The sequence below is a fragment of the Salinibacter sp. 10B genome, assembly GCF_002954405.1.
Taxonomy (GTDB): domain Bacteria; phylum Bacteroidota; class Rhodothermia; order Rhodothermales; family Salinibacteraceae; genus Salinibacter.
The window spans coordinates 758,422-862,599 of the sequence record NZ_MQWC01000004.1; the positions used below are offsets into that span (position 1 = coordinate 758,422).

The 104,178-nt window shown below is 60.8% G+C and carries 86 protein-coding genes and 2 tRNA genes; 34 read left to right on the forward strand and 54 right to left on the reverse strand.

Going from position 1 to position 104,178, the window contains the following annotated elements:
• Window positions 1–15: 15 nt before the first annotated feature.
• The 4 genes from BSZ35_RS03380 to BSZ35_RS03395 form a co-directional block, all read right to left on the reverse strand.
• Window positions 16–1,338, reverse strand: a complete 1,323-nt coding sequence (locus BSZ35_RS03380) for an adenylosuccinate synthase (protein WP_105013704.1) — start codon at window positions 1,336–1,338, stop codon at window positions 16–18.
• A gap of 446 nt (window positions 1,339–1,784) precedes the next feature.
• A complete protein-coding gene (gene secF, locus BSZ35_RS03385) occupies window positions 1,785–2,699 on the reverse strand; it encodes a protein translocase subunit SecF (RefSeq protein ID WP_105011133.1) in 915 nt (304 codons plus the stop codon).
• A 54-nt stretch (window positions 2,700–2,753) separates the two neighbouring features.
• Window positions 2,754–4,703: a protein translocase subunit SecD gene (gene secD / locus BSZ35_RS03390; protein ID WP_105011134.1), complete on the reverse strand. Its 1,950-nt coding sequence runs from the start codon at window positions 4,701–4,703 to the stop codon at window positions 2,754–2,756.
• Between the two features lie 212 nt (window positions 4,704–4,915).
• Complete coding sequence (locus tag BSZ35_RS03395; protein ID WP_105011135.1) at window positions 4,916–5,170, reverse strand: hypothetical protein; 255 nt, start codon at window positions 5,168–5,170, stop codon at window positions 4,916–4,918.
• 228 nt (window positions 5,171–5,398) lie between these two features.
• Here BSZ35_RS03395 and BSZ35_RS03400 point away from each other — a divergent pair, with 228 nt between their 5' ends.
• On the forward strand, window positions 5,399–6,241 hold the full coding sequence (locus tag BSZ35_RS03400; protein WP_105011136.1) for an alpha/beta hydrolase: 843 nt from the start codon (window positions 5,399–5,401) through the stop codon (window positions 6,239–6,241).
• A 246-nt stretch (window positions 6,242–6,487) separates the two neighbouring features.
• A complete protein-coding gene (locus BSZ35_RS03405) occupies window positions 6,488–6,709 on the forward strand; it encodes a zinc ribbon domain-containing protein (RefSeq protein ID WP_105011137.1) in 222 nt (73 codons plus the stop codon).
• Between the two features lie 46 nt (window positions 6,710–6,755).
• Here the strand turns inward: BSZ35_RS03405 and BSZ35_RS03410 are convergent, their stop codons facing one another.
• The 10 genes from BSZ35_RS03410 to BSZ35_RS19200 form a co-directional block, all read right to left on the reverse strand.
• The gene (locus BSZ35_RS03410) at window positions 6,756–7,658 is read right to left on the reverse strand and encodes an adenylate/guanylate cyclase domain-containing protein (protein WP_105011138.1); all 903 of its coding nucleotides are present in this window, start codon (window positions 7,656–7,658) and stop codon (window positions 6,756–6,758) included.
• A gap of 389 nt (window positions 7,659–8,047) precedes the next feature.
• Entirely contained in the window at window positions 8,048–8,659 is a 612-nt protein-coding gene (locus BSZ35_RS03415) for a TerB family tellurite resistance protein (RefSeq protein ID WP_146109985.1), read from the reverse strand.
• A 216-nt stretch (window positions 8,660–8,875) separates the two neighbouring features.
• Window positions 8,876–9,937 (reverse strand): AI-2E family transporter, encoded by a 1,062-nt coding sequence (locus BSZ35_RS03420; RefSeq protein ID WP_105011140.1) that lies wholly within the window; start codon window positions 9,935–9,937, stop codon window positions 8,876–8,878.
• A gap of 48 nt (window positions 9,938–9,985) precedes the next feature.
• Window positions 9,986–10,504 carry a cyclic nucleotide-binding domain-containing protein gene (locus tag BSZ35_RS03425; RefSeq protein ID WP_181149162.1) on the reverse strand — a complete coding sequence of 173 codons (519 nt, stop codon included), beginning with the start codon at window positions 10,502–10,504 and terminating at the stop codon, window positions 9,986–9,988.
• Window positions 10,505–10,918: 414 nt separating this feature from the next.
• A complete protein-coding gene (gene tpiA, locus BSZ35_RS03430; protein ID WP_105011142.1) occupies window positions 10,919–11,698 on the reverse strand; it encodes a triose-phosphate isomerase in 780 nt (259 codons plus the stop codon).
• Between the two features lie 60 nt (window positions 11,699–11,758).
• Window positions 11,759–12,328, reverse strand: coding sequence for a 16S rRNA (cytosine(1402)-N(4))-methyltransferase (locus BSZ35_RS03435; protein ID WP_258096052.1), 570 nt, complete (start codon window positions 12,326–12,328; stop codon window positions 11,759–11,761).
• Between the two features lie 233 nt (window positions 12,329–12,561).
• Entirely contained in the window at window positions 12,562–13,962 is a 1,401-nt protein-coding gene (locus tag BSZ35_RS03440; protein ID WP_105011143.1) for a TlpA disulfide reductase family protein, read from the reverse strand.
• Window positions 13,963–14,050: 88 nt separating this feature from the next.
• On the reverse strand, window positions 14,051–15,577 hold the full coding sequence (gene gatB / locus BSZ35_RS03445) for an Asp-tRNA(Asn)/Glu-tRNA(Gln) amidotransferase subunit GatB (protein ID WP_105011144.1): 1,527 nt from the start codon (window positions 15,575–15,577) through the stop codon (window positions 14,051–14,053).
• A 226-nt stretch (window positions 15,578–15,803) separates the two neighbouring features.
• Window positions 15,804–16,643, reverse strand: a complete 840-nt coding sequence (locus BSZ35_RS03450; protein WP_105011145.1) for a DUF547 domain-containing protein — start codon at window positions 16,641–16,643, stop codon at window positions 15,804–15,806.
• Between the two features lie 44 nt (window positions 16,644–16,687).
• A complete protein-coding gene (locus BSZ35_RS19200) occupies window positions 16,688–16,873 on the reverse strand; it encodes a hypothetical protein (RefSeq protein ID WP_146109987.1) in 186 nt (61 codons plus the stop codon).
• A 300-nt stretch (window positions 16,874–17,173) separates the two neighbouring features.
• On the opposite strand from BSZ35_RS19200, the gene BSZ35_RS03455 reads away from it, so the two are divergent.
• On the forward strand, window positions 17,174–18,001 hold the full coding sequence (locus tag BSZ35_RS03455; RefSeq protein WP_105011146.1) for a hypothetical protein: 828 nt from the start codon (window positions 17,174–17,176) through the stop codon (window positions 17,999–18,001).
• On the opposite strand, the gene BSZ35_RS03460 is transcribed toward BSZ35_RS03455, so the two are convergent.
• Window positions 17,998–20,676, reverse strand: a complete 2,679-nt coding sequence (locus tag BSZ35_RS03460) for a M14 metallopeptidase family protein (protein WP_105013705.1) — start codon at window positions 20,674–20,676, stop codon at window positions 17,998–18,000. The two genes, BSZ35_RS03455 and BSZ35_RS03460, sit on opposite strands and share 4 nt — an antisense overlap.
• Window positions 20,677–21,083: 407 nt before the next feature.
• On the opposite strand from BSZ35_RS03460, the gene BSZ35_RS03465 reads away from it, so the two are divergent.
• Window positions 21,084–21,662: a hypothetical protein gene (locus BSZ35_RS03465; protein ID WP_258096053.1), complete on the forward strand. Its 579-nt coding sequence runs from the start codon at window positions 21,084–21,086 to the stop codon at window positions 21,660–21,662.
• Window positions 21,663–21,787: 125 nt separating this feature from the next.
• Window positions 21,788–23,155 (forward strand): AarF/ABC1/UbiB kinase family protein, encoded by a 1,368-nt coding sequence (locus tag BSZ35_RS03470; protein ID WP_105011147.1) that lies wholly within the window; start codon window positions 21,788–21,790, stop codon window positions 23,153–23,155.
• A 121-nt stretch (window positions 23,156–23,276) separates the two neighbouring features.
• Here the strand turns inward: BSZ35_RS03470 and BSZ35_RS03475 are convergent.
• Window positions 23,277–23,350: transfer RNA gene (locus BSZ35_RS03475), tRNA-Arg, on the reverse strand.
• Between the two features lie 621 nt (window positions 23,351–23,971).
• Between BSZ35_RS03475 and BSZ35_RS03480 the strand changes: the two genes are divergently transcribed.
• Genes BSZ35_RS03480 through BSZ35_RS03500 form a run of 5 tightly spaced genes read left to right on the forward strand, consistent with a single transcriptional unit; the run spans window position 23,972 to window position 27,715 of the window.
• On the forward strand, window positions 23,972–25,000 hold the full coding sequence (locus BSZ35_RS03480) for an ion transporter (protein ID WP_258096054.1): 1,029 nt from the start codon (window positions 23,972–23,974) through the stop codon (window positions 24,998–25,000).
• Window positions 25,001–25,012: 12 nt separating this feature from the next.
• The gene (locus BSZ35_RS03485; protein ID WP_105011148.1) at window positions 25,013–26,137 is read left to right on the forward strand and encodes a coproporphyrinogen-III oxidase family protein; all 1,125 of its coding nucleotides are present in this window, start codon (window positions 25,013–25,015) and stop codon (window positions 26,135–26,137) included.
• 15 nt (window positions 26,138–26,152) lie between these two features.
• Window positions 26,153–26,620: a GNAT family N-acetyltransferase gene (locus BSZ35_RS03490; protein ID WP_105011149.1), complete on the forward strand. Its 468-nt coding sequence runs from the start codon at window positions 26,153–26,155 to the stop codon at window positions 26,618–26,620.
• A 46-nt stretch (window positions 26,621–26,666) separates the two neighbouring features.
• Window positions 26,667–27,143, forward strand: a complete 477-nt coding sequence (locus tag BSZ35_RS03495) for a DUF192 domain-containing protein (RefSeq protein WP_105011150.1) — start codon at window positions 26,667–26,669, stop codon at window positions 27,141–27,143.
• Between the two features lie 35 nt (window positions 27,144–27,178).
• A complete protein-coding gene (locus BSZ35_RS03500) occupies window positions 27,179–27,715 on the forward strand; it encodes a DUF192 domain-containing protein (protein ID WP_258096055.1) in 537 nt (178 codons plus the stop codon).
• An 863-nt stretch (window positions 27,716–28,578) separates the two neighbouring features.
• Here BSZ35_RS03500 and BSZ35_RS03505 read toward each other — a convergent pair.
• The gene (locus tag BSZ35_RS03505) at window positions 28,579–29,349 is read right to left on the reverse strand and encodes an RNA methyltransferase (protein ID WP_258096056.1); all 771 of its coding nucleotides are present in this window, start codon (window positions 29,347–29,349) and stop codon (window positions 28,579–28,581) included.
• 91 nt (window positions 29,350–29,440) lie between these two features.
• Between BSZ35_RS03505 and BSZ35_RS03510 the strand changes: the two genes are divergently transcribed.
• On the forward strand, window positions 29,441–30,256 hold the full coding sequence (locus BSZ35_RS03510; RefSeq protein ID WP_105011151.1) for a hypothetical protein: 816 nt from the start codon (window positions 29,441–29,443) through the stop codon (window positions 30,254–30,256).
• Between the two features lie 80 nt (window positions 30,257–30,336).
• Here the strand turns inward: BSZ35_RS03510 and glgA are convergent, their stop codons facing one another.
• From glgA to BSZ35_RS03525, 3 genes are all read right to left on the reverse strand, one after another.
• The gene (gene glgA / locus BSZ35_RS03515; protein WP_105011152.1) at window positions 30,337–31,554 is read right to left on the reverse strand and encodes a glycogen synthase; all 1,218 of its coding nucleotides are present in this window, start codon (window positions 31,552–31,554) and stop codon (window positions 30,337–30,339) included.
• A 178-nt stretch (window positions 31,555–31,732) separates the two neighbouring features.
• On the reverse strand, window positions 31,733–33,004 hold the full coding sequence (locus BSZ35_RS03520; RefSeq protein ID WP_105011153.1) for a glucose-1-phosphate adenylyltransferase: 1,272 nt from the start codon (window positions 33,002–33,004) through the stop codon (window positions 31,733–31,735).
• 140 nt (window positions 33,005–33,144) lie between these two features.
• On the reverse strand, window positions 33,145–33,372 hold the full coding sequence (locus BSZ35_RS03525; protein ID WP_105011154.1) for a DUF2905 domain-containing protein: 228 nt from the start codon (window positions 33,370–33,372) through the stop codon (window positions 33,145–33,147).
• 157 nt (window positions 33,373–33,529) lie between these two features.
• Between BSZ35_RS03525 and BSZ35_RS03530 the strand changes: the two genes are divergently transcribed.
• Entirely contained in the window at window positions 33,530–33,991 is a 462-nt protein-coding gene (locus BSZ35_RS03530) for a hypothetical protein (RefSeq protein ID WP_105011155.1), read from the forward strand.
• A 62-nt stretch (window positions 33,992–34,053) separates the two neighbouring features.
• On the opposite strand, the gene BSZ35_RS03535 is transcribed toward BSZ35_RS03530, so the two are convergent.
• Window positions 34,054–34,971, reverse strand: coding sequence for a carbon-nitrogen hydrolase family protein (locus tag BSZ35_RS03535; RefSeq protein ID WP_105011156.1), 918 nt, complete (start codon window positions 34,969–34,971; stop codon window positions 34,054–34,056).
• A 43-nt stretch (window positions 34,972–35,014) separates the two neighbouring features.
• The gene (locus BSZ35_RS03540; RefSeq protein ID WP_181149163.1) at window positions 35,015–35,431 is read right to left on the reverse strand and encodes an SPOR domain-containing protein; all 417 of its coding nucleotides are present in this window, start codon (window positions 35,429–35,431) and stop codon (window positions 35,015–35,017) included.
• A gap of 1,221 nt (window positions 35,432–36,652) precedes the next feature.
• Between BSZ35_RS03540 and BSZ35_RS03545 the strand changes: the two genes are divergently transcribed.
• Both BSZ35_RS03545 and BSZ35_RS03550 read left to right on the forward strand, forming a co-directional pair.
• Window positions 36,653–37,435 (forward strand): DUF6503 family protein, encoded by a 783-nt coding sequence (locus tag BSZ35_RS03545; RefSeq protein ID WP_258096057.1) that lies wholly within the window; start codon window positions 36,653–36,655, stop codon window positions 37,433–37,435.
• 265 nt (window positions 37,436–37,700) lie between these two features.
• Window positions 37,701–38,393 carry a DUF1614 domain-containing protein gene (locus BSZ35_RS03550; protein WP_105011158.1) on the forward strand — a complete coding sequence of 231 codons (693 nt, stop codon included), beginning with the start codon at window positions 37,701–37,703 and terminating at the stop codon, window positions 38,391–38,393.
• 206 nt (window positions 38,394–38,599) lie between these two features.
• On the opposite strand, the gene BSZ35_RS03555 is transcribed toward BSZ35_RS03550, so the two are convergent.
• Complete coding sequence (locus tag BSZ35_RS03555; RefSeq protein WP_105011159.1) at window positions 38,600–38,827, reverse strand: cold shock domain-containing protein; 228 nt, start codon at window positions 38,825–38,827, stop codon at window positions 38,600–38,602.
• Window positions 38,828–39,100: 273 nt separating this feature from the next.
• On the opposite strand from BSZ35_RS03555, the gene BSZ35_RS03560 reads away from it, so the two are divergent.
• A tRNA-Arg gene (locus BSZ35_RS03560) sits at window positions 39,101–39,175 on the forward strand.
• A 76-nt stretch (window positions 39,176–39,251) separates the two neighbouring features.
• On the opposite strand, the gene BSZ35_RS03565 is transcribed toward BSZ35_RS03560, so the two are convergent.
• The 3 genes from BSZ35_RS03565 to clpB form a co-directional block, all read right to left on the reverse strand.
• Window positions 39,252–40,154, reverse strand: a complete 903-nt coding sequence (locus BSZ35_RS03565; protein WP_258096058.1) for a glycerophosphodiester phosphodiesterase family protein — start codon at window positions 40,152–40,154, stop codon at window positions 39,252–39,254.
• Window positions 40,155–40,366: 212 nt separating this feature from the next.
• Window positions 40,367–42,715, reverse strand: a complete 2,349-nt coding sequence (locus BSZ35_RS03570; RefSeq protein WP_105011161.1) for a T9SS type A sorting domain-containing protein — start codon at window positions 42,713–42,715, stop codon at window positions 40,367–40,369.
• A 369-nt stretch (window positions 42,716–43,084) separates the two neighbouring features.
• Window positions 43,085–45,769, reverse strand: a complete 2,685-nt coding sequence (gene clpB / locus BSZ35_RS03575; protein WP_105011162.1) for an ATP-dependent chaperone ClpB — start codon at window positions 45,767–45,769, stop codon at window positions 43,085–43,087.
• A gap of 401 nt (window positions 45,770–46,170) precedes the next feature.
• Here clpB and BSZ35_RS03580 point away from each other — a divergent pair, with 401 nt between their 5' ends.
• Both BSZ35_RS03580 and BSZ35_RS03585 read left to right on the forward strand, forming a co-directional pair.
• Window positions 46,171–46,830 carry a phasin family protein gene (locus BSZ35_RS03580; protein ID WP_105011163.1) on the forward strand — a complete coding sequence of 220 codons (660 nt, stop codon included), beginning with the start codon at window positions 46,171–46,173 and terminating at the stop codon, window positions 46,828–46,830.
• Between the two features lie 229 nt (window positions 46,831–47,059).
• Window positions 47,060–48,328 carry an MFS transporter gene (locus tag BSZ35_RS03585; RefSeq protein ID WP_105011164.1) on the forward strand — a complete coding sequence of 423 codons (1,269 nt, stop codon included), beginning with the start codon at window positions 47,060–47,062 and terminating at the stop codon, window positions 48,326–48,328.
• 31 nt (window positions 48,329–48,359) lie between these two features.
• Here the strand turns inward: BSZ35_RS03585 and BSZ35_RS03590 are convergent, their stop codons facing one another.
• Window positions 48,360–49,343: an ROK family protein gene (locus tag BSZ35_RS03590; protein ID WP_105011165.1), complete on the reverse strand. Its 984-nt coding sequence runs from the start codon at window positions 49,341–49,343 to the stop codon at window positions 48,360–48,362.
• A gap of 202 nt (window positions 49,344–49,545) precedes the next feature.
• Between BSZ35_RS03590 and BSZ35_RS03595 the strand changes: the two genes are divergently transcribed.
• A complete protein-coding gene (locus BSZ35_RS03595; RefSeq protein WP_258096059.1) occupies window positions 49,546–50,046 on the forward strand; it encodes a hypothetical protein in 501 nt (166 codons plus the stop codon).
• A 36-nt stretch (window positions 50,047–50,082) separates the two neighbouring features.
• On the opposite strand, the gene BSZ35_RS03600 is transcribed toward BSZ35_RS03595, so the two are convergent.
• The 9 genes from BSZ35_RS03600 to BSZ35_RS19710 all read right to left on the reverse strand — a co-directional run bounded on the left by BSZ35_RS03600 (window position 50,083) and on the right by BSZ35_RS19710 (window position 61,213).
• Window positions 50,083–51,879 (reverse strand): ABC transporter ATP-binding protein, encoded by a 1,797-nt coding sequence (locus BSZ35_RS03600; RefSeq protein WP_105011166.1) that lies wholly within the window; start codon window positions 51,877–51,879, stop codon window positions 50,083–50,085.
• A 135-nt stretch (window positions 51,880–52,014) separates the two neighbouring features.
• A complete protein-coding gene (locus BSZ35_RS03605; RefSeq protein WP_146109988.1) occupies window positions 52,015–52,848 on the reverse strand; it encodes a hypothetical protein in 834 nt (277 codons plus the stop codon).
• A gap of 320 nt (window positions 52,849–53,168) precedes the next feature.
• Window positions 53,169–53,933 carry an ABC transporter ATP-binding protein gene (locus BSZ35_RS03610; RefSeq protein ID WP_105011168.1) on the reverse strand — a complete coding sequence of 255 codons (765 nt, stop codon included), beginning with the start codon at window positions 53,931–53,933 and terminating at the stop codon, window positions 53,169–53,171.
• 53 nt (window positions 53,934–53,986) lie between these two features.
• Entirely contained in the window at window positions 53,987–55,357 is a 1,371-nt protein-coding gene (locus tag BSZ35_RS03615) for an efflux RND transporter periplasmic adaptor subunit (protein WP_105011169.1), read from the reverse strand.
• Between the two features lie 66 nt (window positions 55,358–55,423).
• Window positions 55,424–56,872, reverse strand: a complete 1,449-nt coding sequence (locus BSZ35_RS03620; RefSeq protein WP_258096060.1) for a TolC family protein — start codon at window positions 56,870–56,872, stop codon at window positions 55,424–55,426.
• Window positions 56,873–56,921: 49 nt separating this feature from the next.
• Window positions 56,922–58,142 carry an ABC transporter permease gene (locus BSZ35_RS03625; RefSeq protein ID WP_105011171.1) on the reverse strand — a complete coding sequence of 407 codons (1,221 nt, stop codon included), beginning with the start codon at window positions 58,140–58,142 and terminating at the stop codon, window positions 56,922–56,924.
• Between the two features lie 52 nt (window positions 58,143–58,194).
• Window positions 58,195–59,430, reverse strand: coding sequence for an ABC transporter permease (locus BSZ35_RS03630; RefSeq protein WP_105011172.1), 1,236 nt, complete (start codon window positions 59,428–59,430; stop codon window positions 58,195–58,197).
• 233 nt (window positions 59,431–59,663) lie between these two features.
• Window positions 59,664–60,866 carry a hypothetical protein gene (locus BSZ35_RS03635; RefSeq protein WP_105011173.1) on the reverse strand — a complete coding sequence of 401 codons (1,203 nt, stop codon included), beginning with the start codon at window positions 60,864–60,866 and terminating at the stop codon, window positions 59,664–59,666.
• 206 nt (window positions 60,867–61,072) lie between these two features.
• Complete coding sequence (locus tag BSZ35_RS19710; protein WP_219846576.1) at window positions 61,073–61,213, reverse strand: hypothetical protein; 141 nt, start codon at window positions 61,211–61,213, stop codon at window positions 61,073–61,075.
• 457 nt (window positions 61,214–61,670) lie between these two features.
• On the opposite strand from BSZ35_RS19710, the gene apaG reads away from it, so the two are divergent.
• Together apaG and BSZ35_RS03650 are read left to right on the forward strand one after the other, a co-directional pair.
• Window positions 61,671–62,054: a Co2+/Mg2+ efflux protein ApaG gene (gene apaG / locus BSZ35_RS03645; RefSeq protein WP_105011175.1), complete on the forward strand. Its 384-nt coding sequence runs from the start codon at window positions 61,671–61,673 to the stop codon at window positions 62,052–62,054.
• A 271-nt stretch (window positions 62,055–62,325) separates the two neighbouring features.
• Window positions 62,326–63,333: an alpha/beta fold hydrolase gene (locus BSZ35_RS03650; RefSeq protein ID WP_105011176.1), complete on the forward strand. Its 1,008-nt coding sequence runs from the start codon at window positions 62,326–62,328 to the stop codon at window positions 63,331–63,333.
• 90 nt (window positions 63,334–63,423) lie between these two features.
• On the opposite strand, the gene BSZ35_RS03655 is transcribed toward BSZ35_RS03650, so the two are convergent.
• Window positions 63,424–64,236, reverse strand: coding sequence for an SDR family oxidoreductase (locus BSZ35_RS03655; RefSeq protein WP_105011177.1), 813 nt, complete (start codon window positions 64,234–64,236; stop codon window positions 63,424–63,426).
• 470 nt (window positions 64,237–64,706) lie between these two features.
• Between BSZ35_RS03655 and BSZ35_RS03660 the strand changes: the two genes are divergently transcribed.
• The 3 genes from BSZ35_RS03660 to BSZ35_RS03670 all read left to right on the forward strand — a co-directional run bounded on the left by BSZ35_RS03660 (window position 64,707) and on the right by BSZ35_RS03670 (window position 67,228).
• Complete coding sequence (locus BSZ35_RS03660; protein WP_105011178.1) at window positions 64,707–65,150, forward strand: hypothetical protein; 444 nt, start codon at window positions 64,707–64,709, stop codon at window positions 65,148–65,150.
• A 46-nt stretch (window positions 65,151–65,196) separates the two neighbouring features.
• A complete protein-coding gene (locus BSZ35_RS03665) occupies window positions 65,197–65,826 on the forward strand; it encodes an NYN domain-containing protein (RefSeq protein ID WP_105011179.1) in 630 nt (209 codons plus the stop codon).
• A 214-nt stretch (window positions 65,827–66,040) separates the two neighbouring features.
• The gene (locus tag BSZ35_RS03670) at window positions 66,041–67,228 is read left to right on the forward strand and encodes a hypothetical protein (RefSeq protein WP_146109989.1); all 1,188 of its coding nucleotides are present in this window, start codon (window positions 66,041–66,043) and stop codon (window positions 67,226–67,228) included.
• A gap of 125 nt (window positions 67,229–67,353) precedes the next feature.
• On the opposite strand, the gene BSZ35_RS03675 is transcribed toward BSZ35_RS03670, so the two are convergent.
• Both BSZ35_RS03675 and BSZ35_RS03680 read right to left on the reverse strand, forming a co-directional pair.
• Entirely contained in the window at window positions 67,354–67,812 is a 459-nt protein-coding gene (locus BSZ35_RS03675; RefSeq protein WP_105011181.1) for a BON domain-containing protein, read from the reverse strand.
• Window positions 67,813–67,866: 54 nt separating this feature from the next.
• A complete protein-coding gene (locus BSZ35_RS03680; RefSeq protein ID WP_105011182.1) occupies window positions 67,867–68,271 on the reverse strand; it encodes a DUF4332 domain-containing protein in 405 nt (134 codons plus the stop codon).
• A gap of 439 nt (window positions 68,272–68,710) precedes the next feature.
• Between BSZ35_RS03680 and BSZ35_RS03685 the strand changes: the two genes are divergently transcribed.
• Window positions 68,711–69,367, forward strand: coding sequence for a copper homeostasis protein CutC (locus tag BSZ35_RS03685; RefSeq protein WP_105011183.1), 657 nt, complete (start codon window positions 68,711–68,713; stop codon window positions 69,365–69,367).
• Here BSZ35_RS03685 and BSZ35_RS03690 read toward each other — a convergent pair.
• Together BSZ35_RS03690 and BSZ35_RS03695 are read right to left on the reverse strand one after the other, a co-directional pair.
• Complete coding sequence (locus BSZ35_RS03690; protein ID WP_105011184.1) at window positions 69,364–70,269, reverse strand: universal stress protein; 906 nt, start codon at window positions 70,267–70,269, stop codon at window positions 69,364–69,366. The two genes, BSZ35_RS03685 and BSZ35_RS03690, sit on opposite strands and share 4 nt — an antisense overlap.
• A gap of 43 nt (window positions 70,270–70,312) precedes the next feature.
• Window positions 70,313–71,257, reverse strand: coding sequence for a universal stress protein (locus tag BSZ35_RS03695; protein ID WP_105011185.1), 945 nt, complete (start codon window positions 71,255–71,257; stop codon window positions 70,313–70,315).
• A 406-nt stretch (window positions 71,258–71,663) separates the two neighbouring features.
• Here BSZ35_RS03695 and BSZ35_RS03700 point away from each other — a divergent pair, with 406 nt between their 5' ends.
• Together BSZ35_RS03700 and BSZ35_RS03705 are read left to right on the forward strand one after the other, a co-directional pair.
• Window positions 71,664–73,436: an SLC13 family permease gene (locus BSZ35_RS03700; protein WP_105011186.1), complete on the forward strand. Its 1,773-nt coding sequence runs from the start codon at window positions 71,664–71,666 to the stop codon at window positions 73,434–73,436.
• Between the two features lie 70 nt (window positions 73,437–73,506).
• A complete protein-coding gene (locus BSZ35_RS03705) occupies window positions 73,507–74,463 on the forward strand; it encodes a WYL domain-containing protein (RefSeq protein ID WP_105011187.1) in 957 nt (318 codons plus the stop codon).
• Window positions 74,464–74,521: 58 nt separating this feature from the next.
• Here BSZ35_RS03705 and BSZ35_RS03710 read toward each other — a convergent pair whose 3' ends face one another.
• The 6 genes from BSZ35_RS03710 to BSZ35_RS03735 form a co-directional block, all read right to left on the reverse strand.
• Window positions 74,522–76,426, reverse strand: a complete 1,905-nt coding sequence (locus BSZ35_RS03710) for a T9SS type A sorting domain-containing protein (RefSeq protein ID WP_105011188.1) — start codon at window positions 76,424–76,426, stop codon at window positions 74,522–74,524.
• A 35-nt stretch (window positions 76,427–76,461) separates the two neighbouring features.
• Window positions 76,462–80,199, reverse strand: a complete 3,738-nt coding sequence (locus tag BSZ35_RS03715; RefSeq protein ID WP_105011189.1) for a tail fiber domain-containing protein — start codon at window positions 80,197–80,199, stop codon at window positions 76,462–76,464.
• A gap of 56 nt (window positions 80,200–80,255) precedes the next feature.
• Window positions 80,256–81,362 carry a tail fiber domain-containing protein gene (locus BSZ35_RS03720; protein WP_219846578.1) on the reverse strand — a complete coding sequence of 369 codons (1,107 nt, stop codon included), beginning with the start codon at window positions 81,360–81,362 and terminating at the stop codon, window positions 80,256–80,258.
• A 145-nt stretch (window positions 81,363–81,507) separates the two neighbouring features.
• Window positions 81,508–82,101, reverse strand: coding sequence for a hypothetical protein (locus BSZ35_RS03725; RefSeq protein ID WP_105011191.1), 594 nt, complete (start codon window positions 82,099–82,101; stop codon window positions 81,508–81,510).
• A gap of 260 nt (window positions 82,102–82,361) precedes the next feature.
• On the reverse strand, window positions 82,362–83,006 hold the full coding sequence (locus BSZ35_RS03730; RefSeq protein ID WP_105011192.1) for a hypothetical protein: 645 nt from the start codon (window positions 83,004–83,006) through the stop codon (window positions 82,362–82,364).
• A gap of 228 nt (window positions 83,007–83,234) precedes the next feature.
• Window positions 83,235–84,305 carry a PEGA domain-containing protein gene (locus BSZ35_RS03735; RefSeq protein ID WP_181149164.1) on the reverse strand — a complete coding sequence of 357 codons (1,071 nt, stop codon included), beginning with the start codon at window positions 84,303–84,305 and terminating at the stop codon, window positions 83,235–83,237.
• A 141-nt stretch (window positions 84,306–84,446) separates the two neighbouring features.
• Here BSZ35_RS03735 and BSZ35_RS03740 point away from each other — a divergent pair, with 141 nt between their 5' ends.
• The 7 genes from BSZ35_RS03740 (at window position 84,447) to BSZ35_RS03770 (ending at window position 95,224) form a co-directional block, all read left to right on the forward strand.
• A complete protein-coding gene (locus BSZ35_RS03740; RefSeq protein ID WP_105011194.1) occupies window positions 84,447–85,286 on the forward strand; it encodes an alpha/beta fold hydrolase in 840 nt (279 codons plus the stop codon).
• Window positions 85,287–85,615: 329 nt separating this feature from the next.
• Entirely contained in the window at window positions 85,616–86,608 is a 993-nt protein-coding gene (locus BSZ35_RS03745; protein WP_105011195.1) for a 3'(2'),5'-bisphosphate nucleotidase, read from the forward strand.
• A 186-nt stretch (window positions 86,609–86,794) separates the two neighbouring features.
• Complete coding sequence (locus tag BSZ35_RS03750; protein ID WP_105011196.1) at window positions 86,795–87,598, forward strand: NTP transferase domain-containing protein; 804 nt, start codon at window positions 86,795–86,797, stop codon at window positions 87,596–87,598.
• Window positions 87,599–88,158: 560 nt separating this feature from the next.
• Window positions 88,159–89,496, forward strand: coding sequence for an amino acid permease (locus BSZ35_RS03755; RefSeq protein WP_105011197.1), 1,338 nt, complete (start codon window positions 88,159–88,161; stop codon window positions 89,494–89,496).
• A 325-nt stretch (window positions 89,497–89,821) separates the two neighbouring features.
• A complete protein-coding gene (locus BSZ35_RS03760) occupies window positions 89,822–90,460 on the forward strand; it encodes a methyltransferase domain-containing protein (protein WP_105011198.1) in 639 nt (212 codons plus the stop codon).
• A gap of 128 nt (window positions 90,461–90,588) precedes the next feature.
• Window positions 90,589–92,028, forward strand: coding sequence for an efflux RND transporter periplasmic adaptor subunit (locus tag BSZ35_RS03765; RefSeq protein ID WP_105011199.1), 1,440 nt, complete (start codon window positions 90,589–90,591; stop codon window positions 92,026–92,028).
• A gap of 61 nt (window positions 92,029–92,089) precedes the next feature.
• Window positions 92,090–95,224, forward strand: coding sequence for an efflux RND transporter permease subunit (locus tag BSZ35_RS03770; RefSeq protein ID WP_105011200.1), 3,135 nt, complete (start codon window positions 92,090–92,092; stop codon window positions 95,222–95,224).
• A gap of 94 nt (window positions 95,225–95,318) precedes the next feature.
• Here BSZ35_RS03770 and BSZ35_RS03775 read toward each other — a convergent pair whose 3' ends face one another.
• The 4 genes from BSZ35_RS03775 to BSZ35_RS03790 all read right to left on the reverse strand — a co-directional run bounded on the left by BSZ35_RS03775 (window position 95,319) and on the right by BSZ35_RS03790 (window position 97,774).
• On the reverse strand, window positions 95,319–95,648 hold the full coding sequence (locus BSZ35_RS03775) for an ATP-dependent Clp protease adaptor ClpS (RefSeq protein WP_181149165.1): 330 nt from the start codon (window positions 95,646–95,648) through the stop codon (window positions 95,319–95,321).
• A 56-nt stretch (window positions 95,649–95,704) separates the two neighbouring features.
• Entirely contained in the window at window positions 95,705–95,983 is a 279-nt protein-coding gene (gene purS, locus BSZ35_RS03780) for a phosphoribosylformylglycinamidine synthase subunit PurS (protein WP_105011201.1), read from the reverse strand.
• 40 nt (window positions 95,984–96,023) lie between these two features.
• A complete protein-coding gene (gene pssA / locus BSZ35_RS03785) occupies window positions 96,024–96,899 on the reverse strand; it encodes a CDP-diacylglycerol--serine O-phosphatidyltransferase (RefSeq protein WP_105011202.1) in 876 nt (291 codons plus the stop codon).
• Between the two features lie 143 nt (window positions 96,900–97,042).
• Window positions 97,043–97,774, reverse strand: a complete 732-nt coding sequence (locus BSZ35_RS03790) for a phosphatidylserine decarboxylase family protein (RefSeq protein ID WP_105011203.1) — start codon at window positions 97,772–97,774, stop codon at window positions 97,043–97,045.
• Between the two features lie 647 nt (window positions 97,775–98,421).
• Between BSZ35_RS03790 and BSZ35_RS03795 the strand changes: the two genes are divergently transcribed.
• Window positions 98,422–98,853 carry a hypothetical protein gene (locus BSZ35_RS03795; RefSeq protein ID WP_146109992.1) on the forward strand — a complete coding sequence of 144 codons (432 nt, stop codon included), beginning with the start codon at window positions 98,422–98,424 and terminating at the stop codon, window positions 98,851–98,853.
• A gap of 27 nt (window positions 98,854–98,880) precedes the next feature.
• Here BSZ35_RS03795 and carB read toward each other — a convergent pair whose 3' ends face one another.
• The 3 genes from carB to carA form a co-directional block, all read right to left on the reverse strand.
• Window positions 98,881–101,709: a carbamoyl-phosphate synthase large subunit gene (carB, locus tag BSZ35_RS03800; RefSeq protein WP_105011205.1), complete on the reverse strand. Its 2,829-nt coding sequence runs from the start codon at window positions 101,707–101,709 to the stop codon at window positions 98,881–98,883.
• Between the two features lie 140 nt (window positions 101,710–101,849).
• Window positions 101,850–102,257, reverse strand: a complete 408-nt coding sequence (locus BSZ35_RS03805) for an energy transducer TonB (protein ID WP_181149166.1) — start codon at window positions 102,255–102,257, stop codon at window positions 101,850–101,852.
• A 114-nt stretch (window positions 102,258–102,371) separates the two neighbouring features.
• On the reverse strand, window positions 102,372–103,538 hold the full coding sequence (carA, locus tag BSZ35_RS03810) for a glutamine-hydrolyzing carbamoyl-phosphate synthase small subunit (protein WP_258096061.1): 1,167 nt from the start codon (window positions 103,536–103,538) through the stop codon (window positions 102,372–102,374).
• Window positions 103,539–104,178: the final 640 nt, after the last annotated feature.

Genomic DNA, 104,178 nt, shown 5'->3' on the forward strand with positions numbered 1-104,178 from the left:
GAGGCCTCCGCCAGGTTACGCCGCTGCAGGCTGTTCCACATCCGAAATGATCTGGTCGCGGCGCGGGCCATTCGAGACCATGCCGACATCCACGTCTAGATACTCGCCGATGAACGCCAGGTAGTCCTTCGCTTCCGTCGGCAATTCGTGGAAGTGACGCACGTCGGTGATGTCCTCCGACCATCCCGGCAAGGTCTCGTAGACGGGATCGACTTTTTCGAGGGTCTGCGCCTCGCTCGGAAAGCGGCGGGTTTTCTTGCCGTCGTACCGGTACTGTGTACACACCTTGAGCTCCTCCATCCCCGAAAGGATGTCGAGCTTTGTAATGGCCAGATCGTTAAATCCATTGATCATGCTCGTATAGCGGAGCGCAACAAGGTCGAGCCAACCACAGCGGCGTGGACGCCCGGTCGTAGCTCCGAATTCACCGCCCTTCTGCCGAAGCGCCTCTCCGGCTTCGTTGTCGAGTTCGGTCGGAAACGGCCCGTTGCCCACCCGGGTGCAATACGCCTTGGCGATGCCAAGGACGCGGTCCACCGCCGTAGGTGGCACCCCAAGCCCCGTGCAGCACCCGCCGGCCGTCGGATGGCTGGACGTCACGTACGGGTAGCTGCCAAAGTCGACATCTAGCAGCGATCCCTGCGCGCCTTCTGCCAACACATCAGCCCCGTCGTCAAGTGCGTTACAAAGGTACTTCGACGTATCCGTCACAAACGAGTCGATGCGCTGGTCGAACTCGACATATTCCTCGACGATGCGATCCACATCGAGGGCTTCCGCGTCGTAGATGTCTCGGAGAATCGCGTTCTTCTCCTCAATCGACCGGCGCAACTTCTGACGAAGAACGTCGCGGTCCAGGAGGTCCACCACGCGGATGCCGCTGCGCGCAAACTTGTCGGTATAGGCCGGGCCAATTCCTCGGCCCGTCGTGCCAATCGCATCGTCGTCTGAGGCCGAAGCCCGTTCTTCCTCCTGCGCCGCCTCCACCGCCTTGTGATAAGGCATGATGAGGTGCGCATTGTGAGAGATCTTGAGCCGATCCTCCACCTCGATCCCCAACGACTGGATTTTTTCAATCTCGTCCAGCACGGCCTTCGGATCGAGGACCACCCCGTTCCCAATCACACAGGTCACGTTCTCATGGAAAATGCCACTCGGAACGAGGTGCAAGACAAATTCCTCGTCGTTTCCCTCTTCGTCTTCCCAGACGATCGTGTGCCCCGCGTTGGCTCCTCCTTGATAGCGAGCCACGACATCGAAGTCTGGACTCATGAGATCGGTGATCTTCCCTTTCCCCTCGTCTCCCCATTGGCTTCCAATGACAATTGATACCGGCATTGCGTTCGGCGTACGTTTGTTAAGCAAGCAAGCGTGGAGCATCCGGCCGTGCCGGACACTGCTACGAACGGAAACAGATCGGCGGCGGTCCCGTCGTGCGTTCTCGTGGGGCCGCAGCAGCCGCATCTCCGTCCGATAGCAGGCAAACACCGCCTGGAGCTCCGTAATCAAAAGCAGCGAGCGAATGGCTCCGGAATCCAGACCGGCACAGACGTGCCCCCAGATTCCGACGCTCTGCACGAGCTGTAGTCAAAATGCCGAGCCCAATGAAGGGCCCCCGCGTCACGGCAACGCAATTCCGTGCCAATCGGACGCATCCTCGGCAGCACTCTCGAATCGGATCGCAGGACCCGCCCGCCTAACATCGTCCCGCGCACATCGCCTCCACGAGCTTCGTCCTGCGTCGGAGCAGGTACGGCCTGGAGACGAGTTTCTCGCCCTCTCGGTTAGGCCGGCTGTTCGAGACGACGCTCCAGTTCGACGATCGTGGGAGAGGCGACAAAGATCGACGAGTAGGTACCGATGATCACCCCAAAGATGAGGGCGAATGAAAAGCCGCGCAGCACCTCACTTCCGAAAATAAATAGCACCGTCACCACGATCAACGTCGTGACTGAGGTCACCACCGTGCGGCTGAGCGTCGCATTGATCGACTTGTTCACGATGCTCGGGAAGTTTTCCGTCTTAAAGAGATTCACGTATTCGCGCACGCGGTCAAACACAACCACCGTATCGTTGAGCGAGTAGCCAACAATCGTCAAGAAGGCCGCGATGATGCCCTGATCGATCTGGAGCGAAAACGGCACAACGCCGGCCAGTATGGAGAAGAGTCCGAGCGTTATTGTGACATCGTGCACGAGCGCCGCCACAGCCCCCACGCTGTACCGCCACTCAAACCGGACGAGAATGTAGAGGAAAATCACCGCCAAGGCTCCAAAGATGGCGTAAATGGCCCCTTGTCGCAGATCTTCCGCAAAGCGGGGCCCAACGACACTGGTCTTCTCCATCTGAGGATTGGCCTCTGGGAACTGCTCTTGGATCGTCGAGAGAATCTGGTTTTGGACCTGGGTGGTATTGGCCTCTCCCTCAACCGAGGCCCGAATCAACAGACTGTTGTCCCCAAACGTCTTCACTTCGGGCTGGCCGCCCAGGGGACCCGTAAGGGCCGATCGCACCTCCACAGTCTCAACATCCCCCATATTTCCGACAACGAACTCGAAGCCCCCTCGGAAGTCAATGCCCAGGGCTAATCCCCGGACTAACAATGAGAGGATACTGACGGCAAGGAGGGTACCGGAGATGATATATCCAATCCGGCGACTCGATACAAAGCTGTAATCAGCGTTTTCAAACAGGCGCATAAGACTCCGATTGTCCTTAAAATCACGTCACAAAGGAATGCAGCGGCCCTCATCCTAGCCGTAGCTTACGTCCATCCGGCGCTCCTCGACCATGTAGTCGAAGATAAGGCGCGTCACAATAATGGCGGTGAAGAGCGACGACAGAATCCCGGCCATGAGCGTCACGGCAAAACCCTGAATAGGACCGACACCAAAGGAGTACAGAATGACCCCCATAAAGAATGTCGTGATGTTGGCGTCGAGGATCGCGCTGAGCGACTGCTCGTACCCCGCCGCGATAGCGGCCTTCAGCGTCTTGCCCGTGTTCTGCTCCTCACGCACCCGGTCGTAGATCAGCACGTTGGCGTCCACCGCCATACCGATCGTGAGCACGATTCCAGCAATTCCTGGAAGCGTAAGCGTAGCGTTGAACCCGGCCAGGATGCCGAGAATCAGGATCACATTTAGCAGCAGCGCCACGTCGGCTACAATGCCGGCCGTGTGGTAATACATGATCATGAAGAGCACGACGAGCAGAAGCCCGACAATGACGGAGATGAGTCCCGCCCGGATGGATGCATCTCCAAGGCTGGGTCCCACGGTGCGCTCCTCGATAATGTCGACCGGGGCCTGCATGGATCCGGACTGCAGGATTGTGACCACGTCCGCCGCCTCCTGCCTACTTTCGAGGCCGCTGATCTGGGAACGACCGCCCATGATCGGCTCGTCGACGTTTGGATAGGAATAGACCAGTCCGTCCAGCACAATGGCCACCTGCTCTCCCACATTCGCCTTCGTCACGCGCCCCCAAATCCGAGCGCCCTCCGAATTCATGCTCATCGAGACCATTGCCTCGTTGGTCTGCTGACGAAACTGCACGGAGGCTTCCGTGATCACGTCGCCGGTAAGCTCCGGCTCTGTCCGGACGGAGAGCAAGCCGTACGTGTTGTCGGTGCCCGGGACGGGATTGGCCGTCCATAGAAACTGAGTCCCGGACGGAATCATGCGTTGGACGTCAGGGTCGGAGAGCAAATCATTCACCTGTGCCGTGTCCGGTCCCTGAACGTACCCGACCGTGGGGGACCCCTGCCGGGGGAGCGGCTGCATGACGGCGAGGAGGGGATTTTGGGGGCCACTGCCACTCTCAGCACCGGGCTCGGTAAGGGACGTGCCCTCCTGCGATTCTGCATCCTGCTGTGACTGTGTGGCGAGGGCCGTGCCCTCCGTGGTCTCCGACGTGTCGGTGCCGCTCGTCTGCGTGGTCGTGTCCGCGGCAGCCGCGTCTGCAATGCGGGCCGAGTCAGCAGCAGACGGCTCGTAGTACTCAATGATGCGTTGTACAGACGCCTGCAGTTGCTGTGGATCGCCCATCAGGTGAAAGGTCAACTGGGAGGCACTCTCCAGCAGGTTTCGGACGCGCTCCTCCTCTTCCACCCCCGGCAGCTCCACCGAGATGCGGCGGCTGCCCTGCTTCTGAATCGACGGCTCGGTTACGCCGTAGCGGTCCACGCGGTTGCGAACAATCTGCATCGCATTATCCACGGCATCGCTCACCTGCGTCGTCAGGTAGTCCTGCACCTCTCCGTTTGAGGAGCGCCGAGTGATGCCGTCGGCCTCACTCCGGTAGTACCGCGAGAGTCGGCCGTCCGGATTGCGCGATTCAAATTCCTCCACAAAGGCATTCACCACGGAGATGTCTTCCTGCCGGGCCCGCTGTCGGGCCGCACTGAGGGCTTCTCGAAAAGCTTCGTCTTTGCTGGACGCCAGTTGGTCGAGCAGGTTGGACACCTGCATCTCCAGGGTTACGTGCATGCCCCCCTGAAGGTCGAGCCCCAGGTTGAGGGACGATTCGCGAATGCTTTCCAGTCGCTGACGATTCTCCTGCCGGTACTCCTGGCGTTCCTCCTCTCCCATCTGGTCCATCTGGTACGAAACGTACAGATTTTGGACTGATGGGAAGAGGTAAAAACCACAGAGCCCGACGAAAAAGATGGTAAGGCCTAACTTAAATCCGTTCCCCTGCATTTCAGTTGATCGCTCAGTTTAGCAGTCAAATCGACGATATAGCGTCTCCCAATCATTCGGGATAACACGCGGACGGACGTCTTCCCGTTCAGACAATGGACGTGCACACCGTGATTAAGTGACACTATCGCTCGGTGGGCCGCCGGCTCGTTCGTCGTCGGATCCGTTCGATCGATCTCCGATGAGAGACGGCCCAATGGACGCGGCCGACACTAAGGACCCATTGGACGGGCGGCGACGAGCAAGCGGGCAAGCCGGCCGGACGGCACAAACGGCACAAGACGGGAAAGAACGGCCGGATCGAGCCTCACGACGGATGGGAGAAGAGCAGTGCCCTGCCGCCCCGCATGGTAGCGCTCACGGGCCTGCGTCAGGGTCTCCTGCGCCACTTCTCGTACGGCCGGGAGGACCATACGAGCAAGGGCAAACAGCCCGACACTCCGCAATGTAAGGGCGAGGAAAGTCATGACGGCAGACGCCAAACAATCGGTGGGCGACGGAAGCAGGAATAACGTATTCGTGCGGATTGTTCCTCTCAACCGAGCATTTCCGAATTGGCGGGGGCTTCACGGCCGCCCCTCTCGTCTCCAATCCCCCCACTTGAAATTGACCCCGAGCGCCCTGCCCTCTGGAACGCATCGAGTCCAGCGTCGATTCTCGCTCTTCACCCCTACCGTTCTTGTCTCTAGCTGCCAATGTCCCCCACGAGCCACGGCTCCCTCACCACCGACGACAACCTGCAACTCCATACCCAGCAGTGGACACCGGAGGACGCCTCTCGCGCCGTCATCGTTCTCGTTCACGGGTACGCCGAGCACTGCGGACGATACGGACACGTGGCGCAGGCCCTCGTGAACGAAGGGGCCTCGGTTTTTGCCTACGACCAGCGCGGCTACGGGCGATCAGAGGGAAGGCGTGCCTACGTCGCGTCGTTTGAAAACTATCTCGACGACCTTGCCCTGGTCTTGACCCACGTACGCACCACTCAGCCCAATCTCCCCCTCTTTCTCTTTGGTCATAGCATGGGCGGGCTCGTCGTGCTGAAATACGTTCTCGACCGGTCCCCGTCCGTACGAGGCCTGATGCTGAGTGCCCCAGCGATCGAGATTAATCCGGACCTCGCTCCCCTTTTACGCACCCTCGCCCAAATTCTCGGACGCTTCTTCCCCACTCTTCCAACAACTCGCTCTCCGGAGGGCGCGATTTCTCGGGACCCCGACGTGGTCGCGGACGCCGAACAGGATCCTTTGAACTACCACGGCCGGGTGCCGGCCCGAACCGGCGCGGAGATGCTTCGCGCCGGGGATGAGGTGCGCGATCAGCTTGATGCTCTGCAGACGCCATTTCTCGTATTTCACGGCACAGCCGACCGGCTGACAACCCCCAACTGGAGCCGACGCCTCTACGAACGTGCGTCGACTTCCGATAAGACCCTTCACCTCTATGACGGACTCTACCACGAAACCTTCAACGAGCCGGAACAGGCCACCGTACTATCCGACCTCACAGCGTGGCTCCGGGATCGAGTCGAGGAGTGAGAGGCTTCTGAAAAATTCGTGTCTAACCACCGTCCGTCCCGGCCCGCAGCGGAACACTTCTCGCGTTCCACTGCGTTCCGGACCTGGTATTCGTACTGTGATTCAGAATCCGGGTAGATGGTCGGCCTTGAGCGCGAAACGGAACGCCCCGGTTCGCACCTAAGCCCGGGCTGTCGTTTCGCCTCCCGACCTCAAAGCCCGGTTCTGCGTTTCCGCCGTTTGCACTGGACAGACCCCGTAGCCCTCATGCCAACGTACACTTATCGCCGCGAAGACGGAACTACCTTCGAGGTCCGGCAGAAGATTACTGACGATCCACTGGACACGTGCCCGGAAACCGGGCAGGACGTGGAACGCATCATCACAGGCACCGGAGGCCTCATCTTCAAAGGCGAGGGCTTTCACGTCAACGACTACGACGCTCACGGCCCGGCAGATGAAGGCAGTGACGGCTCCTCAGATGAGTAGCCCTCCGGGTTCCGTTCCCTATTGTCGCCCCCCCGCCACAAAGGACTCAGGAAATGGTTTTGCACTCGAAGTGGAGCAGTTGGGCGTCGTCCGCTTCGACGTGACGGCCCAGGCTAAGATGGCCAGTGCCGTGAAGGCGAAGTTGCTCTCGGTGGAGAAACATAACCTCTTCGTCCCCAATCTGGACGTAGGTCCCGTTCGTGCTACTGTCGGTGAGCATGAACGAGTCGCGCTGGCGTTCGATCACGGCGTGCATTCGCGACACCCGTGAGTCGGCAATGCGGAGATCACTCTTCGATCCGCGCCCGAGCATCAGGGGCCCCTGCTCCACAGTAATCGTCTCGTCTTTGTAGCGTAGCGACAAGACGTTTCGATCCTGATCCTGCACAGGCTCCGGATCTCGACTGTCAACCACTGTGAGATTCGAGCCGCTCTGCTCTCCCAGCAGCTCTACAATCTCTACGGGCTCCTCCTTGCCGCGAAGCGTGGTTTCGCCCAGGTTTCGCGTCCGGCTCTCAAAAAAATCCGGAAGCGGATCCAACGTCCGAGCGGTCGTCACCACTTGTGCTGCCCGGGCCCAATCCACGAGCCGGGACGCGGTATTCACGGCGTCGCCGTACACGTCCCCGTCGTCCTCCTGCACAACGGAGCCGTAGCACATGCCGACCCGAATCTCAATGCCCAGGGCGGCGAGCGTTTCTTCTTGCCGAACCGCCTGAGGAAACTTCGTCACGGCACTGGTGGCGGCAATCAATTCCGGGAAGGTGCCCATGACCTCGTCCCCAATGGTCTTGACGACCGTGCCGTTGTATTCCCGCACAACGTCGGAGATGACTTCGAGAACCTGCCCGACAATGTCGCGCGCCTTGTCATCCCCGTACTCCTCAAACAGGGCCGTGCTGTCGCAGATGTCGGCGAAGCAAATGGCGAGTTCAGTGGTACGGGACATCGGGGCAAGCGGATCGACCGAAAGACTGCGGAGGATCTGTCGTGTAGGAAACGTCCCCTTCGGCTTGGGGGGCTCACTGAAGACACCGGACGGGAAAGCGTGGGGCGCCCCATCCAACGGCGGAGAAACGCGCTAGCACTGCGCGCTCTGCCGGCTCCGTCACGTGCACTCGCACCTCCCACAGCCGTTCCGGCAAAATGGCTGTTCAATTGGAAGATCAAAAACCGTCTAAGACCTAGACGCCAAGGCGATAGAGAAACCGCAGAATGCAACGCTCTCGTGCCCGCCGCTCCTGCCCCCCACCAAGCCGCGCGGGTCGTCAAAAACACGATCTCCTACGGGAATGCTCCTCGCCGCCCCTTGCGTAGTTGTCGAGAGTCGTCCCAGCCCTATTCGTCGTCCTCATCCTCCTCGGACGCCTCTTCCAGGTCCTTCTCGTCAATGTACTTCCCTCCTAGGGACTCCTCGTCGATGTCCGACAGGTCAGAATCCCCCGTCTCGATGTCTGAAAGATCGTAGTCGGTTTCCTCCTCCCGACCCAGGACTCCCTTGAGATCCTCTTCTCCGGGTCCGTCCTCCATGGTATCCCCCCATGCACGCCCTCGGCCAACCCACTTCTCAACCTCACGGAACTGCTCCTCGGTCATATCCATCCGCTGGGCAATAGCGGCAATCTGTCGCCGCTCGACATCCCCGTAGGTGCCGTCGGCGTAGGCCAGTCGCATAAGCTCCTGCATCAGCAGAAACCGCGTCCCCGACTCCGAGAATTCGGAAACGAGATGATCCAGATCGAGGGGCGATCCGGCCTCCAGAATATCTTTCACGACCGACCGGGCTCGGTCCTCGAGCTCCCACGCCTCTGCGTACTGCTCGACCATCTCTTTCTCGTCGATGGTGACCGAATCATCGGCAACGGCAATATGGGCGAGGGCCTTCAGAAACGGTTCCCGGTCCGCCTCGTCCACTCGCGACACGGCCTTCATTCCGAGCGATTTTGACATAAACCTACACCAGAGCTGAGTAAAAAGGGCGTCGACATGATAAGGCTGTAAATGAATGTCTCAAACCCCGTTCCGGAAGTCAAGGAATGCAAAGTTCCCCCTCAATGTTTGACGGAATTTCGTTCCGTCCCTGCCCTCATTTCAGACGAGATTCCGACGTGTATGGAGGGCCCGCCCCGTCCCGACGGACGGCAACCCGTAGCGGTCCGCACTCGATTAGCTAAACTGATACTGTTGAATTAACGCTGCCCCTTCAGACACGACGACCTTTCCGGCACTCGTGACGGGTATGGCCAGAACCATCCCTACGACCCCAAAGAACTGCGCCGCAATCCACACCGCAATCAACACTTCCAGGGGGTGTAGATCCACAGCTTTCGCAAACACGAGCGGTTGGATGAAGGCCTCATCCGCAATCTGAATGGCGAGGAAGGCAACCAACACGAGCGCCGCTGCCGAGGGATCTCCCGGGGTCGCAAGCTTAATGAGCACCCCCACGCTCCCCCCGAGCAACGATCCTGCGTACGGAATGACGGTCGTGATGCCCGCCAGGAGGCCCACCAGCACGAAGGCCGGCACGTTCAGCACCCACAGAACAGCCGTGGAGAGAAGAGCAATGATGGAAATCTCGAGCACAAGGCCCCGGAAGTAATTTCCGAGCTGAATGTCAATTTTGTGAAGGGCCTCTAGACTGAATTCGAAATACCGGTTCGGGACGAACCGAATGAGTCCCCGCTTGATGCGTGGACCATCCCGCAGCAAAAAGATGGCCATAAAAGGCACCAGAATGACGTTAGTGACAATCCCGAGGAGGTTGGGGGCCATGCCCACCAGGCCGCTCGTCCATCGCTCGACTGTCGCGTTCATCTTCTCCTGGATCTTCACCTCCCCTCCCCCAATGGACTTCGAAATGCTGCTCATCCGCTGGTCGACTCGCCCCACGACGCGGGTGATACGATCGATCTCGGTTTTTGCTTCTACGTCCTGAATTTGCTGCTGTACCACCGGCCCAAGAAGAACACTCCCCCCAACCAGCACCAGGACCAACAGCCCAAACACGATGAGGGTGGCATTGGTGCGGCTTGTGCGCACCTGGAGCCGACTGACAAGCGGGTTGAGAAGGTACGCAATCAGGGTCGCAACCAGCAGAAGCTGGGCAATGCCCTGCATGAAGTAAAGGACCAAGACCGCCCCCCCAAGAAACAGCAGCCCCCGAATCCGGCGCAGAAAATCCTGCACAAGCGCCGTCACGGAACGTTCGTTCTCGGATTGCGGCATGGCAGTCGGGCGTGCAGAACAGATTGACCGGACACCGACACGGTGTCTCTATGAGCGCGCCTCCTCATTCGTGAACTCGTGGAGCTGCTCGCGAAGCTCTCGGACCTGCTCGTTGGTCTGGATGAGCCGCTCGCTGATGACTTGGGACATGCGAAGCAAGAGCTGAACGCCGAGCGACGGGTCTCTCTCCACAAGGCCCAGCAGGTCGGGGCGGAAGAGACCGTAGAGAACCGACTCCGTCCGGGCCACGGCCGTGGCCGAGCGGGGGGTCTCATTCAACAGGGCCAATTCACCGAAAAAATCGCCGTCGGACAGTTCCGCCAGGGTGTCGTTCGTTGGTTCGTACACGATCTCAATTGTGCCCTCCCGGATGATGTACATTCCCACCCCTGGGTTTCCCTGATGAAAAAGGACCTCGCCCGGATCATACTCTCGTCTGTGCAGAATCGACTCGACGGCCGACAACTCCCCGCTCGACAGCTCGTCGAACAGCGGAATCTCGCGGAGCAGAGTATGGACGGACGTTTCGTCCGTCTGTCGGAAAATGTTGTCCCAGAAGCTGTCCACAGTGCAGGGGGCGGATTGCTCGCTTTGCAGGCCGCTCGGCCCACCGCGGCGAAATCACCTATAACGTACAGCCCAGTCTGCACAACGTCTAGCACTGCAACACAATGCTCCTAACGGGCCGCAGATCTCCTTCTGGTTGCTAGACACGAGGATGAGACCGTCCGGTGCCCTACAGAGGAGTCACACCGAATCGCGTGCAGGAGGTGCCGTGTCAGTCGGCCTTTCGTGGGAGCGGATGTGAGGACGTGTGGAGGGATGGACGCGCGCCCCTCCACATATCCATTCGTCCAGCCCTTCCTCCCTTAACGAAGCGCGCGGAGTTCGCATCAGATGCCATTCAGGAGCACCGTGATCCGATGGCCCCGCTCCCCAACGGATCCCATACGGCGCCCCTATCGCTCCACTCCGTCCCCTCTACTCTCTCTCCTCAAACACTGCAGCGGCTTCATCCGCAATCCCAAGGAAGGACTCCGCCTCCAGACTCGCACTCCCAATGAGACCGCCAGTCACGTCCGGCTGCGACAGAAGAGCATGCGCATTGTGCGGCTTCATGCTCCCGCCATAGAGGATTTCAATCTGGTCGGCCACGTCAGTGCCGTATCGTTCCGAGAGGTCATCTCGGATCACCGCATGCATATCCTGGGCCTGCTCCGGGGTGGCGGACTCACCGGTCCCAATGGCCCACACCGGCTCGTAGGCAATAATCAGATCGTCGGCCGCCTCCACAGTGACCCCATCGAGCGCTCCTTCGAGCTGCGCGTGCACCACCGACTCGGCATCCCCTGATCGTCGCTGATCGATCGTCTCCCCCACACAGATGATGGGCACCAGATCGTGACGACGAGCCTGGCGGGCCTTTCGGTTCACCTCTGCGTCCGTCTCGTCGTAGTACTGTCGTCGCTCCGAGTGCCCGATGATGACGTGCGTGCATCCAGCCGACGTGAGCATCGGAGCAGCCACGTCACTCGTAAACGCCCCCTCTTCCTCCGCGTGCACGTCCTGCGCCCCGAGGGCTACGGGACTGTCTTGCAGAGCCGCCCCTACCGCCTGCAGATGCACAAACGGGGGACATACGGCAAAATCGAGGGCTTCGTACGTAGAGTCCGCCTCGTCAATTCCGGCGGCAATGTTCTCCGCCAGTTCGACGCCGCGCGGAAGATCTGTGTTCATCTTCCAGTTTCCAGCAATAAGCATAAGGGTCTCAGATTCGTCCAGGGTGGAATGAACAACCGGGGAACCGAAGTCACGGGTCCCCTACTTGCAGGCTTCGTAAGCGCGAATGGTCGGTGGAATGTTGAGGTATTCGCGCTCCTTGGTCACATCCGCAAAATACTCGCGCAGCGGCTCTTCAAGATGGTTGTAGTACTGGTACACCAGGAACTTGCCATCGTCGGCCAGTACGTCGTGGGTGGTGCGTAGCAACTCGGCCCGCGTCTCCTCGTCGAGGAAGGAAAACGGGATGCCGGACACGATGTAATCGACCTCATCGAAGCCGTGATCATCGAGAATCTGCTCAATGCGCTCGGCCCGCTCCTCCACCACAATGGCTCGCGAATCCCCAGCCGTCATCTCTTCAAGCGTCTCCACGAAGTCGGGATTGCTTTCGACGAGAATGAGGGTGGAGTCGGACGTCATGTTGTCGAGGATGTACTTACTAAAGACCCCGTTTCCGGGCCCATACTCGACAATGACGGCCGGTTCGTCAAAGTTAATCCACTTACAAACGCGCTTGACGAGAAAAGACGAGGACGGCACAATTGCCGCAACGTCCTGGTCCTGAATGAAATTCTTGATGTACGAAATCGTACCCGTTAGTGTCGGCACGAGTATGTAGGCTAGCTTTGGAAAGAATATCGAGCGAACAGCGGACGACCCACTGCCCTCAACACTGGCACAGTGTCCCGCCCGCAGAGAGAACGCAATCGATCGCCATTGCCCGCACAGGGCGTACTCTCGTGAAAATGCTGTCGCACGATTCGATGCTAAGGTAGCACCACAGCCTGCCTTCTTTCAAGCAGACCTCCCCTTCACTTCATGAAGGATTGCTGAGAAGCTGCCTACGATCCGTCATCGAGAAGTCGTGTCAAATCTTCCTGGAATGCAAGAAAGGCCGCGCCCGAGTAGCGTCCCACCATTTTTCCCTCTTCATCAATGAGAACCCGCGACGGGACATCGGCAATGTTGTAGGTCTTGGCTAGCGGCCCGTCGATGCCGCCGGGCGCGATCACGTGGTGACCGGGAAACGAACGATTTTCGGTAAATGCCTCATGGAGCAGCGTGTCCGGCTCGACCGAAATTGACACAAAGGCCACCGAGTCGGCCCGTGTTGCGCGGTAGAGGGCATTTCGAGTGGCCATTTGTCGTGCAAAGAGATCATCACCGGGTCGGTAGTACTCAAGCACGACCGGCCGCCCCCGGAGCGCTTGGAGGGCCAACGAATCTCCCGACACGGTTGTGGCCGTCAGGCTCGGCGCCTCCGTTCCGGGCAGCAGGTTGTTGACTTCGTACGTGGCCCGGTCCGCCCACTCCGCCCATTTGGTGTTCGGGTACTCGTTTTTGAGCTTCTGGGCCGCCGCCAGGGCCGCATCGGCTTGCAGGCTGTCAATGAAAGCACGAACCCGGGCAGCTTGCACCCCCGCTCGCTGCTGATTGGTCTGCGCCCACTTCGCAAACGTGTCGAGCAGGTCGAGAGCCGCCGCCTGCCCGTGCAGCCGACTACTGGCTCGGCGCGCAATCTGTGCCACTTCGACGAATCGGGGATTCGACGGCTCGATTTCCTTGGCACGGGCCACGACAAGCGAGTCGTTCCACCCCGATAGCAACGAGAGAGATTCCGTAGCGGCCAGTTGGCTCGCATACGCCCCTGGGAACGTCTCCTGCAAGTTCCAGAGCGTACTGCTGGTCTGCCGAATACTCCGGCTCATGGTGGTTGAGTCGCGAGCGTCGGTCTGGAGACGTTTCACGAGGGTCCGGCGGTGTTGCGCCATCGTGTTGCGGTAAGCACTGAGCGCCGCATTCTCGGAGGAACGAACAAAGAACCGGCGGCCCTCGAGCGGCAACTCCACCTCCAGGGTCGCCGAGTCGCCACTGGCCACAACATAGTCGGTACTCGCCAATCGCCGCTGTCCCTGCCGTCCCCAGATCATAAGCGGATAGATGCCCCGCTCGGGCGCCGCCACGTTCATTTGGAAGCGGCCGTCTGTGCCCGTGGTTGCAATTCCGAGGGTGTCGATGGACCGCCCGTTGGCGTCAGCCACCAGCACCCGGAAGCCGCTATAGTCACCCGTTGCATCGATATCGGAGCGGACGGTAATTCGCCCCTCGACGTAGCTCTCGACGGCGTCGGGCGCCGACTGACACCCTACGCCCAGAACGACGGCTAGTGCGAAGAGAATCCCCCACCGAAGTCTTCCTCGGAGGGACCGATCATCGTCTCGACGTACGCAGGCGTTCCTCATCAACCCTCTTTGCTTACACAACAATCAGTTTTGAATCCGAGCGGACGTGCCGCCCGCCTCGATCCCTGAGGGGTCGAGGATCGGCCGACTACTCCTCAACCCCTTCCTTCCGCGCCTCCAGCTTGTCACGAAGCATCTCGCGCACAAGCTGTGGGTCGGGCGACCCGTCAAAGCGCTGCATGACCTGCCCGATGAAAAATCCAAGCAGTCCGTCTTTGCCTCCGAGATACGTCTCTACCTGCTCGGGATGGTCGTCAATCACTGCCTCCACGACCGGTTCGATCGCTCCGGCATCCGTCACCTGAATGAGGTCGCGCTCATCCGCAATCTTGCCGGCACTGGTGTCATGCTCTTTCAGCATCACCTCGAATACTTCCTGCGCTCCGTTCGAACTTACCTTATCCTCCACCCGCAGGAACGCAAGCTGTGCCAGCCGCTCGGGCCCAACCGGCAGCTCGTCGATCGCAATGTCCTGTTCGTTGAGCACACGCATCACCTCGGTCATCACGAGGTTCGAGACGAGCTTGGCCTGTGCATCGGTATCGCCGCCCTTCGTACGTTTGTAGAGCTCATCAAGCGCAGCCTCGAAATAATCGGCGACGGCTCGCTCTTCGGTGAGGACGCTTGCGTCGTACGGCGGGAGTCCCACCTCGTCCACGAAGCGCTGTTGGCGGGCGCGGGGCAATTCCGGCAGATCCGCTTCCACGTCCGCGATCATCTTGTCGTCGACCTCTACCTCTACGAGATCCGGATCCGGCATGTACCTGTAATCGTGCGCCTCCTCCTTTGAACGCATGGGATGCGTGGTCCCAGCGTCTGGATCCCACAACAGCGTCCGTTGCTGAACCGAGCCCCCCTTCTCCAGCGTGGCAATTTGGCGCGTAATTTCGTAGTCGAGCGCCTTCTCGACGTGGCTCATCGAGTTCAAGTTTTTCAGCTCGGTCCGCGTCCCGAATGCCTCTCGTCCCCGGGGCCGCACACTTACGTTGGCGTCGCAGCGCAACGACCCTTCCTCCATGTTGCCGTCGCTGATGTCGAGATACCGCACCATCTGACGGAGCCGCTTCAGAAAAAGGTAGGCCTCGCGCGGCGTGCGCAGGTCTGGCTCCGTCACCATCTCCAGCAGCGGCACACCACAACGGTTGAAGTCGAGTCGCGTCTTGCCCCCCTCCTGGTGAATGGACTTGCCCGCATCTTCCTCCATGTGGATGCGAGTGAGCCCGATCCGCTTCGAGTCGGGCCGGGAGGGCCGTCCACCCTCGGTGTCCTCGTCCTCCCCAGGGTAAATTTCGAGGTATCCGTCGTAGCAGATGGGCGTGTCGTACTGTGAGATCTGGTATCCCTTCGGCAGGTCTGGATAGAAATAGTGCTTCCGGGCAAAGACCGAGCGGGGCGCGATGGAGCAGTGCGTGGCCAATCCCAAGCGGAGTGCATACTCGACCACCTTCCGGTTGAGCACGGGAAGCGTGCCCGGATGGCCCAAGCTCACGGGGTCAACCTGCGCGTTGGGCTCAGCCCCAAAGGCCGTGGCGTCGGTACTAAAAATTTTCGAGTCGGTCTGGAGCTGGACGTGCACTTCAAGGCCGATGACCGGCTCGTAGGTCTCGTACGCCATACGTCGAGGAGGGTGTGCGTGAAAAGAAGACGACAGCGGGGACTGAATGCGTAGTCCAGACCAAAGTACCCGATCGCGGACGCAAATGTTCGTGGGACGGGCCTCCCGATGTCGAGGGCCCCCTCGCCGGCACGAGCCCCTCCGCCTCTTGTGCCCGTCTCCGGGCATGAGCGCTTCGACGAGACGGGCGCGAGGAGGCGTTGGAATTAACTGCCCTGTATTTCTACTATTTTCGTCCAGACGCCGCCCCTGACGCCGACGACTGGTCGTTCAGTGTCCAGTCGTACGACCCGAAGGTCACCTCGTACGCGGCCCTGGAGAGCGTATCCCGAACGGCTCCATCGAAATATGGCGCGATGAAGCGTTGCAGAGCATCGGTCGAGTCGCCGAAGTCCTGCCCATACCACTTCAGGATGCGGGAAAGCTGGATCTGCCCGTTGCCTGCTGGGATGCGATTCTTCTCGTCGTCATGAAAGAAGGTGCGCGTCTGATCTTCGAGCTGGAATTCAAGCCGGGCGCCGGTGTAGGCCTCTCGACGAAGACGGGGACAACTGGCGGCCGCACAGACGAGCGCGAAGTGAATCCGCGGCTCGTCAAATCGCTCGCGAATGATCTCATGCTCAATTTCGTCGAGGGTCCGAACGGTGTCGGCAACGCTCCCAACCTCCAACGCAAACGGACTATTGTCTTTCGGCTCGGCCGGCCCGGGCGTAACGGCCCAGATGTTCTTCACTGGGTAATGCTCTACGATGAGCTTTAGCGTGTAGGCGTTGTAGGCATTGATCCAGAACGCCAGACGGGCATCGCACCCAAGGGACGCCGGATTGGTCGTGGCGAGCTGGCGCAGGTACGGCCTCAGGACTGAGTCCGACTCCGCCTTTAGTTGCGCGTACTCCACATTGCCCTGCTCATCTACGAAGCGTTGAAGCAAACGCGTGAACGGGCCGTGGTCAATCGACGTCCGCACGACGGTCGAGGTGGCGCGTTGCTGGGCCTGTAGTGGAGAACGTCCTCCCACGACGATCAGGATTCCAAGCAGTACAGCAATGTATCGGGGGCAGGACATAGACCCACAAGTCGAAACAACGAAGGAAGACAAGGACACGGATGCTATTGGCCGACTACTGGCTCAGAGGAGGGCAATGGCTCAACGCGAGTGTATGCCTCATCGGGAGCTGTCGGAGTTGGCTCGACCGTAACTGCAGCCCAACTCCATCCAATAATGCCGCCCACATACGTTATGATCACGAGGGCAAGCCCTACGTACTGCCGGTAGCGACGCGTGGAATCGGACACGGGGGCAAAGACGATTGACGATTACAGTATGCCGGTGAGTGATTGCAACGATGCACCGATGCCGATGCTCCCTCGATGCTTCTTGACGCGTTCCTGCCCCTTCCTCCTCCCTGCGGGGGCCGGTACTTCCACGCATCAGATGCCCCGCACCCTCAGAGGGAAATGAGACCGAACCGAAATTCTCTACCCGTTGTATAGAAGCAGCGCGTCAGGGCCTCATCCTCTCTAGGGTATTGAAAAGCTGTCTGACGGACGTTCTGTGGCCTCCCATTTCGTGGACCTTGAATAACAGTGGTTTCTATGCCTCCATCCATACGCGGTGCGACCACCGTCTGTCCCTCACCTCTTCCCTCCGTCGGGCCAAGCCTATTTCTCGTTCTTCTTTTTGTCTCGTTTGCCCCTCTTCCCACAGCTGCCCAGTCGTCTGCTTCTCCCTCTGCCCCACTAGATACGGCCCTCGCCATCGCCGACAGTCTCCGCCGTCAGGGCCAGTTCCGCGCCGCCTTGTCCCGGGTAAACTCGCTGGCCCAAAAGCACCCCAACCAGGTGGGAATCCACTGGCGTCGGGCCCTCTTCATCACTGATCTCGGCAAGCAGTCTGAGGACGCAGAAACCGCCCTGTCCTATCACCGGAAGGCCTTAGACGCCGCCCAAACCGCCCTGGCGACCGACACCATCAGCGCCTGGGCGCATCTTGTCACGGGACTGGCCCAAGGTCGCATCACCCTCTACGCCGACCGTTCGGAACGAGTCCGACGGTCACGGGCCGTGAAGCATCATGCCGACCGGGCCCTTGCTCTGGATTCCACGCTCGCAGCCGCCTACCACCTTCGCGGCCGGTGGCACCGGCAGGTGGCGAGCCTCAACTTCATTGAGCGCACCCTCGTGAAAGCATTCTACGGCGGACTGCCCGATGCCTCGTACGAACAGTCCGTTCACAACTTTCAACAGGCCATCGCGCTCGAATCGAAACCGTACAACCATCTGGAACTCGGCAAGACGTACCGCCGCATGGACCGGGAGGCGGCGGCCCGACACCAGTTCCAGAAGGCATTGCGGACGGCGGGCTCCCCCCACGATCCCGAATACAAAGACGAGGCCCGCGCCCTTCTGGCAGAGATGCGTTAATCTGTGCCGAATGGGTCGGCCGACACCTGCCCAACCTCCGGCAGATCCTCAACCGTAGCTCCATGCAGAGCGTTGAAGAGGAGCTTGTACGTCCCGCGCGGCTGGCCGCGGAACTGGGGACGGAACCCGAAGAGAACGACCTCGCCGTCGCCTTCGTGCACGCGCATCAATGCCGCTTCTCCACCGATGTGCTCCTTTTCGCCCATTGCCCATCCGCTCATGAGTAGATCATTCTCGGCGTAACGGGCAACCACCTCGACCGGCGGTGCCTCCGGAAGCTCAGTGTCTTCACGCCCCCCCTCGCCCATTTTGTCCTGTCGCACCGCCTCGAACGCCCGGCTTCGGCTGAAGGACGCTGCCACCGTATCCCGCATGCCGTAGGCCAGGGGGTGCTCCGTGTTGATGGTGGTCCGAATGAGGGAGCCCGGAATGAAGAACTCAGAACTGGACACACCGTCGGTCACGTCCTCCACCGGCAGGCCAAACTGCTCAATCGCAAAGCTGCTGGCCTCATCGAAGGCCACCACGGTTCCGCCGTTTTCGACGTACCGCTCCAGCGCGATGGCCCCGGTCAGCCCTAACCCACCGACGTATTTCTCTGGCATCGTTCCCTCTCCGTAGCCGTTAAGAAGCAGGTCGGAGGAGTAGTGGTGCGGCAGAATGATGGTCGTATACTTCGACAGGTCCCCAGTGCGGACGTCGGCGTCATGAAGCGTATCCACCGGCACGTCATACTCGTTCAAGATCCAGCGCGTCCATCCCTCGTCCATGCTGGGCACCCAGGACTTGTAAATGCCGACCCGAGGCTGTTGCAACTGATGCAGCGGACCCTCCGGCTGCTCGGCTAGTCCCTGCACGTCGAGTCCATGGGCCTCCGCAACCGCCTCCACCCGTTGCTCCGTGCCCTGCCCCTGTTCAACCACGATCGCTCCGGAGTCCAGCTCGACTCCATTTGCGGACACGCCGGCTTCTGCCCAGAACACAGTCTCGCCATCTGCCAACAGTTCATTGACCGCTTCCGCGCTGGTGTTGGGTCGATGCGAAAACACATATCCATACCCCGCGCTTCCGGTCACGTCTCCGGGCGCAGGGGCCACCGAGTCCGTCACCGCCTGCATCTGCGCCTCGAACGACTGGTTTACCCGATCCACCGTCACGCCCATCTGCATCGGCAACGTCCACCCGGCCAGGTCGTAGGGCGTCTCGGGCTGCCCTCCTGCGGTGCGTCGCGTCGGATAATTTTGCGGCTCCAGCAGGTCCATCACGAACGGACGGAAGGCCTGCGCAGCGGAAATCACGTAGGAGCCCGCTGGGTACGTCTCGCCGCCAGCATCAAACGACTCGGTAGCCCGGTCGACCTCAATGCCCCCCTGCCGCAAGATATTGACGAGGTTGTGTGCCTCCCGCGGATTCCACTGCGTGGGTGGAATGACGTAGGCGAACGGATCGCCGCTTTCCCCTGCCTCGATGGCGTCGCGCCCCATCTTGTAGATGTTGTAGAGAAACTGCTGCGGGCGGTCGGCCGCCACGTCCAGCACCCCCATCGACGCCGTATTTGTATAGTTAACGGCATCCATAAAGTGGGACTCTCCTCCCTTCCAGGGATCGGTATAAAAGAGCGCCGTGCCGTCGGTCGGGTTGCGCTCGCCAACGTGCGAAGGAAGAGAATCGGGCTCGTAGTGCCGGGGCGTGGGCGTCTCGTGAGCCACCTCCGTCAGGATGCCGATCTGATTGTGAAAGTAGGGCGCGGTGCGCATGCCGCCATTCCAGAACATGGTAAAGATGTCATTCGACACCACGCCGGGCATGTCCTTCATCGCAAAGCGCTGCCCCATGGCCGTGCCCACCTGATTTACGCCCGCCACGACGCCCGGGTGGATGTCGGGATTCACCGGACCGGTGAACGGGGGAATGAAAATCCGTGCCCAATCGGGCGCCGTCTGGTGATGATTCACGACAATCTGTGGATACCACTCGTTGAAGATCACGTCCGTCACGGCCCGCGTCTCCGGCATGTTGTTCATGAACCAGTCCCGGTTGTTGTCGTGGCCCACGTACTTGTGGTAGAGCCACGGAGGACTGCTGGTCTCGAACGGAGTGTCCAGCACGCGGTCGTACCAGTTCTCGACAATGTCGAGCCCGTCCGGGTTCATCACCGGCATGAGGAGCAGCACCGTGTTCTCCCGAATCTTCTGCGCCTCGGCACTTTCCTCCGTCGCGAGCCGATGCGCAAGCTTCGGCATGGCCTGGCTCGGGGCTCGTTCCGTAGAGTGGAGCCCCGCATCAATCCACACCACCGCCTTTCCCTCCTTCGACAGCTGCTGGGCATTCTCCTCACTGATTCGCGCCCGGGAGAGCGTAGCACTGATCTCTTTCCAGCGGTCGAGATTGTCGAGGTTGTCCGCACTGGAAATCACAAGCAGCTTCATCGACCGCCCCTCCACCGTGGTCCCGATGGACTGCATCTCCACTCGGTCACTGGCCTCGCTAAGCTGGCGGTAGTATTGGGTGAGCTGGTCGTAATCGGCCATCTTGTAGTCCGCCCCGGGCTCAAAGCCGAGCACCTCCGACGGGACGGGCGCCTGCCCGAAGGCCCCTCCCCCTCCTACAAGCGCAAACACAACAGCAACGACGGCAATGCGAAGGGACATCTCGAGCGTGTGACGAATGGCCATGTGGGGCAGTGCTTGGCAATACAAGAGGACCACGTTCTCCGACTTTGACAACCCGTGCAGGTAGTCCAACAGGCGCGACCGATGCCGACCGCTCGGAAAACGCTTTCAGAATGACATCCTCTCAGATCGATGCCTCCCTGGAAGTGTTTCCAAATGATCACGCCCTCGTGATCTGACGATGCAGATTGCACGGGCGTCCCATGAAGAGAATGGGAGCCTCCGGCACGAACTGGCCGTCTCCTCATACAAGAAATTGTACTGTAGCACCAATTTCTATCTATGATTCTCCGCTAGCCATTCCCGACCCAGACGCCTTTGCCGACCGGAAACAGCTCGTCGAGGCTGCAATCCGTCTCGACGCCCATCGTCAGCCCCGCTCTGCTTCTGAAATTTGTGATGAGGCGGGCGTGGACGATGCGCTCTACCACACCTACTTCGATTACGCCGACCAGATTTTGCCGACCTTTTATGACTTGGCCGTCGACCAGTACCGGTTACTGTCGTCGGCCACGGACGGATATGAGGACTTCACGTTCGAGGAGCGCCTGGCCTCCTTCTACTATATCCTCCTCGATACCCTGGGCGAGCATCGGGCGTTCGTCCAGGATACCTTCGACAGCCGTATTCGCTACGACTCCTCGTTTCGGGGGAACGTGCGAACGGCGCTTCGCGAGCTGCTGTCGGATGACCGCATTCCCCAATCCAATCGACTCGTCACAGGCCTCTGGCCGGTGCACGAGGTCCTCACAGAAGTAACGTTTGCTATCATCCGACACTGGATCTCAGACCAGACGAATAATCAGGCCGCTACGACTGCCCTCGTCGACAAACTCGTTGCATTCATCGCCGAACTGGTCACTTTTCGCGGCGTGTCACGAGGTGTGGACTTGGCCTGGCACATCGTGCAGAACGACGCGCTGGGCCTGCGGCGGCTTCCCCTTCTGGGGCGGCTCTTTCCCAAACGGGAGAATCGATCGTCGGAATGAGTTGCCCGAGTGGTCGTACTTCGTGTTGCGTATTGCGTATAGGTGGAGTCGATACGAAATACGCAATACGAAATACAGCTCACAAGTCCTCCTGGCGTCTCTTTTCCTGATTCAGCAGCCCTCCCATGAGCCAGCAGCACAACTCGGACGATGACTTCCCCGCGTCGAAGATGGAGCGGAGCAAGATCTTCGCAAAGACGGGCCTGAAGGTGGGAAAGAACTACGCCAAGTATCTCGCGGACCGGGTGACGGGCCGCGGCGGCGACGCGGAGGAGCGCAAGCGCGACCTGAACACGAAAAACGCGGAGGACCTCTTCCGCGAATTTACCCGATTGCGGGGGACGGCGCTCAAGATGGCACAGTCGATGAGCATGGACACCGGCATGATGCCGGACGAGTTCATGGAGGTCATGGCCGAGGCGCAATACAACGTGCCCCCGATGAACCGGGCGCTGGTCCGCAAACGCATCCGCGATGCCCTGGGCAAGATGCCGGAACTGCTCTTCGACACATTTGAGTCGGAAGCACTGGCGGCGGCCTCCATCGGGCAGGTCCATCGGGCCCGCCTGAGCGACGGGCGGGACGTGGCGGTGAAGGTGCAATACCCGAACGTGCGGGAGACCATCGAGTCCGACCTGACCGTGGCTCGCACGCTGTTCGGCCGCCTGGTGCGTGGGGGAAGCATCGACTCACACTTCAATGAGGTGCGCGACCGCCTCCGGGAGGAAACCGACTACGTGAACGAAGCCGACAACATCGACTTCTTTGCGGAGCAGTACGACCAAGACGAGATTGTGGTGCCGCGGGCGGTCCGAGACTACTCGACCGAGACGGTACTCACGATGACGTACGTGGAGGGACAGCACCTGAAGGAGTTTCTACAGAACAATCCAGACCAAGCGGCGCGCAACCACTTTGGCCAGCTCCTGTGGGATTTCCTCCACGAACAGGTGGCCAGCAATCACCGAACGCTCCACGCCGACGCCCATCCCGGCAACTTCCTCTTCCGCGACGACGGGCGGCTGGGCGTCATCGACTTCGGGTGCGTAAAAACCTTTCCGCAGGACTTCCGCGACGACATGCTCCGGCTCTACCGAGCCCGCATGGCGGACGACGACCAGAACATCGAGCGGTTGTTGCACCAGCTCGACATCCTCCACGACGACCTCTCCGACGCGGTCCGCAACGAGATCCGCGCCTTCTTCGACCAGTATGGCTCACTGATCGTGGAACCGTATCGCACGCCGACCTTCGACTTCGGCGATCCTGAATTCAGCCAGCGACTACACGACTGCTTTCAGGAGGCCTCTCGCCTACGCGAGGTGGTGGGCTCCCCGCACTTCATCTTCCTCAACAAAGCGCTGGTGGGCCTGCTCAACCTCCTCACCCAACTGGAGCCCGTGATTGACACGACCCACAGCGTGGAGTTGCTGAACGACGAGTTGGAGACCCTGGGAGAAACGCCAGTTCCGTCGTGCAGTGCCTCCAACTGATGAGGCGCGAGGAGTGAAGCGTGAGGAGCGAGTGACAAGCGTTGCTCACGCATCTCGTTTTCACCCATCACGCGTTCAAACGAAAAACCCTCCCGAACGGCGATTCAGGAGGGTTTCGGGGCCTGCCCGGGAGGATTCGAACCCCCGGCCTCAGCCTCCGCAAGGCTGCGCTCTGTCCGACTGAGCTACGGGCAGGTGTCTCGGTAAGTGCGTCCCTCTACACGACTGCCAGTGCCGAAAAGATCCGACGACGCGGGTTCTCACGAAGTGTTCACTGTCCGACCGTCTATCGCAGTCCGTCGCGGGACGGCGGGACATCGAATCCATTCCCCTCGTACTGAACCTCGTCGTCTGCCCCGTTCTCGTGAATGCGATGTCCATGTTCATCGGACAGCCGTATGCGTCGTCGTAGTCTACAGCTAAGCGATGATGGTCTCTGTCCAATGCGCGCTCTACAATGCCGAAGAGGGCCTCGAGGGTGTAATCGCTCTCCGGGATGTCGTGCAACGCCGGCGCTCCCGTACCGGGATGCCGGAGCGTGTCGTCGGATGCCGGATCGAGCACCGCCACTACGGTGTCGGCCGGCCCCTTGACCATAACAGGCGTCGACCACGCCGAGCAGTAGCCCCTGACACTCAGGGTGTACTGATACCGTGAGACGTCCTGGTGTCGGTCCCCCCATCCCTCGTAATGTCCAGCGACGGCTATTGGCGCGTGCTGGGGCGCCCAATGTCCATCTCGCCACGTCGGGAATCAATGTACCGGCGATGTATATTCAACGCCTCTTCGCTTGTCCGTCCTGACCTCCGTTTTCTTATGGATCGCCCTCGAGTGCGCGAGCTGCTGGGACTGGCGGTCGACATCATCATGCTGGTCCTCATTGTCGCCAATCTCACCCTCATCATTATCGACTGGGGATTCGAGAGTGTTATCGTCCAGCGACAGCTCCAGACCTATCTCCCGTCGGTGCACCGATGGTACGACGAGACCATCCATCAACACTTTCTCTTCTATGACCTGGCCTTCGTCGCAATTTTCGTCACCGAAATCCTCATCCGCTGGGGCCTAGCCATTTACCGGCAACGCTACCACCGATGGTTCTTCTACCCGTTCGTCCATTGGTACGACGTGCTGGGCTGCATTCCGGTGAGCTCCCTCCGATCCCTGCGCCTCTTTCGGGTGATCGCGATGATCCCCAAAATGCAGCGCCTCGGCCTCTTTGACCTGAAAAAGACCTACGTCTACGAGAAATTTGAGAAGTACCGGGCCATTCTGCTGGAGGAGATCAGCGACCGGGTCACTGTTCGCATCATTGAGGGTCTTCAGAAAGAAATCCGCGGGAGCCACCCGGTCACCGATCGTATCGCCAAGGAAGTCATCGAGCCCCAACGCGAGGCCCTCATCCAAGCCCTCACGCATCGCCTCCAGGAGGCCACCGCCGTTGCCTACAGCAGCCGTCAAGACGACTTTCACGACTACCTCGACGACGTCATTGCCGAGGCGGTCAACCGGAATCGCGAGATTAATACGATTGCGTCCCTGCCCGGTGTGGGAACTCCGATGGCGACACTGCTGGAGAACGCCATCAGCGACATTGTCTTCAACGTCATCGACCGGATGGTAGAAGACGTGGCATCGCTCGAAAACGACCGCGTCATTGCGGAGGTGACCGCCATTTCGACCGACACCCTGCTCAGCCCGAAATACGACCAACGGCTGAATCGACTGGCCCGATCGGTCGTCCTCCAATCCCTCGACGTCATTAAGGAGCACGTGGAAATTAAGACGTGGAAGCAAACCTACTCGGACCCGTCTTCGCCCCAACCTGCTCCCGCCGCCTCGTAATCCTGTACTCTCATGGCCGGCCTCTACGTTCACGTCCCCTTCCGATCTGCGCCGCGCTCCTACGACGAAAGCTACTGCGTCGTCCCCGACCCAACGGATGTGTCTGAATACGAAACGGCCCTGCAACGGGAGTTGCGGGCCTACGCTCGGGAGTACGCGGCCGAAGAGCCGATGACCACCGTGTACGCGGGAGGAGGACGGCCCTCGCTCCTGCCACTGAACACCGTCCATACCCTGCTCACAACTCTGGTGGAGGTGTTCGATGCCTCCGCATTTGAAGAAGCAACCGCGGAAGTGAATCCCGCCGACGCCTCCGTCGGCTACCTGCACGGCCTGCGGCACATGGGCTTCGACCGACTCAGTCTCGACGTACTCTCGTTTTTTCCCGACGACTTGCGCACGTTTGATGGGCCCCACTCCGCAGAAGACGCCATTTCCGCCCTCCGGCACGCCCGAACGGCTGGCTTCGACGAACTATCCATTGACCTTCTGTTCAGTCCTCAGCAGCCCCTTTCTCGCTGGCGGGCCTCCCTCCAGTTGACCGTGGAGCTACGGGTGCCCCATGTCACCCTCCTCGAAGCCCCCTCTGCTCCGCCTACGGAATCGGCCCAATCGGCCCTGGCCGAGCGACTGGAGTACGCAATGACTTTCCTTCAATCGGAGGGCTACGAGCAGTACGAACTCACCCACTTTGCCCGACCGGGCCACCGTTCAGCACACCAGGAGCACTACTACGACCACGGCAACTACTTGGGCGTGGGACCCGCCGCCGAGTCGTTCTGGTGGATCGATCGCGCCCACCGCTCCGTTGGGCGCCGATGGACAAATGTAAGCGACCTGGCGCGCTACGCAACGCTCTTGGACCACCAGTACCCACCGGTGGCGTACCGTCAGACGCTCGACCGTCGTGCACTGGCGCGCGAGTACGTGCTCTTGCGGCTCCGAACCGCCGCGGGACTCGACCTCGCCCGCCTGGCGGAGCAGTACGATCTCGACTTGCGAGCCGAAAAGGAGAACGTGATCGAGAGCCTTCAGGATCACGGGCTACTCACGGTCGAGCGTGATACACTTCGGCTCACGAATCGTGGCCGTCTGCTCGCCGACGGCATTGCAGAACGCCTGCTCTCCTTCGACTGACCATCGATCCGATCCGTGCCGAACCTCCGTCGTGCCACACGTGCTGAGGATCTGGACGCCGCTCGGCGCCTCTTTCGCGAGTACGTGGAGGAACTCGACTTTGCCCTCGACTTTCAGGACGTCGAAGCCGAGCTGGAGGCTCTACCCGGCCCGTATGCCGCGCCGGACGGCGCCATTCTTCTCGCCGATGTCGAAGGAAGCCTCGCGGGCGTGGTTGCCGTGAAACCACTCGACGAAGACGGCGTCTGCGAAATGAAACGCCTCTATGTACGCCCCCACCACCGCACACAGGGCGTGGGGCGTGCGCTGGGGACTGCGATCCTGGACACAGCCCGCGCTCTCGGCTACGATACAATGCGACTCGACACGGTCGAGTCCATGACGGCTGCCCGATCGCTGTACCGGTCGCTCGGGTTCGAGGAACGCTCGGCCTACTACCACAACCCGTTGCCGGACGTCGTGTACATGGAACGCGAGCTCTAGCGTCTGGTCCTACCGCCCCTTGCTCCTCTACTGCCTCCCTCCGCTGATGCTTATCCGCTTCCTTCCCGTCCTGCTCCTATTCGGCCTCACGTTCGGCTGTACCTCGAACGAAACTGAATCGGAGACCAAAGACCTGTCCTTCCAGGAAGGCACCCTTGCGTTCGTCCAACCGAACGGCGACACGCTGACGACCATTGCCCTCGCAATTGCGGACTCGGATGCTGAACGCACGCGGGGGCTCATGCGACAACGCTCCCTCGGCTATGAGCGTGGCATGCTCTTTATCTTCGACGCAGTGGACACGGGGGGAATGTGGATGCGCAACACCCCTCTCCCGCTTGACATCGTATTCGTGGCCCCGGACTCGCAGGTCATCAACATCGCCCGCCGTACAACGCCGTTTTCCGAAAAGACCATTGAGCCGGACGGGCCCCGAAAGTTCGTCGTCGAGGTGCGTGCAGGCTTCGCCGACCGTTTTGGTCTTACGGATAGCACCCGGGTGCGCTGGACCCGCACCCCGTAGGGGTGTGTGCCGCTCGGCTCCTATCGTTTCTCCCTATGACTTTTGCCTCGCCTCTGCTCATGGCCCCTCCGAAAGTGTTCCTCCCTCTTCTCCTGGCCTTCTCGATCATCCTCGCGCCAGCGTGCTCGACCGACAATGGCGAGGACGCCCCGTCCGCCTCCTCAGACACGACGTCCATTCCCTTCGACAACGAAGGACAGCTCGCCTTCGTGCAAGACCGTGACACGCTCGTTCTGATCGATCTTGAGATTGCTGAATCCGATTCTGCCCAAAAGCGGGGCATGATGCAGCGCGAAGGATTTCCGAACGAGACGAGCGGCATGCTCTTTCCATTCGACGAGGAGCGAAAACGAAGCTTCTGGATGGCGAACACCCCCCTCTCCCTCGACCTCTTCTTTATCAGCGCCGACTCGCAAATTGTGCGCATCAAGAAGTACGCACAGCCGAACAGTGCGACCTCCATCCCCTCCCAGGCTCCGGCCCAATATGTGCTCGAAACCGGCGCCGGCTTTGCCGACAGCTACGGCATCGTGGAGGGTGACCGCGTGCGATGGCGTCGAACCGACGAATGAGGGCATGGGCTTTTCCCTGAGCAGACCCGCCTCTCCTATGTTCAACTCGAAAGCAGGGTATCTTCAGGATCCGGCCTATACGGAATCCGGCGGTCGATGACGGGCCCAATGCCCTCGGATATGGCAGTCCCCGTCCTTCTGATGTGACTCCTGCTCCCGGAACCCCGTCTGCCCCTCTCCTTCTTTCGGAGCGCGCCCCAAACGATGCCTCTGCCCTGATTGTAGAGACAGAGAAATCAAAGGACCGAAGAGTTCTCTTCGGCTCGGAGATCCACTGCCGGACTTGAAATGTAACCCGGAAGCCAACGGGACTTGAATACAGTGCCCCAGGTGGGACTCGAACCCACACGGTGCGTGTGCACCAACGGATTTTCGTCTCACTCCGGCTTTCGCCAATCTGTGAGCTGGACTTTCTCTTCGTCCCGAATGCCGTCGGGACGCTCCCCGTCAAGTCTCTGCACCTTCCCGTTCGGGCTTGGCTCAGGGTTGCCATTTTACAGGGTCCCCTGAATTTGAGGAGCATCATTCCAATCGTTGCCGACTGGACGCTCAAGGTCTTCCTCAAGTCCGTTGCGTCTACCAGTTCCGCCACCGGGGCATATTATCGCAGATCATCGGTCCGCGACGCTCCGCGGAAGGTCGGATCATTGGGGACTCAGATCTCCTCCTCATCCCTCCTCCGTGTGCGTCCCCCCCAACAGACCAGGCCGGCTCTCTCCTGTCGTGGAGTCGCGTCGCAATTTCCCGAAATGAATCAACCCGCGTCGCAGGCGACCGTTTCGTCAGCACTATTTTCCGTCTGGCCTCCTCTCCGCGTTCGACTGCTTCTACAGCAACCCCCTTAGCTTTCTGTCCCGCGTCCACTACGCCTCCTCCGACAGCTTCCGTTCAATAATCTTCTCGGGTTCGGTAACGCTCCGCAAGCAAAAGCGGGCGACGAGTCGGGTTTGCTCCTCCTCGCTGAGATCAGCGTGATGACCTTGCCGGTCGAGGCGGTGCTGCTGGGCATGGTACAGGGCCACCGCCGCAGCGACGGAGACGTTGAAGCTCTCCGTGAACCCCGGCAACGGAACCACGCACGCGGCGTCGGCCTCCTCCATCATCGCGTCGGTCACCCCCTCTTCTTCGTTGCCAAACACAAGGGCCGTCGGCGCCGTGAAGTCCAGTTCTCGGATCGGCACCGTATCCGCGTGGAGGTGCATCGCCACGATCTGGTATCCCTCGTCGTGCAGGTGCGCCGCGGCCGCGGAAGGGCCGTCCCAGCGCCACACGTCGAGCCACTGCTGCGCCCCGCTGGCCGCCCGCTCAGAGTGCTTATAGCGCTCGTTGTTGCCTTTTACCACGTGAAAGTCCTGGTACCCCAGGGCCTCCGCCGATCGCATGACGGCGCTCACGTTGCCCGTATTCACCAGGCCCTCCACAACAGGCACCACCGTTCGGGTTCGCTCGGCGACCACTGTCCGAATGCGCCGCAGGCGCCGGTCGGTCATGTGGGGCTGCAGTAATGAGATAATACGGTCCGGGGAAAGTCGAGTCTCCCCAAACCGGAACGGATCTGCATCCACTGGGGGCGTTCCACCCGCATCCAGCAATCGATTCATCTCCCGTTCTGCGTCGATCTCGTGGCGATTCATGAACCCCGGTTCATCGAAGAGCGTATCGTGATCGTGTACCGCCCCAGAAAGGGCGTTCCCCTCTTTTTCCTCTCCCTACTCTCCCCTTCTCATGCCTCGTCCTCACACGACCGTGGTGCCTCTTCGTTCGTCGCTTCTCGCCTTTTTTGCGCTGTGCCTGAGTGCCGTTCCCGCCTCCGCCCAATCCGTCGCAGCTGTTGTGGACGAGATGCAAGCCCGACATACCGAGCAGCTCCAAACCGTGGACACCTATATCGTCGAGACGAACCTCTACACCTCCTACAACAAAAAGATCTCGCAGAACGGAGCGCCGACCTACCAGACCACAACTCAAATGAACGGCAGCGACCCTACGTCGTTTGCCTCCAGCACCACGCCCTCTGCCGCCTACGGCCTCCAGCTCGACCGCCTGAAGCAGCATGCCCGCTATGAGGGCACCGGAACGGTCAACGGGACACGCTGCCACATTCTACAGGTGGATGATCCGTCAAAGGTGAATCCGGACCTGCAGGCCAGCGACGCCACCAGCATGACCTACTACATCGACGCAGAACGGTACGTCCCGTCCCGAATTCGGATGAAGCCGCGGTCGGACGGCGCCCGGGGCCCCCAGACGTCGAGCGTGACCATCAACATGGTCGACTACCGGACGATTGATGGTCTCACCCTCCCCCATCGCATAGAGTTTCACATCGAAACAAGCATGTCCGAGCAGCAACGTCAGCAGATGCAGCAGGCCATGAAGCAGATGGAGAACATGCCCGACCAGCAGCGCAAGCAGATGGAGTCGATGATGGGCAACCAAATGGAGATGATGAAGCGCATGATGTCCGGCGAGCCCATCGTCGTGGAGGTCCAGCGCGTGGAGGTCAACACGGAGCTTCCGGAGGGCGTGTTCTCAAATTAATTGACCGAAGGCGAGGATTCCCCCTCCGCCCTCTTCGCCCCCTTTCCCCGAAAGATTCCACGGCTCGTCCACGAGGAGACTCAGTCCAGGAGCCGCTTGTAGAAATCAAGCGTCTGCTCGGCAATAGCCCGCCAGCTAAACTGCTCCTCCACCCGCTGCCGGGCGGCATGCCCCATCGCTCGACGCCGATCTGCGTCGGCCATCAGAGCATTCACCCCCTCAGCCAGACGCCGGGCAAATCCCTCCGGATCCGACGGCTCCACCGACTCCCCCTCTGTCGGATCTACGTCCACAAGAAGTCCCGTCTCGTTCGGCACCACAATCTCTGGAATTCCTCCAACCGCCGAGGCCACCACCGGCGTCTCGCACGCCATGGCCTCAAGGTTGATGATGCCAAACGGCTCGTACACGCTTGGACACACAAACACGTCGGCGTGAGAGTACATCGTGATGATGTCTTCGCGCGGCAGCATCTCCGCAAGCCATACGATCGGATTGTCGGTCTCCGCCCGCGCCGTTTCGACGCGTGCCTCCATTTCTTCCCCAATCTCTTCGGTATCCGGGGCCCCCGCACAGAGCACCACCTGAATGTCGGGATCGAAGTGGTGAATGGCCTCGACGAGGTGCAAAATGCCCTTCTGCCGCGTAATGCGCCCCACGAAGAGAACGTACGGCTGATCGGAATCCACCCCGTACGATTCGAGCACAGATTCGTCCGGACGCGGACGGTACTGCTCCACGTCAATTCCGTTATGGATGACCTCTACTCGTCCAGCGGCCACATCGTAGAGCGACTGCACGTCGTCTTTCATGGATCCCGAGACGGCCACCACACCATCCGCGTTCTCGTAGGCCGTCCGCTCCACCCAGGAACTGCCCTGATACGCCGTGCCGAGCTGCTCGGCTTTCCAGGGCCGGTGCGGCTCCAGCGAATGGGTGGTCAGCACAAGCTTCCCTCCGGTCAACTGCTTGGCCAAACACCCCGCCAGGTGTGAATACCACGTATGACCGTGAATAATGTCCGCATCCGCCACGGAGCCAGCCATGACGAGATCCCGGGCCATCGCATCCATAAACTTCGCGTGCCGCTCGTCCTGATGCGGCAGCTCAAAATCCGGCTCCACGCCTCGCACCCGCAGATTGCCGTGCTCTTCGTCCTGCTCCCCAAAGCACAGGACGTCCACTTCGTGCGCCCCCTCCTCCAGCGCCGCCAATTCGCGGGTCAGATACTCGACGTGGACGCCCGCTCCTCCGTACACGTTGGGTGGGTACTCGTTGGTTAGGATGGTGATTTTCATGTCGTCGGTAGTCTAAAACTGGGGCAAGAACCAATGACAAAACGATGTGCTCACCGTAGTCGGTGTGGTATGTGAGTGTGGGCGTACGTGGGTATGGGGGGGTGACCTATCGATGTCGACCTCAACTCTTTTCAGAGGCACCTCGCCCCCCACACGCCCAAACGCACATACTCCCCACCTAGATGATCGTATCGTCGGGAATGACGGTGTTCTTCGGAATGACGACAATGCCATCGCGAATGTAATAGTTGTCCTCCTCCGCCTCTTCAATATTGTCCCGGTTCTTGATGATGCACCGCTTCCCGATGGACACATTTTTATCCAGAATCGCCCCCTCAACGTAGGATTCCTCCCCGATTCCGGGATCCTTCGCCCCTTCGAGATAGCCGATGTCGTCCCGGTCGTGCCACCGGTAATGGTCCGCCCCCATCATCACCGTATTCTTGAGGGTCGTATTGTCGCCCACGTACGACCGAATGCCCACCACCGAGCGTGAGATCTGGCTGTTGGTGACTACGCTTCCCTCGGCAATGAGCGAGTTTTGCACGTAGGAGCTCAGAATCTTGGCCGGGGGCAACATTCGTGCATTCGTGTAGAGTGGCCGATTTTGATCGTAAAGGCTAAAGGCCGGGCTCGTGGCGGCCAGCATCAAGTTTGCCTCGTAGAAGGAGCTGATGGTTCCAATGTCGCTCCAGTAATCGGTAAAGGGATAGCTGGCCACCGTCAGCTTATCGATCGCTTCCGGAATGATTTGTTTGCCGAAGTCGTGATCATCCGGATTGGCGTCCAGAAGCTCCCTGAGCGGCTCCCGATCGAAGATGTAAATCCCCATCGACGCCAGGAAGGTGCGCCCCTGCTCCTCCAATTCGTTGGAGACGGGACTTTCCTTGCCGGCCAGTTCGTCGGCGGGCGGTTTCTCGTGAAACTCGGTGATGATGTGCTCGTCGTTCGTCTTCAGAATGCCGAAGGCCGGAGCCTGCTCGGCGGTCACCGGGATCGTGCCAAGAGTTACGTCCGCGCCGGTCTCTCGATGATGCTCCAGCAGGTTGCGGTAGTCCATCGAGTAGAGCTGGTCGCCCGAGAGGATGAGCACGTGCTTGTGCCGGTACCCCTCAATGTGCGGAATGCTGCGCCGTACCGCATCGGCCGTCCCCTGAAACCAGTCCTTCGAGGCCGGGGTCTGCTCGGCGGCCAGCACCGTCACGAAGCCGTTCGTAAACCGGTCGAATCGATAGCTCTGGGCCAGGTGGCGGTTCAGGCTGGCCGAGTTGAACTGAGTGAGGACGAAAATACGTGGGATGTTGGAGTTAATACTGTTCGACACCGGCACGTCGATCAGACGATAGCGCCCCGCCAGGGGCACGGCCGGCTTGGCGCGCAACTTCGTAAGGGGATAAAGCCGGGTGCCGGCGCCGCCGCCGAGAATAATAGTAATGGTCGAAGTATCCATAACGTCGCCGTCGAGAGCATGCGAGAAGACTGACAAGGGAACGGCGGAGGAACGGTGGGCGCAAGAAGCTAGAGACGTTCCCAATCGCCTGCGAGGGTCAAGAAAGGAACCGGCGGCGTCTCATGCAATGGGTGGTGCTGCTACCGAACACATCGTAAAACGACATTGACCAGAAGGGTCAACAGAAGACTGAGGACAATCATCGTCCCGACGGGAACGTACACCTGCACGTTGTCCCCTCGATAGACGAGATCTCCGGGCAAATTTCCGAGATCTACCACATGGCTCAAAAGAAGTACCAGTCCCCCAATCCCCACCAGTCCAGTTCCGAGATAGATTAGACCGCGGCCCAGCGTTCCGGCATCCATGATGTTTGTGTGCAAACGGAAAGAGAGGCTCAGACGACGACTCGGGGTTCGTCCCCGTTCATCAACACTTCGCCCGGGGAACGGACCGTCCCCCAAACTCTGGGCAAGCGTATACGTGCCAAAGGACGCCGATCTCCTTCACCACCCTAATGTCCTCATGCTACTAAAGTGGATTCTCGTTATCCTCCACATCATTACCGCGGCCGCGTGGTTCGGTCTCGGTCTGCGCCTAACCGGACAGGCCCGCACAGTGCTGGAAAAAGACGGTGACGCACAACGCGCCCTGGCCGACGACGGTCAGCGGTCCGTCTGGCTCATGACCATCTTCATCGTGCTAACGCTCGTCTTCTCTATCAGTGCCTTCATCGCAGGGGGACACTTCGACACGTACGGGCCGGTCTACCACTCCGCAGTCACCCTGATTGTGCTCCTCACCCTCGTACAGCTGTTCGTCATCCGCCCGGGCTGGAACGCGCTGCAATCCGCCGTGGATGCCGCCGACCGAGATGCCCTGGAGAGCGCCAAGAGCCGTGTAGCGATTGGGACGGGCGTGGGCCACCTGCTCTGGCTCGTTCTACTGGTCCTGATGTTCGCCAACCGACTCGTTGGGGTCGCGTAGCTCGCCCGATCGGACCGGCCCCATGGCGACGGCGGGGGGCCGGCCCAAGCGTGCGAAGAGGCTCATGTCTCTTCGGCCTCCTCCATTTCCGAACCTTCTTCGGACGCCCCGCCGGCCAGCACCTCCTGGTTGGCCGGAGTTGAGCGCGCCAACGCCACGGCTCCGTCCTCATACTGATCCGGGCGCCGGTGCTGCAGAAAGAGTTTACGGGCAGGGGCCTCTGTGCACTTGTCGAGATCGATGGAAGCCATGAGAATGATGGCCTGGCCGGAGGGGGCTTGCGCCACCACCCGCCCGGATGGGTCCGTGACCAGAGAACTGCCTTCAAATAGCAGGTTGTTCTCCCGCCCCACCCGGTTCGCCATGGCCCCAAAAAAGCCATGCTGAAAGGACGCCACGCGGAGCTCGGACTCATACATGCCGTCCGGCCACTCGCCCATCGTTCCGGCCTGAGGCACTGCTACAATCTCGGCGTCTTGCAACGCCAGCGCGCGAAGGTACTCCGGATAATGGCGATCATAACAGATGGCCACCCCCACCCGGCCCACAGCCGTGTCGTACACCGGTGCTCCCGTATCTCCGGGGGTGTAGTACCCCTGTTCGTGGAAATGCTCGTACTCGGTAACGTGCATCATGCGTGTGCACCCGAGCAGCGTCCCATCGGCATCAATGACGGGAGATGTGTCGTAGGTCCGGTCTCCGTCCCGCTCCAGCATGTTAAACACGACCACGACCCCGAACTGCTCGGCCATGTCGGCGACCGACTCGGTGGTGGGTCCCGGAATCGGTTCGGCCAGATCGAGTACGTCTTCGTCTCGCTCCTCCGCGGGAATCTGCGGATAAAAGGGTGAGAAGGAAAGCTCCGGAAAAATAACGAGGTCCGCCCCGGCGTTGGCCGCATCCTTGATCGCGTTGAGACCTTGCTGAAACGCCTCGTGCGAATTGTCCGGGAGGAACTGCTGCGCAAGTGCTATATCCATAGGTCTTGGGGTAGGCTCGAAGGACAAAGTCGAAGATCGGGACTTAAGGGGAGGATTCCTGTGCAGATCGCCGTTCTGGCACCAGGAAGGCATCCGGAAAGGTCGACCGGGCGTTCTGCAACACCTCGCGGGCTTCCGATCGAGAGGAAAACGGCCCCAAACGAACGCGGTAGTACGGCGCTTTCCATTTGATGTGTGCGACCCGTCCCGCCGCCCCCTGCTGCTCAAAAAGACGTGACTCGAATGAGGCCGCGTGGGTCTCCCACCAGGAGAGCACGGCTCCCAGCGTCTGATGCGCCGCGTCTTTCTCTTTGCTCATGTCCACCTGCACGTGATAGATGCGGGCAGGGGACTCCGTATCGGACGGCCCAGACCGATTTGCCGACGGACCGGAACACGACAGGCCGAGAAGCAAGCCGCCGACCAATGTACCGAACGCAACCAGACGTCGAGCGTGCATGGCAGTTGAAGTCCTCTCATGATAGATCGGGAAGGCCACCTCGGGAACCTGCCCCCGCTCAATCGGCCCGACAGTGTTGCAGACCGCATTTGGAGCCTTGGCGTTTTCCATCTTACCAATCTACGACCTGAGAAGCCAATTCGGGCCCCGCAGGACTGAACGATTGCATGTTGAACACTCTATTGCACGTCCTCCCTCCCTGCTGACAATTTGGAACGAACCGGCCTCCTTCTCTGAGCGTCTCCGTACTCACCGCGATCCTTTTCCCTATGCGTACCTGGAGGAAATTGATCGATCCGTACTTCGACACTCCTTTTTCCAACTGGCGGCTAAATCGAAACGTAGTACCGCAGGGATTCCGAACGTGTCTGCCATCATCATGTCCAAACAGACGTCATCCTTAGAAGCGGTGAGCCTGGCAGGGGCACCCGACGGCCCTCCCTCTCAACCGTGGATCCTTCATGTAGGCTCCGACCTGCGTTTGGACGACGAATCATCGGCGCTCGGACGGGGCAAAACAGATTCTTCTATCAGCGACCGAGGATCGGGTCCCCAACAGGAGTTGAAGGGACAAAATGGCGCTCATACCGAATCCGGCTGCAGACTTCAGAGAGGAGCTACGGCGGTGCAATACGCAAACCCCTCTCGTATCGTCGGCGCCGGCGAGGAGGGCACCCAGAAGCGCCGTTGGACTGTGACGTTACGAGTTTAACCGCAGGGGCGACACACCGTGGCACTGGGTTTTCGTTTCCTGAACGGTAAATATCCTCTGTGTAGCGTCGTTGGAGTCCAACGACGCTACGGAATCCTGCTTCCTACCGGAGTAGAGCTCCCGGAGTTGGTATCACATGAGTCTTGTGGTGGGGCCACGGGGGAATGCAAAACCATTACGAGATCGGAGGCCCATGACGCCCACCTACCAGCCCAGCAAACCCCAAAACCCATCAACATCTTGCTGTCCTATTGCATTTCGGACTGCCGTCGCTGATCATGTTTCCTCCCTGCTATTGTCCATACTCCGGACTTGATAGCGTGCTGCTCGTTCTCGCCCCGTATGCCCCCGCTGCCCCCATGCTAACTTCATCCCTCCCGCCGGTCGAGGCCACGAACGAAACGAACGGCACGACGGAGCTTTGCGGTCAGATGTTGGCCTGAACTGCGGAGATGCAACGTCCGTCCGGCGGGCCTTCCCACTACGCTTTTGTCTCAACCTCTCCCCCCATGCGTTCTATCCTTGCTGCCCTCGTGGCTTCGTTCCTGCTCCTCAGCTGTTCGTCCTCTCCCCCCGATGCTTCTCCCTCAGCCCAAGCTGTGGTGGATAGTGCCATTGCGGCGCACGGGGGACCGACGCTCAATCACGCACGCATCTCCTTCGACTTTCGGGGCGACCAATATCGCCTTTTGCAAGATGGCGGTCGCTTTCACTATCGCCGTACCTATACCGACTCGGTAGAACAAACGGTCGTGGATGGCCTCACGAACGAGGGCGCCTACCGAACGGTAAATGGCGACACGGTGTCGCTCTCGGAAGAGGAGCGCAGCAGCCTCACGACCACCGTCAACTCCGTGGCCTACTTTGCCCTCCTGCCCCACCCGCTTGGAGACGCTGCCGTACAGCCGACCTACAGCGGCCGCGACACCATCGATGGAGTCCCCTATCATCGCATTCGGGTCACCTTCCAACAACAAGGAGGAGGGGAGGACTGGCAGGACATTTTCATGTACTGGTTCCGGACGGATACCTACGCGATGGATTATCTGTCTTATGCCTTCGGCCTCGCCCCGACGGACACCGATACAGGAACCCGCTTCCGAGAGGCCTACAACGTCCGTCGCGTCAACGGCGTGCGGGTTGCCGACTACCGAAACTACACGTCGGACTCGCTGCGCTACGATCGGATGCATCGGTATCCGGCCCTCTGGAGTCAGGAGGCGCTCGAATTGGTGTCTCGCATCGAAATTGACAGCGTGCAAATCCAGCCGCTCCCGGCAGACGGTTCGTAGAGTGGGTTGTGCTTGTTTCTTTTCTAAGTATGTGCAGCGCTTCAGAAGTACGCTCCTTCCAAGAAAACGACACGTTCGTCGCTCCAGGTCAAGCTTGAACATCCCAGATGTCCAGGAGCAACGGGGGGCCACTTTTCTCGGTTGGCGTAAAGACTTACGTCTTCAACCTATAGCACAACGCGTTCGGAGACGCCCTAGAGCAACGTGTCTGCCCAGACTTGCTAGAGGTTCTTAATTCTCTACTCCACTGCCCCTTTTCCGTCCCATGCGTTCGGCCCCACCCGGCTGCCTCGCCCTCGTCTTTCTCGGCGCATTGCTGCTGCTCCCGTTTCTGTTGGCAAACGCGATGCTTGCAGCGCTCGGCAAGCTCGGACTTGGCCCGGCGACTTCGATTCTGGCCGCGCTCAGCATTTTCTTGGGAAGCGCCGTGAACGTGCCCGTGACGCGGATTGAACACGAACAAACGGTCGAGTACCTGCCCAATCGCCTGCTCGGCCTGCATCGGTTGTTTTCCCAGTCCGTGCAACGACGTACGTACACCGTCATCGCCGTAAATGTCGGCGGTTGTCTGGTGCCGACGGCCCTCGCGGGATACCAGTGTGCACGGCTGGCCATGGAGGCTCCCTCGATCCTCCCCGCCGCCCTCCTCGCACTTGGCATCAATGTGACCCTCTGCTATTTCGTGGCCCAGCCGGTACCAGACACCGGTATCACGATGCCTGCGATCGTACCGGCCGGGGCAGCGGCCCTGTGCGGCCTGGTACTGACCCCGGAGTGGGCCCCGCCCGTGGCGTTCATGGCGGGCGTGCTCGGCCCGCTTCTTGGGGCTGACTTCTTGCACCTCGACGACATTGCGGAGATCGGCACTGGGATGGCAAGTATCGGGGGCGCCGGCACCTTCGACGGTATTGTGCTCTCGGGGCTTGTGGCAACTCTCCTTGCCCCTGGCGCCCTGTAAGTCCCCTTTCAACCACACGCGCCCGCCTCGAAAAATCGAAGCGAGCGCGTGGACTGTCGACTGTCCACTCATTCTTCGAACGGAACAGCGGTTTTATACGGAATCCGACGGTCGATGACGGGATCACCACCTTTGGAAATGACAGTACCCGTCCTACCGATGTGACCCCCGACCCGAGATCCCGATCTCGTGAGTCGGATTTTGTATTACAGCACGTTGCCGGCTCCCTCCGTACGGTGTACGTTAATGGCACTGGTGCCTTTCGGCGTCTGCTCGGTATCATATTCAACCGACTCCCCGTCGCGCAGGCTCTCTTCCCAGTTGAGGCCGTCGACGTTGTTTCGGTGTACGAACACATCTTTGCTCCCATCCTGCGGCGTGATGAATCCGTACCCCTTCTCGCTGCTAAACCACTTCACTTTTCCGCGTTGCATAATATACCTGTGTTGTTTGTTGGTGCTTCACCCTCCACGAGGATACATCCGGAACGAGGGACGGAGATGTCCTTTTCCGACACCGCGGTGATGGTGACGCCTGTTGTTTTGTGATAGACCTAGGCACGCCCCGCCCCACAGGGGGTTCCCACCCCCACATTCCCAGCACCGTTTTCACAGAGCCGCACCCCAGTGGGGTGCCAGTTCACGGGGATTGCACTCAGTACCGTGAACCCATGTCTTGAACGGTGCGTAGTTATGCAATCAGAACACGGGCCTGTAGCTCAGCCTGGATAGAGCATCGGCCTTCGGAGCCGAGTGTCGGGGGTTCGAATCCTCCCGGGCCCGCATCTGTCTCTCTTCCCCCGCTTGGCGCCAGCTGAGCGGGGATTTTTCTTTTTCTCCCGTTTCTCCCGGTGTGCGATCACGGCGTCCGACTGGCGGCCCGCTCCGACTCGTAGGTCCCGGCCGCCTGACTCGCCAGCGCTACCTGATCGGTCGCGACAATGTCGACGCCTCTCCGAAAGAGATCGCGGTATACCACTAATCCTCGCTGCCGGGCCTGACGGTCGAGATCGCCGAAGGTGCCCACGGTGACCGGAATATTGCGCTCCGAAAACACCCTCAACACCTCTTCAGCGGGCGCTCCAACTCCTGCGAAGGCGACAAGACGAGAGGAGTCAACCTGCTCAACGTACGCCACGGCCTCCTCTTTTGTATCCGCCGACACGGAAAGTACCAGTTCCGGCATCCGGCGGTGATACCAGCGTGCATCGTCCAGCGTATAGGTAATCACAAGCGCCTGATCGAGCGCCTCCATTCGACGAAGAAGCTCGACGACCCGCGACCGGGGCACAGGGTCTTTCACGTCCAACTGGAGCACCGCACGCCCCTCCGTCCAGGCCAGCGCCTCCGCAACGGTGGGCACTTCAAATCGCGTCGTGCGGCCCGACTCCGTAACAAGCTGAAGTTCGCGCAGCTCGCTAAGCGTCTTCGACTGCACCGCTCCACGCCCCGTCGTCGTTCGTCCAAGCGTCTCGTCGTGCATAAGAACGAGCACGCTGTCTTCCGTCATCCGCACGTCGGTCTCTAGTAGCACGGGCCCACGCGTCAGCGCATGCCCAAACGTCGAAAGGGCATTCTCTGGAAATCGTGCTGTGGGCCCGCCGCGGTGCGCCCCAATCAAGGGTACCGCATCTGAACGAAGGTAGACCGCTAGACTATCTGCACTCTCGAAGTCGCGGTAATGCGTGGGTGTTTGCCCGTTCGACCGCTTCTGTGAACTCGTCTCACAACTAACCAGCAGGCCACTGGCAAGGAGGACCAAAAGTGGAATGAGATGGATTCGGCGAGGGACGCGACGCGGTATGAGCACGATTCAGCAACGACTGATCTTGGGAAACGAAAGAACATCTATCGGATAGCCGAATCGTAGGCGTGTTGACCCGACGGAGATCCAGTCCAACGGTAAATTTTGGTAGAGATGCCCAATGACGAATCCAGCGTCGTTCGATGCTGATCTTCTCGTGAGCCGTGCCCTTACCGCACGACCGTGAGGCGCCGAGTTTGCACCTGCCCCCCAGCCACCATGCGGACGAAGTACACTCCGCTTGGAAACCGGCTCGTGTCGAGACGCCGCTCGGCCCGTCCAGCCGCCATGGATCCTCGAGCAAACGTCGCCACCCGCTGCCCCAGCACGTTGTAGAGGCTGATGTCGACGTCCGCCGCCTTCGGCACGGCGTAGCGCAGCGTGACGCCGTCTCGGGCCGGGTTCGGGAACGGAGCATGCAGCGTCAGCCGATCCGCCTCCCCGAGCCGCACGACCACGACATCGGTGAAAGTCGCCGTACCGTCGAGGTCGACCTGCCGGAGACGATACGTTAGCGAGTCGGCAGTAAAGGGAAGCGTCTCGTCTACGAAGCGATAGGACTGCGCTGCGTCAGTTGTGCCGCGGCCATCCACGAAGCCGAGGGCCGTAAAGCTCTCCCCTTCGACGGCACGCTCAACGTGAAAGCCGGCGTTCTTCGTCTCCGAGGCGGTCTGCCAGTTTAGACGAACAGCGTCTCCATCCCGCTGCGCCGAAAATCCAGCCAGTTCGACCGGCAATGTGCTCTGGGCCGCCGTTACCGCAAACTGGCTGAAGCCCGTGACCCCCACGGCACAGATCTGGGTCGGGGTGTTCGTCGGTCGGAGCTCGGACGTGAGTTGCGTCCAGGTGGTGCTGTTCGCATCCGGTCGCTTGTAGAGGGCCAGGTCGGACGCCGAAAGTCCCGAGACCACGAGGTCCTCAATTGAAAAGCACACGTCGGCGTCGAACGAAGCAGCGTTGTCGCTGAGGGTGAGCGACCAGAGTGCATCGACGGCCAGCCCCTGTGCGTCCGGCAGACCGAGCGCCGCCGGATCCGGCGGCGCAAGGTCTCGCACGGCCTCCAGATCGACGGCAGTGCTCAGACTGTTGAAAATCAGCTCCAGGTTGAGACCACTCCATTCGATGGGCTGGAGGTTGGCGGGATCGAGGGACGCACGGCGGGCGGGGTTGCCGTCGGTCTTCCATAGCTCTACGCCGTGATCCGGGTCCGCCGCGGCGAAGTACAGGTAATCGCCCGACACGACGAAGGATGGACTATAGTTGGGCTTCGGATTGCTCGAACTCGATCCTGGATTGACGTCTTTGATCAGTACCGTCCCGGCCGCTGTGCCATCGCTCATGAACAGCTCACGGCCGTAGGCCGCGTCGTCCGCACTCACGTAGAGCCGATCGTTGAAGCAGGTGGCGTAGTTCGGGCCGGCAATGGGCGAGATGCGCTGGGTGCCGGCGGCCGTGCCGTCCGTCGCCCACAGGTCCGTACCATTGTCGAACCGGTTGACGCCCTCCAAGAACAGCCTCCCTCCGCAGGAGATGAGCGGTTGCCCACCCTGAGCGAGAATATCGCGGACCAGAATCTGAGTGCCGCCGGGCGTCCCGTTGCTTTTCCAGAGGTGATTGTCGGTCTCGAAGTAGATGGCGCCATCGTGAACCGAAATGTCGGGATTGTAATCGGCAACAGTCAGCTTTGCCGTTCCGCTCTCGGTGCCGTCGGAGATGAACACGGCGTAGTCCCCGTTCTCGTCCCGGGCCCCAAACACGACGCGGTTCCCAAACGGCGTGAGTCCCTGCGGACTGCCGCTGTTGTTCGTGCCCGGATACAAATCGGCCACCTGCACAGTGCCATCGGAGGTGCCGTCGCTCACCCACAACTCTTCCCCATCCACGCTCCGGGCCGCAAAGAAGAGGTTAGTCCCGGCTACAACGAGTCGATTCGGACGACCATCTAAGGGATAGGTCTGCCCGTACTGCTGATACGTTCCGGGGTACAGGTCTTTGAAGAGGACCGTGCCGCTCGTGGTACCGTCGCTCACCCACAGCTCTTCGCCGTACTGATCGCCCTCGGCAGCAAAAAAGACCCGCCCATCGAAAACCGCCAGCCACTCTGGGTTGGAGCCGGAGGATGAGTTGATCTCTTTGACCTGATACGTACCGGCGGCCGTCCCATCGCTCACCCACAGCTCTCGATAGGACGTGTCGTCCTTTTTCGCACTGAAGAAGGCTCTCCCATTAAGCGCAACGGTTTCTTCTGGCCCAAAGCCATCGGTGTCGACATAGACATCTTTGACGAGCTTCGTCCCCGCCTCGGTCCCATCTGAGATCCAGGGTTCGAAGCCGTGGGTGTTGTCTTTGGCCGTAAAGAAGAGGCGCCCATTCAGGTCGACGGGCTCCTGGGGATTGCTGTCGTACGCCGCCCCCGGATTGATGTCTTTGACGAGTTCGGTTTGGGCAATCGCGGCTTCCGGGCCGACCAGGAGAATTCCCGTAAGGAGGAAAATCCAGCAGGCGTATCGATAGGGCATGGGACAACGGCAAAGAGGGAGGGAAACAATCAACGCCCAATATACACCATATTTTGTTTCCGTGCGCTCCTCTGGCACAATTCACCAGGGGAGAACTGGCGTAATCCAATTAAAAACGCCGCTGCCCTCCTCAAAGTCGGTCACCAGAGAGGCGTCCAGCGATTAACCTCAAAAAGGCACAAGATTGTCAGAACCCATCCAGCCGAAAGGAGAGATTCCAATGTCCGTCGGAGATAGGCTGGCACGAGCCGCAGTGAAGCGAGTCGAGAGCAAAAATGAGCGCCGCCGCCTCCAGGTCAGACCAATCATAGATCGGTCACTGAAGACGGCGGCGCATTCCAACCTCCACACTCAATACTTCGCTATCACCTACGCGTCGACGGTCGCGGCCCCATCGCCGCCCGCCTCCGCCGCGTCGGCGGCGTCCCCGGTGCCTGGCATCACGCGCTCAAACGTGAGGCCTGACGCCTCTTCGGCCAGCTCAATCCGGACGGTGTCCCCGTCATCGATGAATCCTTCGAGCAGGGCCTCGGACAGGCCGTTCGACACGTGCCGCTTCATCACGCGCTTCAGCGGACGAGCCCCAAAGGCCGGATCGTAGCCGCGGTCCGCCAACCAGTCCTTCGCCTCGTCGGAAAGCGTCAGCGAAAGGTCGTGGCTCTTCTCGGCGATCCGCTGCACACGCCGGAACTGGATGTCGACGATCTCGCGGATGTGCTCGCGACTGAGCGATCGGAACATCACCACGTCGTCGATCCGGTTCAGAAACTCCGGCTTTAGCTGCTTGCGCAGCATCTTTAGGACCGTTTCCTCCAGTTCCTGCTGCTGGGCGTCGGTCAGGTGCCCCTCGACCTCGTCCATCGTGTCGGAGATCACGTCCGATCCCATGTTGGAGGTCATGATGATGATCGTGTTGGTGAAGTCCACCGTGCGGCCCTGGTTGTCCGTGAGCCGGCCATCATCGAGCACCTGCAGGAGGACGTTGAAAATCTCGGGGTGCGCCTTCTCAATCTCATCCAGCAGCACCACGGAGTAGGGCTTGCGGCGCACCGCCTCGGTGAGCTGACCGCCCTCCTCGTACCCCACGTAGCCGGGCGCCGCGCCGATGAGGCGGCTGGCCGTGTGACGCTCCTGGTACTCGCTCATGTCGATGCGCACCATCGCGTCTTCGTCGTTGAAGAGAAACTCGGCCAGGCTCTTGGCGAGCTCCGTCTTGCCGACGCCGGTGGTGCCCAGGAAGATGAACGAGCCGATCGGCTGATCCCCCTCCTGCATGCCGGTCCGGCCGCGCCGCACGGCGTCGGAGACCGCCTCAATGGCCTCGTCCTGTCCCACGACGCGCTTGGAGAGCTCCTCTTCCATCCGCAGCAGCTTCTCGCGCTCGCTCTCCAGCATCTTCGACACCGGAATGCCGGTCCAGTTCGAGACGATCTCGGCAATGTCTTCGCCGTCGACCTCTTCTTTCAGGAGCGCGCCGTCTTCCTGAATCTCCTCCAGCTTCGCGTTGGCCTCTTCGGCCTCTTCCTTCAGATCGGGAATCTCCCCGTAGCGAATCTCGGCCACCTGATCGTACTTGCCCTCACGCTCCAGATTTTCGGCCTCCACCCGAAGCTCGTCGATCTGCTCCTTCGCCGAACGCACCGTCTGGATCAGGTCCTTCTCTTCCTTCCAGCGCGTCTTCAACTGGTCGCGCTCGTCTTCCAGGTCAGCAATCTGCTTGTTGATCTCGTCGAGCTTGTCCGCCTGTTCACCTTCATCGCGCTTGATGGCCTCGCGCTCAATCTCGAGCTGCCGGATCTCGCGCTCCAGCTGATCGAGGTCAGCGGGCATCGAGTCGATCTCCATGCGCAGCCGGGCGGCCGACTCGTCGATCAGGTCAATGGCCTTGTCCGGCAATTGCCGGTCGGTGATGTAGCGCTCACTGAGATCGGCGGCGCTGATGAGCGCGCTGTCGTTGATGCGCACGCCATGGTGCACCTCGTAGCGCTCCTTCAGACCGCGCAGAATCGAGATCGTATCTTCGACGCTCGGTTCGTCAATAACAACCTTCTGGAAACGGCGCTCCAAGGCGCGGTCGTCCTCAATGTGCTTCCGATACTCGTCGAGCGTCGTTGCGCCGATGGCACGCAACTCGCCGCGGGCCAGCGCCGGCTTCAGAATGTTGGCCGCATCCATCGCGCCCTCTGACGCCCCAGCCCCCACGAGGGTGTGGAGCTCGTCGATGAAGAGCACGATCTCGCCGTCGGACTCGGACACCTCGTTCACGACGGCCTTCAGCCGATCCTCAAACTCGCCGCGGTACTTGGCCCCGGCCAGGAGCGCGCCCATGTCCAGCGCCACGATGCGCTTCGACTGCATGGACTCCGGCACGTCCCCTTGGACGATGCGAATCGCAATGCCTTCCGCAATCGCGGTCTTGCCAACACCGGCCTCTCCCACAAGCACTGGGTTGTTTTTCGTCCGGCGGCTCAGGATCTGAAGGACGCGCCGAATCTCTTTGTCGCGCCCAATCACCGGGTCGATCTTCCCGTCGCGGGCCAGTTCGTTGAGGTCGCGCGCAAAGCGGTCGAGGGCCTCGTATCGACTCTCGGCGTGCGGATCGTCGGCACTCTGCCCGCCGCGCACGTCTTCCAGAACCGTCATCACCTGATCCTTCGAAGCCCCCTGGTCGCGAAGGGCCTGTCCCACGTCGTTCTTGCCCTCCACCAGGCCGACCAGCAGATGCTCGGTCGACACGTACTCGTCGCCCATCACGTCGGCCTCAGCCCGCGCCCGGTCGAACACCTTCTTCAGATCCTCGCCAATATACTGATCGCCCGCACTCGCACCCGTAACCGCGGGCAGGCCCTCCAGTGCCGTCTCGGCCTGCTGCCGCAACCGATCGAGGTTGGCCCCGATGCGCCGCAGAATAGAAACCGCAACGCTGTCGGGATCACTCAAAAAGGCCTCCAGCAGATGCGGCGGCTCAATGCCCTGATGATTGTGGGAGGCCGCAAGCTCCATCGCTTTCTGGACGGCCTCCTGCGCTTTTACTGTAAACTTTTGGAGATTCATAAACTTCTAGGTGGTCTATATCAGATTCAGCACGGTCGGTCTGGCGTCACGTCGGATCGGCTTCTTCCGGCCTCCGTCGCCGCTCCAGCGTGCCCCTATACAGATCGAAAAGCATACCAGCCTTCCCTGCTCTGACAGGATGGCAGATCCCCGAACGTGGAGTGAGGTGTGTAGACTGTGGAACGCTCCGGATGGACGGATCCCTCAATTCCACACTCCTCATTCCACACCCCGCATTCGAAATGATCGTGAATCCGTATTTGTAACGCACTGCGTCAAGACGAACCGGAACCGATGACGCAGCGCGTTATTTAATGAAACGAACAATCGTTGGGTCCCTTTGCCTCAGATAGGTGTCCCATCGTTTGCCCATCCTTTTCAACAACGACCCGAGGACTGACATGACGGCACAAGACACCACGACGCCGACGAACGGCGAAGGCTTCGACCTCAAGGAACTGCCCGACGAGGTGACCGGACGGGCCCGTGAGATTTGGCTGGCCGGGCTCGGGGCGCTCTCGCGACTCGAACAGGAGGGGGACAAGGTTTTTCAGACCCTCGTTGAGCGCGGCAAAGACTACGAGGACAAGCGCAGCAAACAGATTCAGGACGCAACCGAAAACCTCCGCAAGCAACAGGAATCCTTTACGAAGGACGTCACCCAGCGTCTCGACGATGCAACGCAGTCCGTTGAAAAAGCGGTGTCGGACACGCTCAGCGGCACTCTTGGCCGCATTGGCGTGCCCACCCGGGACGAAGTGCGGGGACTGTCGCGGCGCGTCGGCGAGCTTTCGAAAAAGCTCGACGCGCTCTCGCAGATGCTCGACGCTCAACAGACAGCTGTCGAGGAACGCGTCCTCCACGTTATTCCCAGCGAGAACGGCTGGACCGTTACGATCGAAGGCGAAGACGATGTCTTGGATCTCTACGACACGAAAAAGGAGGCTGTGAGTGCGGGTCGTGAGGCCGCCAAGACGCACGCGCCGAGTCAGCTCATCGTACACAAGCAGGATCGCTCGGTGCAGGAGTCGTTCTCTTATGATGCGGAGGATGCGGAATAGTCCCCACAGCATCCGTAAAAACGCCTGGGCGTCTCTACTCAACGCGGCCCGTTGCCCGATCTCGGTCGGGGACGGGCTGTTTGTGTTTGGTGTCCTTCCGCTTTCCCCCAAGGTCTCCAGTGTCCGCCGGCGGAACGAGCGCTCCAACCTCCCTCGGGAACCTTGATTTCTCCATTCGCTTGGGTGAGGGATCACCTCCGTCGTGTCCTCTCTCCCCAAAGGTCCTTCGATGCGTCTGCTCTCTTCCGACGAGCCAACCGCCGATGACAATACGGATCCACTCCATGGGAAGTCTCGGACGCTGGGCCTCTTGGCGCTGGCCTCGCTCTTGGCGATGGCGCTCTGGTTTTCGGGGTCAGCCGTCGTGCCCCAGCTCACAGCGGAGTGGAATCTGAGCGGGGGACAGCAATCGTGGATGACCATGAGCGTGCAGATCGGCTTCGTGGTCGGCGCGCTGCTGAGTGCCAGCCTGAACGTGGCCGACCGCCTTCCGGCGCACGTCTTCTTCGCGGCATCTGCTCTCACGGGCGCCGTCGTGAACGCCGCGGTAGCGATCGTGGCTCCGGGCCCATGGTCTGCGATCGGTTTTCGCTTTCTGACCGGCGTGACCCTCGCGGGCGTCTACCCGCCGGGCATGAAGCTTGTAGCGACGTGGTGCAAAGAGGATCGCGGCGAGGGCATCGGGCTGCTGGTGGGAGCCATCACGGTCGGCTCGGCCCTGCCTCACCTCCTCAATGCCCTGCCCGTCTTTGAGGGGACGGGCGGCCTCCCGCCCTGGCGTACCATCGTCCTCATCGCCTCGGGCCTCGCGGTTGTCGGAGCGGGCATCGCCTTCCTCTTCCTTGAAGAAGGCCCGTACCTGAGCAAGGCCACCGGCTTTAACTGGCATCATGCGGGCGAAGGGCTCCGCAGCACGCCGCCCCGCCTGGCCAATTTCGGCTATCTGGGGCACATGTGGGAGCTCTACGCAATGTGGACGTGGGTGCCCATTTTCCTGCTGGCCAGCTACGAGGCCGCCGGATGGAGCGAGCAGATGGCGCGGATCGCGGGCTTCAGCGTCATCGCGGTCGGGGGCGTCGGGGGCTACTTGGCAGGCCGACTGGCCGATCGTCTCGGACGCACCCGCATCACCGCCTGGAGCCTCGCGGTGAGCGGCACCTGTGCACTCATAGCGGGCCTTTTCCTCTCGATGCCCGGCGTACTCACGGTGCTCTGCCTCGTGTGGGGCTTTGCGGTGGTGGCCGACAGCGCGCAGTTCAGCGCCGCCGTGAGCGAGCTTACCGACCCGCGCTATGTGGGCACGGCCCTGACCGTTCAGACCTGCCTCGGCTTCCTTCTTACACTCGTCACGCTGCGTGCTGTGCCACCGCTGGTGGACGGGCTGGGATGGGCCGGGACTTTCCCCTTCCTCGCAATCGGTCCGGCATTCGGCCTCTGGAGCATGATGCGCCTGCGCGAGCTGCCCGAGGCAACGCAGATGGCGTCGGGGAATCGGTGACAAGGCCAAACATCACTGTGGAAAGCGCCTCTCACCCCACCGACGCCCTCAGTCGTCGCTGGGCCACCACGGCCGCCCCGACTGGTCCCGCATCATCGCCAAGCTCCGCCGGTACAATCCGAATTTGCTCCGCCCCTCGCCGCTGCAGGTAGTGCTGCCGTGCCGTCCGTTCGATCGGTTTCAGAAACGACTCGCCGAGCCGCTCCACCACTCCGCCGCCGTACACGATAATCTCGGGATCGAGTACGTTCACCAGGTTGGCCGTCAAGATGCCCAGGTAGTACTGTGCATTCTGAAGGACCTCCTCCATCAGCAGATCTTCCGCCTCCAGCGACGCTTCGATGACGCTGCTGGTGAGTTTCTTCTTGCCCTTGTCCTCCATAATTTCGAAGACCTCCGTCTCGCGTCCCTTTTCCATCTCCTCGTGGATGATGGCCTCCATTGCCGTCTTGCTGGCGTAGGCCTCAACGCAGCCGTCCCGCCCACATCCGCAGGTTCGGCCATGCGGCTTGACGATCACGTGCCCAATCTCGCCGGCCGCTCCGCGCCAGCCATGATGCGGTGCCCCATCGATAATGAGTCCGCCCCCGATGCCGGTGCCCACGAAAATCCCGATCATGTCCAGCGCCCCCTTGCCTGCCCCGTGCACATGCTCCCCTACGACCCCGACGTTTACGTCATTGTCTACCATGACCGGAATACCGAACCGGTCGTGCAACGCCTCCCCAAGCGGCACGTTGTCCCACCCCAGGTTTGGTGCCGACCGGACGATGCCGGTCTCTTCTTCCACCGCCCCGGGCGCCCCGATACAGATGGCAGAAAAATCGCTTGCTTCTGCGTCCATCTTTTCGAAGACTGTCCGGATGGTCTTCTCGATTCGGTCGAGGACTGCTTCTATGCCCTTTTCAGGGCGCGTCTTTTTCTTTTTCGACTTCAGTATCTCTCCGTCGCGAACGGCGGCAGCCTCGATGTTCGTTGCTCCGAGATCAACACCAATGATTATTGGGACTGTCATAGCCGATCGAGATGGATTATAAATAGAATAGACGCCTGACGTAATCAGGGGCAGATCGCCTCCGATGCCCGCCCGGCCGTGCTCAAAAGGACGCTGTCACAGAAGACGCAGACAAGTGCCCATCGGTTCGGGTTGCAATGCGATGATCGACCGTAATATTTTCAACGACTGGTCGGGGGCCACAGAAAATCATTGTGCATAGATGCTCACTCTTCTCGTCATCGCTCCCTCCGCCATGATTCACCAGGATGTTCTCATGCGGCAGATTCGGCAGTTCACGAAAGCCATTGCCACCCTCCTCGGGCAGTCGCACCGCGAGCAGCCGGACGAAACGCTGCGGATGATTGATCAGGCCTGCAAGGACCACCTCGACGGCTCGGCCGAAGCCCTCCGCACCCTCCCGCCCAGTACTCTTCTGGAGCTGTGCCACGAGGGGAATCGGTTTGTGCCGGAGGCCGCCGAATCGCTTGCCCAAACGCTGCAGGAGATGGGCGAGGCCCACAGGGAACGCGACGAGCCCGAAAAGGCCGGCGCGTGTTTTGCCCGCTCGCTGATCCTCTACCGCCGCATGCTGGAGGACCCGGACGCTCCGGTGTCGTGGCAGATCGGCACCACCGTCGCGGCTCTTTCTGAGCGTGTCGATTCGTTTCCTGTGGACGACGCCGCGCAAGATGCACTCGACGCCTTACGCAACGCCGATTGAATACGACTCGCGTCGCCCCCTCTCAGCGGTTGACGCCTATCCCTCCACCGCTTCTTCCTCCGGCATCCGGAACTGATACGAGGCCAACTCCCGATAGAGCCCCTCCTGCTGAACGAGGGACGCGTGGGTGCCGCGCTGCACGATCCGCCCGCGATCGAGCACGAAGAGGCGATCGGCGGCCTGCACGGTGGACAGGCGATGGGCAATGATAAAGGTCGTGCGCCCCTCCATGAGTCGCTCCAACGCCTCCTGCACGAGGGCTTCCGAAGCCGAGTCGAGCGAGGACGTGGCCTCGTCCAGCAAGAGCAGACGCGCATCCCGCAGAAGCGCCCGGGCAATGGCGATCCGCTGGCGCTGCCCCCCGCTCAGCTTCACCCCTCGTTCTCCCACCTCCGCCTCGTAGCCGTTCGGCAGACCGACGATAAAGTCGTGGGCGTTCGCGGCCCGGGCGGCCTCCACGATCGCCTGCTCGTCGGCCTCCAGCCGCCCGTACCGGATGTTTTCGCGGATCGTGGTGTTGAAGAGGTGCACTTCCTGCGACACCGCCGCAATTTGTTCTCGCAACGACGCGCGCGTCACAGACCGAAGGTCGTGCCCGTCTACGGTGATCCGTCCGTCCTGGGGGTCGTAGAAACGGGGCACCAGACTCACGAGGGTCGACTTGCCCGCCCCGCTCGGGCCCACCAACGCCACCGTCTCTCCTGCCGCCACATCGAGGGATATGTCTCGGAGAACGGGGTGCCCCTCGTCGTACGCAAACGTCACCGCCTCAAAACGAACCCGTCCCTGTAGGCGGGGAAGCGAAAAAGCGTCGGGGGCATCCTGCAGCTCCGGCGTCGTATCCAAAAGCTCGAAGAGCCGTTCCGTCGCCCCTGCAGCACTGTTGAAGGTCGTATAGAGACGCGACACCCCGCTGACACTGCGGGCGATGTTAAAGGCATAGAAGATAAACGCTACGAGGTCCCCTTCCGTCAAGCGTCCCGCCAGTACCTCTACCCCACCATACCAGAACACGGCCACGAGCGCCGCAAAGAAGAGCAGGCCGACCGTGGAGGTGAACAGCGTCGACACCAGCACGCGGTACTTCGCCGTGTCGAAAAGATCCTCCACAGCCTCGTTGTACCGCCCGACCTCGTGGCCGGAGCGGGCAAAGGCCTTCACGACGCGAATGGCCGCCAGCGCCTCCTCCGCCACAGCCGTCGTATCCGCCAGACGGTCCTGAATCCGTCGCGACAATGCCCGGATCTTGCGCCCAAAGTAGACGGCAAACCCACTGACGGCAGGCACGACAAGAAAGATAATCATGCTGAGCCGCCAGTTCAGCAGCACCATGAGCACCACTGACCCCGTGAGCGAAAGTGACTGTGTGAGGAGCTCCGACAGCGCCTTCGTCACCGCATTGCGGACCGATCCCACATCGTTGGTGAGACGAGACGTGAGGTCGCCCGTACGATGATTGGCGAAGAACCGGAGGCTCTGCCGATGAAGGTGGCGGTACACCCGCTTCCGAAGATCCGTTACGACGCGCTCCCCCGTCCACTCCAACAGGTAGTTGCCCCCGAACGACAGCGCGGCCCGCAACACGAATAAGACGACGAGCCCGATCGTGAGACGATCGAGGAGCGCGCGATCCCCCTCTCGAAAGACCGCATCCACCAGCTCCCGGAGTCCGAGCGGCACGATGAGGGCAACCAGCGCGCCTAGAGCAGTACACACGAGGGCAACGGCGAGACGACGCCAGTAGGGACGGCTCAACCGAAAGATGCGCCGAAGGGCCGTCCACAGCCGCTCCGGGCGGAGGGACTGTTCACTGGAGGAGGGGGCGTCCGCCATAGATTCTGAGGCCGTTCAGGCGACGAGAAAGGAGGAGGCAACGAACCTTCTGTACCTGCCTCGCGCCTTAAGGATTCGGCCCGCCCCTCCGAAGCGTCCTGCTCAAAGCAACAGGACCGAAACATCCCATCTCCTCTACTCTGCCTGCAGATGGAGATCCCCGCTGAAGCTCTCAAACGCAATCATCGGTCCCCCACCGGCAACCGAGACCGTTCCGTCACTCTGCGCCGAAGAGTCCGGCAGGGGAAAATCTGAACGAAGGCCCCCGCCCCACCCAAAGTCGGTGCGAAGATCGAACGACGCGTCGGCCGGAAGGATGATGTTGGCACTTCCCGAAAAGCTTGCAAACTCATGCCCGTGGAGCGGCGGCTCAAGCGTCACCCTCGCGTCCCCCGAAAAAGTGGCAAACGTCACCCCGCCCCGCACGCCGTCGGCTTCAAGGGATCCGGAAAACGTCGCGACGGTGATGTCGCCCGCCACGTTGCGAAGGTGAACAGGCGAAGAGGATCCTTCAACGGTGACCTCCCCCTTCAGGCCGCGCACCTCCACGGGCGCCTGCTCACTGGCCACCGATAGCGTGGCAGTGACAGGCACCTGCAAGGTGTAGTGCGACTCGGGACCGCTCGGCCCTCCAAATCCGAACAGGGCCAACAGTCCTCCCTCTCCCCCGCTTCCTCCCTCGGTGTGAATCCGAACACGACGGGCATTGCCCTCCATTCGCACCCGCACGTTCTCAATCTCTTTCTTGCTTTCCCCCGTTATCTTTACGGCCGCCCGGACGCTCGACCGCTCCCAGGTCGTGACGCGCACGGACCCAGCCCCGACCTGAACCTCGACGGTTCCATCGGCATCCAGATCGGCCTCTTTCGTAATCGTACGGGACGACTGGGCCTGGACGGGCATTCCCACCAGAACGGAACAGAGCAGACACAGCCCCACCATCTGACGACGACTCACGGAAGTAATCATGGAAATGTGCGGGATTGAATGATCGAAAAACGGCCCAAACACTCCTGCTCCCTCGTGGGCTTCCTGCACTCAACCGCCCTCCCTTGGATCGTGAAAAGAAACGCTGTTCAGCTGGGCAACGGTACCTATCCGGCCACACTACAACATCTACTGTTTACCGCAGGTCAGTCTGCACCCACCGGCCGCGTTCGCACGACGAGGGCTTCTCCGTTTGCTTCCGGCCCATCCCGTCCCTCGATGCGAGATCCTTCCCGACAGAAGAGGACACCTCCGTCTGATATAGACCCGCTCGTGACGTGCATAATGATCCCGAGTTGGTACTAATTCTCTATCGCGATATCCACGTCGGCAAGTGCCGGTTCGTGAACCGTTTCGTCTCGCTCTAATCGCCCGTCGCGGAGGTGAATGATACGGCGCGCGTGGCGGGCAATGTCTTCCTCGTGGGTCACCAACAGAATCGTGTTGCCTCGACGATGCAGGGCCTCCAACAACTGCATGATCTCCGCCCCAGTCTCTGTGTCCAGGTTGCCCGTCGGTTCATCGGCCAGCAGGAGGGCCGGACGATTGACGAGCGCGCGAGCCGTGGCCACCCGTTGCCGTTGACCGCCCGAAAGCTCATTGGGCCGGTGGTCGAGCCGGTCGCCCAGCCCAACGTCTCGAAGCACCTCGGCCGCCCGCTCACGGCGTTCCGCCCGGGACATCCCGGCGTAAATGAGCGGGAGTTCCGCATTGCGCAGGCAATTGACCCGGGGCAGCAGATTGAACGTCTGGAAGACGAACCCGATCTCCCGATTGCGGATTTCGGCAAGCTCATTGTCAGTAAAGGTGCTCACATCTTCCCCCCTCAGGTGATAGGTTCCACTCGTGGGGGTATCGAGGCAGCCGAGCATGTTCATGAGCGTCGACTTTCCGGACCCGGAAGGCCCCATGACGGCCACATACTCCCCCTCCTCGACCGAGAGCGAGATGCCGTCGAGCGCCCACACCTCTTCACTCCCCATCATATACTGCTTCGTGAGATCCGAAATCTCGATAAGCGCTCGTTCGTCGCCGCGTGCTGTTCCGTTGGTTCTCTGAGCCACCATGACTGTGGTCGGGATTGGGTCAAGAAATCCGCGATGATAACGCCCCGCTGCGCCTACTGGGAGGCCGCAACAACCTGTTCGCTTCCCTCGTCCTCCTCAGACGGCATCTGCACCTTGGTGCCCGGAGCCAAGTCCTGACTGACGGCCTCGTACGGTCCAGTGATGACACGGGCCCCCTCGTCAAGACCCGCACGGATCTCCATGTGCGTATCGTCGGCAATCCCGGTGGTCACCTCCACCATGCGCGCAGTATCGGCCTCGGCCACAAACACCACCTTCCGCAAATCCTCCCCCCTCGACGCCTTCGCTCCGCTCGAGTCGGACGAGGTTCCGGAACGGACCTCATTGAAGTCGCGCACGGTTACGGCCTGGATGGGCACCGCCACGGCGTTGTCCACGGTCTCGGTCTGGATCTCGACCGACCCGCTCATGCCAGGACGAAGGACCGGGCCACCCATCTCCCGTGCCGGCACTTCAGGACGAGAAATGCCGCCACTCTCTCGTGTAGAAGCAGTCGCAGCGTTGGGATCGCCGAGCACGCGGATCGTGACTGGGAAATTGGTAACCTGCTGCTGACTGCCCTGATTTTCGATGCGCGCTGAGTTCGCAATCTCCGTCACGGCCCCCTGGAAGGTGCGCTCGGGATAGGCGTCAATCTCGATCGAGGCCGTGTCCCGCGACTCCACGTTGACGACGTCGTTCTCATTGACGTCCACCTCCATCTCCATACGGTCGAGCTGGGCGATGTTCATCATTTCCGTTCCGGCGCGCTGCGCAGTCCCCACCACGCGCTCTCCAACCTCCACTTCGAGCTTGCTCACCGTCCCGCTCATCGGGGCGTAAAGCCGTGTCTTTTCTAGCTGCTCCCGTGCGTCCTGCAGGCTCGCCTTTGCACTCTCAACCTGGTAGCGAGCCGACTGCAGCCGGGCCACGGCCTGCCGGTAGGCGGACTCGGCGTCCTGAAATTCGCTCTCTGAAATGACGCCCTTGTCGTAGAGCTTCTGCTTCCGCTGATAGGTGCGGCGCGTCTGCACCGAATCGGCTCGCCGCTCGGCCAGGGCCGCCTTTTGCTGGGACACCTGAGCGCGCTGTCGGTCGAGCTGCGCCTGGTAGTCGTCCGGCTTGAGGCGGGCGAGTAGATCGCCCTTCTGCACGGCGTCGCCCTCCTGCACCGGCAGGGCCACAATCTCCCCCGATACGTCGGGGCTAATCGTGACCTCGACCTCCGGCTGCGCTCGCCCGAAGGCCGTCACTACCTGCGTGACGGTGCGGCGCTCGGCCCGCTCCGTTTCGATCGAGAGGCCTGGATCCTCGCCGCCGATCCACCCCATTCCCCATCCAATCCCCCCAAGAATGAGGACGACAGCCAGAAGGCCACCTCCCCAATAGAGAATGCGACGCGACGTGCTCGTTGCGGATGACATGGTTGCGTAAGACGTAATTCGTGAAGTGTGAAAGGAACGATCCAACCCAAATCGGGCCCCCAAGGTCTACTCGTCCTGCTGCCCAAACATGGGAGCGACCGGATTCAGGCGGCCGACGTGGTAATCGATTTGCTCCTGCTGAAAGAGAAGGTTGTAGCGCGCCCGCACCTGCTGGCTGGCCGCGTCTACGTAGTCACTGTTGGCGTTGCGAAGCTCGACGATCGATGCAGACCCAAGATTGTACCGCTCCTGGGTGGCCGTGCGAGCCTGCTCGGCCGCCCGGAGCCGCTTATTGGCCGCCTCCAGCTGCTGAACGGCGTTCTGATAGTCGAGGTAGGCCTGGCGGACCTGTAATGCCACCTGTTGCCGCTGGTCCTGGAGGGCGTACTCCGCATTCTGCGCCTGCACCTGCGCTCGTTCGACCTGCGTATTGCGCTGCAGTCGGTCGAAAATCGGAATGTTCAGGCTGAGCGAGATACCACCGCCCCGGTTGTTGTCCAGCTGATTGCTAAAGCTCGGCGTGATGAATTCGTTGGGATTGTTGGGATCCGGAATCCGACCCCGACTCGTCCAGTCGGTTCCGTAGCTGCCGCCCACCGACAGGCTCGGATAGTAGGAGGACCGTGCCGACTGAATGCCATGCTCCGCAGCACGGCGCTCCTGCTTGGCAACCTCTAGGTCGAGACGATTCTCAAAGGCCTCGTCGATGAGGGCCGACAATTCGTAGGTCTTCTCCCCCAATGCTCCCTCCTGTACCTCTGGCACCGCAAACGTATATGCCCGGCGGGGATTCAACTGGAGCGTCTGAATGATGCGGGTCCGATTCACCTCGCGTTCTCGTTTGGCCTGCAGAAGCTGCTGCTCGGCGTCGGCCACGTCGGCCTGCTGCTGATACAGATCCGACACCGGCCGGGAGCCCGCATCCACAAACTCCTGGATCTGCTGAAGTTGCTGGCGTCGTGCCTGCAGGGCCTCACGCCGGACTCGTACGTTTTCCCGACTCTCCACGAGCGCAATAAACTGCTCCATCACCGTGAACACCACCTCTCGACGCGTTCGGCGCAGGTCCTGCTCGCTCGCCCGTGCCTGATCGTTCGCCTGTCGAAGGGAAGCAACATTCTCGAACCCGTTGAAAAGCGTGATGCTCGACCGACCACTCAGGTTAAAGAAGTCCGTCGAGCGAGTCGTAAAGTCCCCGGTTACCTGACTAAAGTTGCGACCAAACCGTCGGGACAGATCCGACGTCACGTTCAGGTTCGGGGCAAAGTCCATCCATTCGGCCTGCACCTGCACATTGGCCTCGCTCGCACCGGCCTGAGCACGTTTGATGTCGGTGTTCTGATCAAGAGCGATACGCACGGCCTCGTTGAAGGCAATCTGTGTGGTGTCCACGGAGGCAGGAGCCGTGCTCTGCTGGGCGCGACTGACCTCCGTCAGCCCCCCAATCAACAGAAGCATCAATCCAACTCCTCCCCACGTGGCAATGGCGAGACAAGAACGAAAGCGTTGAGGCATAATGCAGGGTGTATTTGTGGAATGAAACGCAGAGTGCAGGACTGTCGAGTTACTCGTACCGAAGCGATTCAATGGGATCAACGGAGGCGGCCTTGTACGCCGGATAAAGCCCGAAAACCAGGGCAATGACGCCGACGACGATCATGCTTCCAACGGCCCATCCCCATGGGATTGAAGCTCCAATGTCGAAGTAGAAGGCCGTTCCGTTGCCCACGAGGACCCCGAGCGCAATGCCTAGCCCGCCGCCAATTAGACAGAGAAGCAGGGCCTCCAGGAGGAATTGCCCGAGGATGTGCCATCGCGTTGCCCCCACGGCCTTCCGAATCCCGATTTCCTTCGTTCGCTCCGTAACGGATACCAGCATGATGTTCATAATGCCCACCCCCGCTGCCAGCAGCGCAATGGCCCCAATGCCCGCTCCGCCCAGCGTGAGGATGGAGGTGAACTGCTGAAAAGAGCTTTGCATGGTCTCGTTGGTCGAGATCTCGAAATTGTTCGGCTCGCCCGGCGGGACCTCACGGATCACGCGCATGTGTCCGATGACCTCGTTCTGTGCGGTCTGCATCTCGGCCATGCTCGGCGCACTCACACTGATCATCGAAATGTCGCGCTGGCCGCCCCCATACGACCGCAAAAGGTGCGTGATGGGCATGTACATGCGGGCGTCGAAGCTATTGCCGAGGAAGTTTCCTTTCGCCTTCAGAACCCCAACGACCTTATACTCGCCTCCCTCAATTTGCACCCATTTCCCCAGTGGCGACCGGGCCGGAAACAGCTCCGAGGCAATATCCGGGGTAATGAGGGTCACCGCCCGAGCCTGCGTTACGTCGGCCTCCGTTAGGGACCGCCCCTTCTTCAACTGCCGACTAAAGTTGGTGAGCACGTGCTCGTTCGTGCCAATGACCCGAATATTTCCCTTGTCCGTCCGGCGCCCCTGAAACTGAGCGCGCCCCACGTCGAAAAACTCCTGCGGGGCCACCGGAAACGACACCCGCTCGGCAAGCCGCTCGACCTGGGCATGGGTGATGTCCGGCCGGGCTTCCGGGTCATCGCCCCCGAAGCTGATCACGGGATCTTTTGACACCGTGAAGGTGGACGACCCCAGAAGCTGCAACGAATCCTGGAAGTACGCATCAATTACATCGACCGCCGTCACCGACGTGACCACCGCAAAGATGCCAATCACCATCCCCAGCAGGGTCAGTGCCGAGCGCAGCTTGTTCGCGCGCAGGGCGTCGAGGGCTGAGCCGAAGGCTTCGCGAAGTCCCATATCGCGGAGAAGTGTCGTTGAAAGGTGCCAAAGGGTGCTCTGCCGAAGACGATTATTCGTACCGGAGGGCCTCCACCGGTTCCGCCTGTGCGCCCGTCCAGGCCGGCGCAAGCCCAAACCCCACTCCCACCGCCGTACAGATGCCGAACGCGAGCATGACAGTAGACACGGGCAGCGATGCGGCAACGCCTAGGGTCGAGCGGACCATCGCGGCAATGCCTGCCGAGATGCCGATGCCAATAAGACCTCCGATGAAGCAAATCACGACTGCCTCAATCAAAAACTGTAGGAGAATGGTGCGCTTCTTGGCCCCCACCGCCTTCCGAATGCCGATCTCCTTCGTCCGCTCCTTGACCGACACAAACATGATGTTCATGACCCCGATGCCTCCCACCAATAGTGCGAGGGCCGTCAGGAAGATGCCCACCCCATAAATTCCTCGCTTGACCGGGGCAAACTGCTCGCGCACATCGGACTGCTGGCCCACCTCGAAGTTGTTCTCCTCCGTGGGCCGCAGCCCGCGCTCCACCCGCACAATGCCAATAATCTCACTTTCGGCCTCCGTCATGGTCGTCGAGGGCGCCACCTTCACCTTTACCTCTACGCCTCGATCCCGTACTCCCCACCGCGCGTCGAAGGTGTCAAACGGAATCAGCACCTCTCCGTCCAGCCCGCCTCCAAAGAGCCCACCCCCCTGCTCCTTCAAGACCCCAATCACATCGAACCGATGTCCCCCCACCGAGACCTCCTTGCCGAGCGGCGACACGATCGGAAACATTTCGTCGGCCACCCTGGCCCCGAGCACAATGACAGACCGCGCCGAGCGCGCTTCGCTCCGACTAAAAAACCGGCCTCGCTGAAGTCCCACGCTCTGAATGCGCGGGTAGTTGGCCCCAACGCCATTGACCGTCACCCCTTCGAGCGACTGGTCGCGTCGGCTTACCAGATACGACTCGTTCACGCTGGCCATGGTGGCCTCGGCGTAGCGCGACCGGCGGTCAATCGCATCCGCCACCGACGGGTCGATTTCGGGACGATTGATGTACTTCCACCACTGGTTGGTCCCCCCCATCGGCCACACCTGCACGTGGAGCACGTTCGACCCGAGCGACGATAGTGACTGCTGAAAACCTGCCTCAATGCCGTTGATTACCGTCGCCATGCCCGTCACCGATGCAATGCCGATCACAATCCCGAGGGTGGTGAGCACCGACCGCATCTTGTTTGCCCAGATGGCCTGACCGGCGATCCGGACGCCTTCGACGATTTCGAATACAAAACGACGCACAGCACTAAAAATCGGAGTGAGTGTAGCACGAAGCGGCTCACACTGGACCTGAGGCTCGTCCTGTCGGGGAGGCGGCGGTCGTTCATCTCCGCCCGCGACGACGCCCCCCGTGAACGGTTATGCAATCGCCCCTCTTCCCCCTCTTTTTCCCCAGGACCGACATGCCAGTAGACAGGCCCATCGGCGTATGGGTTGCAGCCCCCGAGTAGCAGGCGATCCAACCGTGGAGCGTCCTACTTGATGCTGCCTGTTCGACGAATCGACGAGATTACGGGACGAACGGGCGAATCGGCCCGACGAATGTTAGGACGCTCCCGCTCAGCACGCATTTCATTCTGCAGCGTCCCGCGATCGAGCGAAAACTGGACGTGCACAATCGGACCGTCGCGCTCGATCGTCACCTCGTCAAGCAGGTCGCGATGACGCTCATCGAGATTGTCTCCCGACAGTTTCAACATCGCCACTGCGCCCTCGGCCACGTCCACCACACTCGACGCACTCGCGTTGTCCCGCATCGTCAAGTAAACCTGCCCCTCCAGCGCGGTCTCCGTGAGGGTGATCGAGATGGCCTGATCCTGAAGGCGACTCTTGAGCTGTCCAAACTTCGCACTGGCACGCCCCCCGATGGCCGACACCTCCGACAGCCCAAGCACTCGATCCGACCACTCGGACAACGCATTCTGCAGCCCTGCCTGGTTCACGGGCGGAGCACCTTCCACCGAAGCCACTGCCGTTTCTCCCCCCGACGAGTCCTGCAGGGCGGCCTCCACAACGTCGCTCCCCACGAGCCAGGCCGTATTGCCCCGCCCCACCCGCTTCACCAGGTCCATGTACGTATCATTTGAAAGGAGATTCGTGCCCTGAGCGGACTGATGGCGATCGACCATTGCTCTTACGCGCTCGACGTCATTCGACACGGCCATCGTCCCCTCGTCCACAAAGGCAACCGTGAGCGTGTCAGAGGACGACGCCTCCCGTTCTCCCAGCGCGAGATGATACACGGGACGTCCCTGATACGTACTCGTGCGTCCGGCATTCCGAGGCGCTCGGTCGAGATATCGGTCCAATTGTTCCGGGGCCAGATCAGCAAACAGCACCACGCTAATCGCCTTGTTTCCCTCCAGCGCTCCATACGCGACGTTCAGATCCGAATTCGGATCCATCCCTGTAGCGTCCATAAACGCCCGCATCAGCGGATGGTCCGTTTGTCGGAGACTGTCGGCAAAATTCTGATTTCGGAGGTCCCCCACCTGCTGAAACACAGTTTCAATGTTGACCATCCCCACATAGCGGGGCTGCTCCGGAAGCAGCGTCGCGGCCCGCCGCGCCTGCACCGGAAGTTGGTCGGTCATGCTCATGTAGGGCTCGCACGCGGTGAGGACAAACGCCCCGAGCACAAAGAGAAATCCCCAAAGCGAGAGTCGGCGGTTGTTCATTATAATCGCAGGCTGATGACAACGAATCGGAACCCAGCGGCCACCTCTCCTGACGACTGGCATGTGCACTAACCTCCATGCCTAATATATGATGCCTGCTGTGCGACGAGTCGCCTTCTACAGACGACGAATCGCCCTTTTTCGCGACCAATCCTACGCCAGGACTCCTCCCTCAACGGCGATTCGACGTCCCAAGCGCCTGGATGTCATACCGTGCCTAGGATGAGAAGAAGCACCGCGACCGCAATGCCAATGACAATCACAACAAACCCAATCCCCGTCCACTTGCCCTTCTCACGAGTCTGGCGATCTACCTCTCGCGTCTTGCTCTCTTTTCGACCGTTCATGATGCCCCCTTTGGTTTGTATACAATTAGCGACGGTGCAGACCTCTACCCGGCTGTCGGCGAGTGTCTGATACGGAATGATACGGAGATTGGAGACGTCCCCCATCAGTGAACGGTCCCGTCGCGTTGTAGGACAGTCGTCCACTCCACTAGTCGCTTCCGTCCTCCCGAGCGAATACTCAATCCGAGCAGGACGCGAATTTCAAAACAAGGGAGACCGAAATGTAGCCCGTTCCTTTTCAGCAGGACCCCATTCTCAAATCGACGCTCATTGTATTCGTCGGGAAAGGGCCGACACCTTTTCACACCCTGAAAGAAAAGGGCTTTCATCGTGCGCGTTTCTTTTTTGTTACAATGTATTCATCAAACGGCATGTCATCTCACACGGGGTTTGCCTCACGTTGTATCGAGTGGTGTGCTCTTTCCGTTCGCAATCCTCTGGATTTGCTCCCGTGTCTATGGTTACCTACGCAGCAACCAAACGTGATATTGCAGTCACCGTACGGCCCATCTACCTCGACGGCCCGTCGGACCTGCTCAAGCGTCAGTTTACGTTTGGGTACGCGGTTACGATCGAAAATGAGGGGTCGGCGAAGGTGCAGCTTCTCCGACGCCGATGGATTGTGCACGAGGACGACGGAAGTCGTCAAGACCTAGAAGGGGACGCCGATCTTCCCGGCCATCCCGTCATTGCCCCGGGCGAGAGTCACGTGCACGACGGATCCTGTACCATCACGTCGTTTAACGGAACGGTGGAAGGCAACTACCTCGTCCAGCGGGCCGACGGCGAGCAGTTCCGCGTGCCGGTGCCCTCGTTTCACCTGCATGCCGCCGCAAACTAGCAATGTATGGGGCACCTCTCAGCGAGACCCTACATTGAGGGGCCTGTTCTCATTTCCGCTCGTTTCTACGTTCGATGCCGATGCACTCGTAGACCAAACGCAGGGCCGGGCGTATGCGGCTGCCTCCCCGGATTGCGTACCGGGCTCCGCCGGGGGGCATCATCTCGGGCCCGTAGGGTGCCGGTCCTCCTAAAGCAGAAGGAGACCCCGAACGTCGGCGTGGGCGCCTCGTTCAAGCGCCCCCGTTCCTCTCACGCCGACTCCTCACTCCATGTCTGCTGATCGCCCGTCGTCCTCCTCGGTTCTCCGCAGTGCTCTTACGGCCGGCAGCGCCATCGCTGGCGCGTATGCGGGCCTTGCCGCCACCCGGTGGGCCTACCAGCAAACCCTTCCCCCTCCCTCTGCTCTTCCTCCGGCCCTCGACTGGTCGACGCACTCCCTGGAGGTTCCTCATGGACGGGCCCAGCTGTACGTCCGCCCCGGCACGGGCGTCCCGGTGATCCTGCTCCACAGCTTCAACGCTGCGGCCTCAAGCGCTGAGATGGCCCCGATCGCCGACCACCTAGCTGCGACCACCGATCGGCCCCTCTACGCCGTCGACTGGCTGGGCTTCGGCGGCTCGGACCGGCCCGATCTGGACTATGCCCCTGACGTCTTCGGCCGTCAACTCTACCACGTCCTCACAGACGTTGTGGACGAACCAGCCGACCTTGTCGCTCTCTCCCTGGGGTGCGAGTACGCCGGATGGATGGGTCTCCAGGCCGCCCCCCGCGTCCGCCGTCTCGCTCTCATCTCGCCCACGGGCCTCACGTCCGAGCGCGGCCCCTCTATGATAGGACGAGCGGGACTGGCGATCGCGGGGCGCACCGGCGTCTTTGAATTGCTGTACTACCGCCTCACGCGACGCTCGTCCCTCCGTGACTACTACGAGCGTCAGGTCTTCCTCGACGCCGACGCGGTGCCGGACGCGCTCGTAGACTACGCCTACACCACGACCCACGTCCGCGGCGCGGCCCACGCCCCGCGACGCTTTGTGGAGGGCTCGCTCTTCCTCGACAGTGTGGGCCCGGAAATCTACGGACGGCTCTACCGCCCGACGCTCCTCCTCTCCCCAGAAACCCCCGGGCCCACCATCCAGCGCTTTGACCAGCTTCCCAACCTCCTCGACCAGAATCCCCACGCCCTCACCCACAAGACGGTCCCGGGGGGCTTGATGCCGCACTGGGAAGCGCCCGACGCGTTCTTCGAGGCCCTGATGCCCTTCCTGACGGGCGAGTGATCTTCGGACGCCCCCCCACCTCCGTTGGCAGCCCTGAAGGCCGAAGGCGAACGAGCCTCAAGCCTATCGGGAAGGCAATACACCCTGCCATCAGAGCACGTGCTTGCTTCGTCCGCCGTCGACCGGCATGGCCACGCCGGTCACGTATCCGGCGCGGGCACTGGCAAGAAACGTGACGGTCGCGGCAAACTCCTCCGGCTCCCCAATGCGCGGCAGCGCGTTCTGATCGGCCCAGTCGGCCTCAATCTCGTCGTAGGACTGCCCCGTCTCCGCTTGAATGTCATCGGCCAGGTCTTCAAGCCGCGCCGTGCGGGTGTAGCCGGGCAGGACCGTGTTCACCGTAATGCCGCTCGGCCCCACGTCGTCGGCCAGGCTCTTGGCGTAGCCCTGGACCCCGGCGCGGGCCGTGTTGGAGAGGGCGAGCGTAGGAATGGGCTGCTTGGCGGACACGCTGGTGACCATGATAATGCGGGCGTGGTCGTCCTCCGCCGCTGCGGTGCGGAGGTGCGGAAGCGCCGCCTCGCACATCGAGATGGTGCTCATGAGGTTCAACTCCACCGCCTCCCGGTAGTCCGCACGGTCCACGTCCGTCGCCGCGCCCGAGGGCGGCCCGCCAGCGTTCGTCACGAGCACATTCAGGCCGCCGAACGTATCCACTGTCTCCTCGACGGCCGCCTGTACGGCCGCCTCGTCCGTCACGTCACAAACGAGCGGCAGCACGCGATCGTCGGGCACATCGGCCTCGTCGCGCAGATCGTCGGCCGCCGCCGTGATGCGGGCCTCATTCCGAGAACAAAGGGCGACGCGACACCCCTCCTGGGCGAGTTCGCGTGCAGCTGCATAGCCGAGCCCTTTGCTGGCGCCGGCCACGAATGCCGTTCGGTCGGTGAGTCCAAGGTCCATGTCGTGCAGAAGAGGCAATTGATGAGCAAAGCGTGCGCTCCCAATCTACCGATCCGTGAAGAGGTTTGTAAAGCCCGTTGTTGCTCAAATGATGGACGGTTCACCACGTGCGTGGGAAAATGTATTGATACGTTCGCACGGATCGGTATGGGACGGCGCGCGGTCTGTCGAGGGGGATGGACAGAACCGGGGTGTTGCCCGAACACCCCAAATTTGTGCGTTGATTCGCGACAAGACACATCTTATGCTTTAGGCGCACAGCAGGCGGTCCACAGAACGTGTTATATCCGGGATTATGCCGACCCGGTCGGGATATTGCTCTCTTCGTTCTGTGTATCCTCCTGGAGACGAGAGACCTACCGTCCCCTCCGCTTCGTGGTATGCCGAGCGGTTCCGTGACGTAACACGGAATGGATCGGCCTAGGATATATTATGTGCTTTCGTACGAGTTTTCTTAAGCTGGAGAAATCATGGTAAACGAGCTCACGGCTGCATATAAAAGTCTGAAGGCAGCCAAAGATATTGCGGGGGGTATCCAGAGCTTGGATACCGAAACCGAAGTAAACCAAGCGGTCATTGATTTGCAGGAGCAGCTTCTGGAAACTCAGCAACTGCTCCTGACACTACAGGATGAGGCACAGCAAATGAGGGACAGAATCGAGGAGCTTGAGAAGATTGATGAAAGCAAGTTCGAGGTTGACGAAATTGAACGCAACGGACACACCTTTTCAGGTAGAAAAGCTTATCGCCATAAAGAGTCGGGGATCTATTTCTGTCCAGTTTGCTTCAGTGACGGTGATTTGGTTCCTCTGCAGTTCTCTCAGAACGGTACAAGTGTCCGAAAATGTGGAAGCTGTGACACGCGATTCGGTCAGTCCGATGACTATAGCCCTGAAGGTCCAGTTCATCTTTAACCATACTCTGCACTGATTATCTCTTCCAAACACAGTTTGCTCGGTTATGGCTCCATCAGCTATGGAAGGAGAGGCGCACATCTTCTGGGACAACTCGAATGTGTTCATACCCGCACAGTACGTCGCTGCTGAGGAAGAAGGCCCATGGGCTGAACGTAAGGTCAGGATACATTTTGAGAATCTCTACAGACTGGCTCGCTTCGGACGAGAAGTTGGATCTGCGTTTTGTGCTGGGTCAGTCCCCCCTGAACTGAAAGCCCTCTGGGACAATATCCGAGATATGGGTGTCGAAGTAGAATTATACGAGAGAGGAGATGAATCCGGCACAGAACAAGGTGTGGACCAGACCCTCCAGGTCCACATGCTCAGAGCTATGGCAGACAACGATTCTCCTCAAACTGCTGTGCTGCTCACTGGAGATGGCGCCGGATACGAAACTGGTATTGGGTTCCATGCGGATCTCGAGCGTATGTACCAAGAAGGATGGGGCATTGAGGTGATTTCGTGGGATAATGCGTGCAATGACAGCCTGAAGCAATGGGCACAAGAAGTAGGGGCTTATATCCCACTCGAAGACTACTATGATTCAGTTACGTTTCTTGAAAAGACGCGGGATGCGAAGGCTCTGTCGATGACCAGCAGGCCCTACGCCGAATCTGATTCAAGACGCACATAATCCCCGCTGGAGGTGACGGAGGGCAGATGCCGCCGTCAATCGCGGTCTGTTAGGTGGTTTCGCCTTCGCTGTCCAGGAGTGACAATGCCACAGGACTGAAATGGTCTCCGCTGTTGGTATTTTGACCGGACAGAATTCTGTTGGGTGTTTTTCCGCCCTCTGCACCCCAGCTTCCACGTTATATATATTGACATAATCATACCTTTTATCACCTATGCCAAATAAAAATATTTCAGGCAGAATTCAGAGCACGCTAAATAAAAGAAGGGAGGTAATTAGGATATTTATTATTGCTGCCGTTCTTGCGGTAGGTGTAAACCTGACGACAAGTGGGATATTAAACCTACTCCCAAACAATGATAACTACCAGTTATGGATTGGCATTATAGTAATAACACTTTCTATACTTTATCTAGGATATTTACTTATGAGCGAAAGAAAATCTGAAATATCTTATACATCTGCGGTTATAATTTCTAATGAAAATAAAAGACCAATAGGAATACCTAGGTATGACTTTTCTGAAGAACTTAGCAAGGTTTTTAATGCTTCATTTGCAGAGAACGAATCACTGAAAGACAAATGGAATAATGAAAGATTGGTTGAGTATAATACAGAAAATAGCAAAAATAAAGAAGATATAGATAAAAGGGGAGAAGACACCGAATATATATCAATAGTTAGGACAGATGAGAGCTTTATAGAGGTAGGAAAGTCAGAAGATATACTGATAGAGGCAACAGAATTCGTAATATTGGACTACCTCTCAAAACATTTGGATAGCTATTTCAATGACGTTGAGGAGGTAGATAAAGAGGTGACCAAAATAGAACGAGAAGATATACCAAAAATACTTATAGAAAATAGAATTCTTTCAACTCTTTCCAAACCACTAGATGAGAGAGATGCTTTCGTTGGCTCGTCAATATTAGAGGGTGTTCCAGAAGGTCAAGAGATAGTAAGTGTTTATGGCTCAAACGGCACACTGTATGAAAAATTTGAGCTTGTTCTTCCGAGGGGTACCGAAATAGAAAGACCAGGGCCCGGAAAATTGAGGATGGAAAATAGCCGTATTGTAATGAGCATGGCAATAAAATTTGATGGGATGACCAAAAATTTGCCTAGGGGTTTCGAGGATCTATACATGAATTTAGATAGCGAGGATGTAAAACCTTACAAGTTAGATGTAGAAATAAGCGTCTTGATAAAAAGAAGAGCTCTACTCCAGAGGAGTGGTTGGAAATATCACGAGTGGGTGGACTCTTTTTCGAACAAAATCGAGAATAAAATGTCATTCTCTGAGTTTGTAGACAGAATAAATTGGCCCATTGTCATGTGTCACCTCAGATCTTTCAAGGGTATGATGGAAGGTTCTCCTAATAGACCCAATGAAGATGTATAACTTTGTCGTTCTGATTGAGTCTAGCGAGAGACAATTTCAAAGGGGCGTACCCCCATGAAAAAGTCCCGTCGCACAGCGCTGCGCAGGGGCTTTTTCTCACTCTCCTCGGCTGATTATCCAGGCCCCTACTCCGTACCCCGGCCCGGAATGCGAATCATCTGGCCGGGATAGATCAGATCTGGGTCCTCAATGATCTCGCGATTGGCGTCGAACAAGGCACGCCATTGTCCGGCGCTCCCGTATTCCGCTTTCGCGATCTTAGACAGCGTATCCCCCTTCTTCACCGTGTAGAAGGTGGGCTCTGTCATCGTGGCCACGCCGCCCCCACCCTGCGGCGCTGCAACCGTGAGCCCATCGGCATCCACGGCCTCTATGCCCTGGACGTTGCCGGCCAAAAGAATGGCCTTCTCGCGCACGGCGTCGGACGAGGCCTCTCCGGTGAGGATCACGGTGCCGTCCGACATGGTCACCTTAAGGTTTGAGAGGAGGTTGGGAAGTTTTTTGCGAAAGGTGTCGAGGAGGACCTGCTCCGTGTCGCCCTCGACGTCGCGCCCCATATTTTTGATAAAGCTGATGATGCCCATAGACGTACGAATTCGGTTGGATGGAGAAATGAAGGATCGCTGCTCCCGAAAGGGTCAGTGCTGAACCACGCGGGCAAGCTGTTTTGCCTGTTTGATCCACTGCCGCACACGGGACGCCGCGGGCAAGGCACGCACGAGCGATCGTTCGTCGTTCACCTCGACCAGTCGCTCGTGAAGCCGAGCGGCATTGCGCTGTGCGAGCTCGACCACGCTATCGACTCCGGCGGCTTCCAGCAGCTCGGCATACTCCCCGCCGATGCCCTTCACCCGCATCAGGTCGGCGTGATTGACGAACCGAAGGATTCTGTCCTCATCGATGCCGGTGGCCGAGGCCAACCGTATGCGTGACACGCGCGTGCGACCGGCGTCCAGGAGTTTTTCGACGCTTCCGACGCCCTGTTTTTTCAGGACCGCTGCGCGTTGGGGACCGATGCCTTCAATTGACGTAAGTGCTGACATTGTTTTCCTCGTTGTGTTGGTGAGTAACACCACCCAGAATCGGGTGAGGGACCCCCTTCGTACGCGGTACGCCCGATTTTGTCAACGAGAATGTGAGTACGAACCGAAAGTGGCGCCATCGTCCGACGATCGCGTTCGCCCGAAGTGCGATTCAGGAGAAACGACCGGCGTAGGCCTCCGTCCTCCAAAGATGCGTCGTGTCGACAAAGGAGGACGCTCCCAGTCGACCCGCCCACTGGAAACGTCTGCTCGCCTGAGCGTTGACGCAGTCCGTGCTTCCTGATTTTGCCGAACCCATGCGCACACGGCCGATCCACCGGCGCGGGGGCCCTCCCGAAGAAATCGCTGCGGAAACAGGGACCAATCCCGCCGAACGCGAGCCAGACCTTATGCCGGTCGGGGGTTCGATTAGCAGTTCTCTCACCGTCTCCCACATGCAATGAGCGAAACATCCGTTCTCGTCGAAGCCTGCGTTACCTCCCCCGAAGAAGCAACAGCCTGCTTCAACGCAGGGGTCGACCGGGTGGAGTTGTGTCAGGAATTGAGCATCGGGGGCTTGACCCCACCCAGATCCGACGTTACCACGGTCCTCTCCAACGGGCCGGGGCCAACGTTCGTGCTTGTTCGTCCCCACGCTGATTCTTTTCGCCTGACGCCCACGGAGGTAGATGCCCTTGCCGACACCGTCGCCTCCCTCGTGCAGCTTGGGGCGGACGGGGTTGTGGTCGGGATGCTGGACGAGGACGGACACGTCGATCGGGCGGCCGTGGAAGAGGTGGTTCAGGCGGCCGACGGACGCCCCGTCACCTTTCACCGTGCGTTCGATGAGGTTGACGATCCACTCACAGAAGTGAACTCCTTGATTCGGGCAGACGTCTCGCGCGTATTGACCTCCGGGGGCGCGGACACGGCGTGGGAGGGTCGAGAGACCCTTCGAGCACTCGTGGAGACATGTGGAGACGATTTGACCGTCCTGGGCGGAGGCCGGATCCGCGGCGACCACGTGCGTCCACTGGTGGAAGCCACCGGGCTGACAGAGGTGCATGCCCGCGCCTCTGCCATCCCCGATCTCATTGCAGGACTGGAGGCGTCCTAGCGGTCCTCCTCGTGATCGACTCTGGTCCGCACCAGTGATTTTCCGAACGACTTCACCGTAAACACCGGGCACTGGGCCTGCCGCACGACCGTCTCGGCCACACTTCCCATAAACATCCGCTCCAATCCCGTCCGGCCGTGCGTTGCAATCGCGAGCACCCCCGCCTCTTCGGCCGCGTTCACAATCGTGTCGGCGACGTTCCCCGTGCCCACCTCAATCGTCACGTCCAATCCCTCGTCGCGGAGGGCAGCGGCCGGTGTGGCCAGCGCCTCGCGGGCACGCTCAGCAAGCATCTTCGTCGACGGAAGATCAAACTGGAGCCCGTACACATCCGGTGGAATCTGTCGCTCAACCACATGGAGGAGGGTCAGCGACAACCCATAGCTGAGAGCGATTTCGCGAGCGTGTCCCAGCAGAGATGCCTGCGCGTCCGAGAAGTCGACAGGCACCAGCAGCGATCGTCCCTCGAGAGCACCAGGGGACCCGTCCCCGCGCCCCACCGTGAGCACCGGACACGACGACCGACGCACGACCTCCTCGGCCACACTGCCCAGCAGGAGGCGTCGGACGCCGCGTCGCCCATGCGTCCCCAGCACGATGAGGTCCACGTCGTGCTCGGTTGCATACGAGAGAATGCCCTCCGCCGCCGACCGGTGGACGACCCGCCGTTCATGCATCTGCGGCTCCGCTACGGCCGTCCTCTCCATAGGGGCATGCAGGTCGGCCAGAACATCGTCACTGCAGACCTCGATAACATCTGAAAGCTCCGCATCGCGCTCCTCGACCCGGATGACGTGAAGCTCGGCATCGAAGCGCTGAGCAAGATGAGCGGCGTGTCGACGGGCCCGTTCGGCACAGGGAGAGCCGTCGGTCGGGAAGAGAATACGAGTAAGATGGATCATAGCCGGTCGGAGCGTGGGTCGACGGAAAACGGAAACTGTATGGTTAGGCGGCCGCCGAAGCGGTGTCCTCGGTCGGAGACACGAGTGACCGGCCGAACGCCTTCGTGGTCAACACGGGACAGGAGACGTGCCGCACGACCTTCTCGGCCACACTGCCCAGGAAGAAGCGTTCGAGACCTGTGCGGCCGTGCGTCGAGAGAGAAACAAGATCGATGCCCTCGTCCCGTACAAACTCGGAAATTTCGGAGGGCGCCGATCCGGTGCGAACGTGCGTTTCAATACGATTGGGCTCCTCAACGACTGTCGATACAAATTCGCTGAGGGTCTCTCGCACCTTCTCGTCGAGATCGGGCTCCACGTCGTAGACCGACCGAACCCCCCCGACGTAGAAGGCCGGGTGCAGGTCTTCTTCAACGACGTGCAGGACGTGGACGCGAGCGTCGTACAACTGCGCCCAGGCGTTGGCCGTCCGCAGGGCCTCGCGCGAGTAGTCCGAAAAATCCACAGGAACCAGAATCTGCTCGATGCGCCCGACCGCCGGCGTCGGGTCCGCCTCCATCCCCCGCACGGTAAGCACCGGCTGCTCGGCCCGACGCACGACCTCTTCGGCCACACTCCCGAGCAGAATGCGGCTCGGTCCCCGCCGTCCGTGCGTGCCCATCGCAATGAGGTCAACGTCCTCCTCCGACGCATAGCTGAGAAGGGCCGGGGCCGGCGACACGTCGCGCCGTACAACTTCGCGCACGGTCACCGCATCGAGGGCCTCGGTCGACAGCCCATCGTTGGCAAGTTCGTCGCGCAGAGCATCGAGGCCTTCCGTCGGCGACGGGCGATCGCGCGACCGGTCGTCGATGTCGTGAAGAACCTCGGCGTGAAGGATGTGCAGCGTAGCCCCGGTACGGGCCGCAAGGTCGAAGCCGTGTCGCAGTGCCCGATCGGACACCGACGAAAAGTCCCGAGCGATAAGGATGTCGTCGATTGCAAACATGTTGGACGTGAGGGTTAATGAGGAGAAAAGCCTCTTCTTATGTTGCTAGAGTGCAGTATACCGGTTCGTGGGGAAGTCGTTTGTCCACTCTTCCGCGCCGACCGCGACGGGAATTCCTGACGTGGTGTGTGGGGGAAGGTCGCACATCTTGTCTCCACGGCGGGCCGCGTCGATTTTCTCCCGTACGGCCCCCATTCCCGAACCGGGTTTGGGGCACCCGGCAGACGATACTCCGGTTACGGACGGTTGTCAGGGAATCTCTGATCGACCTGAGCGAGAACGACCTGTGATCGTACCGAGATCCTTTGATCTTTTGTCGTTTAGATGGAAGACTTGAGAAGGACGGACGTACATCCCATCCCTCTTCTTCTTTCTCCCCATCGCTGACCCGACCGACACTGTGGCAATGGAAGTTGTGCTAGGTATTCTCGCGGTCACCGTGGTCCTGATTGTGACCGAGGTGTTTCGCATCGACGTGGTGGCCCTCTTGGCCTTGCTGGCGCTGGTCTGGACCGGTAGCATCTCTCCGGAGCAGGCCCGCTCCGGCTTCGCAAGCAACGCCGTGCTCGCCATCATCGGCGTCATGATCATGGGGCGCGGGCTCTTCCGCTCGGGAGTGACCGAAAAGATTGCGAGCTTCATTCTCCAGGTGGCCGGCCGAGGCAAGCGACGCATTCTCTCCACAGTGTCGATCACCGTGGGGATCATGTCCGGTTTCATGCAGAACATCGGGGCAGCCGCTCTCTTCCTGCCGGTCATGACGGGCATTTCCAAACGGGAACAAATTCCCATCTCCAGCCTCCTGATGCCCATGGGCTTTGCGGCCCTGCTCGGCGGCACGCTCACGATGGTCGGAACCAGCTCTCTCATCGTTCTAAATGACCTCTTGACCGCCCAGGGCCTCGACCCGTTCGGGCTCTTTACCGTGCTGCCGATCGGCCTCCTTTTGCTCGGCACCGGCATCCTCTACTTCTTCGTAGTGGGGCCGTACGTCCTGCCCTCCTCCCCCAAGATGAACGAGAGCGCCTCCCCCGGCAAAAAGCTCCTCAATGTCTGGGGCCTCTCCGACTCGATCTTCACGCTCCGCGTGCCGAGCGACAGTCCGCTTATTGGCCAGTCGCCTGAGGAGTCAGAGATGGGGGCGCGGTACAACCTCAACCTGCTGAGGGTCTTTGGCTCCAACGGCACCAGCTACGACATCTGGGAAGATTTCCACCTCGACCAGGGACAAAAGATTGTCGTGCAGGGCCACGCCGAAGACGTCGAGCAGTTTGCCGAGTCGTACGCGCTCACGCTCGCAGAGGAAGATGTCAAGACCATTTCGGACTCCAAGGAGGGATACCTGGAGGTTGTCATTCCGGCGCGGTCCCAGCTCGTGGGGAAAACAATCCGTGACCTCCGGCTGCGGGAGAAGCACAACACGCAGGTCGTTCTCTTCTTCAGCGAAAGCCAGGTGGTAGAGGACAACGTCGCCGACCGCAAAATCCAGGCGGGCGACACGCTCGTGCTGCAGGGAAAGTGGGAGAACCTACAGTTCTTCGACGAGAGCGACGACTACATCACTGTGACCCCCCTCAAATATGATCAGAAAAAGCCGGAAAAGGCGTGGCTCGCAGTCGGCAGCTTTGCGGGGGCCATTGCTCTAGTGCTCGGCCTAAACTTTTCGATTTCGATGGGCTTCCTGAGCGGCGCCCTTGCCATGGTGTTGGGGGGAGTGCTCACGATCGAAGAGGCCTACCGGGCCGTCGAGTGGAAGGTGATTTTTCTCATTGCCGGCCTCATTCCCATTGGCATTGCGATGGAAACGTCCGGCAGTGCCGCGCTCATCGCCGAGACGCTGGTGGCGGCCGTGCAAAGCATGCCCCCATACCTCATCCTCTTCATCCTCGGCATCCTCATGACAATCTTCTCGCTGATCATGTCCAACGTGGCCGCCACGGTCCTGATGGTCCCATTGGTACTGGAGATGGGCGGCGCGGTGGGCCTTCCCTCCGAGGTGATGGTGCTGCAAGTCGGTCTCTGTGCCGCCAACTCGTTCATTCTGCCCACCCACCACGTCAATGCGCTCCTCATGACCCCCGGCGGGTATCGCGTGAACGACTACCTGAAGGCCGGAAGCCTCCTGTCCCTGCTGTTTGTGACGGTGTCGACGACCGTACTCTACTTCTTTTACATGTAGTGCTCCTGCCTGTACCTTCCGACGTGCGACCGCTCTCATCGACGCTCTTCTCCTTGTCCTCTCTTCGCCCATGACCCCTGCCGAGCGCTGGCCTGCCATTTTGCTGCAGCTAGAGCCCGACACCTGGAAGCGTGCAGAGGACCTTGCCGAGGCCCTCGGGGTGAGCGAGCGGACCGTCTACCGCGACGTGCAGTCGATGGTGGAGGCCGGCGTTCCCCTTCAGGGCGTGCCCGGAAAAGGCTATCGTGTCCCGGAGGACTACTTGCTGGCGCCCGTGACGCTCACGACCGACGAGGCGGTGATGCTGATTCTGGGCAGCGCCTACGCCGCCCAAAACTTTGATGGGCGATACCGGGCCGCCGCCCGTTCGGCCCAGCGCAAGCTCGATGCCGTCCTCCCATCGGAGGCGCGCGAACGAGCCTTTGCCCTGCAGGGCAGTGTCCACCTCGTGCCCCCCAGTGCCTTCGGCACTCCCACGGAGGACGGCCACCTTCAGCGGGTGCGCCAGGCCCTCGTGGAAGAGCGCGCCATCGTGGCGACCCTCGCCCCTCCGTCTGCCCCTCCGTCCGAGCGAACGCTGAACCCATACGGCCTTCTGCAAAAGGCCGCCACGTGGTACGTCGTGGGCTACGATCCCGACCGGTCGCGGGTCGTTCACCTGCGCCTTCAGGACGTAGACGACGTTCGCCTTACCGACCACACCTTCGAACGCCCGGAAAGCTACCGCACTCCCCCGGACGGCCCGGATCCCACGCCCACGGAGAAGGTTCGCGTCGTCTTTGCCGCGGAGGTCACGCCCTCCGTACAGGTCGCTCCCTCTCTCCACGTAGCCGACCGCGAATACACGAGCGACGGGCGCCTGCTCCTCACGATCAAGGTCGACCACGAGCTAGAGGTCTTGCCGTGGCTTCTGAGCTGGGGCCAACACGTCCGTGTGATCGAGCCGCGGGCCCTCCGGAAGCGCCTTGCTACCGAGGCGCGACGCATTGCCGATCAGTACCGCGACATGCCGACTCTTTTGGATTGACGTTCGGATTCGCAGGGCACGGCGTCTCCCTCCACCGCCGATGTCTTCGCTGCCCCATCTACCGAATGCGCACCAGCTTCTGCGTCTCGCGGTACGGCCCGGCTTCCATCCGTACGAAGTAGACCCCACTGGCCAGGCGCGGCGCGTCCCACACCAGCGTGTGAAAGCCTGCAACCATCGGCTCTCGATTCTTGAGCGTCGCCACTCGCTGGCCAAGAATGTTGTACACCTCTACGCTCACCTCCTCGTCTTCAGGCACGCCGACCTGAAACGCGACGGTCCCCGTCGATGGGTTCGGATACGGAGGATTCAACGTGTACACCTGCGGCAGGGCCTCCAGGTCTCGAAGCATTTCTTTCACGTAGGCCGTTGTGCCCACCACGAGACGCAGGGCGCGCTCAGTTCCTTCGGCAAGCACCGTAAGGCGCGCCTGGGCGGATTGCCGTAGATTCCATAGGTCTTTCGTTGCGGTATCAAGCAGCCATGCGTCAAGGTGAGCCGGAAGCTGCTCCGTTCCCTCTACCGACAACCGAACTGGGCCTGCCGCCTCCGTGTGCACCGTGAGCGGCCAGATGGTCCCGTGCGTGGGCACGCGGCGGACATCAGTACTGAGCGCTACATTCGGCGGGCTACCATCGGGCGGATCGAACGTGATGGACAGGCCACTGCCCATCGACGGGGGTTCGGGCCAGTCCCACGGGTCCCACTCGTCGACGGCCCCGTCCCGCACGGCCGCCACGTTGTCGCCATCACGACCGGTGCGGCTCGTCCCCCGAATGCGGAGGCGCCAGGCAAAGGCCGCCGCGGGAGTGGAATCGACGTTCGTTTTTCCGTTCCCGTCGGAGAGAAGCGGAGGCTGCACGGTGAGGGTGGTGGCCGACTCGGCAAAGACGGCGTAGCCCGAAAACGGCGCCATCTCGGTCACCGGGTTGTCCGGCGTATTGTATCCGTCCGCCCCATACGCACGAAGCGTCACGGGGGCCCCACTGCTCGTCTGGAGATTGGTCACCGGCACAGGCACGGTGAACGGCGTTCCTACAAAGTTCCAGCCCTGACTAAGCGCAATATCCACCGGCTCATTCAGCGGATTGACCGTCCCGGGGCCAGCGTCGAGCACCGCCCCCTCTCCCCGCACGATGAGCCAAAACGCCCGCCCCAGATCAAAATCACTCGTGCGTGGAAATTCTGCTACACGAGTCCCGATGGGCTCGAAGAATCGTGCTTCGGAGGGATCGTAGGCCGACGCACTGGCCAGGGTGGGAATGTTATCCCCCAGCACCGCCGTGGGGCGTGGATCCTCAAGCACGATGGGCATTGAGAGAAGTCGGTAGGCCGCCTGTGTGGTCCCTCCTGGCTGCGGCTCCGTCGCCCGCAGATCCCCCTCGTTCAGCTGCACGGGAAGCGAGTACACGCCGCGTCTGGGGGCGCGGATGGTGGTGCCTGCCGCATCGGTGGCGGTGAAATAATAGGTGAGCCCTGCCGCCCCGATGTCGCTGCCCGGAATGGTCGCCGTAAACCCCGATGCCCCTTCCTCCATCACGACGGCGGTCGGCTCGGGGGCTGTTCCCGCTCGGTAGTACAGCGTAGCGCCATCGAGGGGCGCCTCATTGGTCAGAATGCGGGCGATGATGGAGCGATCCTGTCCCCCCGTGGCCGCCGCGTCGTCTCCATTGCCCCCCGGATCGTGAATAACCACGATCGCCGCCCGACCGGCAAACGGCGAGGGCATGGCACTGTAAAGCACATATCGCCCCGTTTGGACGGTTCCTACTGGTGCGGACGAAAGAGAGGACGTAAGCCTCAACGACCCAGACGTGCGTACGCCCCCGCCGCCGTCCAGCCCTGCCTCCTGAATCGTGTATTGCTGCGCCGTGGCGGGCGTGGTGACAACGAATATGAGAATCATCCCCACCCCGAGCGCCCAACGGCCCAGCACAGGACCTACAGACAGAGGAAAAGTCATTTGAGATACCGAAAAGAAGAAAGAAACAAGGGGGATTAGGGACGTGGCTCGGCTGGCTGCATCGACTGCACGAGGGCCTCCAGGCGAGCAAGGCGATTCCCAAGAGCATCAATCTCCCGTTGCTGAGTAGCGATAGTCTTGGTGGCGGCGTCTAGGGTCTCCTTCTGCTCTTTTGCTGCCTCAATGAGCACGCTCACCAGTGGAGCATAGCGCAGACCGCGAACCGTGGTCCCATCGGCCTCATAGACGACGAGCTCCGGAAACACCTCTGCAACTTCTTCTGCAATAAGCCCGAGGTCGGGACGTCCATCCTCTTTCCAGTGGAACCGAACGCCGCGCAACTGTTCGACGAGGGCCGTTGCATCCGTAATCGTTGCTACGTCCGACTTAAACCGAATCGATGAGGTGGTTGCGGACGGGTCCAGCCATTCAAGATCCCCGCCGGCCGTATCGTTGTAGACCAGCACGTCCCCGTTTGTGGGATTCAAGGCGCTGAGGTCAGTGGCGGCAAGGCTTCCATTAGCAACCTCTTCGGACCCGACACTTCCAGTCGCAATTGCGTCGGCCGTTACGGCCCCCAGTGCAATGGCATTTGATGTCACTGCATCGACGGCGAGTTCGTCGGCGGTGACGGCACCTGTCCCCAAGTCGTCTGCAGTGAGGCTATTGTCCGCAACAATCGCACTGGTTACGGCCCCAGTGCCAAGATCAGATGCGGTGATGCTTCCATCCGTAATTTGATCACTGCCAACTCCTTCATTGAGGATACTGAGAGGCGTTTCACTGCTCCCGTCGCCTGTGAGAGTGGTGCCATCCGTCGTGACTGTGGCCGATGGATCGACCCAGGTGAAAGCAGTGCTTCCATCGGAGCTAAGAACCTGTCCCGACGAGGGAACATTCGTCGCACTCAAGGCGGGCTCAAGGATGGCCTCGTCGGCCACTTCGGTAGCCCCGACACTTCCGTCCAAAATTGCTGCAGCCGTCACGGCGTCAGGAGCCAGTTGCGTCGTCGTGATTCCCCCTTCGGCCACCCCAAGCGGACTGTCACTAGTCCCGTTGCCCGTCAGTGTCCCGTCGCTCGTCACGCTCGCCAGTCCATCTCCATTGCCATCCGCTCCAAACGTGAGCGTGTTTCCACTCACCGACAGCGTTGCGTCGCCCGTGGTTGCGAATTGTAGCGCGCCCTGGAGCGTCGTCTCTCCAGCGGTAATGGACTCGACCGCCGAGGTCAACGCTGCTGGAGCAGCAACCACAACATTATTGTCGGGATCTCGCGACACCGTGACGTTGGCTCCCCCCAAAACGGCTCCTGTCGCAATCTGCACGCCCGTCACCCCACCATCGGCGATGGAAAGGGTCGCGTCTCCGGTCTCAGCGCCACCGGTTAGCCCCCCCGTTCCCGAGACACTGGTGATGTCCCCGCCCCCACCCTCCGTCCAGGCGAGGCTGGCGCCATCGTAGCTGAGGAGCTGTCCCTGCGTCGGTGTGTTGGTGGTGCCAAGCTTTGGTTCCGTAATGGCACCGTCGAGAATCTTGACGGTACTCACGGCGCTATTCGCGAGAAGCGATTCACTTACGCCCCCTGTTGCAATAGAGAGGGTCACCTCTCCCGTATCGCTTCCGCCCGTAAGCCCCCCGACCGTCGTCACACCCGTGATGTCCCCCGCAGCAGCGTTCGTCCAAGCAAGACCAGTGCCATCGAAACTGAGTACCTGATCAGTTGAGGGCGCCGCCGTCGCGTTGAGTTCGCCAACCCCCACCGCCCCAGCCGCCAGATCCTGCGCCGTAAGACTGTTGTCCGCTATGATTGCACTGGTCACTGCAGCGGTCGCCAGCTTCGCCGTCGTAACTGCACCATCGGCGAGCTGTGTCGTGCCCACCCCCTCTTCCGTGATGCCCAATTCCACATCACCGGTCACGCCGGACAGCGTCGTGAGCCCGCTGCTTCCGGTGACTGACGTAACGGGGGCCGTCAAATCGCCCGTGAACGCAATTTCGAAGGCGTTCTGCCCCGTGATGCGATCTACGCTAATGTTTGAGCTTCCCTGAAGCTCGACGGTGCCGGTAAGCGTGGCGGTGCCATTCCCCACACTTGTGACTGCTGCTCCCGGTGCAAGATCGATCGCCTCCACGGTCCCATCGGCGATCTTTTGGGTCGTGACCGCTCCTTCAGCCAGCTTATCGGTTTCAACCGATCCATCAGCAAGCCGTGCTGCGGTGATCGCCCCCTCTGGGACAGAAAGCGTCAGATTTCCACTCGTGCCTCCCCCCGCAAGCCCCCCTCCCGCCGTGACGCCCGTGACGTCCCCCGTGGCCGCGTCCACCCAGGTAAACTGATTGTCGTCGGTATAGCTAAGAATTTGACCGGCGGCCCCGAAATTCGTGGCGTCGAGCGCCGACGCCGTCACTGCGCTGTTGGCAAGCGCGGCCGCCGTCACACTCCCCTCCGCAAGTTGGTCGACGCCGATGCCCCCATCCTGCACGTTGATCGTCGCCGTTGGTCCATTCGGATCCGTAATCAAAAGGGCACCATCTGTATTTTGCACCCCGAGGATGCCGGTACCATCGGCCGCTGGTGCGGAAAGCGTAATTACACCCTGCTCACGATCCACTGTGATGCTGGCCCCTCCATCCGCCGCAAGCCGTAAATCGCCCCGAAGCTCATTTACACTGTTGACGGCCGCACCGGCCGCGAGGTCGTTTCCCGTGATTGTGCCGTCTACAATCATGGCACTACGGACAGAATTCGGGCCGATCTTGGCCGCCGTCACGGCCCCATCGGCCATCTGGGCCGTATTCACGCCCCCCTCAGCCAGACCGAGTGTGACACTTCCCTCTGTCCCTCCTCCGGTGAGTCCTGTGCCCGGTGCCACGCCCGTAATCGTGCCTCCGGTTCCCTCTGCTGTAATCCTGATCGCGCCTTGATCAACGTCTAGACGTGCCCCATCCCCCGCCACGAGAGGAACGCCTCCCGTCAGGGTCGACGACCCAACCGTGAGTCCCGTCACCGCTGTGCCCGGTGCCAACGCCGCCCCGGTCACACTTTCCGCTGCCAGTTTTCGGGCGGTCACGGCTCCGTCCACCAGTTTCGCCGTTCCCACCTCGCCGTCGGCAAGTTGAGAGGCCCCAATCCCTCCCGGCTGCACATTAATGGTGGTCGTCGGTCCATTGGGATCTACAATTTGCAGTGCACCGTCATTATTTTGCACCCCGAAAATGCCACTGGAGCCGTCGGTCCCTCCCGGGGCGGAAATCGTGATGGTGTTTGCCTCCGAATCGACGTTGACCGTCGCCCCATTGGCCCCCTCGATCGTGAGCGCCCCCGGGATATCATTGATACTTGTCACCGCTGCATCATCCGCAAGCGCATCACGGCTCACAGCTCCCGCAACGACAGCCGCTGCCACTCCCGCCCGCAGGGCATACGCCGTGCTGGCCATGCGCAAGCGGGGCAGTCGTTCGCCGTTGATTTCAATTTCGAGGTAGCGTGCGTCGCCGTCGAACAAGGTGTTGGGCAGGGAGGTCTCACTACCAAGAAGAACACTTAGCCGACCATCGGTCACGGCCACCGCCGATCGATTTTCCGTCCAGAGCGCCTGTCCGCCTGTTTCTACGCCGTAGATGCGCGCCGTAAAGGCCACCTCGCCGTCCACCTGCTGCTCGTCTTCGAGCAGGCTCGCCTGATAGTGAAGCACGGACGGGACGTTCTGGGCCCATGCCTCGGCGAAAAGCAGACTGAGCAGGAACGCGACGACGAAGATTCGAAGGGTCATGGCTGGAAAAAATCAGACAATGTGGAGGCGGCATGGTGGCAACACAGATGGGCTTCTCATTCGCGCTCGAGAGCCTGAAGGCGGTGGCGAAGGTCGTGAAGCAGCGCCCGATCCGACTCGATCTGGGCCTGCTGGGCCTTGACGGCCTCCACGAGTAGAGCGACGAGACGAGCATAGTTTACTGTTTCGGCGTCCCGACCATTCGGAGCATAGGTTACGACCTCCGGAACGACCGTCCCCACCTCTTCCGCAATAAAGCCCACGTCGGGGTCGCCGCTCTGAATCCATCGGTACCGAACGCCACGCAGTTGACTGATCAGCGAAAGGGCGTCTTCGATCGGCTGAACGTCGGTTTTCCAGCGTCGCGAACTCATCTGATCCGAGGATTTCTTGTCGTCGTCCGCCTCAATCGTAATAGTGCCGGTATTCTCATTCGGAATCACGGTCACGTTGTCTCCTCCGACGAGTCGGACGCCATCGGTGAGGCCGTTCAGGGCGGTGACCAACTCGCCGGGGCGCACCTTCGACGTGGTGACGGCCCCATTGGCGAGTTTTTCCGTCGTAACGGCTCCGTCTGCAAGCACCTCCCCGAGGACCGCCCGCGTCCCGAGCTTGTCACTCGTAACCGCCCCATCGGCAAGGTGCGCCGTGCCCACCGCGCCCGTCGCGATCTTCGGTCCGGTGACAGCCGCATCGGCAACGGCCGCGGTCGTTACGCCTGCTGCCGCCAGCGCGTCCGAAGTGACACTTCCATCGGCGAGGGCGTCGCCGGTCACCGCTCCTGCAGCCAACGCGGACGCCGAGACGCCTCCCGCGACTACTCCATCCGCTCGCCCGGCGCGCACGGCAAACGCTGTGCTGGCAATCGGTATGCGGGGGAGGACCGTGTCGTCCACGGTGAGCTGTAAATAAAGACGTGAGACCTCGAACAAGGCTTCGGGCAATGGGGTCTGACTCCCAAGAAGCAGACTAATCCGGCCGGCCGAAAGCGTCTGATCGGCATACGCTTCCGTCCAGCCCGCCAGGGGGCTTCCGTCCTCCTCTTGTCCAAAGAAGGCGACCTCCAAATCAACGGCCCCCTCCACCGGAAAACTGCCCTCGGCAAGTGTGGCCTGGTAGTGAAGCAGCCGCGGAACCTGAGCTGCAGCCGGAACTGTCCCCATGCTCATGATCATAGCGAGCAGAAGACCAACAAGCGGAATGTGAAAAGCCGGAACCGACGGACGGGAGAAAAGCACGGTGCGAACGGAAAAACACGAAGGGGATGGTGAACAAACGCCCCGACCCGACTGAGACCGGATCGAGGGTCTACGGCGTAGTCGGGGGAATGGGAAGCGGTTCGGGGGCGGGCGGAGGGGTTCCGCCCCCACCCCCTTGCTCTCCTCCCGATCCGCTCTGAAGTGCAACGACCGTGGCCACCCCGCTCCCCACGAGCACGGTGCCCATCGTCACCCAGGTACTGGTCCGACGAAAGAAGGACGGACGGGTCGATTCAGGAGTTGAGGAAGCAACCTCAGTAGGGCCCTGCACATCTCGCTGGACAATCGAGACCAGTGACACGTAGGCCGGAGGATCGGCTACAGGATCGGTCGTGTAGGTCGGATCGATTCCAAGAAGATTTACTACCGCCGATCGTGCCTGCTCGAGCTCGTCCCGCTTCAGATGAATCAGGGCAAGGATTCGATAGGCAGAAATCGCTTGGTCCGCCGTCCTTTCCTCTTGATTCAGACAAGCAGCAGCAAGCCGGAGGGCCTCGTCGTATTCGGCCTCTCGATACTGATCCTGCGCCGCGGCCAGTGCCCGCTCACAAACTGCGGATTGCGCGTAGGTGGGAACGAATGGGACGAGACACACTGCGAGCAGGACCGGAAGAACCGCTGCCCAAAATCGGGACCCACACATGCCGAAAGGGGATTGAAGCGAGGATATAGGAATCCTTCGCCGTCCGTTCACCCCTGAGGGATCCATACTCTCTTCTCAGAGCAGGTATCCCTTGGCGCTGCACGCTCTCATGCCGATGAGAATTCCCCGCAGAGAGTGCAGCTCAACAGTGACAGTAACGGATGGCACTTCCTAGATCGCTCATCTCCGGTAGGGGCACGTACGTGTCTTACGCATCTGCCATGCGCCATTCACGCAAGCCGGGGACGCCTTTGGTCCCTCTACGACAGCGAAACGGCGTCGGGAGATGGAATTGCTCCCATCTTGAGGAGGGTTCTTATTTGATCGAGGCTCATGGTCACGACCGACTGGTCGATCATTTTTTCTCGGAGCGACGCGTTGGAAAGGGCACCGGTGTCGACGGCAGCGCTGGAGAGGTCAACCGACCACTCCCCCACTGGCTGATACAACCAGTCCTCGACCTCATAGTCAACGAGAATTCCTCCACGCCGATAGTACTCCAGCGTGGTGAGCCGACCTGTCCGGCGTGTGCCTTCTTGGGCCTCCGCTCGAAATTTCTTCTCCGCCCGCTCCCGGTCCCATCTGATCCACATCAAAACGAGGGCTGTATGCAGCAGATAGAGCCGCCCGCGCCGCTGTCCAGGGGACTGCGGCTTGCGACCAAATGTCGCTACTCCCTGCTGGAAATACGCAAACGCCTCGTCGGGGAGGCGGCGCAGCCAATCGACAGGGGCCTCATCGGGAGCTGGGGGCCACTGTGACACCAGCGTTGCAAATTCCTCGGAGTATCGGTCCAGTTCTTCTGTCGCCCCTGCCGACCAGTGTTGCGTTTGCTGGGTCGGCTCCGTCTCGGAGGACCTTGTCGACGACTCGTGGTCGGGCCTGCTTCGATTCGGTGTAACCATTCTATGACTGTGGCGACGAGCGGAGACCTGCGCACGGGAATGCTTCGCTGTACGTAACGTACAAAGAATCGCTTACGTCAGTGCAGATCGCACTGGATGATGTGTGTTGATGTTAGTTGTACAGAATGCCTTTCAAGATCCAACGGTCGGGATTCCCAATCCTGTTATTACCCAAAATTCTCGGGGCGTAAATTCGGGTTATGTTCTGCTCACGGCAGCCGGCTCAAATTACGAAGACGAGTCGTCGGGCTCCCGATCCTGCAAATTGAGCACAATGGACGTTTCCTCGTCGGCCCGCACCTCCACGGTCTGAGCCTGCGTTCCCAGTGCGGGATGCACAGCGGTCACGCGGTGCGTCCCAACCGGCACCTGCGTTTCGTACCACACGTCTGTCTCCCGCGCGTGCAGGGTCCCATTGATGTAAAGAGTGCCCCAGGGACGGGCGAGCACGCGGAGTCGACCGGTTTCTTGGGTCAACTCCGCGTGCATGCGGTGTGTGGAGTCGGCTTGTACATTCACCTGGGCTGTCCAGGGCTCATACCCCTCGATCGACAAACGAACTTGTTGCTCTCCTGCCGCAACCGGCTCTACAGAGAGCGGGGTGCGTCCTCGTTCAGTCCCTGCCACCGTAACGACGGCTCCGAGAGGTGTGGAGGTCACGTAGAGTGCACCGTAGGCAGAGGACGGATCCGGCGCCTCATCGGCGGATTCCGGGACGGCAATCGCGGGCACGGGACGCGTCGTCGGTTGTGTCACCGTGTCCGATGCCGGGACGGCAGCAGCCTGGGACTGTGACGCAGACGGGGCGGAATCCGCCCGGCCGGGACGAGTGCGAAGAACAAATTGTAGGCGCGCCTCGGTGTCCCCATTCAGCACGAGGACCGTATCGGTTCGCAGGTACCCGGGCGCCTGCACCGAAAGCATATACGCCCCCGGTCGGAGCCCCGGATCGGTGAGCGGCGTGGTACCTACGGAGTCTCCGTTGACCCGAACGACGGCCCCCTCCGGCTCAGAGCGCACCACAAGGCGTGTTCGCCCGCTCGATGAATCCCCACTCCCCCCCGAGCGACCTCCGTCCAGGGGCATTACGTCCACGGACATCGAGGATCGCGAACGGACGGTCCGCTGCTCCCCCCAGTAGAACACCGCGACGAGTCCCACCCCAAAAAGGAGGAGCACGGCCGGAAAGCTTAGACGGCGCAACACGAGCCACACCCGATCCCATCCATCGGCCGCGGGAGGCGTATAGGGCACCCACCGTGGGGCCTCCGGCTCGTGCTCATCAGGGCGACTATCCATGATCATGTGGAAAAGGGTCGTTCAGAATCCCGGCGGCATGCCCCCCGTACGTCGAGCATTTTGGTATTTTGTGAACGACCGCGCCCCCGTCCCGTTCGCCTCCGGCGCACGGCTTTTCGTCGAATTTGCCTCAATCCCACGATGAGCACCGAGACCCTCCGTACGCCCGCCGGCCTCACGGCGTACACCGACGTGGGACGCGGCCCCCCTGTAGTGTTCGTACACGGAAATCCCACGAGCGCTCACCTCTACCGGCACCTCATCGACGCCCTTGCGCCGCAATACCGGTGCATTGCGCCCGATCTCCTGGGCTTCGGTCGCTCCGCAGCCCCTCCCGACGGCTCGTACCGCCCGTCTGCCCATGCCACCCGGCTTGAATTGCTGCTCGCCCGCCTAAGCCTCCACAATGTCACCCTGGTGCTCCACGACTGGGGGGGACCAATCGGCCTCTCCTACGCTCTTCGCCACCCGAGCACGGTACAGCGCCTCGTGCTCTTCAACACGTGGGGATGGCCGCTCGACCATCGTCCCCTCATCCGGTGGGGGAGTGGCCTCGTCGGAACCCCCCTCGGTCGCCTCTCGATCGAGAAGGGAAACGCATTTGCTCGGCTCGTCATGCCCCTCACGCTGGGGTCCCTGTCGGTTTCCCCTCCTTCCTGGATCCGTACCTACGCAGATGCCCTCGACTCTGCCCCGCGTCGGCGCGCCTGCTGGACGCTGGCCCGAAATCTCCGCACCGCCTCCAACTGGCTTCGCCGACTTTGGACCCGTCGTGCCCGAATCCGTACTCGTCCCGCGCTTCTCTGCTGGGGCATGAAGGACCCTGCCTTCGGTCGGGAATCAACCCTGCGTCGCTGGCAATCCGTCTTCCCACAGGCATCTACCCGCCGGTATCCCAACGTGGGGCACTACGTCCCGGAAGAAGTGGGACCCGCTCTAGCTACTCCCCTCCAGCGCTTCCTCTCCTCTTCGTGCACGTAATCTGCCCCGTGAGGCCTCACGTTTCCTGTCGAGCACGAGCGTCGATTGACAGACTGCATTCAACCGAGAAGCAACATTCAGGTCCACGTTCAGAAATCCCCCCTTCGGCTTGTCCGACCACTAAGTGACCTAAGGGACATGTTGTGGATTGAAATCGTGGTCTTTTAATGTCAGCCTGGATGAACCGCCCGTCGCGAGGTGCCCCTCCCAATTTCATCCGGAATGTGGGCCGTCTCTCTCGGCTCGGAGCCGGTTCCTCAGAACAGGCAGGAAATAGGCTCGTAGAGAGCCACGCTTCATTCTTTTCCCGACGAGCCCCCCCATCCTCCATGTCCGAATCCTACGAGCAGGAACGCACCGTCGCCTTCGAGGCCGTTCAGGCCGCCGCCACGCTGACAGAGTCGGTACGCGAGAGCATGGGCGAGGTCCTAAAAAAAGATGACCGATCGCCTGTGACCGTGGCCGACTTCGGCAGCCAAGCGCTCATCTGCCGTGCGCTCATGGAGACCTTTCCTCAGGATCCTGTCATCGCCGAAGAAGACTCCTCTGCCCTCCGCAACCCTGACAACACCGATGTTCGGGATCAGGTCCTGGAGCACGTTCAGGCCCACCACGAGGCCGCCACTCCAGAAGGGGTGTATGCCTGGATCGACCATGGCACGGCCCGCGAATACAGCGATCGGTTCTGGACGCTTGATCCGATCGATGGCACCAAAGGCTTTGTACGGGGCGACCAGTACGCCATTGCCCTGGCCCTGATTGAGAATGGCATTCCACAGGTGGCGGCACTTTGCTGCCCCCACCTTCCGCCCGACCTGGCGGACGACGATCCGGACACACGTGGGCAGGCATTCCTTGCAGTTCGGGGCGAGGGCACGCTGCAGCGCTCTCTGAACCAGGACACCGAGCCGACCCCCATTCACACCAGCAATACGACCGAGCCGAGCCAAAGCCGGTTCACGGAGTCGTTCGTGTCCTCACACAGCTCGCACGACTTGGCCGTCGAAGTGGCCGAACGCCTCGGCATCACCGCCGACCCATTCCGCCTCGACAGCCAGGCGAAGTACGCCGCAGTGGCAACGGGGAACGCCGACATCTACCTCCGCCTGCCCCGTCCGGGGACCGACTACACAGAACGCATCTGGGACCATGCAGCCGGAGCACTCGTCGTGGAGGCCGCAGGGGGAACCGTCACCGATATGCACGGCTCTCCGCTCGACTTTACCCACGGACGCCTACTGAAACAGAATACGGGCATCGTGGCAACCAACGGCGCCGTCCACCAAGACGTCATTGATGCCCTAGAGGCCTCTACCAGTTAAGGCCATGCCCCTTCGGCAGGTCCTGTTCTGATTCACCTTCCGCCGTTCGTGGGCGGCCGTACGTCTGGACGTGTGGACACCTGGTTGTAGCAGCCCCCGGTACCTTCAACCGTCCCCACACTTTACCAGACCGAGGCCTTCCATCCGGCAAACGGCTCGCCCCCCGGCAAACTGGCTCTCCACGGCATGATAGCCTACCTCCTCTGCGCTGGATTCGGCACCCGCATGCGGCCGTTGACAACGGATACGCCCAAATCTTTGCTCTCCCTGAACGGCCGTCCCATTCTGGACTACCTGATGGACGAGCTTCAAGACTGGCAGGGACTCGACGCCATTCACGTCGTGGTAAACCACCGGGATGCCGACGCCTTCCGGGACTGGGCACCCGCGTGGCGATCGGTCCTCGATCCGCTAAACGTTTCCCTGACAATCCACGACGACGGGGTGTCCACACCGGACGACCAACTCGGAGCTGTGGGAGACCTCCACTTCTTGTTGGAGAAGACCGGCCTTCCCGACGACGGGGCGCTCGTCAGTGGCGGGGATAGCCTATACCGGTTCCCACTAGCGCCCCTCCTCAATGCCTTCACCGGCACGACGAATCGCGTTCTGGCCTTGCACGAACCCGACCCTGCCCAACGAAAACAGAGCAGCACGCTCCAGCTTCGGGAAGAGCGAGTAGAGGGGCTCGTCGAACATGCGAATGAGGCGTCGTCAACCCGAATCTGCCCGTCGTGGTACCTCCTCTCTCCCAATGCTCTTGCGTCTGTCGGGCCTTATCTGGATCGGGGAGGAGACCCGGACACTCTCGGCAGGTTTCTCGATGCCCTCGCCCAGCCCCAACGGGTAACCGCGATCCGTTTGCCCAAACAGGCTCCCCTCCGCCTGCACTGCAATACCCCAACGGATCTGGAGCGGACCCGCCGCCTGCTGAACCGCGAACCGCGCCTTCTCCTAAACGCCGATCAGGTGAGGGCGTGTCTCAACTAGCAGCCTCGTTCCGTTGTCGTGTGTCCAAGTCGGAGACTGAATCGAACCGCAGAAACATCAGAATCGAGAGTGGGCGCGTCTGACGTCATTGTCCCCAACGCCAGCTGGGGATTAACTGCAGCGTCTTATCCGGCCCCAATCAGGACTGGGGGACGTGAAGCAGCGAAGGCCCGTGGGGAAGGCCGTTCGTTTTGGACAGCATCGGAAAACGCTGCGCACACGTGCGCCCAACTTCTCCTCGGTGCTACAGCCTGCGATTTTCTTGCCCAACGCCCCAATAGCGCCGTTCCCTCGGGCGTCCCCATCTCCACAGTCCTCTAACATCACCCGTCCCTCAGAAACCGTTTGGATAGTCTGACTCCAACGCCCCCATGTGTATCTCGGCGCTCCATGCGTGCAATTCGTTTCCGACCGTGAATCAAATAAATGTCTACCCGTTCTATCCTATCGGAATTCGTTCTTTGACCTATCGGGACTTTCGGCGGCGTCCGCACAACTTCGCAGACGAGAAGCAGTAGAGGCGACTCTCCACTGCTGACTTTTCCTCACCCCCTGCTGTAATGAGTCGTTCGACGGACACAACGCTTCCCGGTACACTCTCGGTGCTCGACGTGGTCGCCCTAACCGTGGGCGTCGTCGTGGGCGCGAGCATCTTCCGCACTCCCTCCCTCGTTGCCGAAAATGCAGGAAGTCCGCTGCTCACATTTGCCGTCTGGGGACTGGGGGGCGGCGTCTCCTTCATCGGAGCCGTTTGCTACGCAGAGCTGGCATCGGCCTATCCTCATGCAGGCGGCGACTACCACTACTTCCAGCGGGCCTTTGGCGACTGGATGGCTTTCCTCTTTGCATGGGCACGGCTCGTGGTCATCCAGACCGGCTCCATTGCCTTACTTGCGTTCGTGTTCGGCGACTATGCCTCGGAGCTCCTATCGCTGGGCGCTCACTCCTCGTCGATCTACGCCGCGGCCGCGGTCCTCGGACTCACGGTGTTGAACGTGGCAGGGGTGCGCCTCGGCAAGACCACCCAACGGGCCCTTACAGCTGCTACTGTGCTGGGCCTCATCGTTATCGTGGGCACCGGCCTGTTTCTTGCCCCTGACGCCGCGGCGTCTTCAACTGCCTCGGGCGGGGGATCGATGGGCTCCAGCCAGTTCGGCATGGCCATGGTATTCGTCCTCCTCACCTATGGGGGATGGAACGAGTCCGCCTACGTGTCCGCCGAGCTCAAACACGTGCAGAAGAACATGATTCGCGCCCTCCTCATCAGCCTCGGGCTCATCACGACGCTCTATTTGCTGGTGAACTGGGCCTACCTGAGCGGCCTGGGCCTGGGCGGGATGAGCGGCACCGACGCCGTGGCTGCCGATCTGATGCGCGCGACGCTCGGCGAGACTGGTGCGATTGTGCTGAGCGTGTTCGTGGCAATAGCGGCCCTGAGCTCCACGAATGCGACGATCTTCACGGGTGCACGAACGAGCTTTGCGCTAGGCCAGGACGCCTCCCTGTTCTCGGTTCTCGGGGTGTGGGACGACGGCGCCAACACACCCGCCAATGCTCTCTGGATACAGGGCGGCATTGCGCTCGCCCTCGTAGGGGTCGGCGCCGCCACGCGACAGGGCTTTGAATCAATGGTGGACTACACGGCACCCGTGTTTTGGCTCTTTTTCCTCGCGACGGGCGTGTCCCTGCTCGTCCTTCGCCGGACGGAGCCCGACGTCGACCGCCCGTTTCGGGTCCCCTTGTATCCACTGACGCCCTTCGCCTTCTGCCTCGCCTCGGTCTACATGTTGTGGTCGAGTCTCGCGTACACCGGTGTGGGCGCCCTGTTGGGGGCTGGGGTCCTCCTCGCCGGCGTACCGCTCCTGTGGTTCCGTGAACGTGCCCCGGCGGACTCTTAGAAACGGATGTTCTGATGTTGTCCCCCCCGCCGTACAAAACGAGCCGGTGAGCACGAGTCCACCGAGTTGGCAGTCGGTCTCCCCTGCCCGGCATACCCTCGCTTAAGAACCTGTTTTAATTTACGCCCGTCTCCACATCCGATGCCGATATTTTCGTAGACCAAAAGCAAATCGGAGCGTATACGCCTGCATCCCCGGCGGAGAGGAACGGGTCCGCAGTCGTAGCGTCCTGCCGAACTCACAGCGTATGAAATTAAAACAGCTTCTAAAATCAAAGTAGCATCAACAACCCGACGCCACTCTCTGTCTCCTCTCTTGCCCTGCTATGCGCATTCGTCTCCGTTCGCTGCTCGTCGCCGCTACGACGTTCCTTCTCCTCGGAGGACTTGCGTCCCCGAAGGGATGGGCCCAAGACATTGATACGAGTGAAACGTCCCTCGTCCCTCCGTCCCCCCCATCGGACACGTCCGTGGACGGCGACGTGCCCTTTGTCCGCACACCGCAGCGAATCGTAAACCGAATGCTCTCACTGGCGAATGTCTCTGAGGACGACGTGGTCTACGACCTGGGCAGCGGGGACGGGCGTCTGCCCATCACGGCCGCTCAGAAGTATGGCGCGCGGGGCGTGGGCATCGAGATCAAGCCCGATCTCGTCCAACGAGCCCGTGAGCGGGCGAAGTTCGCCAACGTGGACGAGAAGGTTGAATTTCGTCAGGGTGATCTCTTCGAGGCCGACATTAGCAACGCGACGGTCGTCACCCTTTACCTTTTGCCCGACGTGAACACCCGGCTGCGCCCCAAGCTACTGGAGGAGTTGGAGCCCGGGACGCGAGTTGTGTCTCATGGCTTTGACATGGACGACTGGGAAGCGGATAAGGTCGTCGAGCTTGAAACCACCTACCTCTACCTATGGACCATTCCGGAGACGATCCCTCCGCACCTGCGGAAACCGGACGACAAATGACTGTGCCTGCCTCCCGTTTTCAATCAACATCGTCACCATCCGCCGCGAGACTCCCGCGTATGATCTCAAAGAGGCACTTTTCAGCTCCCCATTTTCCCGCGTATCTCTTCCCGACTTGTTCTTCCGCCATGGCCTTCGTTTTTCGCTCCATCGGTGTCCTGCTGGCTGCCGTTCTCCTTTTTGCGGGCTGCGGCTCCTCCAACGACGGGTCGTCCGGGCCTCCAGGCCGCGGGGGGGGACCGGGGTCTAACAACACGCCGTCGGTGGAGGCCGTGAAGGCCCAGTACGGCTCGTTGCCCCTGGAGGAACGGATGAGCGGAACCGTCCGCGCCCGCAATCAGGTCGCCATCTATCCGGAAGTCAACGCGCCGGTGGTGTCGGTCGAGGCTCAGACCGGCGAGTACGTGCAGGAAGGCGCCCCCCTGGTGCGCCTCAAGGACGACGTATTCCGCGAACGGGTGCGGCAGGCCGAGGCGTCCCTCCGCATCGCAAAAGCCGATGTCAAGAGTGCTCGCGCCAACCTGGAGGGCCTCCGAGCACGCCTCAAACGAACGAAACGGCTGGCAGAGCAGGACTTCCAGAGCAAGCAGGAACTGGAGACGCTGCAATCGGACGTCGAGGGGGCCGAGGCCGCCCTGGAGCGGGCCAAAGCCCAGGTTGCACAGGCCCAAGCTACGCTCGACGAACGACAAGTCGACCTCCGCCGCACCGTCGTGCGCGCTCCGATCAGTGGCTACGTCGGCGCCCGCAACGTGGAGGTCGGACAGCGGGTCGATAACAGCACTCGCCTTTATACGATGGGGGACCTCGACACTGTGAAGGTGCGCGTGCAGGTAACGGATAAGATGTTCGGGAAAGTGCAGGAGGGACAGTCTGCCCGCATTTTCGTGCCCTCGAAGGACACGACGCTTGGGGCCTCTGTTACGCGCATGTCCCCGTTTCTTAGCAACGAGTCGTACAGCGCCGAGGCCGAAATCGTCGTGCCGAACACCGATCGCGTGCTCACCCCCGGGATGTTCGTGGAGGTCGACGTGGCGTACGGCGAGAGCCGGCAAGCGACGATTATTCCGCTGAGCGCCATCTACGAAGACCCAACCACCGGGGCACGTGGGGTGTTCGTCGCCCCGACTCTCGGTACGGAAATCTCTGTGGAGATGCCAGACTCGTACAGCGCTGAGGACCCGCCCCCCCTCACCCAGCCGACCCCCACGACGTTTCGTCAGATCGAGGTGATCGCCGAGGGCCAGCAAACGGCCGGAGTCCGGGGCATTCAGCCCGGCGACTGGATTGTGACCGTCGGCCAGAATCTCCTGAGTGCTGCGGGCGAAGAACGTGTGGATGCCCGCGTGCGCCCCATGTCCTGGTCCCGCCTCATGGCCTTGCAGCGCATGCAGGACACCGACCTGCTCTATCGAATTCTGGAGCGCCAGCAGCGCATTGCCAAGCAGCGGTTCGGCTCCACTGATTCCGCAGCCACGGACTCAGCACAGTCCGCGGCCGCCGCGTCGGGGCGGGCTGACTCGCTCGATAGCAGCACGCTCTCCACCGCCTCGGACGGATCCCGCTGACCGGTTCTCCCCGACGGTCCTTCCTCCTTTTTGCACTGCCCCTGCCTGATCCCCAAGTCCTATGGCCCTCTACGACACCTCCATCCGGCGCCCCGTCGCCACGGCGATGACCTTCCTCGCTGTTATCGTGGTCGGGGCCGTGAGCTTCTACTACCTTCCGGTCGACCTCCTCCCGGAGATCGAGTATCCGCGCGTAACGGTATACACGAATTACCCGAACGTGGGGCCGGAGGAAATGGAACAGATCATTACGAATCCGGTGGCGAACGCCGTTTCCAGCGTGCCGAACGTGGAACGGATGACCTCCCAGTCGGAAGAGGGGGGCAGCCGGGTCAACCTGGAGTTTGCACAGGGCACCGACCTCAATGCCGCCGCCAACGACGTGCGGGCCGCCCTGGACCGTATTCGCGACGATCTCCCGGTGGAGGCCGAGCCCCCCGGCATATGGAAATTCGACCCAAACAGCCAGGAGATCGTCTCGATTGCCGTCGAGTCGCGCCGGGACTTGTCGTCCCTGACGCGTCTGATGGAGCGCAATCTCAGCAAGCAGTTTGAGCAGCTTCCGGGCGTCGGTACGATCAATGTGCGGGGCGGCATCTACCGACAGATCCGGGTGAACGTAAATCGGGATCGGCTGAAGGCGTACGACCTGTCGGCCGCCCAGGTGCAACAAGCCATCGGGCAGTCGAATGTCGCGTTGCCGGGCGGAAATGTGAAGGAAGGCCTGAAGGACCTGTACGTGCGGACGCAGGGGGAGTATCAGTCGCTCGATCAGATCCGCAAGACCGTGGTGACCATGGCCGACGGCACGCCCGTGCGGGTGGAGGACGTCGCTGAGGTGGTAGACGGATACGAAGACCTGAATCGCATTGCAGAGTTGAATGGGATTCCCGTGCTCCGGCTCGAAATTCAGAAGCAGAGCGGGGCAAACACCGTAAGCGTGGCCGAGCGCATCCGTGAGGAAGTCGAACGGGTGAATCAGTCGCGCAGCGACGTGCGGCTTACCGTCGTGAGCGACCAAAGCGAGTTTATCAGCAAGTCGATCAATAATGTCCAGAACTCGGCCATTTGGGGCTCGCTGCTGGCCATTCTGGTACTGTACCTCTTTCTGCGAAACGGATCGACCACGTTTATCATCGCGCTGTCGATCCCAATCTCGATCATAGCAACATTCGGCCTCCTCTTCTTCAATGACCTCACGCTGAACCAGATGACGTTTGGGGGCCTTGCCCTGGGGGTCGGTCTGATTGTCGACAACGCGATCGTGGTCTTAGAGAACATCATACGACAACGGGAAGAGAACAACCGGTCCTTGAAGGAAGCGGCTTCCATCGGGACACGCGAGGTGGCCGGGGCCATTATTGCGTCCACCCTCACGACGTCGGTCATCTTCCTCCCCCTCGTATTTGCCCGTACGACCACGGCGGCCCTCTTCCAGTCGTTGGCGCTGGTGGTGGTGTTCGCTCTCGTCTGCTCCCTCCTGGTGGCCCTCACCCTGGTCCCCATGATGGCGAGCCGCTTTCTCACGGTAGACGCGGGCGAAGGTGATGCGACGGAGGATGCGTCAAAATCCTGGTTCCAGCGCGCCTTCGCTACTCTCGAAAACCGGTACTCCAACGCCATCCGCACGGCCCTCAACCATCGCCTGACGGTATTCGCCACGACAGTCATTCTCCTCGGCGGATCTCTTGCCCTCTGGCCCTTCATATCGATTGAGCTGGCCCCACAGACCGACGCCAACCAGATTGACGTGGACTTGGAGATGGCACAGGGCACCAACATCGCCGTCGTAATGGAGTACCTCGACGAGCTGGAGCAGCGGGTGAAGCCGCTGTTGCCGGACCAGGACGTGGAGAATTTTGCCAAACAGGTGCAGCCCTGGGGCGCGGAGGTGGAAATTCAGTTGGCCTCGGCCGGGGAACGGGAAATCAACACGTTTGAGTTGGCCGACAGTATCCGCTCAGAGGTGGTGGGGAAGGTGCCCGGTGTCGACGTACGGGTCGATGCCCAATCGGGGCTCTGGATTCTCCGTCGCGTCTTTAGCGCCGGGGGCGGCAACGAGGCCCTCCAGGTCGAACTCCGCGGCTACGACCTGGAGCAGGCCCAAAAGATTGCACAGCAGATCAAGCAGCGGCTCGAAACGGTGGAGGGCGTAGCAGGCGCTCGCAGCGGACGTCGCGAGGGACGGCCCGAGCAAAACATTCGCTTTCAGCGTGACAAAATTGCGTCGCTGGGCCTATCGACCCAGGAGGTGGCCCGGGCGGTACAAACCAATCTTGGGGGCAGCCGCGCCGCCTCGTATCGAACGGGGGGTGAACAATTTCCGATTGTGGTGCGCCTGCGGCCCGAGGATCGCCTCTCCGTTCAAGACCTCGACAATGTCTCCATCCGCACGCCCGACGGGCAGTCTGTGTCCCTCTCCACGCTCATAACGACGAGCCGGGGCCGCGGCCCGACCGAAATTCAGCGCATCAATGGGCAGCGCGTCACCTACATCTCCGCGACCCTCACGAGTGACGCGGTGCTGGGCGAGGTCGTGCAGCGTGCTCGTCAAGAACTTTCGACGCTTACCCTCCCGGAGGGCTTTTCCGTCACGTTTGGCGGGCAGTACCGCGAGCAGCAAAAGGCTCAGACTGACTTCATGATTGCGATCATTATGGCCCTCGTGCTCATCTACATGGTGATGGCGGGCCAGTTTGAGCGGTTCCTCGATCCGCTGATTGTTATGTTCAGCGTCCCGCTCGTGCTCGTAGGCGTACTCCCGACCCTGGTGTTCACCGGCACTACCATCAACATTCAGAGCGTGATGGGCTTCGTGATGCTCATCGGCATTGTGGTGAACAATGCCATCGTGCTCGTCGACTACATCAACCTCATGCGCCGCGAGCGTGACCTCCCACTGCTCGATGCGGTTGCGGAGGCGGGCCGTCTCCGACTGCGCCCCATCCTCATGACGACCCTCACGACGGTGTTGGGCCTCGTGCCGCTGGCCCTCGGCATCGGTGCAGGGGCGGAGATTCAAGCGGCTCTGGCCCGCGTGGTGATCGGAGGCCTAACCGCCTCTACACTCATTACGTTGATTCTCATCCCCGTCGCCTACGTGAGTGCCGACCTCTTCGCCCGCAAGGTGCGCGAGGTGCTCCCCAACTGGCACTGGCTGCCCAATCCCGGCGAGGTGCAACCGCGAAAGGCGTAACCGCAATCGGTATGTGAGGGTGCACGTCTGTACGTGTGTACGCCCTAACACATCGTTGCCTCCCCCCTTCACACATACATACGTGCATACCTAATCACCCCTGAATCTCGGTCACAAGCTGAATCTCCTTGAGGACACTCTGGACCTCGAAGCACTCTTCGAAGGTCCCCTCATAGACGGTCGCCTTGCCTTCATTGTGGACGGTCCACGCCAGATCCTCTGCTTTGTCGCGACTGCAGCCGGTGGCCTTCACGAGCTGGCCAATGACCTCCTCAAAGGTGTGCACTTCGTCGTTGAAGAGGACCACGAACCAGGGATCGTCGGAGCCCGTGCCGTCGTCCTCCTCTTCAAGCTCCTCCACCTCAGGCGGCGTTTCAACGTCGGGTTCTGCGGGCGCACCGAACGTGTATTGAACAGGCATCATGGGTTGCTTGCAAATCTACGCGTAGGAACGCGAGGGTGTGAGCACGAAGGACACACTCAGGCGGTTGCCTCGTCCCGTTCCTCCTCCGAGACCGGTTCGAGTTGAATGTCGAAATTCTCCGTCACCGGATTCGCAAGGAGCTTCTCACAGGCCTCCGTGGCCACCTGACGGGCCGCCTCCTCGTCCTCTTCATCGATCCAGACTTCCGCTCGCTTGCCCATCCGTACCTGATCGATCTGGTCGTAGCCGAGATTGGTAAGGGCATGGTGAACGGTCTTCCCCTCCGGGTCCAGAATGGAGGGGCGAAGGGTAATGGAAATCGTGGCCTTATACATAAGATCAAGGGCGTCGGATCGGCGAGAGAAAGCGATGCAGTTAGTCAGAATGATTCTCAGGGGCCGGGGTCGTCAGGGCCTCGATGAGCTGGTAAACGGCCCGCCCCATCCCGTAGGTCAAGTAGACCGCCAACACGATCACGAGGCCAATCTCCTGCAGGCCCACAATGAGGAATCCGGCCAGTGCGTAGGCGGTCGTTTTCTTCGGGTGTGCCCGAACGTATTGAATGGTGGGAGTCGGAATGGAATCGAACCGGATGCCCGATACCATGAGCCCAGACAGAACCACCACAATCGGCAGCAGAACCTGAAGACTGTCGAGGGCAAGGTAGGCGCCCCATTCCGAATTTTCGGCCGCCAGGATGAGAGCCACAATGGCGATGGCTTGCCCCGGAATGGGGAGTCCCTCAAAGCCCTCCGTGTCATCGTCCTTGTCCTTGTTCACGTTGTACCGGGCCAGTCGCACGCTGCCGCAGAGCACCGGTAGGGCCGAAACAATCATGCCAAGTGGGCCGGACGCGTCCAGCGCATAGGCGTAGACGAGAAAGGACGGGGCGACGCCGAAGGACACGACATCGCTCAGCGAATCGAGTTGTACGCCGAAGGGGCTGTCGGCATCCGTGAGGCGTGCCATCATGCCGTCCATCAAGTCAAAGAAACCGGCAAGAACGATCAGCCAGCAACTCATGACGAAGGCCCCCTCTCGCACTTGCGTCAGGGCGAGGAAGCCGCACAGCAGGTTCGTAAGGGTAAAGAACGACGGCACGGCCACGCGGGGGGGCGGCCGGTCGCTCCGCTTGCGACGGCGGGCCTTCCGGTAGGCGCTAAGACGCCGTCGAATCCGGGTGGGCCGCGACGGAGACTCGTCCGGCGGAGCAGAATTGCTAGCAAGGGCAGACCGAAGCAAGTCGAACATCAGTGGAAACGGTAAGTCCAGAAACGGTGATGAACGACAATGTCGCGGTACTCGCACCGGTCGAGGAGGGATCCCTCGATGGAATTCGCGTCCATGGACCACGCGGGCATTGGCTCAGGGTCGGGGATCGAGCAACGCTACGGCTACGGCGTGGCGGACGAGTCCGACGCCTCGGACGACACCACGGCCTCGGCGCGGGCCGTCTCTGCGGCATCCGCCTCCGGGAGCCATCCAATGACGGTTTCGCCCGCTCGTACGTGCTGCCCCTTTTCGAGTGTCAGATCTACGTGGGGCGGTACCACGACGTCCATGCGTGACCCAAACTTGACAATCCCAAATCGCTGGCCCGCGGACACGGTATCGCCTTCTGTGACGTGATACTCGATGCGACGCGCCACGGCCCCGGCGATTTGTTTGAAGAGCACCTTCGTGCCACTAGGGTGGCGAAGGCCCAGCTCCGACCGCTCGTTCTTTTCACTCGCTTTCGGGTGCCAGGCGACGAGATACTCGCCCGGGCGGTACGTCTCGTACTCGATGACCCCTTGAGCGGGAATGCGGTTCACGTGCACGTCCAGCGGCGAGAGAAAAATGGACACTCGCTGCACGGGGCCATCGATATAGAGGGCGTCGTCCTCATCTACAATCTCAACAACGCGGCCGTCGGCGGGAGCGATAAGTCCATGCTCCCGGGCGTCGGGTGGGGTTGTGCGCTCCGGATCCCGAAAAAAGAACAGCGTGAAGGCAAGTCCTCCCCCCGCCAGCAGAAGGAGCGGCCCGCGCCACAACCAGGCGTCGAGTTGCCATGCTCCGAAGGCTAGGAGCAGGGCCAACCCGGCCACAATCGCGACAATGGTGTATCCTTCTCGTGCAATCACGTCGGTAGGGGACTGTTGAGAAGAACCTAAAGCGCGACGTCTCGTCGCTGGAATCGAGATTCTGGGAAACGCGTGGTGGACCTGCCTCCCCCCTTCTTCGACCGCACTTCTTAACCTCTGTTCTGTGAAGAAGTTCAACGGGACGGGTGAACATCATCCACAGATTCTCCTTCTTCGACAAAGAGATTTGCACACTCGCCTCGTTCAGTGCTCATTCCCCTGCGGAGGCTCCGCTCTCCCCCCTCACCAACAGACAAGAGCGGACCGATGAGAGCCTATATCTGCTCTTCTCTCGGCATTGCGCTGTTTTGGGTCCGGTGCCTTCGGTCTGGTCGCTTTCTCCTTCGGCTCCTCGCCGGCCTTCGGGATATCGTCTCAAGATCGGGATTTCCCGAGTCAAAGTCGGAAGATCGGAGATGGACCGAGACGCCCTCGAAAACGCCCTGAACGGCAGGAACCGACGAGACGAAGCCATCGGTTCTGCTGAGTGCACGCCGGGGACACACCGAATCCAGCGCCGCCTACGTGTGTGACCAGGCCGATCGGTCGGCGAGGGTCTTCGATGCCGAGGAGCACGTTCCCTATGCCACCGCCAGCACGCGAGCACGAGGATCCGAGCCCACGACTTCGGGAGATCACCCCCGTTGTTGGAGATCAAACTGAACGGGGATGGTCTTGGATGGATTGACGTCACCCCGGATCGCTCCCTCTACTACACGCCGACCCGGGCCGGACGGCTAATGAAGTTCGGCAGTGGAGACAACAAGACGTTGGACGTAAAAACAGTTGACTTCGCTCTCATTCCCGAGGTCATCGTAGACGAACGGGGCGGCCGTCGCGTCTATCCCTCCGCCTCGATTCTATCCCTGGGGTTGCAGGTCGTCGGGCCATCGGTCTACATATTCTCCGTCGTGCCAGGTGAGAAAAAGGCGGAGCGAGCCTTCGATGTGTACAACCGAGCGGGCCAGTACAAGCATTCAATCCCTCTCCCCAGCGGTACGACCGATGCCCGTTTCACCTCGGATCGGGTTTACACAATAACAGATACTTCCCTCACCGCATGGACGTCCCCCCAGTAACTGCATGACTTGGGGCTGGAAACGGGTCTACCTCGACAGGTATAAGTCCTTCATCTCGTAGGGCTGCTGGAAGTGCTCGTCCGTCAGGGCATCGACGAAAGCGATGGCCTCGCCGGTCGACTTCATCTCGGGCCCGAGTTCCTTCGGCACCTCGGGGAATTTGTCCCACGAGAAGACCGGCTCCTTGATGGCGTATCCTTCCAGATCGCACTCCAGATCGCCGGCCTCGCGGAAGGTTTTAAGCTTCTCGCCCAGCATCACCTTCGTGGCGATGGCCGGGATGCGCGTGCCGCAGGCCTTCGAGACGAACGGCATCGTGCGCGAGGCGCGCGGATTGGCCTCGATGACGTACACCGTTTCGTCCTTCACGACCATCTGCACGTTGAGGAGGCCCACCACATCCAGCTCGAAGGCCAGGTCCCGAACGTACTGCCGAATCGTATCCTGCACCTCCTCCGAAAGGCTGTACGGCGGTAGCACGGCCGTTGAGTCGCCGGAGTGGACGCCCGCCGGCTCGATGTGCTGCATGATGCCCGTAATCCACACCTCGTCGCCGTCGCAGACCGCGTCGACGTCAATCTCGACCGAGTCTTCCAGAAAGCGATCGAGCAGGATTTCGTTTTCGGGATACCTCGAGAGTATGTTGCCCACGTACTCGGCCACCTCGTTCTCGTTGATGGCAATCCGCATGCCCTCCCCACCGAGCACATAGCTCGGGCGGATGAGCGTCGGATAGCCGAGCCGATCGGCCGTCGCCACGGCCTCGTCGACCGAGTGTGCCACTCCGTACGGGGGCGACGGAATGTCGAGCCGGCTCAACACGTCGGTAAACTTGCCCCGGTCCTCCACGAAGTCCATGACCTCGAAGGGGGTCCCGAAGATGTTGATGCCGTGCTCCTCGAACCGCTCCCCGAGCTTAATGGCGGTCTGGCCGCCGAGCTGCAGAATCACGCCCTCCGGCTGCTCCAGGTCGATTACGTCCATCACCCGCTCCCAGTAGACCGGCTCGAAGTAGAGCTTATCGGCCACGTCGAAGTCAGTGGACACCGTCTCCGGGTTGCAATTGAGCATGAGGGCCTCGTAGCCCATCTCGCGGGCCGCCTTCACGCCGTGGACGCAGGAGTAGTCGAACTCGATGCCCTGCCCAATGCGGTTCGGACCGGAGCCGAGGATGAGCACCTTGTCGCGGTCGGTGACGAGGCTTTCGTTGACCGTCTCGTAGCTGGAATAGTAGTACGGCGTCTCGGCTGGAAACTCCCCGGCGCAGGTGTCCACCACCTGATAGACCGGCGTTACGTCCAACTCCTTCCGGTATTCACGCACGTCCTCGTCGCTCACCTCTTCCGGCACCAGGAACGCAATCTGCTCGTCGGAGAACCCATTGCGCTTGACCTCGAACATCATCCGCGCGTCGATGTCGCGGAGGGCGGTGGAGCGGATGTCCTCTTCCAGCTCGACCATGTCCTGAATCTTGTGGAGATACCAGGGGTCGATCTGGGTGATGTCGAACACCTCCTCCACACTCGCCCCCTTCCGGAAGGCATGGCGGACGTGCAGGAGCTGGTCCCAGTGCGGCTTCTTGAGCCGCTCGCGCACCGTTTCGCGGTCGGCATCCTCGCGGTCGGCCCCCAGCCCGGCGTATCCAATCTCCAGGCTCTGCCAGGCCTTTTGGAGGCTCTCCTGGAAGGTGCGGCCGATGGACATGACCTCGCCGACGGCTTTCATCTGCGTGGTGAGCTCCTCGTCCACGCCCTCGAACTTGTCGAAGTTGAAGCGCGGGATCTTCGTGACGACGTAGTCGAGCGACGGCTCGAAGCAGGCGCTCGTGTCGCCGGTAATCTCGTTCGGCAGCTCGTCGAGCATGTAGCCCACCGCCAGCTTCGAGGCCACCTTGGCGATCGGATAGCCGGTGGCCTTCGACGCGAGCGCGGAGGACCGGGACACGCGCGGATTGATTTCGATCACGATCATCCGGTCGGTCCCCGGCTCGAAGGCAAACTGAATATTACAGCCGCCCGCGAACGTCCCGATCGAGTTCATGGCCTTGATGGCCGCGTCCCGCATCTTCTGGAACTGCTTGTCGGTCAGCGTCTGTTGGGGCGCGACGGTCACCGAGTCCCCGGTGTGCACCCCCATCGGGGTAATGTTCTCGATGGAGGCAATGATGATCACGTTGTCGTTGGGGTCCCGCAGCAGCTCCAGCTCGTACTCCTTCCAGCCGTACAGGCACTCGTCGATAAGCACCTGATGGGCCGGCGAGAGCTCCAGCCCGCGCGTGACCATCGACTCGAACTGATCGGCGTCCCACACAATACCGCCCCCCGACCCGCCGAGCGTGTACGAGGGCCGGATCACGACGGGCAGCCCCCCGAGCTCCTGCGTAATTTCCTTCGCCTCCAACAGGCTCTTGGCGGTGTTGCTTCGCGACTGGTCGAGCCCGATATCGTCCATCAGGTCGCGGAACTGCTGCCGGTCCTCCGTAATCTGGACCGTATCGATGTCCACCCCGATGACCTCAATGCCCTCCTCCTCCCAGAACCCTGCTTCCTTCAGGTCCTGCGCCACGTTGAGGCCGGTCTGCCCCCCCATGGTCGGCAATACGGCATCCGGCTGCTCGTCGCGCGCAATCTGGGCAATCGAGGACGGCGTCAGCTCCCGGAGGTACACCTCGTCGGCCATCATCGGGTCCGTCATGATGGTAGCCGGGTTCGAGTTTACCAGGATTACTCGGTAGTCCTCCTCCATGAGGGCTCGGGCCGCCTGGCTGCCCGAATAATCAAATTCGCAGGCCTGGCCAATGACGATCGGCCCGGATCCGATGAGGAGAATCGACTCGATATCGGTACGCTTCGGCATGGGTGGTACGTGAGACAAGTATCTCTAAAAGACTCGGGAGAACGGCAATGGACACAGAGGGGGTGTCCTACGCAGTTCCGTTCGATCCGCGGCGTTGCGAGCTTCCCTCTGGACGTCTCGGCACCGAGACGTGCGTGCGGCTAGCTGCTCTTTTTCGGTCGGGCGTACGGCCCCTGAAAGATGACGGGAAGCTGAATTTGGGACTGTACCGGGGCGCCGCCCTGTGTCGCCGGCCGGAAATCAAGCTGTTGAATCACGTTCAGGGCCTCCGTTTCGAGAGCAGGATGCCCTCCCTGGGCCACCTGTACGCGCGTGGCCACACCGCTGGCCGAGATTGTGCATTGCAGCCAGATCACCCCGTACGCATCGTCCTCCTCCGCCGCCGGCGGATATTTCTTCACTCGATCCACTTCGGCGTATCCGCCCTCAATTTGGGGAGGGCGGTCCACCTTTTGTCCCTCCAACACGTACACCCGCCGCTCAACATCGGCCCCAACCACCGGCCCGGACGACCCACACCCGGCCGCCAGAAAAGGAAACAGGACCACAATAAGCAGGAGGAAGAGTCGAGTGCGTCTCGTGAGGATCGACATGATCGTTGGCTGAACTGATGAAAGACAGAAAGCAAGCCGGATCTTCGTTCGGTAAGGGGCGTGGGGGTGCTACACCGCATGGAGCGATTCGTCCGTCTGCTCCGGCACTGCCACATTTCGCTCCTTCGCAACCATTTCCATAAAGGTGTCGAAGTGGTAGTGGCTGTCGTGCGGCCCGGGCGATGCCTCAGGGTGGTACTGCAACGAAAGGCCCGGAAAGGTCTTAAACCGGAGTCCTTCTACGGTATCGTCGTTCAAGTTTACGTGCGTCACCCGCGCCTTTGCCTCGTCGATCGAGGTCTCCTCGACGGCGAATCCGTGATTCTGCGTGGTGACCTCTACTTTCTCAGTGTCCAGGTTTTTGACCGGATGGTTCGCCCCCCGGTGTCCAACAAACATTTTGTAGACGTCAAAACCCTGTGCAAGGGACATCAACTGATGCCCCAGACAAATGCCGAAGACGGGCAGTCCCGTATCGAGCGCCCGTCCGACCCGATCAACGGCCTCACTCATGGCGCGGGGATCCCCCGGTCCATTCGAGAAGAAGAGGCCGTCGGGATCCCATGCCAGCACCTCGTCGAGGGGCGTGTCGCCGGGAACGACGCGAACGGTTGCGCCGCGGGCCCGAAAGGAGCGGAGAATGTTTTGCTTGACCCCGAAGTCGTACACCGCAATGCGAGGCCCACTGCCCTCACAGTACACGTAGTCCGAATCGGTTGTCACCTTCGACGCCAACTCTAACCCATCCATCTTGGGCCAGTCTTGTGCCCGCTCAAGGAGCACATCGTCGTCGAGCTCATCGGAGGAGATGACGGCATTCATGACGCCCTTGTCCCGAATGTGACGAACGAGCGCTCGCGTATCGACCCCGGCGATGCCTACGAGGTCGTAGCGGCGCATAAACTCGTCTAGCGTCTCGTCGGCCTGTCGGTTGGAGTGGCGTTCCGTGAAGGACCGGACGATGAAACCCGCAACCATCGGCTCCTCCGCCTCCATGTCGATGTCGGAGGCCCCGTAGTTTCCGATGTGGGGATACGTCATCATCATGAGCTGTCCGTAGTAGGACGGATCCGTCATAATCTCCTGGTACCCCGTCATACTCGTGTTGAAGCAGAGCTCCCCTCCCGTGAGTCCTCGGGCCCCGATGGCGGTCCCTCGGGCCACCGTGCCGTCTTCAAGCACGAGCTTCGCGGGATCAGACGCTTGGGCAGGCATGGCGTTCGTGTCGTCGGTCATAGGTCGAGGGTGGGTTCAACGCAAGAGGCGACGGAGCAACCGAAGGGACCTACAAAAAAACCTCCCCATCCAACCGGGAGGGGAAGGAAAATACCCGTCTCGGCCTGAGAGCAACCGAGGGGTAACGCTCGTACGTCCAGCAGGAAACATACATCCAAAACACAGGGCAGTCTAAAATTGCGGTCGGTGAACCCTGCTCAATTTTCGTCGGCTGACCAATGTATGAACGGGGATAAGGTTTCACAACAGCGGCCCAACGCGTGATCCCGCCTTTTTCTGGCTTTTCTTTTCGCATTCCACTCGTCTTCGCAGGCAAACCGTTCGTATCCCTCCAATTCTTGGGTGGAAACAGACTCCGGACGACGATTTTCAAGGGATACCCTCTTGTAGATTCATTCTCAATTAACCATGACTTCCGGCTGTGCCTCCCAGCCTGAGGGATTGCTTCGATTTTTGACCGCTTTGCGCTCAGGGGGACACTCCGGCCGCCGCCTCCTCATTCGACTGAATGGGCGCTGGCAATTGCGGTTGCCTTGAGCATGTTTGCCCCTTTTGTGAGGGGGCGCCCCTGTGTAGCGCACTCTAAAACTACTTCCTCCCTTCGGTCAGGGCGCACTCCAAAAGCACTTCTTCCCTTCGG

Bases quoted from the DNA above. Each gene is read 5' to 3' on its own strand.
- BSZ35_RS03380 (WP_105013704.1), bottom strand. From the start codon at position 1,338: ATGCCGGTATCAATTGTCATTGGAAGCCAATGGGGAGACGAGGGGAAA.
- secF (WP_105011133.1), bottom strand. From the start codon at position 2,699: ATGCGCCTGTTTGAAAACGCTGATTACAGCTTTGTATCGAGTCGCCGG.
- secD (WP_105011134.1), bottom strand. From the start codon at position 4,703: ATGCAGGGGAACGGATTTAAGTTAGGCCTTACCATCTTTTTCGTCGGG.
- BSZ35_RS03395 (WP_105011135.1), bottom strand. From the start codon at position 5,170: ATGACTTTCCTCGCCCTTACATTGCGGAGTGTCGGGCTGTTTGCCCTT.
- BSZ35_RS03400 (WP_105011136.1), top strand. From the start codon at position 5,399: ATGTCCCCCACGAGCCACGGCTCCCTCACCACCGACGACAACCTGCAA.
- BSZ35_RS03405 (WP_105011137.1), top strand. From the start codon at position 6,488: ATGCCAACGTACACTTATCGCCGCGAAGACGGAACTACCTTCGAGGTC.
- BSZ35_RS03410 (WP_105011138.1), bottom strand. From the start codon at position 7,658: ATGTCCCGTACCACTGAACTCGCCATTTGCTTCGCCGACATCTGCGAC.
- BSZ35_RS03415 (WP_146109985.1), bottom strand. From the start codon at position 8,659: ATGTCAAAATCGCTCGGAATGAAGGCCGTGTCGCGAGTGGACGAGGCG.
- BSZ35_RS03420 (WP_105011140.1), bottom strand. From the start codon at position 9,937: ATGCCGCAATCCGAGAACGAACGTTCCGTGACGGCGCTTGTGCAGGAT.
- tpiA (WP_105011142.1), bottom strand. From the start codon at position 11,698: ATGCTTATTGCTGGAAACTGGAAGATGAACACAGATCTTCCGCGCGGC.
- BSZ35_RS03440 (WP_105011143.1), bottom strand. From the start codon at position 13,962: ATGAGGAACGCCTGCGTACGTCGAGACGATGATCGGTCCCTCCGAGGA.
- gatB (WP_105011144.1), bottom strand. From the start codon at position 15,577: ATGGCGTACGAGACCTACGAGCCGGTCATCGGCCTTGAAGTGCACGTC.
- BSZ35_RS03450 (WP_105011145.1), bottom strand. From the start codon at position 16,643: ATGTCCTGCCCCCGATACATTGCTGTACTGCTTGGAATCCTGATCGTC.
- BSZ35_RS03455 (WP_105011146.1), top strand. From the start codon at position 17,174: ATGCCTCCATCCATACGCGGTGCGACCACCGTCTGTCCCTCACCTCTT.
- BSZ35_RS03460 (WP_105013705.1), bottom strand. From the start codon at position 20,676: ATGGCCATTCGTCACACGCTCGAGATGTCCCTTCGCATTGCCGTCGTT.
- BSZ35_RS03470 (WP_105011147.1), top strand. From the start codon at position 21,788: ATGAGCCAGCAGCACAACTCGGACGATGACTTCCCCGCGTCGAAGATG.
- BSZ35_RS03480 (WP_258096054.1), top strand. From the start codon at position 23,972: ATGGATCGCCCTCGAGTGCGCGAGCTGCTGGGACTGGCGGTCGACATC.
- BSZ35_RS03485 (WP_105011148.1), top strand. From the start codon at position 25,013: ATGGCCGGCCTCTACGTTCACGTCCCCTTCCGATCTGCGCCGCGCTCC.
- BSZ35_RS03495 (WP_105011150.1), top strand. From the start codon at position 26,667: ATGCTTATCCGCTTCCTTCCCGTCCTGCTCCTATTCGGCCTCACGTTC.
- BSZ35_RS03500 (WP_258096055.1), top strand. From the start codon at position 27,179: ATGACTTTTGCCTCGCCTCTGCTCATGGCCCCTCCGAAAGTGTTCCTC.
- BSZ35_RS03505 (WP_258096056.1), bottom strand. From the start codon at position 29,349: ATGAATCGCCACGAGATCGACGCAGAACGGGAGATGAATCGATTGCTG.
- BSZ35_RS03510 (WP_105011151.1), top strand. From the start codon at position 29,441: ATGCCTCGTCCTCACACGACCGTGGTGCCTCTTCGTTCGTCGCTTCTC.
- glgA (WP_105011152.1), bottom strand. From the start codon at position 31,554: ATGAAAATCACCATCCTAACCAACGAGTACCCACCCAACGTGTACGGA.
- BSZ35_RS03520 (WP_105011153.1), bottom strand. From the start codon at position 33,004: ATGGATACTTCGACCATTACTATTATTCTCGGCGGCGGCGCCGGCACC.
- BSZ35_RS03525 (WP_105011154.1), bottom strand. From the start codon at position 33,372: ATGGATGCCGGAACGCTGGGCCGCGGTCTAATCTATCTCGGAACTGGA.
- BSZ35_RS03530 (WP_105011155.1), top strand. From the start codon at position 33,530: ATGCTACTAAAGTGGATTCTCGTTATCCTCCACATCATTACCGCGGCC.
- BSZ35_RS03535 (WP_105011156.1), bottom strand. From the start codon at position 34,971: ATGGATATAGCACTTGCGCAGCAGTTCCTCCCGGACAATTCGCACGAG.
- BSZ35_RS03540 (WP_181149163.1), bottom strand. From the start codon at position 35,431: ATGCACGCTCGACGTCTGGTTGCGTTCGGTACATTGGTCGGCGGCTTG.
- BSZ35_RS03545 (WP_258096057.1), top strand. From the start codon at position 36,653: ATGCGTTCTATCCTTGCTGCCCTCGTGGCTTCGTTCCTGCTCCTCAGC.
- BSZ35_RS03550 (WP_105011158.1), top strand. From the start codon at position 37,701: ATGCGTTCGGCCCCACCCGGCTGCCTCGCCCTCGTCTTTCTCGGCGCA.
- BSZ35_RS03555 (WP_105011159.1), bottom strand. From the start codon at position 38,827: ATGCAACGCGGAAAAGTGAAGTGGTTTAGCAGCGAGAAGGGGTACGGA.
- BSZ35_RS03570 (WP_105011161.1), bottom strand. From the start codon at position 42,715: ATGCCCTATCGATACGCCTGCTGGATTTTCCTCCTTACGGGAATTCTC.
- clpB (WP_105011162.1), bottom strand. From the start codon at position 45,769: ATGAATCTCCAAAAGTTTACAGTAAAAGCGCAGGAGGCCGTCCAGAAA.
- BSZ35_RS03580 (WP_105011163.1), top strand. From the start codon at position 46,171: ATGACGGCACAAGACACCACGACGCCGACGAACGGCGAAGGCTTCGAC.
- BSZ35_RS03585 (WP_105011164.1), top strand. From the start codon at position 47,060: ATGCGTCTGCTCTCTTCCGACGAGCCAACCGCCGATGACAATACGGAT.
- BSZ35_RS03590 (WP_105011165.1), bottom strand. From the start codon at position 49,343: ATGACAGTCCCAATAATCATTGGTGTTGATCTCGGAGCAACGAACATC.
- BSZ35_RS03595 (WP_258096059.1), top strand. From the start codon at position 49,546: ATGCTCACTCTTCTCGTCATCGCTCCCTCCGCCATGATTCACCAGGAT.
- BSZ35_RS03600 (WP_105011166.1), bottom strand. From the start codon at position 51,879: ATGGCGGACGCCCCCTCCTCCAGTGAACAGTCCCTCCGCCCGGAGCGG.
- BSZ35_RS03605 (WP_146109988.1), bottom strand. From the start codon at position 52,848: ATGATTACTTCCGTGAGTCGTCGTCAGATGGTGGGGCTGTGTCTGCTC.
- BSZ35_RS03610 (WP_105011168.1), bottom strand. From the start codon at position 53,933: ATGGTGGCTCAGAGAACCAACGGAACAGCACGCGGCGACGAACGAGCG.
- BSZ35_RS03615 (WP_105011169.1), bottom strand. From the start codon at position 55,357: ATGTCATCCGCAACGAGCACGTCGCGTCGCATTCTCTATTGGGGAGGT.
- BSZ35_RS03620 (WP_258096060.1), bottom strand. From the start codon at position 56,872: ATGCCTCAACGCTTTCGTTCTTGTCTCGCCATTGCCACGTGGGGAGGA.
- BSZ35_RS03625 (WP_105011171.1), bottom strand. From the start codon at position 58,142: ATGGGACTTCGCGAAGCCTTCGGCTCAGCCCTCGACGCCCTGCGCGCG.
- BSZ35_RS03635 (WP_105011173.1), bottom strand. From the start codon at position 60,866: ATGAACAACCGCCGACTCTCGCTTTGGGGATTTCTCTTTGTGCTCGGG.
- BSZ35_RS19710 (WP_219846576.1), bottom strand. From the start codon at position 61,213: ATGAACGGTCGAAAAGAGAGCAAGACGCGAGAGGTAGATCGCCAGACT.
- apaG (WP_105011175.1), top strand. From the start codon at position 61,671: ATGGTTACCTACGCAGCAACCAAACGTGATATTGCAGTCACCGTACGG.
- BSZ35_RS03650 (WP_105011176.1), top strand. From the start codon at position 62,326: ATGTCTGCTGATCGCCCGTCGTCCTCCTCGGTTCTCCGCAGTGCTCTT.
- BSZ35_RS03655 (WP_105011177.1), bottom strand. From the start codon at position 64,236: ATGGACCTTGGACTCACCGACCGAACGGCATTCGTGGCCGGCGCCAGC.
- BSZ35_RS03660 (WP_105011178.1), top strand. From the start codon at position 64,707: ATGGTAAACGAGCTCACGGCTGCATATAAAAGTCTGAAGGCAGCCAAA.
- BSZ35_RS03665 (WP_105011179.1), top strand. From the start codon at position 65,197: ATGGCTCCATCAGCTATGGAAGGAGAGGCGCACATCTTCTGGGACAAC.
- BSZ35_RS03670 (WP_146109989.1), top strand. From the start codon at position 66,041: ATGCCAAATAAAAATATTTCAGGCAGAATTCAGAGCACGCTAAATAAA.
- BSZ35_RS03675 (WP_105011181.1), bottom strand. From the start codon at position 67,812: ATGGGCATCATCAGCTTTATCAAAAATATGGGGCGCGACGTCGAGGGC.
- BSZ35_RS03680 (WP_105011182.1), bottom strand. From the start codon at position 68,271: ATGTCAGCACTTACGTCAATTGAAGGCATCGGTCCCCAACGCGCAGCG.
- BSZ35_RS03685 (WP_105011183.1), top strand. From the start codon at position 68,711: ATGAGCGAAACATCCGTTCTCGTCGAAGCCTGCGTTACCTCCCCCGAA.
- BSZ35_RS03690 (WP_105011184.1), bottom strand. From the start codon at position 70,269: ATGATCCATCTTACTCGTATTCTCTTCCCGACCGACGGCTCTCCCTGT.
- BSZ35_RS03695 (WP_105011185.1), bottom strand. From the start codon at position 71,257: ATGTTTGCAATCGACGACATCCTTATCGCTCGGGACTTTTCGTCGGTG.
- BSZ35_RS03700 (WP_105011186.1), top strand. From the start codon at position 71,664: ATGGAAGTTGTGCTAGGTATTCTCGCGGTCACCGTGGTCCTGATTGTG.
- BSZ35_RS03705 (WP_105011187.1), top strand. From the start codon at position 73,507: ATGACCCCTGCCGAGCGCTGGCCTGCCATTTTGCTGCAGCTAGAGCCC.
- BSZ35_RS03710 (WP_105011188.1), bottom strand. From the start codon at position 76,426: ATGACTTTTCCTCTGTCTGTAGGTCCTGTGCTGGGCCGTTGGGCGCTC.
- BSZ35_RS03715 (WP_105011189.1), bottom strand. From the start codon at position 80,199: ATGACCCTTCGAATCTTCGTCGTCGCGTTCCTGCTCAGTCTGCTTTTC.
- BSZ35_RS03720 (WP_219846578.1), bottom strand. From the start codon at position 81,362: ATGGGGACAGTTCCGGCTGCAGCTCAGGTTCCGCGGCTGCTTCACTAC.
- BSZ35_RS03725 (WP_105011191.1), bottom strand. From the start codon at position 82,101: ATGTGTGGGTCCCGATTTTGGGCAGCGGTTCTTCCGGTCCTGCTCGCA.
- BSZ35_RS03730 (WP_105011192.1), bottom strand. From the start codon at position 83,006: ATGGTTACACCGAATCGAAGCAGGCCCGACCACGAGTCGTCGACAAGG.
- BSZ35_RS03735 (WP_181149164.1), bottom strand. From the start codon at position 84,305: ATGGATAGTCGCCCTGATGAGCACGAGCCGGAGGCCCCACGGTGGGTG.
- BSZ35_RS03740 (WP_105011194.1), top strand. From the start codon at position 84,447: ATGAGCACCGAGACCCTCCGTACGCCCGCCGGCCTCACGGCGTACACC.
- BSZ35_RS03745 (WP_105011195.1), top strand. From the start codon at position 85,616: ATGTCCGAATCCTACGAGCAGGAACGCACCGTCGCCTTCGAGGCCGTT.
- BSZ35_RS03750 (WP_105011196.1), top strand. From the start codon at position 86,795: ATGATAGCCTACCTCCTCTGCGCTGGATTCGGCACCCGCATGCGGCCG.
- BSZ35_RS03755 (WP_105011197.1), top strand. From the start codon at position 88,159: ATGAGTCGTTCGACGGACACAACGCTTCCCGGTACACTCTCGGTGCTC.
- BSZ35_RS03760 (WP_105011198.1), top strand. From the start codon at position 89,822: ATGCGCATTCGTCTCCGTTCGCTGCTCGTCGCCGCTACGACGTTCCTT.
- BSZ35_RS03765 (WP_105011199.1), top strand. From the start codon at position 90,589: ATGGCCTTCGTTTTTCGCTCCATCGGTGTCCTGCTGGCTGCCGTTCTC.
- BSZ35_RS03770 (WP_105011200.1), top strand. From the start codon at position 92,090: ATGGCCCTCTACGACACCTCCATCCGGCGCCCCGTCGCCACGGCGATG.
- BSZ35_RS03775 (WP_181149165.1), bottom strand. From the start codon at position 95,648: ATGATGCCTGTTCAATACACGTTCGGTGCGCCCGCAGAACCCGACGTT.
- purS (WP_105011201.1), bottom strand. From the start codon at position 95,983: ATGTATAAGGCCACGATTTCCATTACCCTTCGCCCCTCCATTCTGGAC.
- pssA (WP_105011202.1), bottom strand. From the start codon at position 96,899: ATGTTCGACTTGCTTCGGTCTGCCCTTGCTAGCAATTCTGCTCCGCCG.
- carB (WP_105011205.1), bottom strand. From the start codon at position 101,709: ATGCCGAAGCGTACCGATATCGAGTCGATTCTCCTCATCGGATCCGGG.
- carA (WP_258096061.1), bottom strand. From the start codon at position 103,538: ATGACCGACGACACGAACGCCATGCCTGCCCAAGCGTCTGATCCCGCG.